This window comes from Azospirillum halopraeferens DSM 3675, assembly GCF_000429625.1.
GTDB lineage: Bacteria > Pseudomonadota > Alphaproteobacteria > Azospirillales > Azospirillaceae > Azospirillum > Azospirillum halopraeferens.
The window spans coordinates 1-113,275 of record NZ_AUCF01000012.1 but is presented as its reverse complement, the minus strand read 5'-3'; the positions used below and the strand labels follow the sequence as shown (position 1 = coordinate 113,275).

At 70.0% G+C, this 113,275-nt stretch carries 107 protein-coding genes and 1 rRNA gene; 64 read left to right on the top strand and 44 right to left on the bottom strand.

Features of this window, described 5'->3' with window-relative positions; translation table 11 throughout:
* Positions 1–68: 68 nt before the first annotated feature.
* The 4 genes from G472_RS37130 to G472_RS0113155 form a co-directional block, all read right to left on the bottom strand.
* Positions 69–2,642, bottom strand: a complete 2,574-nt coding sequence (locus G472_RS37130; RefSeq protein WP_051340770.1) for a glycosyltransferase — start codon at positions 2,640–2,642, stop codon at positions 69–71.
* 80 nt (positions 2,643–2,722) lie between these two features.
* On the bottom strand, positions 2,723–3,841 hold the full coding sequence (wecB, locus tag G472_RS32960; protein ID WP_051340769.1) for a non-hydrolyzing UDP-N-acetylglucosamine 2-epimerase: 1,119 nt from the start codon (positions 3,839–3,841) through the stop codon (positions 2,723–2,725).
* The gene (locus tag G472_RS0113160) at positions 3,838–4,902 is read right to left on the bottom strand and encodes a polysaccharide biosynthesis protein (protein ID WP_029008778.1); all 1,065 of its coding nucleotides are present in this window, start codon (positions 4,900–4,902) and stop codon (positions 3,838–3,840) included. The genes wecB and G472_RS0113160 overlap by 4 nt, the downstream gene beginning before the upstream one ends.
* On the bottom strand, positions 4,893–5,747 hold the full coding sequence (locus tag G472_RS0113155; RefSeq protein WP_051340768.1) for a dTDP-4-dehydrorhamnose reductase family protein: 855 nt from the start codon (positions 5,745–5,747) through the stop codon (positions 4,893–4,895). The genes G472_RS0113160 and G472_RS0113155 overlap by 10 nt, the downstream gene beginning before the upstream one ends.
* A gap of 228 nt (positions 5,748–5,975) precedes the next feature.
* On the opposite strand from G472_RS0113155, the gene G472_RS32955 reads away from it, so the two are divergent.
* The 6 genes from G472_RS32955 to G472_RS0113125 all read left to right on the top strand — a co-directional run bounded on the left by G472_RS32955 (position 5,976) and on the right by G472_RS0113125 (position 14,478).
* Positions 5,976–6,785: an ABC transporter ATP-binding protein gene (locus tag G472_RS32955; RefSeq protein WP_051340767.1), complete on the top strand. Its 810-nt coding sequence runs from the start codon at positions 5,976–5,978 to the stop codon at positions 6,783–6,785.
* Positions 6,786–7,004: 219 nt separating this feature from the next.
* Entirely contained in the window at positions 7,005–7,988 is a 984-nt protein-coding gene (locus G472_RS32950) for an NAD-dependent epimerase/dehydratase family protein (protein WP_051340766.1), read from the top strand.
* Positions 7,981–10,434, top strand: a complete 2,454-nt coding sequence (locus G472_RS37125; RefSeq protein ID WP_156927109.1) for a glycosyltransferase — start codon at positions 7,981–7,983, stop codon at positions 10,432–10,434. Before G472_RS32950 ends, G472_RS37125 begins: the two co-directional genes overlap by 8 nt.
* A gap of 35 nt (positions 10,435–10,469) precedes the next feature.
* On the top strand, positions 10,470–11,285 hold the full coding sequence (locus tag G472_RS0113135) for an ABC transporter permease (RefSeq protein WP_029008776.1): 816 nt from the start codon (positions 10,470–10,472) through the stop codon (positions 11,283–11,285).
* A gap of 351 nt (positions 11,286–11,636) precedes the next feature.
* Positions 11,637–13,412, top strand: a complete 1,776-nt coding sequence (locus tag G472_RS0113130) for a class I SAM-dependent methyltransferase (RefSeq protein WP_084536622.1) — start codon at positions 11,637–11,639, stop codon at positions 13,410–13,412.
* Between the two features lie 13 nt (positions 13,413–13,425).
* Positions 13,426–14,478 carry a rhamnan synthesis F family protein gene (locus G472_RS0113125; RefSeq protein ID WP_084536621.1) on the top strand — a complete coding sequence of 351 codons (1,053 nt, stop codon included), beginning with the start codon at positions 13,426–13,428 and terminating at the stop codon, positions 14,476–14,478.
* A gap of 68 nt (positions 14,479–14,546) precedes the next feature.
* Here the strand turns inward: G472_RS0113125 and G472_RS0113120 are convergent, their stop codons facing one another.
* The 4 genes from G472_RS0113120 to G472_RS37120 form a co-directional block, all read right to left on the bottom strand.
* Positions 14,547–15,743: a glycosyltransferase family 4 protein gene (locus G472_RS0113120; protein ID WP_169732810.1), complete on the bottom strand. Its 1,197-nt coding sequence runs from the start codon at positions 15,741–15,743 to the stop codon at positions 14,547–14,549.
* A 429-nt stretch (positions 15,744–16,172) separates the two neighbouring features.
* Entirely contained in the window at positions 16,173–19,313 is a 3,141-nt protein-coding gene (locus G472_RS0113115; RefSeq protein ID WP_029008772.1) for a glycosyltransferase, read from the bottom strand.
* A gap of 81 nt (positions 19,314–19,394) precedes the next feature.
* The gene (locus G472_RS0113110; protein WP_029008771.1) at positions 19,395–20,195 is read right to left on the bottom strand and encodes a glycosyltransferase family 2 protein; all 801 of its coding nucleotides are present in this window, start codon (positions 20,193–20,195) and stop codon (positions 19,395–19,397) included.
* Positions 20,196–20,197: 2 nt separating this feature from the next.
* The gene (locus G472_RS37120) at positions 20,198–23,086 is read right to left on the bottom strand and encodes a glycosyltransferase family 4 protein (protein ID WP_156927108.1); all 2,889 of its coding nucleotides are present in this window, start codon (positions 23,084–23,086) and stop codon (positions 20,198–20,200) included.
* Between the two features lie 670 nt (positions 23,087–23,756).
* On the opposite strand from G472_RS37120, the gene G472_RS0113090 reads away from it, so the two are divergent.
* Both G472_RS0113090 and G472_RS0113085 read left to right on the top strand, forming a co-directional pair.
* The gene (locus tag G472_RS0113090; RefSeq protein WP_156927107.1) at positions 23,757–24,536 is read left to right on the top strand and encodes a hypothetical protein; all 780 of its coding nucleotides are present in this window, start codon (positions 23,757–23,759) and stop codon (positions 24,534–24,536) included.
* A gap of 429 nt (positions 24,537–24,965) precedes the next feature.
* Entirely contained in the window at positions 24,966–25,355 is a 390-nt protein-coding gene (locus G472_RS0113085) for a DUF6858 family protein (protein ID WP_029008767.1), read from the top strand.
* Positions 25,356–25,370: 15 nt separating this feature from the next.
* Here the strand turns inward: G472_RS0113085 and G472_RS0113080 are convergent, their stop codons facing one another.
* The 6 genes from G472_RS0113080 to G472_RS0113055 are packed head-to-tail and all read right to left on the bottom strand — an operon-like array spanning position 25,371 to position 30,394.
* Complete coding sequence (locus tag G472_RS0113080; protein WP_029008766.1) at positions 25,371–26,030, bottom strand: flagellar hook assembly protein FlgD; 660 nt, start codon at positions 26,028–26,030, stop codon at positions 25,371–25,373.
* A gap of 16 nt (positions 26,031–26,046) precedes the next feature.
* Positions 26,047–27,366 carry a flagellar hook-length control protein FliK gene (locus G472_RS0113075; protein ID WP_029008765.1) on the bottom strand — a complete coding sequence of 440 codons (1,320 nt, stop codon included), beginning with the start codon at positions 27,364–27,366 and terminating at the stop codon, positions 26,047–26,049.
* A gap of 5 nt (positions 27,367–27,371) precedes the next feature.
* Positions 27,372–28,079: a MotE family protein gene (locus tag G472_RS0113070; RefSeq protein ID WP_029008764.1), complete on the bottom strand. Its 708-nt coding sequence runs from the start codon at positions 28,077–28,079 to the stop codon at positions 27,372–27,374.
* A 3-nt stretch (positions 28,080–28,082) separates the two neighbouring features.
* The gene (locus G472_RS0113065) at positions 28,083–28,718 is read right to left on the bottom strand and encodes a DUF6468 domain-containing protein (protein ID WP_029008763.1); all 636 of its coding nucleotides are present in this window, start codon (positions 28,716–28,718) and stop codon (positions 28,083–28,085) included.
* Positions 28,699–29,835: a flagellar motor switch protein FliM gene (gene fliM / locus G472_RS0113060; protein ID WP_029008762.1), complete on the bottom strand. Its 1,137-nt coding sequence runs from the start codon at positions 29,833–29,835 to the stop codon at positions 28,699–28,701. The genes G472_RS0113065 and fliM overlap by 20 nt, the downstream gene beginning before the upstream one ends.
* Positions 29,836–29,869: 34 nt before the next feature.
* The gene (locus G472_RS0113055; RefSeq protein WP_084536617.1) at positions 29,870–30,394 is read right to left on the bottom strand and encodes a flagellar basal body-associated FliL family protein; all 525 of its coding nucleotides are present in this window, start codon (positions 30,392–30,394) and stop codon (positions 29,870–29,872) included.
* A gap of 186 nt (positions 30,395–30,580) precedes the next feature.
* Between G472_RS0113055 and fliF the strand changes: the two genes are divergently transcribed.
* The 9 genes from fliF (at position 30,581) to G472_RS32920 (ending at position 38,984) form a co-directional block, all read left to right on the top strand.
* Positions 30,581–32,320 (top strand): flagellar basal-body MS-ring/collar protein FliF, encoded by a 1,740-nt coding sequence (fliF, locus tag G472_RS0113050; RefSeq protein ID WP_029008760.1) that lies wholly within the window; start codon positions 30,581–30,583, stop codon positions 32,318–32,320.
* Positions 32,320–32,997 carry a FliH/SctL family protein gene (locus G472_RS0113045; RefSeq protein WP_084536616.1) on the top strand — a complete coding sequence of 226 codons (678 nt, stop codon included), beginning with the start codon at positions 32,320–32,322 and terminating at the stop codon, positions 32,995–32,997. Before fliF ends, G472_RS0113045 begins: the two co-directional genes overlap by 1 nt.
* A 49-nt stretch (positions 32,998–33,046) precedes the next feature.
* A complete protein-coding gene (gene fliN, locus G472_RS0113040; protein WP_029008758.1) occupies positions 33,047–33,364 on the top strand; it encodes a flagellar motor switch protein FliN in 318 nt (105 codons plus the stop codon).
* Between the two features lie 14 nt (positions 33,365–33,378).
* A complete protein-coding gene (gene fliP / locus G472_RS32935; protein WP_035692282.1) occupies positions 33,379–34,161 on the top strand; it encodes a flagellar type III secretion system pore protein FliP in 783 nt (260 codons plus the stop codon).
* Positions 34,162–34,165: 4 nt separating this feature from the next.
* Positions 34,166–34,450, top strand: coding sequence for a hypothetical protein (locus G472_RS0113030; protein ID WP_245593478.1), 285 nt, complete (start codon positions 34,166–34,168; stop codon positions 34,448–34,450).
* Positions 34,451–34,459: 9 nt separating this feature from the next.
* Positions 34,460–35,488: a flagellar motor switch protein FliG gene (locus tag G472_RS0113025; RefSeq protein WP_029008756.1), complete on the top strand. Its 1,029-nt coding sequence runs from the start codon at positions 34,460–34,462 to the stop codon at positions 35,486–35,488.
* Positions 35,488–36,177 carry a hypothetical protein gene (locus G472_RS32930; RefSeq protein ID WP_051340762.1) on the top strand — a complete coding sequence of 230 codons (690 nt, stop codon included), beginning with the start codon at positions 35,488–35,490 and terminating at the stop codon, positions 36,175–36,177. Before G472_RS0113025 ends, G472_RS32930 begins: the two co-directional genes overlap by 1 nt.
* Positions 36,178–36,323: 146 nt before the next feature.
* Positions 36,324–37,067, top strand: a complete 744-nt coding sequence (locus G472_RS37115) for a response regulator (protein ID WP_051340761.1) — start codon at positions 36,324–36,326, stop codon at positions 37,065–37,067.
* A 3-nt stretch (positions 37,068–37,070) separates the two neighbouring features.
* Complete coding sequence (locus G472_RS32920; protein ID WP_051340760.1) at positions 37,071–38,984, top strand: ATP-binding protein; 1,914 nt, start codon at positions 37,071–37,073, stop codon at positions 38,982–38,984.
* A 4-nt stretch (positions 38,985–38,988) separates the two neighbouring features.
* Here G472_RS32920 and G472_RS32915 read toward each other — a convergent pair whose 3' ends face one another.
* Positions 38,989–39,450: a hypothetical protein gene (locus G472_RS32915; protein ID WP_211100186.1), complete on the bottom strand. Its 462-nt coding sequence runs from the start codon at positions 39,448–39,450 to the stop codon at positions 38,989–38,991.
* Positions 39,451–39,845: 395 nt separating this feature from the next.
* Here G472_RS32915 and G472_RS0113000 point away from each other — a divergent pair, with 395 nt between their 5' ends.
* From G472_RS0113000 to G472_RS0112970, 7 genes are all read left to right on the top strand, one after another.
* On the top strand, positions 39,846–40,664 hold the full coding sequence (locus tag G472_RS0113000) for a response regulator transcription factor (protein ID WP_029008755.1): 819 nt from the start codon (positions 39,846–39,848) through the stop codon (positions 40,662–40,664).
* A gap of 252 nt (positions 40,665–40,916) precedes the next feature.
* Positions 40,917–42,161: a flagellin N-terminal helical domain-containing protein gene (locus tag G472_RS0112995; protein ID WP_029008754.1), complete on the top strand. Its 1,245-nt coding sequence runs from the start codon at positions 40,917–40,919 to the stop codon at positions 42,159–42,161.
* A gap of 135 nt (positions 42,162–42,296) precedes the next feature.
* Complete coding sequence (flaF, locus tag G472_RS0112990) at positions 42,297–42,677, top strand: flagellar biosynthesis regulator FlaF (protein WP_029008753.1); 381 nt, start codon at positions 42,297–42,299, stop codon at positions 42,675–42,677.
* Entirely contained in the window at positions 42,667–43,110 is a 444-nt protein-coding gene (locus tag G472_RS0112985) for a flagellar biosynthesis repressor FlbT (RefSeq protein WP_029008752.1), read from the top strand. The genes flaF and G472_RS0112985 overlap by 11 nt, the downstream gene beginning before the upstream one ends.
* Positions 43,111–43,114: 4 nt before the next feature.
* On the top strand, positions 43,115–43,483 hold the full coding sequence (locus tag G472_RS0112980) for a hypothetical protein (protein WP_029008751.1): 369 nt from the start codon (positions 43,115–43,117) through the stop codon (positions 43,481–43,483).
* Positions 43,480–44,271, top strand: coding sequence for a DUF1217 domain-containing protein (locus tag G472_RS0112975; protein WP_029008750.1), 792 nt, complete (start codon positions 43,480–43,482; stop codon positions 44,269–44,271). Before G472_RS0112980 ends, G472_RS0112975 begins: the two co-directional genes overlap by 4 nt.
* A gap of 9 nt (positions 44,272–44,280) precedes the next feature.
* The gene (locus G472_RS0112970; RefSeq protein ID WP_051340757.1) at positions 44,281–45,369 is read left to right on the top strand and encodes a hypothetical protein; all 1,089 of its coding nucleotides are present in this window, start codon (positions 44,281–44,283) and stop codon (positions 45,367–45,369) included.
* A 222-nt stretch (positions 45,370–45,591) separates the two neighbouring features.
* Here G472_RS0112970 and G472_RS0112965 read toward each other — a convergent pair whose 3' ends face one another.
* Positions 45,592–46,179: a hypothetical protein gene (locus tag G472_RS0112965; RefSeq protein ID WP_029008748.1), complete on the bottom strand. Its 588-nt coding sequence runs from the start codon at positions 46,177–46,179 to the stop codon at positions 45,592–45,594.
* A complete protein-coding gene (gene fliI, locus G472_RS0112960) occupies positions 46,176–47,528 on the bottom strand; it encodes a flagellar protein export ATPase FliI (protein WP_029008747.1) in 1,353 nt (450 codons plus the stop codon). The genes G472_RS0112965 and fliI overlap by 4 nt, the downstream gene beginning before the upstream one ends.
* Positions 47,529–47,638: 110 nt before the next feature.
* On the opposite strand from fliI, the gene G472_RS0112955 reads away from it, so the two are divergent.
* The 8 genes from G472_RS0112955 (at position 47,639) to flhB (ending at position 54,087) form a co-directional block, all read left to right on the top strand.
* The gene (locus tag G472_RS0112955) at positions 47,639–48,034 is read left to right on the top strand and encodes a flagellar basal body rod protein FlgG (protein WP_029008746.1); all 396 of its coding nucleotides are present in this window, start codon (positions 47,639–47,641) and stop codon (positions 48,032–48,034) included.
* A 14-nt stretch (positions 48,035–48,048) separates the two neighbouring features.
* Positions 48,049–48,465 (top strand): flagellar basal body rod protein FlgC, encoded by a 417-nt coding sequence (flgC, locus tag G472_RS0112950; RefSeq protein WP_029008745.1) that lies wholly within the window; start codon positions 48,049–48,051, stop codon positions 48,463–48,465.
* A 17-nt stretch (positions 48,466–48,482) separates the two neighbouring features.
* Entirely contained in the window at positions 48,483–48,833 is a 351-nt protein-coding gene (fliE, locus tag G472_RS0112945) for a flagellar hook-basal body complex protein FliE (protein ID WP_029008744.1), read from the top strand.
* A gap of 152 nt (positions 48,834–48,985) precedes the next feature.
* On the top strand, positions 48,986–49,252 hold the full coding sequence (fliQ, locus tag G472_RS0112940; RefSeq protein ID WP_029008743.1) for a flagellar biosynthesis protein FliQ: 267 nt from the start codon (positions 48,986–48,988) through the stop codon (positions 49,250–49,252).
* Between the two features lie 4 nt (positions 49,253–49,256).
* Entirely contained in the window at positions 49,257–50,045 is a 789-nt protein-coding gene (locus G472_RS0112935; protein ID WP_029008742.1) for a lysozyme family protein, read from the top strand.
* Between the two features lie 82 nt (positions 50,046–50,127).
* A complete protein-coding gene (gene flhA, locus G472_RS0112930; RefSeq protein WP_029008741.1) occupies positions 50,128–52,221 on the top strand; it encodes a flagellar biosynthesis protein FlhA in 2,094 nt (697 codons plus the stop codon).
* 6 nt (positions 52,222–52,227) lie between these two features.
* Positions 52,228–52,986: a flagellar biosynthetic protein FliR gene (locus tag G472_RS0112925; protein WP_029008740.1), complete on the top strand. Its 759-nt coding sequence runs from the start codon at positions 52,228–52,230 to the stop codon at positions 52,984–52,986.
* Positions 52,987–52,995: 9 nt separating this feature from the next.
* A complete protein-coding gene (gene flhB, locus G472_RS0112920) occupies positions 52,996–54,087 on the top strand; it encodes a flagellar biosynthesis protein FlhB (protein WP_029008739.1) in 1,092 nt (363 codons plus the stop codon).
* A 139-nt stretch (positions 54,088–54,226) separates the two neighbouring features.
* On the opposite strand, the gene G472_RS0112915 is transcribed toward flhB, so the two are convergent.
* The 16 genes from G472_RS0112915 to G472_RS0112840 form a co-directional block, all read right to left on the bottom strand.
* Positions 54,227–56,002, bottom strand: a complete 1,776-nt coding sequence (locus tag G472_RS0112915) for an acyl-CoA dehydrogenase (RefSeq protein WP_029008738.1) — start codon at positions 56,000–56,002, stop codon at positions 54,227–54,229.
* A 44-nt stretch (positions 56,003–56,046) separates the two neighbouring features.
* Positions 56,047–56,394: a type II toxin-antitoxin system VapC family toxin gene (locus G472_RS32910; RefSeq protein WP_245593477.1), complete on the bottom strand. Its 348-nt coding sequence runs from the start codon at positions 56,392–56,394 to the stop codon at positions 56,047–56,049.
* 58 nt (positions 56,395–56,452) lie between these two features.
* Positions 56,453–56,710: a type II toxin-antitoxin system VapB family antitoxin gene (locus tag G472_RS0112905; RefSeq protein ID WP_029008737.1), complete on the bottom strand. Its 258-nt coding sequence runs from the start codon at positions 56,708–56,710 to the stop codon at positions 56,453–56,455.
* Between the two features lie 67 nt (positions 56,711–56,777).
* Positions 56,778–57,911, bottom strand: a complete 1,134-nt coding sequence (locus G472_RS0112900; protein ID WP_029008736.1) for a thiolase family protein — start codon at positions 57,909–57,911, stop codon at positions 56,778–56,780.
* A 27-nt stretch (positions 57,912–57,938) separates the two neighbouring features.
* On the bottom strand, positions 57,939–59,756 hold the full coding sequence (locus G472_RS0112895) for an AMP-dependent synthetase/ligase (protein WP_029008735.1): 1,818 nt from the start codon (positions 59,754–59,756) through the stop codon (positions 57,939–57,941).
* Positions 59,753–60,592 (bottom strand): ABC transporter ATP-binding protein, encoded by an 840-nt coding sequence (locus G472_RS0112890; protein ID WP_051340756.1) that lies wholly within the window; start codon positions 60,590–60,592, stop codon positions 59,753–59,755. The genes G472_RS0112895 and G472_RS0112890 overlap by 4 nt, the downstream gene beginning before the upstream one ends.
* 4 nt (positions 60,593–60,596) lie before the next feature.
* Entirely contained in the window at positions 60,597–61,775 is a 1,179-nt protein-coding gene (locus tag G472_RS0112885; protein WP_051340755.1) for an ABC transporter substrate-binding protein, read from the bottom strand.
* Positions 61,776–61,811: 36 nt separating this feature from the next.
* On the bottom strand, positions 61,812–62,855 hold the full coding sequence (locus G472_RS0112880; RefSeq protein ID WP_029008732.1) for a branched-chain amino acid ABC transporter permease: 1,044 nt from the start codon (positions 62,853–62,855) through the stop codon (positions 61,812–61,814).
* Positions 62,856–62,859: 4 nt separating this feature from the next.
* Complete coding sequence (locus G472_RS0112875) at positions 62,860–63,744, bottom strand: branched-chain amino acid ABC transporter permease (RefSeq protein ID WP_029008731.1); 885 nt, start codon at positions 63,742–63,744, stop codon at positions 62,860–62,862.
* 37 nt (positions 63,745–63,781) lie between these two features.
* Positions 63,782–64,609, bottom strand: a complete 828-nt coding sequence (locus G472_RS0112870; RefSeq protein WP_029008730.1) for an ABC transporter ATP-binding protein — start codon at positions 64,607–64,609, stop codon at positions 63,782–63,784.
* Positions 64,599–65,393: an enoyl-CoA hydratase/isomerase family protein gene (locus G472_RS0112865; RefSeq protein ID WP_029008729.1), complete on the bottom strand. Its 795-nt coding sequence runs from the start codon at positions 65,391–65,393 to the stop codon at positions 64,599–64,601. Before G472_RS0112865 ends, G472_RS0112870 begins: the two co-directional genes overlap by 11 nt.
* 48 nt (positions 65,394–65,441) lie before the next feature.
* A complete protein-coding gene (locus G472_RS32905) occupies positions 65,442–66,248 on the bottom strand; it encodes a FadR/GntR family transcriptional regulator (RefSeq protein WP_245593476.1) in 807 nt (268 codons plus the stop codon).
* A gap of 100 nt (positions 66,249–66,348) precedes the next feature.
* Positions 66,349–67,500: an MFS transporter gene (locus G472_RS32900; RefSeq protein WP_035692281.1), complete on the bottom strand. Its 1,152-nt coding sequence runs from the start codon at positions 67,498–67,500 to the stop codon at positions 66,349–66,351.
* Positions 67,501–67,504: 4 nt separating this feature from the next.
* A complete protein-coding gene (locus tag G472_RS32895) occupies positions 67,505–68,317 on the bottom strand; it encodes a DeoR/GlpR family DNA-binding transcription regulator (RefSeq protein ID WP_051340754.1) in 813 nt (270 codons plus the stop codon).
* Positions 68,318–68,437: 120 nt separating this feature from the next.
* Complete coding sequence (locus G472_RS0112845; RefSeq protein WP_245593475.1) at positions 68,438–69,187, bottom strand: SDR family oxidoreductase; 750 nt, start codon at positions 69,185–69,187, stop codon at positions 68,438–68,440.
* A 137-nt stretch (positions 69,188–69,324) separates the two neighbouring features.
* On the bottom strand, positions 69,325–69,720 hold the full coding sequence (locus G472_RS0112840) for a helix-turn-helix domain-containing protein (RefSeq protein ID WP_342667946.1): 396 nt from the start codon (positions 69,718–69,720) through the stop codon (positions 69,325–69,327).
* Positions 69,721–69,870: 150 nt separating this feature from the next.
* Here G472_RS0112840 and G472_RS32890 point away from each other — a divergent pair, with 150 nt between their 5' ends.
* Positions 69,871–70,254 carry a ribbon-helix-helix domain-containing protein gene (locus G472_RS32890; protein ID WP_051340753.1) on the top strand — a complete coding sequence of 128 codons (384 nt, stop codon included), beginning with the start codon at positions 69,871–69,873 and terminating at the stop codon, positions 70,252–70,254.
* Positions 70,255–70,342: 88 nt separating this feature from the next.
* The gene (locus G472_RS0112830) at positions 70,343–70,654 is read left to right on the top strand and encodes a hypothetical protein (RefSeq protein ID WP_029008726.1); all 312 of its coding nucleotides are present in this window, start codon (positions 70,343–70,345) and stop codon (positions 70,652–70,654) included.
* A gap of 15 nt (positions 70,655–70,669) precedes the next feature.
* Here G472_RS0112830 and G472_RS0112825 read toward each other — a convergent pair whose 3' ends face one another.
* From G472_RS0112825 to G472_RS32880, 6 genes are all read right to left on the bottom strand, one after another.
* Entirely contained in the window at positions 70,670–71,761 is a 1,092-nt protein-coding gene (locus G472_RS0112825) for an AbrB family transcriptional regulator (RefSeq protein WP_029008725.1), read from the bottom strand.
* Positions 71,739–73,196: an aldehyde dehydrogenase family protein gene (locus G472_RS0112820; RefSeq protein WP_029008724.1), complete on the bottom strand. Its 1,458-nt coding sequence runs from the start codon at positions 73,194–73,196 to the stop codon at positions 71,739–71,741. Before G472_RS0112820 ends, G472_RS0112825 begins: the two co-directional genes overlap by 23 nt.
* A complete protein-coding gene (locus G472_RS32885) occupies positions 73,193–74,746 on the bottom strand; it encodes a tripartite tricarboxylate transporter permease (protein WP_084536615.1) in 1,554 nt (517 codons plus the stop codon). The genes G472_RS0112820 and G472_RS32885 overlap by 4 nt, the downstream gene beginning before the upstream one ends.
* 12 nt (positions 74,747–74,758) lie before the next feature.
* The gene (locus G472_RS0112810; RefSeq protein WP_029008723.1) at positions 74,759–75,226 is read right to left on the bottom strand and encodes a tripartite tricarboxylate transporter TctB family protein; all 468 of its coding nucleotides are present in this window, start codon (positions 75,224–75,226) and stop codon (positions 74,759–74,761) included.
* 72 nt (positions 75,227–75,298) lie between these two features.
* Positions 75,299–76,267 carry a tripartite tricarboxylate transporter substrate binding protein gene (locus tag G472_RS0112805; RefSeq protein WP_029008722.1) on the bottom strand — a complete coding sequence of 323 codons (969 nt, stop codon included), beginning with the start codon at positions 76,265–76,267 and terminating at the stop codon, positions 75,299–75,301.
* A gap of 60 nt (positions 76,268–76,327) precedes the next feature.
* Positions 76,328–78,184, bottom strand: coding sequence for a thiamine pyrophosphate-binding protein (locus tag G472_RS32880; RefSeq protein WP_245593474.1), 1,857 nt, complete (start codon positions 78,182–78,184; stop codon positions 76,328–76,330).
* A gap of 202 nt (positions 78,185–78,386) precedes the next feature.
* Here G472_RS32880 and G472_RS0112795 point away from each other — a divergent pair, with 202 nt between their 5' ends.
* The 3 genes from G472_RS0112795 (at position 78,387) to G472_RS0112785 (ending at position 81,460) form a co-directional block, all read left to right on the top strand.
* The gene (locus G472_RS0112795; RefSeq protein WP_051340752.1) at positions 78,387–79,616 is read left to right on the top strand and encodes a LysR family transcriptional regulator; all 1,230 of its coding nucleotides are present in this window, start codon (positions 78,387–78,389) and stop codon (positions 79,614–79,616) included.
* 17 nt (positions 79,617–79,633) lie between these two features.
* Positions 79,634–80,617 carry an ABC transporter substrate-binding protein gene (locus G472_RS0112790; protein ID WP_029008720.1) on the top strand — a complete coding sequence of 328 codons (984 nt, stop codon included), beginning with the start codon at positions 79,634–79,636 and terminating at the stop codon, positions 80,615–80,617.
* 93 nt (positions 80,618–80,710) lie between these two features.
* On the top strand, positions 80,711–81,460 hold the full coding sequence (locus G472_RS0112785) for a DUF3750 domain-containing protein (RefSeq protein WP_035692280.1): 750 nt from the start codon (positions 80,711–80,713) through the stop codon (positions 81,458–81,460).
* 18 nt (positions 81,461–81,478) lie between these two features.
* Here the strand turns inward: G472_RS0112785 and G472_RS0112780 are convergent, their stop codons facing one another.
* Positions 81,479–82,237 carry a DeoR/GlpR family DNA-binding transcription regulator gene (locus G472_RS0112780; protein WP_029008718.1) on the bottom strand — a complete coding sequence of 253 codons (759 nt, stop codon included), beginning with the start codon at positions 82,235–82,237 and terminating at the stop codon, positions 81,479–81,481.
* Between the two features lie 145 nt (positions 82,238–82,382).
* Between G472_RS0112780 and phnD the strand changes: the two genes are divergently transcribed.
* The 7 genes from phnD (at position 82,383) to G472_RS0112745 (ending at position 88,621) form a co-directional block, all read left to right on the top strand.
* Positions 82,383–83,375: a phosphate/phosphite/phosphonate ABC transporter substrate-binding protein gene (gene phnD, locus G472_RS0112775; protein ID WP_211100185.1), complete on the top strand. Its 993-nt coding sequence runs from the start codon at positions 82,383–82,385 to the stop codon at positions 83,373–83,375.
* A gap of 2 nt (positions 83,376–83,377) precedes the next feature.
* Positions 83,378–84,205 (top strand): phosphonate ABC transporter ATP-binding protein, encoded by an 828-nt coding sequence (phnC, locus tag G472_RS0112770; protein WP_084536612.1) that lies wholly within the window; start codon positions 83,378–83,380, stop codon positions 84,203–84,205.
* The gene (phnE, locus tag G472_RS0112765; protein WP_029008715.1) at positions 84,202–84,993 is read left to right on the top strand and encodes a phosphonate ABC transporter, permease protein PhnE; all 792 of its coding nucleotides are present in this window, start codon (positions 84,202–84,204) and stop codon (positions 84,991–84,993) included. Before phnC ends, phnE (G472_RS0112765) begins: the two co-directional genes overlap by 4 nt.
* Positions 84,990–85,796: a phosphonate ABC transporter, permease protein PhnE gene (gene phnE / locus G472_RS0112760; RefSeq protein WP_029008714.1), complete on the top strand. Its 807-nt coding sequence runs from the start codon at positions 84,990–84,992 to the stop codon at positions 85,794–85,796. Before phnE (G472_RS0112765) ends, phnE (G472_RS0112760) begins: the two co-directional genes overlap by 4 nt.
* Positions 85,797–85,813: 17 nt before the next feature.
* On the top strand, positions 85,814–86,617 hold the full coding sequence (locus tag G472_RS0112755) for an inositol monophosphatase family protein (RefSeq protein ID WP_029008713.1): 804 nt from the start codon (positions 85,814–85,816) through the stop codon (positions 86,615–86,617).
* Positions 86,618–86,681: 64 nt separating this feature from the next.
* Positions 86,682–87,848, top strand: a complete 1,167-nt coding sequence (locus G472_RS0112750) for a glycosyltransferase family 9 protein (protein ID WP_051340751.1) — start codon at positions 86,682–86,684, stop codon at positions 87,846–87,848.
* Between the two features lie 137 nt (positions 87,849–87,985).
* Positions 87,986–88,621, top strand: a complete 636-nt coding sequence (locus G472_RS0112745; RefSeq protein ID WP_156927106.1) for an aspartyl/asparaginyl beta-hydroxylase domain-containing protein — start codon at positions 87,986–87,988, stop codon at positions 88,619–88,621.
* Positions 88,622–88,634: 13 nt separating this feature from the next.
* Here the strand turns inward: G472_RS0112745 and G472_RS38825 are convergent, their stop codons facing one another.
* Together G472_RS38825 and G472_RS32875 are read right to left on the bottom strand one after the other, a co-directional pair.
* Positions 88,635–88,793, bottom strand: a complete 159-nt coding sequence (locus G472_RS38825; protein ID WP_156927105.1) for a hypothetical protein — start codon at positions 88,791–88,793, stop codon at positions 88,635–88,637.
* Between the two features lie 139 nt (positions 88,794–88,932).
* Entirely contained in the window at positions 88,933–89,652 is a 720-nt protein-coding gene (locus tag G472_RS32875; RefSeq protein ID WP_035692273.1) for a GntR family transcriptional regulator, read from the bottom strand.
* A 291-nt stretch (positions 89,653–89,943) separates the two neighbouring features.
* On the opposite strand from G472_RS32875, the gene G472_RS0112730 reads away from it, so the two are divergent.
* The 7 genes from G472_RS0112730 to G472_RS32870 all read left to right on the top strand — a co-directional run bounded on the left by G472_RS0112730 (position 89,944) and on the right by G472_RS32870 (position 96,151).
* Positions 89,944–90,948 carry an ABC transporter ATP-binding protein gene (locus tag G472_RS0112730; RefSeq protein ID WP_029008710.1) on the top strand — a complete coding sequence of 335 codons (1,005 nt, stop codon included), beginning with the start codon at positions 89,944–89,946 and terminating at the stop codon, positions 90,946–90,948.
* A gap of 45 nt (positions 90,949–90,993) precedes the next feature.
* On the top strand, positions 90,994–92,304 hold the full coding sequence (locus G472_RS0112725; protein WP_029008709.1) for an ABC transporter substrate-binding protein: 1,311 nt from the start codon (positions 90,994–90,996) through the stop codon (positions 92,302–92,304).
* Positions 92,305–92,380: 76 nt separating this feature from the next.
* The gene (locus G472_RS0112720) at positions 92,381–93,304 is read left to right on the top strand and encodes an ABC transporter permease (RefSeq protein ID WP_035692271.1); all 924 of its coding nucleotides are present in this window, start codon (positions 92,381–92,383) and stop codon (positions 93,302–93,304) included.
* A 2-nt stretch (positions 93,305–93,306) separates the two neighbouring features.
* Positions 93,307–94,128, top strand: a complete 822-nt coding sequence (locus tag G472_RS0112715; protein ID WP_029008707.1) for an ABC transporter permease — start codon at positions 93,307–93,309, stop codon at positions 94,126–94,128.
* A gap of 11 nt (positions 94,129–94,139) precedes the next feature.
* Positions 94,140–94,877: an aspartate/glutamate racemase family protein gene (locus G472_RS0112710; protein WP_029008706.1), complete on the top strand. Its 738-nt coding sequence runs from the start codon at positions 94,140–94,142 to the stop codon at positions 94,875–94,877.
* Between the two features lie 80 nt (positions 94,878–94,957).
* The gene (locus G472_RS0112705; RefSeq protein WP_029008705.1) at positions 94,958–95,737 is read left to right on the top strand and encodes an SDR family oxidoreductase; all 780 of its coding nucleotides are present in this window, start codon (positions 94,958–94,960) and stop codon (positions 95,735–95,737) included.
* Positions 95,738–95,800: 63 nt separating this feature from the next.
* Positions 95,801–96,151: a carboxymuconolactone decarboxylase family protein gene (locus tag G472_RS32870; RefSeq protein ID WP_156927104.1), complete on the top strand. Its 351-nt coding sequence runs from the start codon at positions 95,801–95,803 to the stop codon at positions 96,149–96,151.
* Between the two features lie 165 nt (positions 96,152–96,316).
* Here G472_RS32870 and G472_RS0112695 read toward each other — a convergent pair whose 3' ends face one another.
* Complete coding sequence (locus G472_RS0112695; protein ID WP_156927103.1) at positions 96,317–96,760, bottom strand: hypothetical protein; 444 nt, start codon at positions 96,758–96,760, stop codon at positions 96,317–96,319.
* Positions 96,761–97,298: 538 nt separating this feature from the next.
* Here G472_RS0112695 and nhaA point away from each other — a divergent pair.
* From nhaA to G472_RS0112675, 4 genes are all read left to right on the top strand, one after another.
* Positions 97,299–98,528 (top strand): Na+/H+ antiporter NhaA, encoded by a 1,230-nt coding sequence (nhaA, locus tag G472_RS32865; RefSeq protein WP_051340750.1) that lies wholly within the window; start codon positions 97,299–97,301, stop codon positions 98,526–98,528.
* A gap of 124 nt (positions 98,529–98,652) precedes the next feature.
* Positions 98,653–99,975, top strand: a complete 1,323-nt coding sequence (locus G472_RS0112685; RefSeq protein ID WP_029008703.1) for a CheW domain-containing protein — start codon at positions 98,653–98,655, stop codon at positions 99,973–99,975.
* Between the two features lie 35 nt (positions 99,976–100,010).
* Positions 100,011–101,957 (top strand): HAMP domain-containing methyl-accepting chemotaxis protein, encoded by a 1,947-nt coding sequence (locus G472_RS0112680; protein WP_029008702.1) that lies wholly within the window; start codon positions 100,011–100,013, stop codon positions 101,955–101,957.
* A gap of 3 nt (positions 101,958–101,960) precedes the next feature.
* Entirely contained in the window at positions 101,961–103,511 is a 1,551-nt protein-coding gene (locus G472_RS0112675) for a mechanosensitive ion channel family protein (protein ID WP_029008701.1), read from the top strand.
* Positions 103,512–103,684: 173 nt separating this feature from the next.
* Here G472_RS0112675 and G472_RS37110 read toward each other — a convergent pair whose 3' ends face one another.
* Positions 103,685–104,971 carry a glycosyltransferase gene (locus tag G472_RS37110; RefSeq protein ID WP_051340749.1) on the bottom strand — a complete coding sequence of 429 codons (1,287 nt, stop codon included), beginning with the start codon at positions 104,969–104,971 and terminating at the stop codon, positions 103,685–103,687.
* A 139-nt stretch (positions 104,972–105,110) separates the two neighbouring features.
* Here G472_RS37110 and G472_RS0112665 point away from each other — a divergent pair, with 139 nt between their 5' ends.
* From G472_RS0112665 to G472_RS0112625, 9 genes are all read left to right on the top strand, one after another.
* Entirely contained in the window at positions 105,111–105,935 is an 825-nt protein-coding gene (locus G472_RS0112665; protein ID WP_029008700.1) for a TrmH family RNA methyltransferase, read from the top strand.
* A gap of 149 nt (positions 105,936–106,084) precedes the next feature.
* The gene (locus G472_RS0112660; RefSeq protein WP_029008699.1) at positions 106,085–107,389 is read left to right on the top strand and encodes an NAD(P)/FAD-dependent oxidoreductase; all 1,305 of its coding nucleotides are present in this window, start codon (positions 106,085–106,087) and stop codon (positions 107,387–107,389) included.
* 24 nt (positions 107,390–107,413) lie between these two features.
* Positions 107,414–107,923, top strand: coding sequence for an L-2-amino-thiazoline-4-carboxylic acid hydrolase (locus G472_RS0112655; RefSeq protein WP_035692267.1), 510 nt, complete (start codon positions 107,414–107,416; stop codon positions 107,921–107,923).
* 31 nt (positions 107,924–107,954) lie between these two features.
* The gene (locus tag G472_RS0112650; RefSeq protein ID WP_156927102.1) at positions 107,955–109,073 is read left to right on the top strand and encodes an ABC transporter substrate-binding protein; all 1,119 of its coding nucleotides are present in this window, start codon (positions 107,955–107,957) and stop codon (positions 109,071–109,073) included.
* A gap of 56 nt (positions 109,074–109,129) precedes the next feature.
* Complete coding sequence (locus tag G472_RS0112645; protein ID WP_029008696.1) at positions 109,130–110,044, top strand: branched-chain amino acid ABC transporter permease; 915 nt, start codon at positions 109,130–109,132, stop codon at positions 110,042–110,044.
* A complete protein-coding gene (locus G472_RS0112640; protein ID WP_245593473.1) occupies positions 110,031–111,047 on the top strand; it encodes a branched-chain amino acid ABC transporter permease in 1,017 nt (338 codons plus the stop codon). The genes G472_RS0112645 and G472_RS0112640 overlap by 14 nt, the downstream gene beginning before the upstream one ends.
* Positions 111,044–111,808 (top strand): ABC transporter ATP-binding protein, encoded by a 765-nt coding sequence (locus G472_RS0112635; protein WP_029008694.1) that lies wholly within the window; start codon positions 111,044–111,046, stop codon positions 111,806–111,808. Before G472_RS0112640 ends, G472_RS0112635 begins: the two co-directional genes overlap by 4 nt.
* Entirely contained in the window at positions 111,805–112,512 is a 708-nt protein-coding gene (locus G472_RS0112630) for an ABC transporter ATP-binding protein (RefSeq protein WP_029008693.1), read from the top strand. Before G472_RS0112635 ends, G472_RS0112630 begins: the two co-directional genes overlap by 4 nt.
* A 640-nt stretch (positions 112,513–113,152) precedes the next feature.
* Positions 113,153–113,275: ribosomal RNA gene (locus tag G472_RS0112625) — 16S ribosomal RNA — on the top strand; the annotation flags it as partial.

Here is a 113,275-nt window from a genome sequence, read left to right as displayed (position 1 = left end):
CTTGGAGAGCGTCGACTGTGCTGATCTTTGACATAATCTCTGCCTTGGCGTGGGCTGGATGAAGAACGTTAAGTAGATGCGGCGACTGATGGCATGGCTGCTGCCCCGGCGATGACGCCGGTTCCACCCCCGCTCCGGGCCGGTCGTCGACTGTCTCCGGTCACCGGGGCCAGATAGCCATCGGGATAGAATGCCGCGGCCGGGTCCGGCGGCGTCCCCGCCGACGGTGACGAGGGGCGGCCCTGCACCGACGCATGGATGGCCAGGAACAGCGAAATCCAGGCATCGGGAGCGCTGTCCCAGGGGATCAGCCAGGTCGCGGGACGGGCTGAACACCGTTCCGGGACCGAGCCGATCGCTCCGGCGGCGATCGGGTAGCTGAGATCCATGACCCGCCCCAGCGCGTGCAGTGCCACCTCCGGGGCCTGGACGGGGAACCATGCGACGTGCGGCGCAAGACCGATCATCGCCGCGCCGAAGTCATCGGGATCGACCGGCCCCCGCAGGTCGAGGACGTTGGCGCAGGCGTGCCGGTCCCTGACCGGCACCGCCATGTCGCCCAGGACGTGGATGCGGATGGGAAGCCCGCGGTCGCGGATCACCCGTGCCACTGCCAGGACCACGCTGCGTCCCTCCCGCTCGCCGGTCGGTCCGGCGACGACCACCCGCAATGATTCGTGGTTGCGCACCCGTGGCACGAAGACGTGCCGTGTCCGATTCGCCGGGCGCGGAACGGGTGGCGCGGGAATGACGGTGATGTGCGGGTGCATTGCCGCGACGGCATGGGCAAGCGCGCGCGAGCCGGATATGATGCGGCTCGCCTTCAGGAGAAGCCCGGGAACCAGCGGCCTGACCATGCCGCCGTCGGGCGCGATGGCCTTCTGCGGTCCGACGAACCGTCCATCGGCGCCGCACAGGTTGGGGTCCCGGGCGACCAGATGGTAGTCGGTCAAGGTGACGTCGTAGGGAACCCCCAGCGTATCGAGCAGCGTTTCGACCACATCCTCCACCCCCAGCGCGTGGTGCACGTCGGCACGAGCGATGCCGATGGCGCGCAGCAGACCGACCAGCGCGTCGAACTGGCCGGGAAGGTCGAAGCGCAGCCCGGATCCCGCGTTGCCGGGCACTGTGGACAGGAACAGGCGCCCGCCGCCCGGCAGGTGGAGAAACAGGCACTCCGCCCGGCCTGCGACGGCGGCGGCCAGGGACCGGGTGTGTTCCGCAGGATCGGCCAGGTCGAGCCGGCCGATTATCAGGATGACCGGATACGTGCTTGTAAGCAGGTAACGGACGGCCGCAGCGGCCTCGCTGTGAAGCGACCGATCGTACGGCACCATGGAGCCGCCCTTCAGGGCTTCGGCCAACAACGCGGCGGATGCTGCCGCGGCACCGGCCGGTGGTGCGTATTCCGCGATGGTAAGGCCGGACAACGCCAGGTCACCGGCGCGAAGCGCCGCGCAGGCTGCAGGCACGGCATCGCGCCGCAGCACCAGCCCGTCCAGGGGCGAGCCCCGTGTGCCATGGTCGGAGGGCCGGGCCGCGTCGGCCCGGGACCATACAAACTCCTCCAGGCCGGCGCACAGAAGGGTGTTCGCTGTGGCGTCGTCGCCGGAAAGGAATGCCAGGACCGGTTGGGCGACGGTTTCCGCCGCATGCGCCACCACCGCCGCCCAGTTCGGGGGCTGGAGCGGTGCGGCCGGTTCGTACGCGACATGGACGATGTTGTGCGGCCGCGGGCGGTTGCTCCGGAGTGATTCCGTGGTCGCGGCAAAGGAACCGTGGCGGGGTGCGACGACAATCGCAGCGCACGGCACCGCTTCGAGCAGCGGTGCCGTGCGTTGCGCGAGGAATGCCTGGAAGCCGGCCAGCAAACGCCAGTGCCTCTTGAGCCGCAAGAGAAAGCGCAAAGGCGAACCTTCGTACGCCTGCATCTCCGCGTCGGTCATCTCGTCAACGAAATGTGTGAACAGGCGGCTGGTCTGGTCGAGATGGCTGCGGTGACGCGATCCCTGCCCGGGATGGTTGCGGTAACTGACGTGTGTTCCGGGGCTGCGGACAAACGGCACTGCACGGGCCATCCGGAACCACAGCTCATAGTCCTGGGTCACCGGCAGGCCCGGCGCGAAAACTCCCACCCGCTCGAACACCTCGCGCGGGATGAGCATCGCGCAGCCGTTCAGAATCCCCGTAAAGACCCCGTCGAGCGGGCGCGCCAGGAGATCGGTATCCGCTGCCGACACTTCACTGAGGCGATTGCCCGACTCGTCGATGACCTCGTAGGCGCCGTACACCACGCACGTGCGCCCGAATTGTCGCCATGTCGCGACCTGCACCTCGATCTTCTCGGGCTTGTAAAGATCGTCATGGCTCAACCAGCAGAACAGTTCGCCTCTCATCTCGGCGATGCCGCGGTTCAGAGCCGAGGCGACGCCGCCGTTGTCCTGGCGGACATATCGGATCTGGTCCGAAAAGCCGCGTGCGACCTCGGCCGTCATGCCGTCGTCGATGGAGCCATCATCCACGACGATCACTTCGATATGGCGATAGGTCTGGCCGAAAACGCTGTCGATCGCCGTAGCCAGATACGCCGCACCGTTGTAGACCGGTATGACGACGGATACGAGCGGCTGCTGATTGGTCATGAACGCACCGGATTGACGCAAACGACAACGGGACGGTCCGGGCATCCGCTTGCACCGGTCCGCCGGACGCCGGCCCCGTGCTACCCTCTGAACCCGGCAGCACCCGGTCCGGCCACGGTCGCGTGATGCCCGAGGACGATCCGTACCACCGTATCGCTGACGTTCGCCTTGCGATACGGATCGGACGCCTGCCAGTCGGGAGGCAAATCGAGCACAATGTCGGCGGCGGCGAGAATGCCGTCACGGGTCACGCCGCTGATGAAGTTGCTGCCGCATTCCACCGTCTCCGGCCGCTCGGTGGTGTCGCGAATGGTGACGTTGGGCGTTCCCAGGATAGCGCACTCCTCCTGGACCGTCCCGCTGTCGCTCAGAACGCACAGGGCGTTTGCTTCCAGCGCGACGAAATCGACAAAGCCGAAGGGGGGAAGAAAGCGGACACCGCCGTTGTCGGGCGCCAGCCCGAACGCCTCCATCCGCGCCCGCGTACGCGGATGCGTGCTGACGATGGCCGGAACGCCCAGGCGCGCCTGAAGGGTGGTGACCGAGTCGATGAGGGCGCGCAGCCGGTCTTCAACGTCGACGTTCTCGGCGCGGTGCATGGTCACCAGAAGATAGCGCCGCGGGTCGAGCCCCAGGCGATGCAATGCCTCCGCCTCGTTGATACGGGGCCGCCAGCGCTGGATCACCTCGGTGATCGGGTTGCCGGTGACGTAGATCCGGTTGTCGGGGAAGCCCTCCCGCAGGAGATGACGGCGGCTGTGTTCCGTGTAGGGCAGCAGAATGTCGCTGGAATGGTCGATGATCCGACGGTTCGTCTCTTCCGGTACGCGGTCGTCGAAGCAGCGGTTGCCGGCCTCCATGTGGAAGACCGGGATGGCCATCCGCTTGGCGACGATGGCCCCCAGCGCGGAGTTGGTGTCGCCCAGGATCAGGAGCCGGTCGGGTCGCCGCTCGGCGAATACCCGTTCGCAACCGACCAGAATCTGCCCGATCTGTTCGGCCGGAGACGCACCCCGGACGCCGAGGAACTCGTCGGGGGCCCGAACGCCCAGTTCGGCAAAGAACACGTCGCTCAGCGACGCGTCGAAGTTCTGCCCCGTGTGCACCAGAACGTGGTCGCACAGGCGGTCCAGTTTCTCGATGATCAGGCTGAGGCGGATGATTTCCGGGCGGGTGCCCAGGAGGGTGAGAACCTTCATCGCAGGAGTTCCGCTTCGAGCTGGGGGGCTTTCTCGATCAGAAGGTCACGCCGCCTGAGCAGGTCACGGACCTGGGTCGGCGTCATCAGCTCGTCGGCGGAGCTGTATTCGCCGCATAGAGGGGCTGCCGGGAGACCGTCGGGACGCAGTTCGGGAAGTCCGGGCTGTATGACGATGTACCCGTTCCGGTGGTGGTAGGCGCGCATCCCCTCCTCCTCCGAGACGAGGATCTCATGGAGCTTTTCGCCGGGACGGATGCCGATGACCTCCATAGGAATGGCCCGGTCACCGATGAGCTGCTCGGCGATATCGACCACGCGGGCGGACGCCACCTTCGGCACGTAGGTCTCCCCCGGTCCGGCCTCGGCGAGGGCTGCAAAGATGACGTCCACGGCATCGTCAAGGCTGAGCAGGAACCGGGTCATCTCGGTGCTCGTGATGCTCACCGGTTGCCCGTTGCGGATCTGCTCGTGGAACAGCGGAATGACCGACCCCCGCGACGCGAGTACGTTTCCGTACCGGACGACGACGAACCGCGTTCCCGGACAACCGAGGTTCGCCGCGATGAACAGGCGCTCCTGCATCGACTTGGTCATGCCCATGACGTTGACGGGCTTCACCGCCTTGTCCGTCGAGACGGCGACCACGGTTTCAACCGGGCGGCCCAGGTCGCGTATGGCGCGGATGATGTTCTCCGCCCCCCCGATGTTCGTGGCAACGGCTTCGGACGGAAAGTACTCGCAACTCGGGACCTGCTTGAGCGCGGCGGCATTGAACACGACGTCGATGTCGCGCAGGGCACCGGCGACGCTGTGCAGGTCGCGCACGTCGCCGATCCGGAATTGCAGCAGGTCCCTGGCCGCGCGGACCACCGGCAACTCGTCCGAAGAGCGGGCCGTGAGGTACCGCAGCCGCATCTCATGCTGCTTGGCTTCGTCGCGCGAGAAGACGACGACCTTGCGCGGCTCACCGGCGCCGCCCCTGAGAATGCGGTCGATAAGGGTCTTGCCGAGCGAACCCGTACCGCCGGTGATGAGGACGGACTTGCCTGTCAGCCCCATAGGTCGCGCTCCTCCCTGCGGGCATCCGCCAGCATCTCGTGCCAACCCGGTGGCCGGTAGCCGAACGCTTCACGAAAGCGGGTCGAATCAAGCGATCGGTCGATGACGACCGATTCGTCGGGAATGATGGAAATGGGATGGTCGTAGCAGCGCGCGAACAACTGCAGAAGGTCGTACTTCCCGATCGGTTCGCCCGATACATGGTAGAGGCCGGCGGCATCGGGGTTCCGGACGATGATCCGCTCAATGATCCGGGCCAGTTCGACCGACGTCACTCCCGAAAAGATGGCGTTGCGGTAACCCCTGACCGGTTCGTTCTTTGCCAGAAACCATTCAAGGAGGCTGAGCTTCGTCTTGAGCTCGCGTCCGACGATGGAGGTGCGAAGGGTCAGGCAACGCGGTCCGGTCACCTCGCCCAGCAGTTTCGTCATACCGTAGGTGTCCACCGGATCCGGCGTATCCTCCTCGCTGTACCGGCCCCGCCGCCCGGAAAAGACGCAGTCGGTGCTGATCTGGATGAACCGGGCACCGGCAACACCGCACAGCGCGGCGATCTGGTGCGGGGCGATGCTGTTGACGGCGGCCGCGTCAACGACCGCTTGCCCCGAGGGCCGCTGTTTCACCAAACCGGCACAGTTCACGACAACGTCCGGGCGAACCGCCGCAACGACGCGCGCGATCGCACCCAGATCGCGGATATCGACAGCCGTGTGACATCTTTCGGGAGAAATGGCCGGGTGAGTTTCTGTGCCCCTGATTGTGCAGTGGACTTCAAGGCGTTGCAAAAGATGTAAAAACAGCCGGTGGCCGAGCATTCCGTCCCCACCCAGGACCAACACATTCATATTGCACGCGCCTCTTATGCAGTACCAAGGTAGCACTCCGGACGTGACGGCATAACATAGTTTGACAAGCGAGGATAGTTCAATTGCGATATATCGTTAGCTTGGCTGTCTGCTGTGCCGGCACGGGAACCGTGGTGCCGGAGTATACTGTGGCGCAGCGACGGATGGTCGTGTTAAGGATTGGCAACGGGGGCACCCTATCGCTCTCGCAGGAGGGTCAACTCGCCTATGGCATCCATCCGCCTGGATGGCGTTTGCGTGGAGTTCACCGTGCAGCAGCACGGTGCGCAGTCCCTGCGCCAGACCATGCTGCAGACCATTGGTGTCGTCGCACGACGACGGCGCAGTCAGCGCGTGGTCGTACAGGCACTGAACACCGTGTCGCTGAGTCTCGATGATGGCGACCGCCTTGCGCTGGTGGGTGGGAACGGTGCGGGAAAGACCACCCTGCTCCGGGTTCTCGCGCGGATTTACGAGCCCCAGCGTGGGCGGGTCCGCGTCAAGGGGAAGGCGACCGCCCTCTTTGACGTCGGCTTCGGGCTGGACTGGGATTCCACGGGGTACGACAACGTCCGCATCCGTGCCGCGTACCTCGGCATCCCGCGCGCGGAGGTCGATCGAAAAATCGAGGAGATCGTCGCCTTCGCCGAACTCGGCGACCACATCCACCTTCCGATGCGCACCTATTCCGACGGGATGAAGCTGCGCCTGGCGTTCGCGACGGCCACCGCCTTCGATCCGGAGATCCTGCTCATGGACGAATGGATCGGGGTCGGTGACGCCCGGTTCCTCGAACGGGCGCAGCAGCGCGCCCAAGCCTTCATCGACCGCACACGCATCTTCGTCATCGCCTCGCACCTGGAGACCGTGCAGCGGGGTCTGTGCAACAAGGCTCTATGGCTCGACCGGGGCAACGTCATGGCGTTCGGCGACATCGACGAGGTTCTCGATCGGTATGCCGTCTGGCGCGGGGTGCCTCCCAACGGGACCACGGACGTTCCGCACGACCTTGCGGACGCGCGGAATGCGGTGCCGTAGGGAGGCGGCTATCCGGGCGCCGGCGTGCTTCACCCGATCAGCCCCGAACCTGTCGGCCAATGTGGCGATCCCGGGGGAATCCTGTTTAGATGCGCGCACCTCCGGACCCGGTCAGGGGCCGGGGACGTGCGGCGAACGGGCCCGGCCCAACGGCTCCGTTCCGGCCGCGGCGGCCGGCCGAAATCGGACGTCTCCACCTTCGTGATCGGAAATGGCCCCATGCAGTTGCAGCGCCAAGAACCCCGGGAAACCGGCACCGCGGTCGGCCGACCGGCCGCCGTGCTGGTCACCGGGGCGACCGGTTTTCTGGGTTCGCATCTTGTCGACCACCTTGAAACCGAGGGGCAGAGGACCCGATGCCTCGTGCGCCGCCCCGATGCGCTTCTGTCGGGATCACCGCGGGTCGCGCGCTGGCCGGGCGATGTCACCGACGCGAACAGCGTCTGCCGAGCAGCGGACGGCGTGGACACCATCTTCCATCTGGCGGGCACCGCCGCGGTCAATGGCGATCCGCAAATGATGAGCGCCGCCATCCTGGCCAACGTCGTCGGAACCCTGAACGTCCTGGAGGCAGCCCGTCGCGGCGGCGTGGCCCGGGTGGTGCTGGTGTCGTCCAGCCACGTTTACGGGTGTCCCGCCGGGCCGTTGGTGGGGGAGGGCGCCCCCCTCGCACCGCAATCGCCGTACGCGTCGACCAAAGTTGCCGCCGAGGCCCTGGCGCGGACCTACGATGCGACGCACGGGGTGGCCGTCACCATCGTGCGGCCGGCCAATGTCTACGGACCTCGCCAGACCGCCGATGCCGTCGTTCCCACCATCGTGCGGCAGGCTCTGCAACATCCGATGGTCTCTGTCCGTTCGCTGCGGCCGCGCCGTGACTTCGTGTACGTCACGGACGTGGTTGATGCGTTGGTGCGCGCCGCACGGCTGCCCCGTGCGGCGGGCCGGACGTTCAATATCGGATCGGGATCGGACGTGTCCATCGGCGAACTCGTCGCACGGACTCTGCGCCTTTGTGGTCGTCCCGACGACGTGCCGGACCTTGAGGGCGATGCGACGGACCGCGTCACCCTCGATAGCGGCTTGGCACGGTCCGTGCTGGGCTGGACACCGCAGGTGGCGTTGGACGAGGGCCTGGCCCGGACCATAGCGTGGTGGCGCGAGCGGTTGACCGCAGAGGGAGGCGGTGGCCCGCATGATTGAGCAGCCTTTGGTCACGATCGTCATTCCGGTCTACAATGGCGCCGATTATCTCGAAGAGGCGATCGACAGTGCCCTCGCGCAGACCTATCCTGCCGTGGAGGTGCTGGTGGTCGACGACGGGTCGAACGACGACGGCGCCACGGAGGCGGTGGCCCGCAGGTACGGCACGCGCATACGTTACGTGCGCAAGCCCAACGGCGGTGTTGCCAGCGCTCTGAACCGGGGCATCGAGGCGATGAGCGGCCAGCTGTTCAGCTGGCTCAGCCATGACGACCTGTACCTGCCGGACAAGGTCGCCCGCCAGGTCGAAACCATGGAGATGTTCGACCGTCCGTGCATCGTTATCGGCGACTTCGAACAGTTTGATGAGAATGGCAATCATCTGGCGGTGTATTCGCCGGCCGGCTGGAACCTGATCGCGCGCCCCCTTGACGGCCCGTTTCACGCGTTGATCAACGGATGCACGCTGCTCATACCGCGCTACCTGTTCCGCGAGGTCGGGGGGTTCGCCACGGGGCTGCCGACAACCCAGGACTATGAGCTCTGGTATCGGATGGCTTGTGTCGTTCCCTTTGTCCACTGCCCGGGGGTCGGGGTGCGCCAGCGCATCCACCCGATGCAGGGCTCCCGGCAGCAAGCGCACCTGGATGAGGCGGCGCGCCTCTATGCCAGCCTGATCGACCGTACGTCGGCGGCGACGATGCGTGCCTACGACGGATCCGAATTGCGGTTCCTGTGGCGCCTGCGCACCAATCTGGCCGCGTACCCGGGTGCCCTGGCCTATGCCGATTTCCGGATCGACAGGCTCATGCGGAACGTCCGGGTCACCGGCGTGGTACCGGACGGGCCGGACGCGCCCGCACGGGCCGTCCGGTTCGAAGCCTGTCTGAAGACTCTGTCCCCACATGCCAGAGTGGGGGTGATGGCCCGCGCCGGGACCGCCACCGGGACGCACATCGATCGCCTGGGCGACTTCTGTCCGGCCGGGCCGTGGGACGGGCCGGACGCCGTGCTCTGCTTTGCCCAAGAGGACCAGCCGTGCCGGGCGACCCTGCGATCCATGATCGGACGGCTGATCGACAGCGACGCCGGCATCATTGTGCCGCCGACGCAAGAGCCGGACGACTGGCCGTTCGGCGGTCTGCACATGCTCTGGAGCGGCATCGCCACCCTCCGGGACGCGGTGCGCGAAGACGGTGCGATCGACCGGGACCGTTTGGTGAACCGGATGCCGGCAGCGGCGGCAGACGCCCGGCCGGTTCCCTCCGACGTCCGGAAGGTGGCGCATTGCGGGGAGGTTGACGCGGACACGGACGCCGTCGATACCGCCATCGCGAACTGGGCTGGAAGCGGCCCCGCCCTATTGCTGCTGGTCGATGGCGACAGCGTGCGCGGGACGCACCATCTCGACCACTTGCTGGGGAGGCTTGCCGGCCGGGTGCGATGTCTGGTCGCCCGCACATGGCGGGACGGCAAAGGACAGGAGTGGATCAGCCTGCAGGCACAGCACAACACCGACCATTCCGGGCTCCGCTTGCCCCTGCCCGGTGCCGGCGAAACACTTCGGCGCGTAGCCGACGGCACCGGCGTCACGCGTGTCGACGTCCTGTCCACCCGAGGAATGGACGCCATCGCCGGGACGGTGCTCCCGGCACTCGCCCGCCCGTTCGACGTCACACAGCTCGATGCCCCCGCCGCCGTGTCATCGCCCTTGCTGCGCAATGCCCGGCGTGTGATCACCTTCTCGCCCGACATCGCCGACCGGGTGGACGCCGTGGCGGGACCCGCGCGGGCCAGCCGCTTTGTCCATTGGGTCAAGCCGATGCGGCACGTCTTCCGGCCGCGCGTCTGGCCCGGTGAGGCGTTGCGCGTCCTTCTGCTGGGGGATGCCGGCCAGCGTCAGGACGCTCGGACGATCGCAGAGGTCGCCTCCACCGTTGCCGTGCGTTGCCTTCCGATTCGCTTCCACCTGTTCGGCCGGTTGAACACCGAAGGGTGCGAGGACGCGGTGGTGCGTCATGAATGGGGCAACGTCGATCGCCTTTTCACCGCCGTGTGCGCCGCCGCCCCTCACGTCGTCTGGCTGCCGTTGCGCGAAGCGGAGGCCTGGAACCACGAATTGGAGTTCACGATGGAACTGGGGCTTCCGCTGGTCGCTGCCGGTTTGCCTGCGGTCGTGGAGCGCTGTGCGGATCGGCCGTTCACTTCGCTCGTGCCGACCGGCAGCCCGGCCGAGGTCTGGCTGCGTCACCTTCTCCGCTTCCACGCCGATGACGGGGAAGGGGCGCCTGCCGCCCGTCCGCTCCCGGCCCTCCCGCGCGTACCCGATCCGCCGCTGGCACTTGACGAGTATCTCGCGCCAACCTTCATCGGCCGCCGTGACCCGGTGACCGACGCTCCCGGTTCATGCCCGGCGGCGTTGTCGACAACGACCGGCGCGGCGTGAGGCCGGCTCCCTCAACCTGCGATTATGGACCCTTGATGTTTGCCGATTTTGACTCTCACCGGGCCGGTGACGGACGGCTTGCCTGGGACGACCTTGTGCAGGGCATCGGCTGCTGGCGCTTGTGGGGCGCCATGGCATGGCAGGACGTTCGCAACCGGTACCGCCGCTCCCTCCTTGGCCCTCTCTGGCTGACGTTGAGCACCGCCATCCTGGCGTGCAGTCTGGCATTGGTCTACGGTCGCATTTTCGGCATCAGCCTGCCTGATTATCTCGGCTATCTCTGCATAAGCTTGGCAGTCTGGTCGCTGATGTCATCGGCCCTTATCGACGGTTGCAACGCATTCCTCACTTCGGAACACACAATCAAGCACATAAAAATTCCGTATTTTGCCTATGTACTCCGATCCATCTGGAGAAACCTAATCATTTTCTTCCATAACATTATAGTGTTTGTGGTTGTTATCGCGCTGTTCGACGAGTGGCCAGGATTCATTGGTCTGTTGTTCATACCGGGTATCGCGTTGCTACTGATGAACATAGCTTGGATAAGCGTCTTTCTCGGAGTTGCTTGTTCAAAATTTCGCGATATCCCTCCGATCATGGCGAATGCGATGCAGCTCTTCTTTCTTGTCACTCCCATCATGTGGAAGCCGGAGGCGTTGGGAGACCAGCGCGAACTCATCCTCTTCAATCCGGTGTACCACCTTCTTGAGATATGCCGGGCACCGCTGCTCGGAACGATGCCGACAACGCTGAATTGGATGGTGTCCATCGCTGCCGCGTCACTCGGAACAGCAGTAACATTTCTCTTATATGCCCGTTTTCGTAGAATGATCGCCTATTGGTTGTAGGCTTGCCTCATGCGGCTCACGACGGCCCCGCCGAAGGCCGCGAATACTCTGGTGCGCCATACAGCGTTGTGCTAAGGAACGGCACAGTAACAGCACGGTGGACGATGTGCCGACGCCATGGGCATTCGCAACAGGCCATCCGCCCAACCCGGGCCGCACAACGTAAAGATGAGGCGTTGCAGTGGAAATCCTGGTGCGGGCTATGCATGAGCGGCAGTCCAGCCTATCCGATCCGGCATGGTCGTGCGCAGCAGCGCTCATCGGTTCCACCCGCCTTGATTGAATGCCGGCGCCCGCTCCGGGCCGCCGGACCGTAGCTCAATTTTGCCTCGCAAGGCGTCGAACGCAGCAATGGACATCATTTGGCACAACAGCGTGACCGGGCGGGAGTCATGCCCGGTTTGTGCGGACGGGGCGGCTAAACGGCATGTCCTCGATGCCATGCCGACGGGTGCGCCCGGTGCGGCCTTGTCGCTGCGCCAGTGCCAGGCTTGCGGATGCGGCTATTTCGCTGACGTTCTCCCGCCCGCTTACGAGGCGGAGCCCGACGATACGACGGCCTTGGATTTCTACCTGGAGCAGGGGGCCGGCGTCGACGTCATGGCGGCTCCTCTGGCAGCGATCGACCCGTCGACGGTGAACCGCTACCTGGAAGTGGGCTGTGGGTTCGGATTCTCGCTCGACTTCGCCAGGGCGGCGTACGGCTGGCAGGTGAGCGGTATCGACCCCGGTCGGAACGCCCGGGCCGGGCGGGACCTCCTGGGGCTCGACATCCGCTCGGAATACCTGACCGGTGATCTGCCGGAAACCGAACGCCCCGATCTGATCCTGTGTTCGGAGGTCCTCGAACACACCGAGCGACCCGACGCCTTCATCGGCGTCCTGCGCAAGGCGCTGAGCAGCGATGGCGTCCTGCTCCTGACCACCCCGAACATGGAGGCGGCATGCACCGGGACGCCACCGGGCGTTCTCCTTCCGTTGCTCAGCCCGGGGCATCACCTCATCCTGTACAGCCCCCGCGGTCTCGAGATGCTGCTGCGGCGTGGCGGCTTCGAAAGCGTTGCGATTGAGACGCGCGGAGCAACCCTGGTCGCCTGCGCCGCCGGACCCGGCCGCACGCCGGATCTGCGCCGCGGGTTCGACCGCGGGCTCTATCGTTCGTACCTGGCGCGGCGGTGTGCGGATATTGACGGCGCCACGCCGCTCGGCATCGGGCTGAGAGCCCGCCATGTCAAGGAACTGGTCAACGTCGGCGCGTTCGAGCCGGCCGCCGCCGCCGCCGCCGACCTGCGGACAGCGTGGGTCCGGGGCTGGGCGTCCGATCCGGCAGCCCCCGCGGCAGTGATGGCGGAGGAGGCGCCGCCGGAGGACCTCGCCGCATACCACCGCCGGGCCCCGTTCTGTGCCGCGAGCGCGCTCTATCACCTGGGCATGCTCGCTTGGCAGCATGCCGGAGACCTCGTCGCGGCGCGATCCTGTTTCGAAGCGGCGGCCCGGACCGGCGAACGTTTGCGGTTGCTGCTGCGGCGGATCGGAAGCGACGATGGTGAGACGGACCACCTGGTGTGGCGTGCCCGCTCCAATCTGGTGCGCCTCGCGGCTTGGACCGCTCCCGACACCGCACCCGCGTTGGCCGAGGCATTCGCCGGAGCGTGCGGTCCGTTGCTCAAGGAGCCCGTTCCCGCCGCTCTCGTGCACGAAACCCTGAGCGAGGTGTTCGTCACGCTGGTCAACAAGGGCCGGTATGAACCGGCCGAGCGCCTGTGGGCGCGTGTTCCCGTCGTGCCGGAGGACAGAAGTGGTCCGACCGATGCGTCGGTGAGCTTCGTGCGCGGCATCCTTTGCCTGAATGCTCGCCATACGCCGTCCGATGCGGCCGGTCACTTCGCGTGCGCCCATCGGATCAGCCGTCGTCTGGTCGAGGGCGGTGGTGGAACCGACACCCCGCTGATCTGGGAGGCATTGTACCATCAGGCACTTGCCTGGGTGGTGGCCGGCGATGCGAAGCAGGCCTCGTCTGCCATGGCGGATCTGATGAGCCTGCCGGGCCGCAACGGCCTTCCGCCCCTGGGCCAATCCGAAGAGACTCGGGCGCGCGCCCTCGCCCGAACTCACAACCTTCTGTGAAGAATCGGCCACAATGCAACGATCGCTCGGAGCGTACGTAATCTGGCTTCTTGCGCGAGCGGTCCGTGGTTTGCGCGCTTGGCTGCTGATCACGGCGTCGTACGTGCTTTATTGGTGCAGCTTTCTGCGGTTCGGCAGCTTCGTCGTTGCGCGCCATCCGGGTGCTGCCGATCTGGCGAATGCCCGCAGGGTCGCTGTGTTCGTCCATTACGATCGCTACGGCGTCGTGGACGATTACGTCTACTATTACTTGCAGTGCATCGCCAATGCGGGCTTCTGCATCGTCCTCGTCAGCAATTCACCTGATCTCCGCGCCACGGATCTGGCAAAGCTTCGGGAGCTGTGCGGCCTGGTCATCCTCCGTAAGAACGTCGGCCTGGACTTCGGGGCGTACAAGGACGGAATCGCAGCGATCCCCGACGTGCGGGCCCTGGACACGCTGATGCTCGCCAACGACAGCGTTTACGGGCCCATCCATCATCTCGGCAGCATGGTCGAGAAGATGGACAGCCAGAAGGCCGATGTCTGGGGAGCGACCGACAGTTGGGAGATAAAGTTCCATCTCCAGAGCTATTTCATCCTCTTCCATTCCAGGGTCCTGGCCTCGGATCATTTCGCCATGTTCTGGAAGAAGGTGCGGTGCGTCCAGTCGAAAGCCTGGGTGATCCGCAACTATGAGGTGGGTCTGACGAGGCACTTTCAACAGGGCGGCTTCCGCTGCCGCGCGCTGTTCCAGTACCGGGAGGTCGCAACCCGCATCACCGATGCCGTCATTGCCAGAAAGCTGCTCGACGGCGAGACCCTGGACCAAACCAGAAAGATGTATCTGACGAGGATACTGACCTCGATTGTCTCAGGGACGCCAATGAATGGCAGCCATTATTTTTGGGACTATTTGATAACGAGCATGGCATTTCCGTTCATAAAAAGGGACCTGCTCCACAGGAACCCGGTGCGGATTCCTTTCCTGACGTACTGGGAACAATTGATCAAAGACGCCAGCACCTATGATACCGATCTCATCCTTCGGCATCTTGAGCGCTCGTTGAAGAACCGCAGCGTGTAGTACAGCGGCCGCAAGGGTCGGGGCGAGTCGGACACGTGATGGTGCGGCATGGTTCGGGACACATCCGGTCAAGCCGCCGTCCCGGTCCGCAGCGCAGCGGCTCGGTCGTACATGGACAGGATCTTCGGATTGACCACCGCGTCCGACAGGCGGTCCAGCAGAATCCGGTCGTTATGCGCTGTGGCGCGGTCAACGAACGCGTCATCGATCAGTGCCCGCCGTACGGACGCCGCCAGCGTGTCAACATCGTCGGGCGGCACCAACAACGCGGAGTGGCGACCGGCCCATTCCCCCAGGCAGCTCGTATCCGACTGGATCGGCAGGCTTCCCATCAGCATGGCCTCAATGGCCGATGTACAAATTCCGTCGCTCAGACTGACGCCGATGGAACAGCGCGCAGCGCCGTGGACGCGCATCAGGTCCTCGTAGGGTAGGAACGGCAGGCGGGTCACGGCGATTCCGGTATTCCGCTCGAACGCGCCGAGGGGCTCGGCGATTGCGCCGTTCATCCCGAAAACCGCCACCTGAAAATTCCGCAGGTCGTCGCCAATGCGGCGCAGCGCATCAATGGCGGTCACCGCCCGGCCGACTTCCGTCTGGTAGCCTTTGATCACCACCAGGCGCCGCCGGGATGTCGGGCCGGGGCTGCGCAAAGCGCGGAACCACGCCAGGTCGAAGCCGCCGCCGATGGGCTGGATGGCCAGCGTGGTCCCGCGAAATCCATTCTTGCGCGCGAGGGCGGCGTCCCGTCCACATTCCGCGACATAGCCGTCAGCCGCCAGAAGCGTGGCTTCAATGGCGGCGCGGTAGGCGGGGTCGTGGCCGAAGAAATGGATGTCGCACCCCCAGTTGCTAACGATCCAGAAGGGAAAGGGACGTCGGCAAATGCTCCTGGCGACGAGCGTCAGGAAACCGGACTGGTGGAGCGAAAAGCTGTGCAGCACGTCGACCCCGAGATCGTCGATCACCTCGGCAAGCCACGCCGCCGTCTCCTCGGCATTGCGATTGAATATCGCCTTGCGGGCGACGGCCAGCAGAGCGCCCCGGGCCGGGTCGATGTGCGCTCCGGTGCCCCATCCACCGGCGGCTCTCGCTCGGGCTGAGCCGGCAGGGAACCGGTGCACCGTCACACCGGGATGGAATGGTTCCGAAACCTCGCTATCGCACAACTCGACCAGATGGACGTCGTGGCCGTGGCGCGCCAGAAGATTGACGTGGCGATCGCAATGGTTGCTGCGATAGGCTGCTATGCAGAGTATTCGCATTACAACACCCGACCAATGGTCGGCAGATCGAGAGGTGTGCGCGCCATCCTGCAACCGGCTCCCATCGGCAACTCGGCGAACAACCCCCGGAGTTCCGGACTGCGCGCGAAGTGGCACCGACCCGGGCGACTCCCAAGGGTTCCCTTCGGCATTCATCGCGCGCGGTGGACCGAGCCGTCAAGGGCCGTCCGGCATGGAGCCCGCTCGAAATCACCCCTCCGCAAACGCGGTACCGTTCAGTTCAGTGGTGCGGTGAGGATCGGTCCGGCGGCTCTGCGTACCCGGACTGGCACGCTGTTTATGGGCACCGCCGCCGTTCGTTCCGCAAGCACCACGCCGGCAGGGCGGACGACCGGAATGGAGACCGGGGCTTAACCCGCGACACCGACCGTTACCATGCAACCCGACGATGAGCCGCCCTCCCGCGATTCACAGGAAACCGGGAATTTTTCTGTACGTATCCAGGAAAGCTTCCCAGCTGTGCCGCTTCACGAGCAACGATTGAGCAGCCTTGACCTTGCGCTGGACAAGGTCCGGATCAGCTTCGATCTCCTTGAGAGCGTCCAGATACTCGTCCACGGCGTCCGGACCGGAGACCAGCCAGCCCGTCTCGTTGTTGATCAGGTCCGAAATTCCGCCCACGTTCGGAGCGATGATGGGCAACCCCATCGCTGTCGCCTCCAGCAACGCGACCGGCAGCCCGTCGTACGCTGACGTGTAGACGAATACGTCGCATTCCTTGTAGGGAATGTCGCTCAGATCGCTGAAGTAGCCACGGATGGTAATGTTGGGCAACTCGTGCAGGAAGCTCACGTCCGTGGCCGGAGCATGCTCGATCTGCGAGCCATAAAGAAGATACTGCCGCTCCGGTGTCCGGCTGGCAATCCTGCCCAGCACGTCCATGCGCTTCTCCGGGGCGAAGCGGCTCATCCAAAGCGCCTGCCGGAGGCCGGGCGGTCGCTCCGGCGACTGCAGGCCCAACGTCGTGTCATAGGGCGTATACACCAGATGGATCTTTTCCCGATCCTTTTGAACCATGGAAATGAGTTTTTCCAACGTTACCGGGAAACGCGTGTTGTCGACGATCACGCCGGACACGTAGTCCTTGCAATGATCGAACATGAAAGGAAAGCCGAAAGGACCATCCACATCGTTGAATCCATACCCGAAAATCGATGCGTAGAAGGCTGTTTCCCGATACAGGTACCGCGCCCTCTGGACCATCGCGACCCACCCGGACAAGGAGTTCATGTTGAAGGTGGTTTTCGGCTTTTTCTCCATGATGATGCGGTCGATCAGCTCGACGCGCTCGTGTGCGGCCAGGCTGTCGTCGTAATCCAGAAGCGACACCATGCGGAGTCCTTCCGGCATCTCGAATCCCTTCCGGCTCGGATAGTCGGTTCCGATGACCGCCACGCGGTCGATGCCCAGTTGCTCCGTCATCATTCGGAGGACGAACATGGCCACGCGCTCCGCCCCACCGGGATGCGCAATCCACGAAAGCAGCACCAGGTGCGTGATCGTTTCGGGAAGATCCTGAGTGACTTGCTTATAGACCCGCGCAAGCCTGTCGGCCTGGCCGGGGCCGGGGTCGTTCATAAGGTTGACCAGGCGCCAGGAGCTCGGGAACAGCCCGATGTCGATGAAAGCCGTCTCCTGCAGATCCCGGTGAATATGGCCGGGTAGCAGGCCGTATTCGCCGAGCTTGCGCCGTCCACCGGCGAGATACTCGTTCAGGGGGTTGAGGGTGGTGCCGGCGATGTCCGGCCGATCGCGAAGAAACCTCTCCGTGATGAAAAACGGCCCCGGATCCAGACCGTTCGGCGCCCCCTCGACAACGTAGTGCACCAGCGCATCGCCCGAATAGGCTACCTTCGCAATGTTGTGCAGGTAGATTGCCTGATTAAAGAAAGGATTCGGCTCGCGCCAGGGGTCCTTCGAGCCGATGCGGATATAATGTTCCAGCGGAGTCAGGCCCGACTTGTCCAGGCCCGCTACGTTGCGTGAGTAATGGTCCTCGTCGAAGAGGTAAGGATAGATCTCCAGCACTTTGCGCAGCAGACGCTGCCGGGCGAACTCGATGGTGTCGGCCGCTTCCTCCATGAGAGCGCACAGCACGTTGTTCTGTGCCACGGCGAGGGGAGCCGGGGGCAGCGCGGCCGGACGGGGCTGCCCCTCCGGCAAATCGGGCAGGTCCGGCAGCTTCACGGCCCGCAACGCCGTACCCTCGGACTGCTTCAAAGCCAGCATGCGTCCGGCGACGTCGTACCCGGTGTTGTCCAGCGTCTCGATGTACTCGAGGGTCATCGTAGCCAAACGGCCGCCACGGCGCCGGTTGGTGCCGTCCACGAGCGCGTCGACCAGGGCGTTTCGCGACGGACCGGCGGGCATCGCGGCGACGGCGACTGCTGCCGCCGCAGTGGCCGCGTCGACGTCATTGGTTGCCGCCGCCAGCGCACCCACCTGTTGCAGCACCGCCGCCGTCGGCTCCCCCCGTCGCAAGGCTGCCATCAGGATTGACAACGCCTTATCCGCATTGTTGCGGCGCAACTCCAGGTCGGCGTGCAAGGAGGCACAGGCGATGGCGGCGTGATCGGGCGGAAGCGACGTCATGAGCGCCTCCGCCTCGGAAATCTCGTGCGCGTTGAGAAGGAAGCGGGCCAGTTCGGCGCGCAGATCGGGAAGCACCTCCCCGCCGGCTTCCGCATCGGCCAGCGTCCGCTCGATCTGCTTCACGGCCGGCGCGAACTGCACTTGCGCGATCAGAACCTCGCTGTCCACCAAGCGCCAGAATGGCGTGTTGTACAGACTGCTCTGGAACAAACGTTCACCGGTCGCGGAGGGAACCTGCGCCGCGTCGTCGAGAGAGTACGGATAGCCGAACTTCACGAAATCGGAATCGTGCAGCATCCGAATGTGTTGCCGGGCCTCGATCGTGTAATGCGTGCGAAGGCATCGCAGCGCATCCGTGTGCCCTCCTCGCCGGCCGTCGGCGCCGCTCCCCTGGCCGGTCACCCGGGTGGCGACGTAGTCGAATGCGTTCTGGTACTGCTCGACGGCGCCGATGAAATGATACGGAACGTAGTCGAACAGCATCCATTCAGTCTGGGGGCTGAACAGCGGCTGGCGTTCGTGCCGGGGCTGCGTCGCAAGCAACGTTACGAACCGGGGAAAGTCAAGTTGGCTGTCCGCCGGCAGGCCCGAGAGCCGGCGGAAGGCGCGGCCGACAGCCGTATCCTGAACGATGTGGGTAAGATAGGCCGCCAGCATCCGCGTATAGGGATTGCGCGTGATGCTGAAGCGGAATCCGGCCTGAAAGCCGCTGACGAAGGTCATCAACTCGGTGCCGCCGATCGTGACCCAGGGCGAGTTTCCGTCCACTCCCCGCACCGCAGCCTCGGAGGGCGGGGCCTGCCACCATTTGCCGTGCGCGTGTTCCAGCTCCCACAGCCGCCACAACGTCTCCGTCGCGGCGGCATGGGCAACGGGGACAAAGACGTAGTTGCCCCTGACGCTGACCCGGAAGGCCGACCTGAGATGCCGGTAGCTGAAGTAGGAGGGGACGCTCATGTCGGACCAAGTTCCTGACCGTTGCGAAGGGCGTAGCACGTGATGGGTACGGTTCCGCGGCGACGCGTTCTGCCGTTTGCGTTAGGAACCGGCGGGCGCAGCAGCGGCTGACGCCGGGGGCGCATCCTCCGTCACGACCGACGGCAGCGGGGCCGTGCCGGGCCGGTCCAGCGGCGCGGGTCGGAGGTCCGGCGGGGCCGGGCCGAAATTTATCCGTGACGGCGGCGCATCCGGCCGCAGGCCCACATAGGTTTCCGGAACCACCTTGTGCAGGATGCCCTGGGCAAGGGTTTCGTTGCCCCAGTACCATTCGCCGCGCAGATAGCCCCGGATCACATCGTGGGTGCGGAACGGATAGCGGCGGTACAGTGCGGTATCCGCAAAAGCGGCGTAGGGATACGGGGGGGTCCAGAAGAAGGTAGCCGGCTCCCGGGGCGCCAACTCATGGTCTGCGTACTCGCGCAGGACGAACGTGTCTCCCAGGATGAGGCAATGCTGGGGATGCCAGACCACGTCGGGACGACCATCTCCCTCCGCCGCCGCCACGGCCCGGTTCAGCCAGTCCGGGCCACAGATGTCGCCCGCGTCCAACCAGGCGATACGCTTGCCATGGGCGCGATGGACGGCCACATTCCGCGCCTCGATCCGGCTTCCGTCGACTTCCAGAATCCGTCCGCGCATGCCGCCGCGATCGCGGGCGAACGTTGCGGTGTCACCATCGGGATCGTGCAGCACCAGGATCAGTTCCGACGAATAGCCGCTCAGCCCTGCCCGCGCCATGGATTCCGCCGCCGTCGCCAGCGTGCGGTGCAGCAGCTTGCCTTCCTGGCTGGCGCAGATGATGACGGAAATATCGCAGACGGGGTCTTTGTCTTTTGCCATAATCAATCCTTGATGAACCCCGGAAGCGCTGCCAGCGATCGGTGGTAGCTTTGCCAGTCGTGGCGCTCACGGAGGATTTTCTGCGCCGCCAGCACCTTGCGTCGCGCCAGTCTCGGTTTCGCCTCGATCTCGCGAATCGCTTCGACGTATTCGTCGACCGCGTCGGGGCCGGAGACAAGCCAACCCGTATCGGCGTTGACCAGATCGGAGATGCCGCCCACGTCCGGAGCAACGATCGGCAGCCCCATCGCCGTCGCTTCCAGCAGCACGATCGGCAGCCCGTCGAAATCGGACGTGTAGATGAACACATCGCATTCGTCTGCGGGAATATCGGCGAGGCTTCTGAACCGGCCGCGGATGGTGACGTTGTCCAGCGCCTGCAACGGTTCCAGATTCACTTTGATGCCGTCGATGCGGGATCCATAGATGAGGTGGCGCCGATCCGGCATGCGTCGAGCGATTTCCGCCAGCACGTCCATGCGCTTTTCAGGCGCGAAGCGGCTCACCCACAAGCTTTGCCGGGGTTTGGCCCGCGCGCGCGGAGAAGAAACGGACACGTCCGAGAGCGGCGTGTAGACGACGTGTATCTTCTCCATATCCGCGTTCAGCAGAGGCTGCAGTTCGCGGACGCTTCTCACGATGGAGCTGTTGTCGGCAATCACTCCCTTCATGAACGGGAGGCATTCCGCCAGGAAATAGGAGTATCCGATCGGTTCCCCGCTCGGGGAGGCCGCGTTGCTGAAGATGATAGCATAGAAATTCGCCGACTTCGCCAAGCTGCAGATGTGTCGGCGCATCAACGTCCACGCCGCGGCGGAATTGAGGTTGAACACGCATTTCGGCTGAAAATCGATGATCAGCCTCCGCAGCAGTTCCACCCGAAGTTCGTGGGACGGATGGGACGAGACGTCCGTGAAAGAAACGAGACGAGCACCGGGAGCGACGGCCGGTTTCTCGACCGTGTGCAGATCGAGCCCCAGCATCACCACGTTTTCCGCCCCTTGCGTCTCTATCAGCAGGCGCAGCAGAAGCAGGCCGATCCGCTCCGCGCCGCCGGGGTGCCACAGCCACGGCGCGACGATCAGGTGGGTGAAGCCTCGCCCTATGGCCGTATGCAAACGGCTGTACACTTCGCCGAACAGCGCCATTTCGTCTGCTGCGCGGTCGGGACCGCCAAGCAGTCGGGTCCTGACGCCGTTCAGACCGGGGTCAAGGCGGCACAGCCAGTCCAGATCCACGCGAACATGATCGGGCAACACGGCGGGAACCTTGTCGGGATCGCCTTGTGCAAAACAATGATCCAGCGGATTGGCCGGGGTACCGGCCAGGTCCGGATGCTCCGCCACATAGCGGCTCGTCCCGAAGTGCTGCCCGGGACTGTTGCCCGATGCCGCGCCCAGTGCCGCGAAATGCACAAGCGAATCGACCAGCGTATCCGGTGGACACTCACGATAGGGCAGGTAATAGCTGTAGGAAAAGAACGGGTTGGGACTGTATCCCCCGGCTTTCGATCCCGACCGGATGAAGTGTTCCCGGGGATCCATCCCCTCCATGGGGGCTTCCCCGACCTGCCGAACATAGTGGTCGGCCTGGAACAGATGCGGATAGCGCGCCAGGGTGTGCCGCAACAGTTGTTGCCGCTTGTGCTCGCGCAACTGCTCCAACGTCGCGACCATCTCCACGAGGGCGCCATGCGCCTTCACCGGCCTCACCGACGCCTGTGGCGAAGCGACGGGTGCGCTGTCCTGCGCCGGCATGACCGGCACCGGTACGGCGATGGAATCATGAAGGCGGGCCGCCAGCCGGCCATCGCCTCCGGGGCCCGCCAGGGCGTCGAGGAACTCCATCGCCGCCCGTGTCGGACGCGCGGGCGCCAGACGCGCCACCACGGCTTCGGCCAGCACGGCCAGCCTCTGCGCATCGGTGCCGGCCACGTCGACGAGGAGGTGCCCGGCCACCGCAGCCAGCGCGACATCTCCGCTGCCGGCGATGGCGTCTCCGAGCAGGGCCGCGTCCGCCGCATCCGGAAGACAACGCCGGAAGGCGCCGATCAGGACGTGCGCGGCTTCGGCGTGGCGGTCCTGGCGCTGCAGAAGCCGTGCGCGGGCTCGCCGCCACCCCGGGGCCAATGTGGTCACGGCCGGCCCGGGGCGCAGCAGCGCATCCGCTTCGACAAGCCTCCCGGCATCGATCAGCATCTCTGCCAGCGCGGCGCGGATTTCGGGCAGGCATCGGACACCGGTCTCGCCCAGGGCAAGAACGGCACGCAGAGCCGTGTCGGCCGCGCTCATCTCTCCCCCGGCTCGCGCGACATCCGCCTTCAGCGTCTGCCGGACCGCCCCGCCGCAGCCGGTGCCGGGCATCGGCTCCGCCCGTTCGGGCGACCGGCGCCACTGTCCCGGATCCCGGTCGTAGCCGAACAGCTCGAAATCCGGTTCATACATCGCGACGATGCGCGTCGCCGTCGCGCCGCTGATCGGCGGGCAGCTCCCGGCCAAACCGGTGCGCGCCGGCCCACTCAGGCGCTTGCGGTCGCCATCCAGACACAGCACCTGATCGACGGCGATGTCTCCGATGCACAACGCCGACGCCTGGACCGGAATCAGCCAGTCCAGCTCGTACGCCGGCAGATCGGCCAGAATCCGGACGAACGCATCGAAGCTCGCATCGCCGCCGTAGGCCGGCCACCGCAAGGCGCGGGCCAGGGCGCGGCAGGCGGGATCGCCCTCTTGCAGGCTGCGGAACAGATGGACGAGGCGGGCGAACGGATTGCGGACGAGGGCGACGAGACGGTCCTGCTCCAGACGCTCCAGCAGGCGTGCGGGGATGCAATCATCGTTCGGTGACCATGCCGCGCCGGGCAGAACATCCACTCCGGTCGCCGGGGCCACGACGAATGTTATCCTTTCATCCCGGCAGGACCGAAACACCGTCAAGATATGATTACGTCCCAGGGACGATGTCAGGTGCATGCCGTAGCCACAGGAGGAGCGCTTGAAACGAGCATTCGCCCAAGGGGCGTTATGCTCTGCGGCGTCCGGCAAGTCAATGCGTTCCACCACTGTTGCTGGGCGTCGGACTCAGGTCCGCAACCGAACGTGAAGGGGAGGGCTTGACGGCCGGATGGCGGGACGTTGTCCGGATCCGGGTTTGGAGCCCCTGACCTGCGGACGTTCAGACTGAACCTGACAGCCGGCTAAGATGGCTGGTTCTTCGAAGCCGATTGACATTCAACGATTCGGAGGTGACGGAATTGGTGCGGCGGCAGGGTGCCCGATTGGTGTTCCTTTCCTGCGTATGCCCGGAAACCCGGAGCTACGCGCTGACGCAGGCATGGATGGCCGGATTGCCGGCGGTCGCGTTCGGCATCGGCACCATCACCGAGCGGCTTGAAGCCGCCGGGGGTCATGTGCTTCCGTTCGGGCATTCCGCCCCGGATGCCGGTCGGGCAACCGTTTTCGCTTACCCTTCCCCTTATCCTCCTCTGGCATAGGTTCGGCCAACATGCTTCCCACGTCCTGTTCCCGGGCTCCGGCACCCTCGCAGGCCACGGCCCAGCTCATGACCTTCCATCCCGGCCTTTACTGCGTGTCCATCGCGAATGGCGCCGGGTCGGACGGATCGCCGGGTAACTCCTTCCCGCTGCCATGCGTACAGCTTGCTGCCCTTCCCGGTCACGGCGGTACGGTGGAGATCCTGGCCAGGGGGGATACCCACTGGCTGTTCAAGCCTGGCGATGCCCTGGTCATCAAGGTGACGGACGCGCCGCGCGATGTGGTGCTCACCTCCTACCGGGCAGCGGGCGAACCGGGGCGGAACCTGAACGTGCAGATCTCGCGCCTGGACACCATGGCGACAGGCCAGCCTCTGCCGCTCGTCCGCCCCGAGACGCCGGCTCCGACCGGCATCCGAGTCCGTCTGATGGCCCATGTGCAAAATCACGGCGATGTGACCGCTCCCGAAGGGGGCTGCGCCGGTCTACCGGACCGGAAGGTCTCGATCGAGGGGTTCGCTATCCTCCCTCTCGACGGCGCGCCGGCCGATTGCATCGAATACAAAGGGCTTAGCGCCAACGGGATGGAAACGACGTGGATTCTCGGGGGCAACCTCTGCGGCAGCCGCGGAATCGGGGTGCCGCTGGTCGGACTGGCCATCCGCCTGCGAGGCCCGCTCGCCGAGCACTATGACTGCGTCTATGAGGTGCTGTGCGCCAGCGGTGTCCGCAGCCCCGTCATCGCCAACGGTCAGCCCTTCTGTTCCGATGTGGTCGGCGATCCGATCCAGGCGTTCACCGTCCGCATCGTCGAGCGCGGCGCCCGGCCCGGAAGCCCGATGTTCTGATCGCCCGCACGAACGGTGTCGCGGAAGCACGAGCCCGGAAAGGGTCGTTTCGTGTTTCTGCGGCGCCGGCAACCTCGCGTTTGATGACTTTCAGCCGGTTGACGTGACCCTACACGGGGATGCCGCTCCACGGCCGGGGCGCGCGGCACACACGGCATCCCGCGACGGGAGGCGCACGCCCGCGCAACGCAGTAACGAACCCGCGGTCGTCCTTGCCGAGCGAATCGGGAGCCGCGGTCAGTAGCCGTGCCGCCCGTCGGGGCGTCGCGCCCGCGGGTGCACGCGGCCGACACCGATACGCTGGACGCGGTGTTCGGCGAGGGGACGTCGCACCGAGGTCGGTGGCTGCGAATCGTCAATGCACCGCCCGGCGATCCCTTCGATCATGCGGACCACACCCCGCATGGAAAGGACGCAGGAGAACGATCCATGGAGTGCACCCGACTCATGGACCGCTACACGGTCTTCGTCGCCCGGGTCGCCAAGTCGGAGACGGAGTGCCGGACGGTCGACGACGTCATCGCCGCTCTGACGCAGCGGATCGAGGACGATCCGGGCGTGGCGCTGCTCGCCGTTTTCGACCATTACGCCCACACCCGGCGGCGCGACGGCGTCATCGCATCGGAGATCCGGGCCGCGAAGAACCTGGTGTTCTGCTTCGGCCCCGGCCTGCCCGATCCGAGCATGCTGGCGTTGCGCCCCCGGTCGATCGGCATCGCCGATGTCGGCGACCAATTCGTCATCAGCTTCCAGGAGGCGCCGCTGGCCCCGGCCAACGACGCCATGCGCTCCTGGGTCACCGGTCTGCGGGTTGCCTGATTCCCGGCACCTGCATCAGGACGCCGACAGGATGGCGTCGGCGGTCACCGTCGCCCCGCCCTTGAGAACGAACCGGGTTTCACCGTCGACGGTGCGCACCTCGGCCACCGTGCCGGTGATGACGCCGGCGGTCTCCAGCGCCCCGCCGTTCTGGTCGCGGGCGGTGATGCGGACGGTGTACAGCCCGTCCGGCGCCGTGGAGCCGTCGCTGCGCCGGCCGTCCCAGGTGAAGGTCCGCCGCCCGCTTCCCCCCGCCGGTGCGGCGGCGGAGTGGACCGTGCGGCCGTTCTCGTCCAGCACCTCGATGCGGATGGTGGCCGGGGCACCGGCCACCGTGTAGGCCATGGTCCCCGATCCGCCCGAGAGGGTCAGGGTATCCGATGCCGCTTCGACCGTGCGGCCGAGGAAGGCCATGTCCATGCGCATGCCGCTGCTCTTCAGGGTGTCCAGCACCTGGTTGAGCGTGTCGTTGGTGCGCATCGCCTGCTCCACTGTGGAAAGCTGGGCAAGCTGGGTCATGAACTGCGTGGCGTCCATGGGGGCCAGCGGGTCCTGGTTGCGCAACTGGGCGGTGAGCAGCTTCAGGAAGGAATCATAATCGACGGTCGTCCGGCTGCGGTCGGCGGAAGCCGCGGCGCCGGTGGTGGTCGTGGTGGTGGCGGCCGTTGTGGTCATGGCGGCGTGGCTCCTGTCAGACGATGAGATCGACCAGCCCGTCGATCGGGCGCAGCGCACGGTCGGGCGCCGGGTCCGCGGTGCCGGGGAGGGCGGCGGGGGGGTAAAGGCCGGTCTGCCGGCCGCTCCCCTGGTCGAACGCGGCGGAACCGCGCGACCCGCCGTCCCCCTCCAGCGAGAACTGCAGGCCGGCGGTGTCGAGGGTCAGCCCGGCGTCCCCCAGCGCCTTTTCCAGCACCTGCACGTCGCGGCGCAGCAGGGCCAGGGTGTCGGCGTGCTCGGCCCGCACGACCAGGGTGACCTGGCCGTCGATCACCTCGGCGACCACCCGGACGCGGCCGAGTTCGGCGGGCGACAGCTCGATCCGGAAGGACCCGCCGCCGGCCGCGGCGATCCGCACCAGCGGTTCGCTCAACTGGGCCATGGGCTGGCCCGGCATCCCCGCACCCGGCGCCCGGGCACCCGCGCCGGCGGTTGCCGCCGCGTGCTGGCTTGCCGTCGCCGGGGCCGACGCCGGCGCCAGCCCGTCCGCGGCGCCCGTGTCGGGACCGGCGGCGGTTGCCGGTGCGGCGGTGAAGGGCAGGGGCGGGCGGTCGCCGGAGCCGGCGAACGCACCGTCTCCGCCCGACGGGGGCGGCGCAGCCGGCCGGCCGGCGGCGGATCCGCCGTTGCGGGGATCCGTCGTATCGGCGGTCATCGTTCCTGCGGTCCGCCCTGCCGTCCGGCCCGTCGTGCGCTCCGTTCGGCGCGGCTCCGCCACCGCTTCGCCCGCCCCCGCCCCGGCCACGGCCGCGGGAGCGACGGCGGCCGGGACCGTGGTGGCCGCCGTGCCCGGTGCATCCGGTGCGACGGTCGCGTTGGTCGCGGCGGCGGTTCCGTTCGCCGGACCGGCGGCGGTGTCCGGTTCGGCCGGCGCCGCCACCGGTGCGGGACCGGGAGGCGGCACCGGCCGGCCGGCGTCCGGCGGTGGCGCCGCCGTTCCCCCGGCCCCCGCCGCGGGCGCCGGCGCCGGGGAGGCGTCCGGCACGGCGTCCGCAGCGGGCGCCGGGGGCGGCACCGGGGGCGCCGCCGGCGGTGATGCGGTCGGTGCGGCGGAAAGCCAGGCGGCCGGCGGGTCGGCGGTGATCGCGGCGACCACGGCCGCGGCCGTATCGGGACGGGGTCCGGGAGCGGCATCCGCTGCGTCCGGTTCGGCACCGTCGCCGTCGGCGCCAATGCCCCCGAGAAGGCCGTCGAAGGTGTCCGCGTCCGCGCCGTCGCCACTGCGGGTGGCCGCGGCCCGGGTCTCGGCCGCCGGGCGGGACGGCGGTGTTACGACATCGGTCATGCGGGTCATGGCGGTCAGTTCGTCAGGGTGGTGCGGGGGGCGGGGGCCGCCGGGGTGCGGTCGCCGGGCAGGGCGCGGCGTTGCAGGATGGCCCGGGTGACCTCGCGGGCCTTGCCGTCGCTCATGGCCGCCAGGATCGGGGCGGCGCGGCGCTCGGCCAGGCGGTCGAGGACGTCGACGACCTCCGCCGTGTCGAGGCTGTCGAGGATGCGCGCGGCGTCGCGCGGCTTCATCGCCTCGTAGATCGCCACGGTGCGGCGCAGATCCTCCTCCTGAAGGGCGGAGCGCCGCTCCATCAGCGCCTCGACTTCCCCGCGGACGGCGTTCAGGCGCCGGATCTGCGCGGTGACGCGGGCTTCGGTGGCGGTCAGGACGGCCTCCGTCTCACGCAGGCGGCCGGTGCGCGCCGCCGTGTCGGCAAGCTGCTCGCGGATGGCGTCGCGCAACGCCGGATCGGTGCAGGAAGGCGCGGCCAGGGCCACCGGCGGGGCCGCGGGGGCCGGTGCGGACGTCACTTGCGGAGCGGGCTCGGGAGCGGCCGCCGGAACCGGGGGCGTTGCGGCGGGGGGTGCCGTCAGGTCGTCGGCCCAGGGGCGGTCGTGGCCACCGAACTCGCGGTCGAACTGCTGGGCGATCGCCGGCAGCCCGTCGACCACGGTGCCGAGTTTGAGCGGCAGCACCATCAGGACCGCAATCAGGGTGATCGGCAGGATGCGCGGCATGGCTCAGACCTCCGACCCGACGGTGCGCAGGCGGGCGTAGAAAGCGTTGGCCGGGCGCATGGGCTCGGCCGGGGCGGCGCCGGCCTCTCCCGGCGGTTCGGCGGCGTCGCGCGCGAAGACCGGCATGGGGGCGCGGGTGACGGCCGGCGTGTCAGCGGGGGCCGGGCCGGGCTCCGTCTCAACCTCCGGCGCCGCCGGAGCGTCCGCTGCCGGCGCCTGCACCGTTGCCGGTGCCACTGCCGGCGCCGCGGCGGGCGGCGGCGCGTCGGGGCGGCGGCCGGTCCGCACCATGGCGCCCTCGTCCAGGCGGCGCAGCAGGGCGCGGGCATGGCGGATCGACTCCTCCATGCGCGCGGTGGTCCGCTCGCACGAGCCGAGGATCAGCGCCATGTCCTCCTTGATGGCCCCGGCGCGGTCCAGATCCCCGGACAGGCGCCCCGCCACCTCGGTGGCGGAACCGACCAGCCGCTTCATGGAGGCATCGGTGTCGTCGATCGACCGCGAGAAGGTGGCGATCAGCGCGTTGATCTCCGACTGGCCGTTGCGCAGCAGCTTCAGGCGCTGGTTGACGATCACCAGGTAGACGGTCGCCGTCACCAACATCACCGCCAGCACGGCATCAATGAGAAAGGAGGCCATCGATCAGCTCCTGCTTGGCATCCAGATCGGTTTCGACCTTCACGGCGATGTTGCCGTTGCGCTGGCCCATGTTGCCGGCGAACAGGGGAATGGTCTTGCTCAGCACCAGCACCGGCGCGTCGGGGTTGATGCGCAGCTTGAGGGACTGGCCCTTCTGCCAGTTCAGCACCTCGCCCAGCGGCACCTGCGTCTCGCTGAGCACCGCCACCAGCTCCAGCTTGGAGCGCATCAGCTCGCCCTTCAGGTGGCTTTCCCACACGGAATCGTGGCCGAACCGCTCGCCCATGAACATCTGCACCAGCTTGCCGCGCACCGGTTCCAGGGTGGCGTAGGGGATGACGATGTCGATGTGGCCGGTGCGCCGCTCCACCTCCACGGCGATGCGCACGCGGATCACCGCGTTGGTGGCGCGGGTGATGGTGGCGAACTGCGGGTTCACCTCCAGCCGGTCGAAGACGAAGTCCACCTGCGCCAGCGGATCGAAGGACTGCCCCAGGTCCTGGAGCACCACCTTCATCAGCCGCTCGGTCATCTTGCGCTCGATGGAGGTGTAGGCGCGTCCGTCGACCCGTCCCGGCCGGGCCCGCCGGCCGCCCAGCAGCACGTCCATCATGCAGTAGATCAGGGCGCTGTCGATGGACAGCAGCATCTGGTTGTCCCACTGCTCGGCCCGCGCCACCCCGATCAGGGCGGGGAGTTCGATGGCGTCGAGGAAGTCGTTGTAGCGCAGCCATTCGATGCGCAGCAGCGACGTCTCCACGTTGGTCGAGGCGAACTGGCGCAGCGAGGTGTTCAGCAGCCGCACCATGCGGTCGAACACCACGTCCAGCATCGGCAGCCGGTCCTTGTTGACCGTCGTCGAGCTGACCAGCAGCTTGATGGCGCTGGGCGGGTCCTCCGAGGCGGACGGCATCGCGAAGTCCAGCAGACGGTCGATCTCCTCCTGATTCAGGATGCGGGAATCCGGGACCGGGCCGTCGCCGCCGCCACCGCCATCCGCGGCGCCGGCGGCGTCCAGGATCGCCCGGCTCCAGTCGGCGTCGGCGGTGTCGTGCTCGGGGCCATCGGGCCGGGGCTGTTCGGGCCCGCCGGGCGTGCCGTCGGAAGGAGTGGTCATCCGTGCCTCTGGTGTTGGTTCGCGATCGCTGTGGCTATTGGGTCAGCAGGCTGCGCAGCAGGACGTCGGTGACGACCTCCCCGCCGCCGGAGGGGGCCAGGAGCAGATTGAAGCGCCGCTTCAGTTCACTGCGCAGCCGATACAGGCCGGCCGAACCGTCGAGGTCGTCCCGGTCGAGGTTGCGCAGGAATTCCTGCACCGTATCGACCAGCTTCGGCATCGCCGCCTCGATCGTGCCCGCCCGCCCCGGCGCGGCCACCAGGGAGATGCCGATCTTCAGGTATTGCGACGGCGTTTCCCGGCGCAGGTTGACGATGGTCTCCGGGATCTCCACCACCCGTTCGGGCCCCGGCAGAGCGGGGGTGCCCGTGAACAGCCGGTCCAGCGCCTCCGGTCCCGCCGCCGTCCGGTAGCCCGCCAGGCCGGCGGCGACCACCACGGCCAGTGCGGCGAGGCCGGCGACCAGCCGTGCCACCGGCAGGATCACCACGAGCACGCTGCGCGACCGCTCCACGCCGCGCAGCGTATCCCCGTCGATCCCCTCCAACCGTGTATTCATTCCGCCGCGTCCATCTGCGATGAGGTGAAAATTTATAAAAACATTGCTCAGATAAATTTTTATCCAATTTGGATACTGCGCGTTGCCGTTTTTTACTCCGCTTAAAAGAGCCGCCGATAGTCTGGGGCCGTCTTCGGGGGGCAGAGTAGGGCTCCCGATTTTCGGAAACTTTAAAGGTGCGGGAGCGTGGACAGTCTGATCGACACATTGCGATCGCTGGGGCGCGGGCGCCTCCTGGTGCTCGCCGGGACCGGGGTGGGGATCGTCGCCGCGATCGCCGGCATGGCCCTCTTGCTGTCGCAGCCGCACATGACCACGCTCTACACGGGCCTGGCCCCGGCCGAGGCCGGGCGCATCGTCAAGGCCGTGACCGATATGGGCATCCCCGTGTCGGCGCCCTTCGACGGCACCTCCATCCAGGTGCCCCAGGCGGACGCATCGAGGGTGCGCATGCTGCTGGCCGAGCAGGGGCTGCCGTCCGCAGGCGGCGTCGGCTACGAACTGTTCGACAGCGACAAGCCCCTGGGCATCACCAGCTTCATGCAGCGCATGAACCGATTGCGGGCGCTGGAAGGGGAACTGGCCCGGACCATCGAGACGCTGGCCGGGATCGAGGCGGCGCGGGTGCACGTGGTGCTTCCCGACCGCGAGGAGTTCTCGCGCGGGGCGCCCACGCCGACCGCGTCGGTGGTGGTGCGCATGCGCGGCCGCGCCGTGCTGGAGCGCCGCCAGGCGCTGGCGATCCGCAACCTGGTGTCATCAGCCGTGCCCAACCTGAAGCCCGGCGGGGTGACGGTGCTCGACGCGTCGGGTGAACTCCTGCTGGGCGACGACGACGGGACGGGTGTCGCCTCCGCGCGCGCCGACGGCATGCGCGCCGCCGCCGAGACGCGGGTGGCCCGGGCCATCGAGCAGATGCTGGTGGCGCGCCTGGGGGCCGGCAATGTGCGGGTCCAGGTCGCCGCGGAGGTGGAAACCAAACGCGAGGTGGTGCGCAGCCACACCTTTGATCCTGCCAGCCAGGTGGTGCGCTCCACCCAGCTCGTCGAGGAGCAGGGGCGCAGCGTCGACACCAGCGGCGAGCCGCCGGTGACCGCCGAACAGAACCTGCCCCAGAACGAGGTCCGGGCCCAGCCGCAGGGCGCCCAATCCACCAACGACACCCGCCGCCAGGAAGAGACCGTCAACTACGAGATCTCCAACGTCGCGCGGGAGACGGTGATCGAGCCCGGCGACGTGCGCCGCCTCAGCGTCGCCGTCCTGGTCAATGGCGTGTGGACGACGGCGGCCGACGGGACGCGCACCTATCAGCCCCGCTCCGCCGGGGAACTGGAGCGCCTGACCGAACTGGTGCGCTCCGCCATGGGCTTCGACGCGGCGCGCGGCGACCGGGTGACCGTCGAGAACCTGGAGTTCGTCGATCTCGCCCCCGACCTGACGCCGCGCGACCCCATGGAGGAGATCGCCGAGACGCTGACCCGCAACGTCATGACGCTGATCCAGTGGGTCATCCTGCTGATCCTGTCGGCGCTGGTCATCCTGGTCGGGCTGCGTCCGCTGATCCGCCGCGTCTTCCCGGCGCCCGAACCGGCCGCGGCGGAGACGGTCGAGGCGCTGGCGGGGCCGGTGGCCGGAGCGGTGCCGCAGCTCACCGGCCCGGCCGGCGCCACCGCGGGTGCCGCGGCGGGTGCGGCCGGCGAGGGGGGCGCCGCCGGCGGGTTCGACGGTGCGGAAGAGGTGGCGGCGGCAGGGTCCGGCCTGCCCGCGCCGGGGATCGAGGAGACCATGGACCAGCTCATCGAGCTGCGGGCGGTGGAGGGCCGGGTGCGCGCCTCGTCGATCCGCCGCCTGGGCGAGCTGGTCGACCAGTACCCGGACGAGGCGATCGATATCCTGCGCTCCTGGCTCTATGAGGAGGCGGCCTGATGGCCTACCCGCGCTACAGCTTCGACCGCGCCTTCGGCGCGCCGGGCGCGGACCCCGCCGCCGCGCCGGAGCCGGAACCGGTCGACCCGCTGGACGAACCGCGCCACTCCGAGCGCGTGCTCCTGGCGGCCGTCGACGAGGCCCGTCGCGTCGCGCTGGCCGAGGGGCTGGAGCGCGGCCGGCGCGACGGCGAGGCGGTGGCCCGCACCGGTGCCGAGGCGGCGCTGGCCGACGGGGTGGCGGCGCTGCTGGAGCGTGCGGCGGCGCTGGAGGCGGATCACCGGGTCCTGCTGGACCGTCTGGAATCCCGCGGGGCGGCGCTGCTGGTGGCTCTCGCCGGCCGGCTGGCGCCACGCCTGCTCGACACCGCGGCCCGCGACGCGGTGGAGCGCACCGCCCGCGAGGCCCTGAACGCCGCCGGCGGGGCGCCGGAACTGCACCTGCGCGTCCACCCGGCCCTGCGCGACGTCCTGGATGAGACCATCCGGGAGGCGGTCGCCGAAACCGGGTACCGCGGCGGTATCACGGTGGTGTCCGACGACGCCCTGGCCCGCGGCGCCCTCGATGCCGTCTGGGACGCCGGCGGGCTGCGCCGCGACCCGGCGGCCATGGAGCGCGCGCTGGACGCCCTCGTGGAACGCACGCTGGGCGCGCTGGCGGCCGGCGACGCTGACTGATCGACCATTCCGACACCCTTTGCGCCTTCGACGGAAGCGAGAACGCATCATGCCTTCATTGAACCTCGACACCCTGATCGACGAGACCCGGTCCGCCGAAAAGGACCGGGACGGGCCGATCAACGCCATCTACAACGTGCCGGTGGACGTCCAGGTGGTTCTGGGCCGGACCAGCATGCTGGTGGCGCAACTGCTGAAGCTCGGGCGCGGCGCCGTGCTGGAACTGGAACGCAAAGTCGACGAGCCTGTGGAGGTGCTGGTCAACCACCGGCTGGTCGCCCGCGGCGAGGTGGTCATCGTCGAGGACCAGCGCCTGGGCGTGACGCTGACCGAGATCGTGCGCAACGCGGAACTGGATCTCGATTGAGCGGGGCGGCGACCATGAACGCGCGACGCGCGGGGCTGGCGGCGTTCGGCGTCGCCATGGCCGTGGCGGCTCCCGCCGCGGCGGTCACCTTCGACCAGGGGATGGAGTCCTTCCTGTCCCTGGCCGAGGGCGGCAGCCTGTCGGGGCGGATCGTCCAGGGCATCGTCCTGCTGACCGTGCTCAGCGTAGCACCGGGGCTGCTCATCATGGTCACCTGCTTCACGCGCATCATCGTGGTGCTGTCGCTGCTGCGCTCTGCGCTGGGTCTGCAGCAGTCGCCGCCCAACATGGTGCTGATCAGCCTGGCCATGTTCCTGACCTTCTACATCATGGGGCCGGTGATGGACCGCGCCTGGCAGGAGGGGTTGCGGCCCATGCTGAACGAACAGGTGACCGGCGAGCAGGGGCTGGAGCGGATGATCGAGCCGTTCCGCGACTTCATGTTCGCCCACGTGCGCGGGCGCGACCTCGCCGCCTTCGCGTCCTTTTCCGGCGATCCGCCGCCGGCCGGGCCGGAGCCGGGATCGCCGCCGACCGCGCAGTCCGTCGACCTGCGCCTGCTGATGCCGGCCTTCCTGCTGTCGGAGCTGCGGCGCGCCTTCGAGATCGGCTTCCTGCTGTTCCTGCCGTTCCTGGTCATCGACATGGTGGTGGCGGCGATCCTCATGGCCATGGGCATGATGATGCTGCCGCCGGTGATGATCGCGCTGCCCTTCAAGATCATCTTCTTCGTCCTGACCGATGGCTGGTTCCTGATCGCGGGCAGCCTGATCCGGTCCTACGGGACGGGGGGCTGAGGCCGTGGCCGCCACCGTGCCGCCGGGGCAAGGGGAGGACGGCTGCCCGCCGGCCGCCTCCCTGGCCGACAGCCTGACGGCGATGGCGCGCCGCCACGGCTCGACGCCCGGCGACGAGGACTCCCTTCTCGACGTGCTGGCGGCCATCGAATCGCGGCCGCTGATTCCGCACGCCCTGCTTCTGGTCGCCGGCTCCGTCATGGCCGGCGTTTTCCGCTTCGACCGGGACGACGGCGCGCCGCCGGCCGATCCCGCCGCCGATCCCCCCTCCGCCGATTGTTCCTTCTGAGGTGCCGCCATGGGAGCCCCCGTCAAGATCCGTGAGAACTACAAGAGCCTGAACGGAGCCGAGAAGAGCGCGATCATCTTCCTGGCGCTCGGCGAGGAGCGCGGGTCGCGGCTGATGGAACGCCTGGACGAGGATGAGATCCGCATCGTCAGCCGGGCCATGGCTACCCTGGGCAACGTCACCTCCAACCTCGTGGAGTCCCTGCTGCGCGTCTTCACCGAGCGCTTCGCCCGGACCGGGTCGGTGGTCGGCTCCTACGACAGCACCGAGCGCATGCTGAACCGCTTCCTGCCCGCCGACCGGGTGTCGGAGATCATGGGCGAGATCCGCGGGCCGGCGGGCCGCACCATGTGGGAGAAGATGTCCAACGTGAACGAGGCGGTGCTCGCCAACTACCTGGCCGGGGAGTATCCGCAGACCGCTGCGGTCATCCTGTCGAAGATGCGCCCCGACCACGCCGCCAAGGCCATCGTCCTGCTGCCGCAGGCGGTGCGGGCCGAGATCATCGAGCGCATGATCCAGATCGAATCGGTGCAGCGCGAGGTGCTGTTGGACATCGAGACCATCCTGCACACCGAATTCATGGCCAACTACGCGCGCACCCACGGCAACGATTCGCTGGAGCGCATGGCCGACATCTTCAACCGGATCGACCGCGACACCATGGGCGAGATCTTCGCCGACCTGGAGCCGGCGCTGCCCGAACCGACCCAGCGGATCAAGCAGCTCATGTTCACGTTCGAGGACCTGATGCGGCTGGACCGGGTGTCCTTGCAGACGGTCATCCGGCGGTGCGACACCGGCCAGCTCGCCATCGCGCTGAAGGGGGCGCAGCCGGCCCAGCGCGACCATTTCCTGTCGGTGCTGTCGGAACGCGCCCGGCTGATCCTGATGGACGAGATCGACAACATGGGGCCGCTGCGCGTGCGCGACGTGAACGAGGCCCAGGCGGACATCGTGGGCATGGCCAAGTCGCTGGCCGACGACGGCGTCATCGTGATCCCGCAGTCCGGCGACGGCGACGCGGTGGTGTACTGATGACGCTGCCGGCGCTCCCGTACCCGCCGACGCCGGCCGACGGCGGCGCTCCGTTCAGCGATGATGGCCGCGATGACGGTGCCGTGGACCGGCTGCTGGACCTGCTGGCGACCCTCGACCCGGCGGAGGGGGCGCTGGCCCGCGGCTGCCTGCCGCGCTGCGACTCCACCTTCGGGGCGGGGCTGGCCCTGTTCCTGTCCGTCACCGCCGCGGGCTGCCGCGGCTGGCTGACCGACGATGCCGCGGACCGGCTGGAGGAGCTGGACGGCGGTCTTCTGCTGGACGACTGCGACACCGCGCTGGCGCCGCGCCTGCGGACGCTGGACGGGCGGGCATGGCGGGTGCTGCGGGTGCCGCTCCTCGACCCCGCCACGGCGGCGGTGATGCCCGTCGGACTGTTGTGCGCCACCAGCACGGGCACCGACGGGGCGGACGCCTTCGTGGTGGTGCTCCAGGCGCGGCCGCGCGCCACCGGGGCCGTCCAGTTGACGGCGACCCGGGCGGGCCGGCGCCTGGACGTCACCCTGCGCACCGCCGGCGGCCTGCCCGCGGCATTGCTCGCGGAACTGCATGAGACCGCCCGCGCGGTGCTCGACGCCTGCCGCCTGACCGGCAGCCTGACGGTCGGGCCGCTGGCCGGGGAATGGCTGCGCTTCGACGAGGATCTCAGCTCCGACCTCGCCCTGTAGGGCCCCCGCGCCGGGCGGCGGTAACGGGTTTGAACGCAGGATTAAAGGCCGCGACTCCTTTGCAAACGAAGCATTGCGCCGGCCGGCCCTTTCGCCGTACCTGCTGACGACGGGTGTACAGCGAGAGGCAGCCGGAGGAAGGCTCGATGCCGCCATGGACCGCGAGCGGGTGCGGCCGCGTTCTGCTTGCCGATGATGACGCCTTCATGCGCTCCATCGTCGCCTCGATCATCCGCAGCGCGCTGGGCTGCGACGTGGACGTTGCCGGCTCCGGGCGCGACGCCCTGGAACGCCTCGGCCTGTTCCGGCCGCCCATCGGACTTGCCCTGCTCGACTTCGTGATGCCCGACGGCAACGGACTGGAGGTGGCCCGCGCCATTCGCACGGGTCACGGCCCGGTGCCCCGCGACCTGCCCATCGTCATGCTGACCGGCCGCACCGACGGCGCGCTGGTGCGCGCGGCCATGGAATTGGACGTCAACGGCTATGTGGTGAAGCCGGTGACCCGGGAGGCGCTGCTGGCGCGGCTGGAGCGTGCCGCGTCCATTCCCTTCGACATCAAGCCGGTGGACGTCTACCGCGCGGTGGAGATCCCCGACCCGGCAGCGGCCGAGCCGGTGCGCCGTCACCCGCCGGCGCCGGCGCCGGTGCTCCCGTCACCGCCGGCACCCACCGAAGCACACCCGCGCAGCACCCGTGTGGAGGTGCCGGTCGCCCGCCTGGAGCCGGGCATGATCCTGGCCACCGCGGTGCGCGCCCACGATGGCGGCTCGACCATCCTGCCGGCGCACATCCGCCTCGACCACGCGCTGATCGCCCGCCTCGGCGACCTTGCGGACATGCACATGATCCCGCCCGTCGCGTTCGTCATCGCCAGCCGGGAGGGCTGACCGGTGGACCCGTTCGCCGGTCCGGCGGCGTTCGTCCCGGCCGGGGCGGGGTTCGCCGACACGCTCGACGAGGCGCCGATCGGCGCCCTGATCCTGGACGAATCCTGGAACATCCTCTACCGCAACGGCCGCATCGCCGAGATTCTCGGGGCGGAAGGGGAGGCCCTGCGGGACGCGGTGGCGGCCCTGATGGAGGGGCCGGTTCTGGCCCGAGCCTCCGACGGCGGCACGGTGATCGTGGACGCACACCGGCCGGACGGCGGGACGCGCACCCTGCAGATGTCGTTCGGCACCGTCGCCCACGGTGCCGGCGACGCCATGATCGTCTGGATCTACGACGTCACCGACCTGCACCGGGCGCGCGAGGAGGCGGAGCGCGCCGCCCGCAACCGGTCCGGCTTCCTGGCGACCATGAGCCACGAGATCCGGACACCCATGAACGGCGTCGCCACCATCGCCGATCTTCTGGCGGGCACACCCCTCGACGCCGATCAGCGGGACATGGTGCGGACCATCCGTGCCTCGGCCGGGTCGCTGCTGGCAATCCTCGACGACGTGCTCGACTATTCGAAGATCGAGGCCGGGGGCATGGAAACCGAGGATCGGCCCTACTCCCCCGCGGCCGTTGTCGAAGGCATGGCGGCCATCCTGCGGCCGCGGGCGGCCGGCAAGGGACTTGATCTCACCGTCGCGGTGGACAGCGCGGTGCCGCCGGGGGTGCGCGGCGACGGCGCGCGGGTGCGCCAGGTGCTGATCAACCTGGTCGGCAACGCCATCAAGTTTACCGAGCGCGGCGGCGTGTCCATCCGGGTGAGCGTGCCGGCACCCGGCCGGCTGCGCTTCGAGGTGGAGGACACCGGCATCGGCATCCCCGGCGACCGGCAGGCGGCGCTGTTCCGACCCTTCGTCCAGGTGGATGCCGGCATCGCCCGCCGATTCGGCGGCAGCGGCCTCGGCCTGTCGATCTGCCGCGGACTGGTGGAGCTGATGGACGGGACCATCGGCCTGTCGAGCGCACCCGACGCGGGCTCGCTGTTCTGGTTCGAAATCGCCGCCCCGGTCTGTGCCGTGCCGCCGCCGGACCCCGGCGACGACGACGGGCCCGGCGTCGGTGCCTGGACCGCACCTTCGCGCGCAGAGGCGGAGGCCCGGCGCGCCGTCGTGCTGTGCGTGGAGGACAACCCGACCAACCGGTTCGTGCTGGAACGGGTGCTGGCGCGACTCGGGATCGTCCACGACATGGCCGAAGACGGGACGCAGGCGCTGGCCATGCTGCGGCCCGACCGGCACGGGCTGGTGCTGAGCGACCTCCACATGCCCGGCCTCGACGGCTACGGGCTGGCCCGGGCCATCCGTGCCCGCGCCGGCGACACCGGTCCGCCGCCCGTCGTGGCCCTGTCGGCCGATTTCCTGGCGCAGACGGCCGAGGCCTGCCGGGCCGCCGGCATGGTCGAACACCTGGGCAAGCCGATCCGGATCGACGCGCTGGACGCGGCGATCGGCCGGCATCTTCCGGTTGCCCATCGCCTGCGCCGGCCGGCGGAGCCCGCCGAATCGCCGATCGGCACCGCGGCCGGGACCCCGGCGGTCATCGACCTCGCCTGTCTGACGGAACTGGTCGGCGATGATCCGGCGGTCGTGCGCGACGCGCTGGAAAGTTTCGTGGCCTCCGCCGGCGATCAGGTGGCAGCGGTCGAGCGCGGCGCGGCCGGTCCGGCGCATGGTGCGCTCGCGGCCGCCCATTCCCTGAAATCGGCGGCACTCTGCGTCGGCGCGGGGGCGCTGTCGGAGCTTGCCGGGGCGCTGGAATCCGCCCTGCGCACCGGTGACGCGGATGCCGCCGCGACGCTGGTGCCGCGTTTGCGCGCGGCCTACGACGCCTGCGTGCGGGCGGTGCGCGCCCCGGAACGGCCGTAGCGGTTCAGGGATTCAGCAGAATTGGCGGGTTCGTGCGCCCGGAGGCTGCCGGACCCGGCGGGGGCGCCGGAGGCGGGACCGGAACCGGAAGGGCGTGCAGGGCGGCGGCGGCGTCGCGGCGCAGTGCGGCCAGCGCCGGCTCCGGATAGCGTTCCGGGACCGCTGCGTAGGACGTGCGGGCCACCTCCGGGCAGCCCATCACCAGGAACAGGTCGCCCTGCCGCAGCAGGGCGGCCGCTTCGTCACCGCGGTCGTGCCCGGCGATCGTCGCACCGGCGGCGTACCAGTCGCGGAAGGCGCTCCACAGCCCGTCGACAGCCGGCCCGTCGCACCGGCCCTCGGCCACGGCCCGCTCCAGTGCCCGGCGGTAGGCGCTGTCGGGGGCGGGCGGAGCCCCGGCGCAGGCCCCGACGAGGGCCACCAGGACCGCGGACAGACCGACCCCAAATCCCGTGCAGGCATTCATATACATGTCGGCTCCCATCTCCCGTGCCGCCTCATGCTTAACAAGGTACGGTTAAACCGGCATTTACGGTTCAACCTCCCGGTTTAAAAATCCCATCAGGTCATTAACCATTACGGTACAGCCGTTCACGCTGGCAATGTCGCCGTGTTCTTGCTCGAAATGCGAGATTGATCAGTAAAAAGGACAGACTATAAAATTTTACGCGGTCTTTCGTCGTGTTCGGATTCTTTAGATCGGGTAAATACCCCGTAACGCCTAAGCCGTTCCAGGTACCTCAAACTATTGACATCCCTTCAATGGATGAGTTCTTTTGGGGCTGTGATAAGGGCGTGACACGGTTTAAATTTCGTAAAACGCAACCTGTCGCCCTTGGTTGTTGCGCGATGGAGAATCCTATGCGGACGTTGCTGATCGAACCCGGAGACCTGATCGCCAAAGCCATCGGTCGACAGCTCGATTTGTGTAAAGTTAATCACGACCGAATGGACGAGGGCGGGTTCCGGGATTTGGTTAACGGCAGTGACCCCGACGCGCTGAACTACAACGCCATCATCGTCGGCGAGGTCGGTGACACAGTGGGGTGTGTGTCGCTGCTGCGCGCGCGCCGGGTGACGGCGGCGATCGTGTGCCTGATCGACCGGCGCTGTGCCAACACCACGGCCAACATCCTGCGCGCCGGGGCTGACGACGTGCTGGTCAAGCCGGTGGTGGGCACCGAGATCCGGGCCCGCCTGGAGGCCATTTCCCGGCGCGCCTACGGTCTGACCAGCAACGCCGTCCAGGTCGGCCGGCTGACCGTGTTCCTGGACGGGCGGGATCCCGAGGTGGACGGCGCCCGTCTGCGCCTGAGCCAGCGCGAGCATGCGATCCTCACCGTGCTGGCGCTCAATCACTGCCGGGTCGTATCCAAGGAGCACATCTACGAGCAGGTCTATGGCTTGTCCGGCTCTGATCCGCTCGACAAGGTCATCGACGTCTACATCTGCAAGCTTCGCAAGAAGATCGACCAGGCGACCGGCGGCGGCCGCTATATCGAGACCGTCTACGGGCGTGGCTACAAGTTCGAGGCGCCGCCCGAGCACGCGACCCCCGACCCGGGCTCGCGGCTGATGGGAAGCCGCTTTGCGACGGCGGCGCCGGGGCCGGTGCGGCTGGCGATGATCCCGCCGGTGCCGGCGGTGCGTGAGGTCCCGCTGCGGGCGGTCGGCCGCTGACGAGGCCGGCATCGCCCGGTCAGCAGTGTCCGCAGGATTTTCCCGATACTTCTTCTCAAAAGAACATCGATTTTAAATTACCCGATCAATAACAATGCGGTTTCTTCCGGACGCGTCGTTTTTTTACGTCAGCTTAAACCGGTTCGGCCACCATGACTGTGCCGGTCGCGCTCCCGCAAACGAACGGGAAGGCCTGCGCGAACCGGCCCCGGCGTCAGAAAGGCGCTATGAATCTCACGAATGGAGATACCCATGGCCTCGATTCTGACCAATGCCTCGGCGATGACCGCGCTGCAGACCCTGCGCCGCGTGACGGGTGACCTGGCGACGACCCAGGACCGCATCTCCACCGGCCTGAAGGTCAACAACGCCAAGGACAACGCCGCGTACTGGTCGATCGCCACCACCATGAAGGCGGACGTGGCCGGCTTCAAGGCGGTGAAGGAATCCCTGGAGCTGGGCACCGGCACCACCAACACCGCCTCGGTGGCCTCGCAGAACATCGTCGAGAACCTTCAGACGCTGAAGGCCCGCGTCATCGCCGGTCAGACCAACGGCGTTGACAAGTCGCTGATCCAGAACGACGTCGACCAGCTCGTCACCCTCATCAAGGGCGCTGCCGCCGACGCGTCGTTCAACGGCGACAACCTGCTGCGCATCAGCTACTCCAACGACGGTACCGCCAAGGATATCGATGTCTCCATCCTGGCGTCGCTGAGCCGCAGCGGCGACACGGTCGACCCCAGCTACATCGAGTTCAAGCGCCAGGACATGCAGGTCCGCTCGATCGTCGGCAAGGCGACCATCGAGCAGCAGATCGACTCCACCAACGACCTGAAGGCGTCGGTCGGGATCACGCTGGGCGCGCCGGGGGTGAACTTCATCGACGGCCAGAACCTGGGCCTGACCTCGCTCGAACTGACGGTGACCAAGGAAGACGGCAGCAAGGTCAACGTTGCCGTCGACCTCAGCGCCCAGACCTACGACACCGATCTGGCGACCACGCAGGGCAACATCGAGACCGCGGTGAACGCCGCTCTGACCGCGGCCGGCGCCGACTTCCAGGTCGCCTTCACCGGGGACAACCTGGAGTTCACCGACCAGGACGTGAACGCCGACGGCAACTTCACCGCTCAGGTCTCCGGCCTGTGGGTCAATTCCAAGGAGAGCGATGCCTTCGGCGGCCTCGCCGACCTGACCCAGCTCGACGTGGTGAACAACGCCGAGAAGTCGCTGGTGGTCATCAACCAGCTTCTCGACGTTGCCATCGCCAAGTCGTCGGTGATCGGCTCCATCGAGAACCGCGTGGCCAACCAGAACGACTTCGTGTCGAAGCTGACCGACGCCATGAACAAGGGCATCGGGGCGCTGGTCGACGCCGACATGAACGAGGAATCGAGCCGCCTGCAGGCCCTCCAGGTCCAGCAGCAGCTCGCCATCCAGGCGCTGTCGATCGCCAACCAGGGGCCGCAGAACATCCTCTCGCTGTTCCGCTAAGCCCGTCGGGCCGGCGCCGCCCGGCGGCGCCGGTTCCCTCCTCCTTGCAACTCCGGGCGTGGTCGGCGCGACGGTCGGCGCTGCTGCTGCGGGACCGCCGCGCCCGTTCCCGTGACCACCGCCACAGGTGCGACCATGAGCATCGCCGCCTATCAGCAGACCATTGCCGACTGCGACGACCCCCGCCGGATCGAATACCGCCTCTTTCTGCGCATCACGCTCCTGCTGGAAAAGCACCGCGACGCGGACTGGCGGTCCGCCGGGCTGAAGGAGGCCCTGTGGCGGAACCTGGAGCTGTGGAACGTGCTGCGGGCGGACCTTCTGGAGGATGCGAACGCCCTGCCGGAAGCCCTGCGGGCGGGACTGGTCTCGCTGTCGTTCACCGTTGCCCGCCACACCCGCAGCGTGCTGCGCGGCGAGGCGCCGGCCGGCCTGCTGATCGACATCAACCGCGCGGTGATGCAGGGGCTGCAAGGCGTCCCCCAGCCCGTCGAGGAACCGGCCCATGGCACTTAAGCTCCGCCTCAAGCCAAGCGAGCGGGTGGTGATCAACGGCTGCGTCGTGCAGAACGAGAACCGCCGCTACACCCTGACCGTGTCGAACTTCGCCCAGATCATCCGCGGCAGCGACATCCTCCAGGAAGAGGACGCCCGCACCCCCGTACGCCGCGCCTATTTCCTGATCCAGAGCATGCTGCTGGACCCGCGCTTCGCGTCGACCGGCATGGGACTGGTCACCGACACCATGGCCGGCCTCTACACGGCCTTCCTGCGCCCCGACATCCGCGACGGGATCGCCCGCTCCATGGGCCACGTCGGCGAGCGCGACTATTACAAGGCGCTGGTCGCCCTGCGTCCGGTGATGGAGTACGAGGACACGCTGCTGGGGACGCCGCCGCGCCCGCCGGACCGCGCGGAGGGCGTCGCCGAGCGTCCGGCGGGAGGGTGATGCCATGCCCACCCCCGTGAACAGCGTGTCCGGGCCCGGCGTCGACCGCGCGCCTACCGGTGCCGAAGCCGTCGCCGAAGCGCGGCTGCGCCAGGCGGAGCGGCTGCGCGCCGCGCAGGCGGAGACGACCAACCCCGTCGAGGTGGTCGAGCCCGCGGAGAAGACGGACCCCGCGGAGATCGCGCCCCGCAAGGCGATCCAGCCCTACCGGGTCAGCCTGGACGGGGCCACCGGCCGCCTCCACACCGAGGTGCTGGACACCGAGACCGGCGCCGTCATCATGCGCATCCCCGCCGGCTACGCCGAGCCGGAGGACGCCGCAGCGGCGGACGCCCCGTCGGATGCCGCGTCGTCGGGGGAGATCGAGGCATGAGCACCGTCCTCGACCTGCGGCGGATGACCGCCAACCACGACCGCTACGACCAGATGATCCGCCGGCGGCCGGCCGAACAGCGGGCCATCGCCGATTTCCGGGAGCGCATCGGCACGATCACGTCGGTGGACGCCTTCCTGAAGGACGACAAGCTCTACCGCTTCGTCATGGAAGCCTTCGATCTCGGCAGCCAGATCTACGCCAAGGGCCTGATCCGCAGGGTCCTGACGGAAGGTGTGACCGACAAGGCGTCCACCGCCAACCGCATGAACGACGTCAAGTTCAAGGAACTGGCGACGGTGCTGGGCTTCGCCGAATCCGGTGGCGCCAACCTGAAGGAACCGAAGATCGTCCAGGCGATCGTCGACCGGTACGTCAGCGTGCGGCTGGAGGTGGAATCCGAGGACACCAACCCGGCCGTGCGCCTCGGTCTCTACTTCAAGCGCCGGGCACCCGCCATCACCAACTGGTACCAGGTGATGGCCGATCCGGCGCTGCGGGAGGTGGTGCTCACCATTCTCGACCTGCCGAAACAGACCGCCCTTCTTGACGTCGACCGGCAGAAGGAGATCTTCTCCCGGCGCCTCGACATCGCCGACTTCCGCAACCCCGACAAGGTACGCGCGCTGCTCGACCGGTTCGGCGCCATGCACGACGCCCGCAACGGTGCCGCGTCCGATACCGCCGCGGTGGCGCCGATGATCGGGCTGCGTCGCGGCAGCCGGCCGTCGATCGTTGCGATCGACCCGTCCGTCACCCTGACGCTGCTGAAATTCCCGCGCTTCTGAGGCGGTGGCGTGCACCCCGATGCGGCAGCGTCCCCGCCGGCATCCGGTCGGGGCGGTCCGCCGGCCTCCGGCGCCGGCCGCCGGAGGCTGCACCGGGATGACGACGGGCGCGACGCGCTGCACATCCTGCCCCTGTCCATCCTTCCCCTCGGCCACCCCGGGCTGCGGCGGGCGCGGCTGATCAAGAACGTGCGCCTGGAAACGGTCGCCGAGGTCTTCAACGACGCCCAGACCGGCAGCGGCCAGATCACCATCGACCAGATCCCCCTGTGCTTCGGGCTGGACGCCGACGCCGTCGCCCGCGATCTGCACATGATCCGGCAGATCGCGGCGGCCGCCAGCTTCGACATCTACAGCCTGCGCCTGGAGTTGCGGCGCCTGAAGATTGACGTGGACGAAGCGCGCAGCCTGCGCCTGTCGGACGCCAAGCGGGCGCGGCTGACGGGCTACATGCGGGTCTTCACGCGGCCCCTGATCGAGTACGTCTACGGCACCGGCGACGCCGAGGTGACCGGCATGGACGGGCTGCTGCGCATGTTCAGCAACCCCGACGTGGCGGAGGCGCGCCGCCGTCTGCAACTGATCGCCGACCGGCTGGACATCCCCGTGAGCGCCATCCCCCGTTTTCTGGAGGACTACGCCGACGTCTTCATGTCGCTGGCCTATTTCCGGCAGTGCCTCGACGAGATCGTTCCCGACGTCGAGGCGTTCCTGACCTGGACCCGCGAATTGCAGGACAGCAGCGAAGTGCGCCGCGACTCCCGGCGCCGGCGCATGCTCGACGACATCGTGCGCGACCTGACGGAGATCACCACCTCCATCACCGGCCGCTTCGAGAGCTTCGACCTCCGCTCCCGAGCCTTCTGGACCAACATCAACGCCGAGAGCTTCCACACCATCCGCACCCTGATCCTCAACCACCACCTGACCATCGGCGGCGTGCTGTGCGGTCTGGCGGTCAAGATGGACCTGTGGAAGGCGCGCTTCGCGCGCGGCGGCGGCCCGGTCCGCCGGATGGAGTTCATCCGCTCCGAGATCCTGCCCGGCCTGTCGCAGATCCGTGCCATCGAGCGATCGTCCCGCGCCGCCCTGTGGTGACGGGGAGTGGAGGGGCGATCACGGCTTCTCATCATCGCCGGGTACCGGCGCCACATCCGGAACCCTGCCCGGGAAGGAGCGCAGCCCCTCACCGGCGGCACCGGCGGCACGCGTCTTCAGTGTAGCGCGCCGCCGTCTCGACGGCGCCCTTGGCGGGCGCGGGCAGCTTCAGGGGATAGGTCGCCTTGGGCGCGGGCGTTCCACAAGCCGGAGGGACGGCCCCTACAGCCGGACCGCGTCAGCGCCGCGGGCGTCCGTCGCCTGAAGGGCGTAGAGCCGGGCCAGCAGGTGCGGCGGCAATGCGTCGGGCAGCGGTGCGGCGGCGGTCGGAGCCGCGGGGGCTTCGCGCCGTTTCAGCGCCTCGGCCACGCTGTCGCCCGATGCCGCGGCGGGGGCGGGGGGCGGCTCCCGGCCGGGGGCAGCCAGCCAGGGCAGGGGCGCCGCCGCCGGGCCGGCCGGTTCGTCGGTTGCGGCGTCGCCCAGCGCCTTGAGGTGGCCGAGCACGCTGTCGCCGGTGATCGCCTCGAACAGCACCATGGCGGCGGCGCCGGCCAGCCCCGTCGGGCCGCCGAAGAGGAAGCCGCCGGCCAGCCGCGCCGGGATGGAAATCGTGTCCCCCGTGGCCTCGCGATAGACGGCGGAGACGACGGGAAGCTGCTGCAACGGGTTGATGGTGTCGATCAGGTCCTCGAAACCGAGGGCCGGGCCGGTGCCCGCAGCCGAGCCTCCGGCGGCGGTGTCGGACGAACGGCCTCCGGTGGTCCCGGCGGGGGACAGGGCGCGGGCGGCGAGGGTGGTGTTGACGCTCATGGCCGGTCTCCCGGAACGGACAGCAGGGTGTGGAGCTGGGCGAAGGTGGCGGCGGCGGGCAGGCGGTCGTCCTTGCCCTGGCGCAGGAACGCTTCCAGGCGCGGGTGGACGGCCATGGCGGCGTCCACCTCGGGGTCGCTGCCCCGCCGGTAGGCGCCGAGGCGGATCATCTCGCGCATGTTGTCGTAGGTGGCCATGGACGCCCGCGCGCGGCCGGCGATGTCGTTCTCGGCGGGGCTGTGGCAGCCGGGCAGGGCGCGCGACACGCTGCGCAGCACGTCCACCGCGGGATAGCGCCCCTGGCCGGCGATGCGCCGGTCCAGCACCAGGTGACCGTCGAGGATGCCGCGCACCGCGTCGGCGATGGGCTCGTCGTGGTCGTCGCCGTCGACCAGCACGGTGAAGATGGCGGTGATGTCGCCCGGCGGGCGGGGGCCGTCCGTGTCGGGTCCGGGCCCGGCCCGTTCCAGCAGCCGCGGCAGTTCGGCAAAGACGCTGGGAGGATAGCTCTTGCCGGTCGGCGGCTCGCCGGCGGCCAGGCCGATTTCCCGCTGGGCCATGGCGAAACGGGTGACGCTGTCCATGAGGCACAGCACGTGCAGCCCGCGGTCGCGCAACTCCTCCGCCACGGTCATGCACAGCAGCGCCGCCTGTCGGCGCATCAGCGGCGGCTCGTCGGAGGTGGCGACCACGACGACGGACCGGGCCAGCCCCTCCGGCCCCAGATCGTCCTGGATGAACTCCCGCACCTCGCGGCCGCGCTCGCCGATCAGCCCGATGACGATGACGTCGGCCTCGGCGTTGCGCGCGAACATGGACAGCAGCGTCGACTTGCCGACCCCCGACGCCGCGAACACCCCCAGTCGCTGGCCGCGGCACAGGGGCACGAAGGCGTCGACGACGCGGATGCCGGTGTCGATGCGCGGGCCCATGCGCCGGCGCGCGCAGGCCGGCGGCGGCGGCCGGCGCAGGGGGCGGGCGTGCTCGCCGTTGCGCAGCGGCCCCTTGCCGTCCACCGGGTGGCCCAGCGCGTCGACCACGCGGCCCAGCCAGCCGGGGCCGGGGCGCAGGGTGTTGGCGGTGTCGTCGGTGACCACGGTGCAGCCCTCGGCCACACCGTCCAGGGAATCGAAGGCCATCAGCAGCGTCCGGCCATGGCGGAAGCCCACCGCCTCGCACAGGACGCGGCGGCCGTGCACGGTCTCGGCGTGGCACTTGTCGCCGACCGACAGCACCCGTTGCAGGCCGTCCACCTCCAGCGTCATGCCCGTGGCGGCGCGGATGCGGCCGCGCCACGTCACCGTCGGCAGGCGTTCGATGGCCGCGGTCAACGCTTCCAGGGCCTGCATGCGCGGTTTCTCCCTCACCGTTTCCTGGCGCATCCTAGGCGGCCCGATTTAAATCCGGTTTTAAACGGCGCGGTTCATGGTCGCCTCTATCGTCGCATGCAGAGGTCGTCATGGATTTTAGCCAAATCGCCGTTTTCCGATTGGCGGGACTTCGTCTCGACTATCTGGCGGAGCGGCAAAAACTGATCGCCGAGAATGTGGTGAACGCCAACACTCCACAATACAAGGCGCGCGATCTCAAATCTTTCGAGACGATTTTGGGCGGCATGCAGCCGGTCGTGCCCGTGCGGACGGCGCCCATGCATCTGGCCGCCGCCGGGACGACGGGGCCGTTCCGTGAAGACCGCTCCTTCGAGCCCCGGGAGACCACCCCGTCGGGCAACGCCGTGTCGCTGGAGCAGGAAATGGCCAAGGGCAGCGAGACCCGCGACGCCTTCGCGCTGACCACCGGCCTGTTCCACCGCAATCTGCAAATGCTGCGCATGGCGTGGCGGGCCGGCGGCTGAGGAGGGAAGACCCCATGAACGATGCCCTGAACAGCACCCTGAAGATCGCCGGCATGGGCTTGCAGGCCCAGGCGACGCGGCTGCGCGTGGTGGCGGAGAACATCGCCAACGCCGATTCCACGGCGGCCACCCGCGACGGCGATCCCTACCGGCGCAAGACCGTGACCTTCGACAGCGTCCTCGACCGGTCGCTGGGCGTCGAGGTGGTGCGGGTGAAGCAGATCGGCCGCGATCGCAGCGACTTCAGGCTGGTCTACGACCCCTCGCACCCCGCGGCCAACGATGAGGGCTACGTCAAGCGTCCCAACGTCCAGACGCTGATCGAGATGATGGACATGCGCGAGGCCGGTCGCGCCTTCGAGGCGGGCATGAACGTCATCGAGCAGTCGCGCGCCATGATGAGCCGCGTCGTCGACCTGTTGCGCAGCTAGGAGCGGGAGCCCCCACCATGATCGAAATGCCCATCGCCCGCGTCGCCGCCGCGTACGCCGCCAACCGGGGCGGCGCGCTCGCCATGCCGACGCCGGCGGTTTCGGCCGTCGGGAGCGCCGCGCCGGCCGCCGGACCCGAGGCGGCGGCGGCCTCCGACTTTGGCACCTTCCTCGACCGGCAGATCGCCGACGCCGTGGAGACGCTGAAGGAGAGCGAGCGGGTGTCCATGTCCGCGGTGGCCGGCAAGGCCAGCGCCCAGGAGGTGGTGCGCGCCGTCCTGGCGGCGGAGATGACCGTCCAGTCGGTGGTCGCCATCCGCGACAAGATGGTCCAGGCGTACCAGGAAATCATGCGCATGGGCGTGTGATACGGCCGGAAAATGATCCCTTTCATTCTTTTCCGGCCGTCAAGCCCGGCAGATCAATGCCGTGGCATTGATCGAGAGGGGCATACCGTCGGCATCAGTCCGATGCCGACGGTATGATACGCCCGGGACCGCCGCTTGCGAAGAGGAAGGCCATGAACGAGGCCGACGTGCTGGAAGTGGTGCGCAGCGGCATCTGGACCGCCCTGTACATCGCCGCACCGCCGCTGATCGTCGCGGTGACCGTGGGCGTGGCGATCTCGCTGATCCAGGCGCTGACCCAGGTGCAGGAGATGACGCTGACCTTCGTGCCCAAGATCGTCGCCATCCTGGTCGCCACGGTGCTGGCGCTGCCCTTCATGTACGGCGCGCTGGCCACCTATTCGGAGCGGCTGAGCGACCTGATCGTCTCGGTTCAATAGGGCCATGGGGCGGCTGCGCATCCTGCCGGCGGCGCTCCTCGCCCTGTGGGCGCCGGCCGCCGCCGCCGCGTCGGCGTCGCAGATCGGCATCTGGACGCCGGCGCTCTACGCCCTGCCGCCGGCACCGCCGGGCAGGCCCCCCTCCGCCGCGCTGCCCCCCGCCGACCGCCGCGGCCCGCTGCCGCCGGAAGCGCAATGCATCGCCGCCATCCTGGACGCCGAGCGGGCGGCGGGCATCACCGACCATCTGCTGCTGGCCATGGGCTTCACCGAGGCCGGCCGGCGCACCGAGCGCGGGCTGTTCACCGTCTGGCCGTGGACGGTCAACAGCGAGGGGCGGTCCCGCTACTTCACCGGCCGGGCCGACGCCATCGCCTTCGTGCGCGACGAGCAGCGGCGCGGCGTGCGCTCCATCGACGTCGGCTGCCTCCAGATCAATCTGAAATGGCACCCGGACGCCTTTCCCGACCTGGACACCGCCTTCGACCCCGTGGCCAACGCCCGCTACGCCGCGTCCTTCCTGGGCGCCCTGCAGCGCGACCACGGCTCGCTGGACACCGCCATCGCCCGCTACCACTCCGCCCGGTCCGAGCTGGGCACCGCCTACCGGGAGCGCGTCACGGGCAACCGGCGCTGGGTGGCGGGGGCGCTCGGCTACCTGGAGACGCTGGCGGCCGGGCCGCGCACCGCCGCGCCGGTGTGGACGAAGGCGGAGCTGGGGCAACTCGCCTTCCTGTCCGGGCTGGTCGCCGACGGGCCCGCGCGCCCGCTGCTGCCCGACGCCCGCCCCTGATGCGACCGCTTAAATCCGGGTTTTACCGCGCCCGTCTAGGGTGCCGGGACGCAAGCCCCCCTCCTGGAGCCGACGCGACGCCATGACGCTCACCGAACACGTCCGCAGCCGCTTCGGCATCCTGGGCGACATCGGCACCGCCAACCGCGACGTGATGTTCGCGATCGGCATCCTGCTGGTCCTGGCGGTGCTGTTCCTGCCGGTGCCGTCCTGGCTGCTCGACGTCGGGCTGACCGTGTCGATCGCCGTCAGCGTGCTGATCCTGATGGTGTCCCTGTGGATCGCCAAGCCGCTGGACTTCTCGTCCTTTCCGACGGTGCTGCTGGTGGTCACCATGCTGCGCCTGGCCCTCAACATCGCCTCCACCCGGCTGATCCTCAGCGAGGGCCACGGCGGCACCGGCGCCGCCGGCCATGTGATCCAGGGCTTCAGCCAGTTCATCATGGGCGGCAACTTCGTCATCGGCGTGGTGATCTTCTGCATCCTCGTGGTCATCAACTTCGTGGTGATCACCAAGGGCGCCACGCGCATCGCCGAGGTGGGGGCGCGCTTCACCCTGGACGCCATCCCCGGCAAGCAGATGGCCATCGACGCCGACCTGTCGGCGGGCATGATCGACGACGTGGAGGCGCGCCGCCGCCGCAAGGAGCTGGAGGACGAGAGCACCTTCTACGGCGCCATGGACGGCGCGTCGAAGTTCGTGCGCGGCGATGCCGTGGCGGGGCTGATCATCACCGCCATCAACGTGCTGGGCGGCATGGCCATCGGCATCGTCCAGCAGGGCATGAGCTTCGAGAGCGCCGCCGCCGCCTACACCACCCTGACGGTCGGCGACGGGCTGGCGACGCAGATCCCCGCCCTGGTGGTGTCGCTGGCCGCCGGCCTGCTGGTCACCAAGGGCGGCAACGCCGGCTCCGCCGACAAGGTGGTGATCGACCAGCTCGGCGCCCATCCCAAGGCGCTGATGGTGGCGGGCGGCCTGCTCGCCGCGCTGGCGCTGACGCCGGGCCTGCCGCTGCCGCCCTTCCTGGCGGTGGCCGCCGCCTTCGGCGTGCTGGGCTGGTACATGCCGCGCCGCCGCGCCCGCCTCACCGCCCTGGCGAAGCTGGAGGAGAGCCGCCGCCCCGCCGCCGCCGCCCCGGAGGAGCCGGTGGAGGAGATGCTGAAGGTCGACGAGGTGAAGGTGGAGGTAGGCAGCCACCTGGTGCCGCTGATCCTCAACAAGAACGGCCCGCTGACCGGCAAGGTGAAGACGCTGCGCAAGCGTTTCGCGGTGGAGTTCGGCTTCGTCCTGCCGTCGGTGCGCATCAAGGACTCCAGCTTCCTGGCGCCCAAGAGCTATGTGGTGTCGGTGATGGGGGTGGAGGTCGCCCGCGGCGAGGTGCGGCCCAAGCACCTGCTGGCCATCGACCCCACCGGCGGCGAGGTGGCCGACATCCAGGGCGAGGCGACGCGCGAGCCCACCTTCGGCCTGCACGCCCGCTGGATCGACCCGTCGCGCCACGAGGAGGCGGTGGCCAGGGGCTACACCGTGGTCGATCCGGAAAGCGTCATCACCACCCACCTGACCGAGGTCATCAAGGACCACCTGCCGACGCTGCTGACCTTCGGGGCGCTGCAAAAGCTGGTCGACGGGCTGGGGCGGGAGTACCAGAAGCTGATCAGCGACATGGTGCCCAGCCAGATCTCCATGGTCGTGCTCCAGCGCGTGCTCCAGGCGCTGCTGGCCGAGCGGGTGTCCATCCGCAACCTGCCCGCCATCGTCGAGGCCGTCGCCGAGGCGGTGGGCTGGACGCGCCACATCACCCTGATCACCGAGCATGTGCGCACCCGTCTGGGCCAGCAGATCTGCCAGGGCCTGACCGGGCCGGACGGTTTCGTGCCGGTGATCGCGCTGTCGCCGCGCTGGGAACAGGCGCTGCTCGACAGCATCGTGGTGGAGGGGGACGACCGCCGCTTCGCCATGCCGCCCAGCCAGGTGCAGGAGTTCCTGACCGCCCTGCGCCTGACCATCCAGAAGCACGCGACACCGCAGGTGTGGCCGGCCCTGCTGGTGGGGGCGGAGGTGCGGCCCTTCGTGCGCTCGCTGCTGGAGCGGGTCAGCCCGATGACGCCGGTGCTGAGCCACGGGGAACTGCACCGCAAGGCGTCCGTCAAGACCATCGACCAGGTCTGACCGGCCATGGACCCGCTGGCGCAGATGCTCACGCAGGAGGTCTTCCGGGCCTTCCTGGTCTTCGTGCGGGTCGCCGCCGCCATCGGCGTCCTGCCGGGGTTCGGCGAGAGCGCGGTGCCCGTCCGGGTGCGCCTGGCGGTGGCGCTGATCGTCACCCTGATCCTGCTGCCCGCGGTCCCCGGCCTGCCCGAGCGGATCCCCGACGACCCGGTGGAATTGCCGGCGCTGTTCGCCGGCGAGATGCTGATCGGCCTGTTCCTCGGTCTCGGGGCGAAGCTGTTCCTGTCGGCCCTTCAGGTGGCGGGGGGCCTGGCCGCGCAGGCGGTCGGCCTCGGCAACCCCTTCGCGGTGGACGCCGGCGGGTTCGAGGGCGGTTCGGTGCTGTCGGGCGTGCTGCTGATCGGCGGGCTGGCGCTGCTGTTCGCCACGGACGTCCATTACCTGATGATCGGCGCGCTCGCCCGCTCCTACGGCACCTGGCCCGCCGGGGTGTTCCCGGAGACGGCGGAGCTGGCCCGCCGCTTCGCCGAGCTGGTCGCCGTCACCTTCCGCCTGGGGGTCGCCCTGGCGACGCCGTTCCTGCTGTTCGGGCTGGTGGTCAATGTGGCGCTGGGGCTGGTGAACCGGGTGATGCCGGCCATGCCCGTCTATTTCGTCGGCACGCCCGTGCTGCTGCTGGTCGGCCTGACCCTGTTCATGGTGACGGCGGGGGCCATGCTGACCGGCTTCACCGACGCGCTCTCCCAATGGCTGGACGGACGGTGAGGCGGCGCGGTGGCGGAGCAGAACGACGAGCAGAAAACCGAGGAACCGACCGAGAAACGCCTGCGCGAGGCGACGGACAAGGGCGACGTGCCGCGGGCCCGCGACGTCGGCCTGCTGGCCGGCGTCGCCGCGGCCTGGCTGATCGTTCTGGTGGCGGCGCCGGGGGCCATGGCGGATCTCGCGGCCCTGCTGCTGCCGCTGATCGAGAACCCGAACGACATCCGCCTGGAAGGCTCGGCGGTGGACGTGGTGCACCGGCTGCGCTGGGTGATCGTCGGGGTCGGCGCGGCCATGCTGCCGGTGCTGGGGCTGCTGGCGGCGGGGGTGGTCGCCTCGGCGATGGGGCAGGGGCCGTTCCTGTTCGCCACCGAGCGCATCCGGCCCAAGCCGTCGCATCTGTCGCCGCGCTCCGGCCTGAAGCGGATCGTGTCGCGCCAGGCGCTGGTGGAGTTCATCAAGAGCCTGGTCAAGCTGGGGATCATCAGTGCCGCCGCGTGGTACGCCGTGGCGCCCTACATCGCTCGGACGGAGGGGACCGTGGGTATGGACGTCGCCGGCTTGCCGGAACTGCTGCGCGATGTGACGCTGCGCCTGCTGCTGGCGGTGCTGCTGGCGACCGTGCTGATGGCGGCGGTCGACGTGCTGTGGAACCGTCTGGAGTGGCGCCGGCGCCTGCGCATGAGCTTTCGCGAGATCAAGGACGAGTTCAAGCAGATCGAGGGCGATCCCCACGTCCGCGCCCGCCTGAAGGAGATCCGCCGCTCCCGCTCCAAGCAGCGCATGATGGCCAGCGTGCCGCGCGCCACCGTGGTCATCACCAACCCCACCCACTTCGCCGTGGCGCTGGAGTACGAGCGCGGCCGCATGCCCGCACCGGTGTGCCTGGCCAAGGGCGCCGACCTGATCGCCCTGCGCATCCGCGCCGTTGCCACGGAGCACGGCGTGCCCATCGTGGAGAACCCGCCGCTCGCCCGCGCCCTGCACGCCAGCGCGGAGGTGGACGCCACCATCCCGCTCCAGCACTACCAGGCCGTCGCGGAGGTCATCACCTACGTGCTGCGCCTGAAGCGGGGGCTGCCGGCCGTCCGGCCGGGCGGTTGAAGGCCGGGCGGTCGACGGCGGGTCATACCAACGGCACCTGAAGGGTGCCGTTGGTATGACCCTTTCGATCAATGCCAAGGCATTGATCTGCCGGGTTTCACGGCCGGAAAATGATGGAAGTGATCATTTTCCGGCCGTATCAGGCGCCGGGCGGGCCGCCGTCAGGGTCGGTGACGGTGGCGTGACCGGCGCGGATGCGCGCCTCCAACGCCAGGGTGTCGGGCAGCAGCTTCGCGCTGAAGAAGCGGGCGAGCGCCAGGCGGCCGGCCAGGAAGGCGGCGTCGCCTCCGCCCGCCCGGCGCCGCCGCACCGCAGCGAGCGCCATCAGCCCCCACATCCAGCCATAGGCGACCAGCGCCAGCAGCCGCAGCGTGTCCGTCGCCACCGCCGCTGCGGTGAGCGGCGAGGGGGCTTCGCCCAACCCGGCGACGGCGCCGCGCAGGCGGTCCGTCGCCGCGGCCAGCGGGGCGGCCAGGCCGGCGGTGTCGGGGTCGGCGGCCAGGGCTGCGGCGGTGCCGTCGATGGCGTCCAGCAGGCGGCGCAGCGGGCGCCCGCCGTCCATGGCCAGCTTGCGGCCCACCAGGTCCAGCGCCTGGACGCCGTTGGTGCCCTCGTAGATCTGCGTCGCGCGGACGTCGCGCACGATGCGTTCCACGTCGTTGTCGCGGATGTAGCCGTGCCCGCCCATGACCTGCTGGGCCAGCACCGCGGCCTCGAAGCCGAAGTCGGTGCCGGCCGCCTTGAGGACGGGGGTGAGCAGGGCGGCCCACCCCTCCGCCTCCCGCTGCACAGCCGGGTCGCCGCTGTGGTGTGCGCGGTCCATGGCCAGCGCCGTCCACAGGGCGAGCGCGCGGCCGGCCTCGGTCAGGGCGCGGGCGGTCAGCAGCATGCGGCGCACGTCGGGATGGGCGGTGATGGGGTCGGCGGGCCGGTCGGGGGCGTGCGGGCCGTCGGGGGCGCGGCCCTGCAGCCGGTCGCGGGCGTAGGCTTCCGCCATCCCGGTGGCGGCCTCGCCGGCGCCGATGCCCTGGACGGCGACGAACAGGCGTTCGTGGTTCATCATGGTGAACATGGCGGGCAGGCCGCGGTGCGCCTCCCCCACCAGCCAGCCGGTGGCGCCGTCGTAGGCCACCACGCAGGTGGGCGAGGCGTGCAGGCCCATCTTCGCCTCCACCGACAGGACCCGCCAGGCGTTGCGCGCCCCGTCCGGCAGCGCCCGCGGCACCAGGAACAGGCTGATGCCGCGGGTGCCCGGCGGCGCGTCGGGCAGGCGGGCCAGCACCAGATGCACCACGTTGTCGGTCAGGTCGTGGTCGGCGGCGGAGATGAACATCTTCTGCCCGGTGATCCGGTGGGTCCCGTCCCCCGCCGGTTCCGCCCGCGTGCGCAGCAGGCCCAGGTCGGTGCCCGCCTGCGGCTCGGTCAGCGCCATGGCGCCGGTCCATTCCCCGCGCACCATGGGCGGCAGCCAGCGCGCCTTCAGCGCGTCGCCGCCGTGGGCGGCGATGGCGCGCACCGCGCCTCGGGTCAGGCCCGGCACGATGGAGAAGGCGAGCCCGGCGCCGCACACCATCTCGGTGACCGCGGTGTCCAGAACCTCCGGCAACCCCTGGCCGCCGTACGCGGGATCGCCGGCCAGCCCGCCCCACTCCCCCTCCACCCAGGCGCGGTAGGCGGAGCGCAGCCCCTCCGGCAGGCGCACGCCGTCAGCCGTGCAGCGGGCACCCTCCCGGTCCGCCGGTGCGTCGGCGGGAGCGATCACCTCCTCGGTGAACCGGGCCGCCTGGCTCAGCACGTCATCGATCAGCTCCGCCGAGACCTCCGCCCATCCCGCCCCGGCGAGGACGCCCGGCGCGTCCAGCACGTCGTGCAGCAGGAAACGGAGGCTGGCCAGGGGAGCGCGGTAGGTGGGCATGGGCCGGTCCATTCCGATTGGCTGGAGGTCGCCGCGGCCGACGGCTATTCGTCGCCGGCCGATGTGATGTCCGTCATTGCGAAATCGTTGCCGACATAAAGGAGCGGAGCGTTGAGCGTACGCGCCAGGGCATAGGCGAAGCAGTCGCCGAAGTTCAGCGCGGCCGGGTGCCCCGTTCCCTTGCCGAATTTCGTATGCGCGGAGCGGGCGGCGCCCGCTTGTTCGACAGTGACCGGCTCGATGCGAAGGCGAGAGGTGGACACGAAGAGATCGAGCCGGCGCTCGGCCTCGTCGGCGGGAATTCGTTTCTTTGCCTTGAGGACGATTGCCGCCTCGACGATGTTCGCCGCCGACATCCGGGGAGCATGGGCCCGAGCGAGTATCCGTGCCATGCGCGCCGGTCCGGCTCCTTGAGGAAGATCGCCAACACGGCCGATGTGTCGACAACGATCACCGTGCGGGCGCTCCGTCTTCGTCGTAGCCGAGGATTGCGTCAGGGCTTCGGGTATCCCGATCCGGAAGGGCCGCGTAGCGGTCCCCGAGTTCGAGCAGCGCTGCGGCGATGCGGTCGGGATCCCGCCGGGTTCGTTCGCGTTCCAGACGTTCCCGCAGGGCCGACGTGACGGCGTCGGGCAGGCTCTCGCCCGTCAGGCGGGCCGGTTCGGCCGCCAGCCGGCCGGCTTCATCGCTGTGGATGGTCAGGGCCACGATAGGAAACTCCCGCTCGGCATCCGGGGGCCATGCTAGCACACGCCCGCGTTGGTTATCCCGCTCGTTAAGCGCTCTCCAGCACCATGGCGATGCCCATGCCGCCGCCGATGCACTGGGTGGCGATGGCGTGGCGGCCGCCGGTGCGGTGGAGGAGGCGGGCGGCGGTGCCGACCAGGCGGCCGCCGGTGGCGCCCAGCGGGTGGCCCAGCGCGATGGCGCCGCCGTCCATGTTCAGCCGCTCCGCCGGGATGGCGAGTTCGCGCGCGCAGGCGATGGCCTGGGCGGCGAACGCCTCGTTCATCTCCACCACGTCGATGGCATCCATGGTCAGCCGCGCGCGCGCCAGCGCCTTGCGGCAGGACTCGATGGGGCCCAGCCCCATCACGCCGGGCTCGCAACCCGACACGGCGAAGCTCCCGATGCGCGCCAGCGGCGTCAGGCCGTGGCGGGCGAGGAAGCCCTCGGTGCAGACCAGCAGCGCCGTCGCCCCGTCGGTCATCGGCGAGGACGTGCCGGCCGTCACCGTGCCGTCCTCGCGGAACGCGGGCCTGAGGGATGCCAGCTTGTCCATGGACGTCTCGCGCACGCAGCCGTCGGTGTCCACCGTCGTGCCGTCGTGCACCACCGGCACGATCTCCTCCGCCAGCCGGCCGGCGCGCTGTGCTGCCAGGGCCTTGCGCTGGCTCTCGCAGCCGAACGCGTCCTGCTCCGCGCGGGAAATGCCGAAGCGCTCGGCCACCCGCTCCGCGGTCAGCCCGACCTCGATGTAGTCGGACACCTCCTGCGGCGTCCAGGCGGGCGGCGGCAGGACGTTGAAGCCCATCATGGGCACGCGCGACATGCATTCGGTGCCGCCGCAGATGAAGGCGTCGCCCGACCCGGTGGCGATCATGCCCGCCGCCATCTGCACCGCCTGGATGGACGAGCCGCACCAGCGGTTGACCGTCGCCCCCGCCACCGTGCGGGGAAGCCCGGCCAGCATGCCGACGATGCGGCCGATGTTCAGGCCCTGCTCCCCTTCCGGGAAGGCGCAGCCCCACACCACGTCCTCGATGGCGTCGCCCGGCACGCCGGTGCGGTCGATCAGGGCGCGGATGACGGCGGCGCCCAGCGCATCGGGCCGCATGCCGGCCAGTGGCCCCTTGCGGGCGAAGGTGAAGGGGGAGCGGACATAGGCGGCGATGTAGGCGTGTTCCATGGGTGCTCGGATCTCCCTGGCGGGGCGCTACGGCACGGTTGCGGCGTAGAGCGCCCGGATCTCGGCGGCGTATTTGGCGTGGATGGTGGCGCGGCGGACCTTCATGGTCGCCGTCACCTCGTCGTCGTCATGGTCCAGTTCCTTGGTCAGCAGGTGGAAGCGGCGCACCCCGGCGACCCGGGCCAGGGTGGCGTTGGCCGCCGCCACCTCCCGGTCGATCAGGTCGCGCACCCGCTCGTGCTCGGCGAGGCTGCGGAAATGGGTGTAGGGGATGCCCTGCTCCTCCGCCCACTTGCCGACGGTTTCCGGGTCGATCTGGATCAGCGCCGCGACAAAGGGGCGGCCCTCGCCGATGACGATGCACTCCTTGACGTAGGGGCTGGCCTTCAGCGCGTTCTCGATCTCCGACGGGCTGAGGTTCTTGCCGCCGGCGGTGATCATGATGTCCTTCAGCCGGTCGACGATGACGATCTGGCCGTTCTCCATCCGCACCACGTCGCCGGTGTGCAGCCAGCCGTCGCGGATCGCCCGGGCCGTGGCCTCCGGGTTCTTGTAATAGCCCTCGAACACGGTGTCGCCGCGCACCAGCAGTTCGCCGTGCTCGCCCACCCGGCACTCCGCCCCCACCACGGGCACGCCGACGCTGCCCGGCGTGCGGGCGTTGAGGTGCTGGCCGGTGACCATGCCGGCCGTCTCGGTCAGGCCGTAGACCTCGATCAGCGGCACGCCGATGGTGCGGAAGAAGCGCACGATGAGCGGCGAGATGGGGGCGGCCCCGGTCAGGCACACGGTGGTCCGCCGCAGGCCGGTGTAGTTCAGCAGCGCCCGGAACACCAGCAGGTACCAGAAGGCGAAGACCGCCCGCGCCGGCAGCGGCCGTTCCGCCGGGGCCGTCTCCGCCCACGGCTCGCACGCCGCCAGCGCCCGCTCGAACAGGCGGCGGCGGTAGCCGCCGGCCTCGGCCATCTTGATGTGGATGGCGGAGTGCAGCTTCTCCCAGATCCGCGGCACGCCCAGGAACAGGGTGGGCGCCACCTCCCGCAGGTCCTCCTGCACGGTGCGGATGGATTCCCCGAAGTTGACCACCGAGCCGAGGTAGAGCGGCGTGAAGGTGGTCAGCATCTGCTCCGCCACATGGCAGAGCGGCAGGTAGGACAGGTGGGTGGCGTGCTCGTCCAGGCCCAGCCGCTCGATGATCGCGGGGGCCTCGGCGCGCATGTTGCGGTAGCTGAGCATCGCCCCCTTGGGCTTGCCGGTGGAGCCCGAGGTGTAGACGATCAGGCCGATGTCTTCCGGCCGCTGGGCGTCCAGCAGGGCGTCGGCCAGCAGGGGATGGCGCGCCTCGTGCTCCGCCCCCAGGCGCTCCACGGCGTCGAAGGAGAGGATGCGGTCGTCGGCGTAGTGGCGCAGCCCCTTCATGTCGATGACGATGATGTGGCGCAGCGCCGGCAGGGCGTCGGCGGCCTCCAGCACCTTGTCGGTCTGCTCCTGGTCCTCGCAGACCACGAATTCGGCGTCGGCGTGGCCCAGCACGTAGGCCACCTCGTTGGCCGGGCTGGTGGCGTAGACGCCCACCGCGACGGCGCGCACGACGCCGCAGCCGAGCTGGGCGAACACCCACTCCTGCCGGTTCTCCGACAGGATGCCCACGTGCCCCCGCTCCGACAGCCCCAGCGCCTTGAGCCCCAGGCCGAAACGCCGGGCGCGCTCGTAATAGCGGCCCCAGGAGACGGGGGTCCAGATGCCGAAATCCTTCTGGCGCAGGGCCGTGCGGTCGGGGTGGCGGCGCGCCCGCTCGCGCAGCATCTGCGGCAGGGTCAGGGACGGGATCCCGGGTGCGGTCATGACAGCCACCGTTTGCGGCGCTTGTAGTGCTTGACGTCGCGGTAGCTGCGGTGCTCGCCACCGGCCCCGCCCAGGCCCAGGTAGAACTCCCGCACGTCGCGGTCGCGGGCCAGCCGCTCCACCGGACCGTCGATGACGATGCGGCCGGTCTCCATGATGTAGCCGTAGGAGGCCACGGCGAAGGCCAGCGCCGCGTTCTGCTCCACCAGCAGCATGGACGTGCCCTGCTCGGCGTTGATGCGGGCGATGATGGCGAAGATCTCCTCCACCAGCCGCGGCGACAGGCCGAGCGAGGGCTCGTCCAGCAGGATCAGCGACGGTTCCGCCACCAGCGCCCGGCCGATGGCCAGCATCTGCTGCTCGCCCCCCGACAGGTAGCCGGCGCGCACCGACCGCCGTTCGTGCAGGTTCGGGAAATACTCGTAGACCAGGTCGAAGCGCCCGGCCGCCGACCCGGCCCGGCCGGTGCGGGCGTAGGTGGCGGCGACCAGGTTCTCCTCCACGCTCAGGTCCTCGAAGATGCGCCGGCCCTCCATGACGTGGAACAGGCCGGCGCGCACCAGCTCGTGGGGGGGCAGCCCGGCGACCGGGCGCCCGTCGAAGCGGATCGTCCCGGCGCTGATGGCGCCGTTCTCCAGCCCCAGCAGGTTGGACACCGCCTTCAGCGTCGTCGACTTGCCGGCCCCGTTGGAGCCGAGCAGGGCGACGATGCATCCCCGCGGCACCGTCAGCGACAGGCCGCGCAGCACCTGGACGGTCTTCTTGAAGACCACCTCGATGTTGGTGACTTCCAGCACCGGCGGCGGTGCCGCCGCGGTCTGCGCCGGGATGGGCATGGGGTTACTCCAGGGTGATCCAGTCGGAGGCCGGGACCATCAGCTTCTTCTGCACGTCCGCCCGGTAGATGCGCCCGACCGGGATCGAGTTGCCGGGGATGGAGATCGGCACGCCGATGATGCCGCCGGTGTCGAAGTCGCGGATGGTGTTGAGCGCGGCCTTGAGGTTCTTGCCCGTCAGTTCCTGCCCGCCGTCCAGGGTGCGCTTGACCGCCTCGGTCATCAGCATGGCCGTGAGGAAGCCCTGCATGTAGGCGGTGGACTGGTAGTCCGGGCGCATCTGCCGGATCTTCGCCAGCATGGGCGCCTGTCCCTCGTCGTCGTAGTAGTAGCGGTAGGGCATGACGCCCATGAAGCCGTCGGCCATCTCGCCCATCTGCTGGACCATGGAGTTGTCCATGCTCCAGAACGTGCCCATCCAGCGGCTGGCGATGCCCATCTGCCGGGCCTGGGTGATGAACTCGGGGATGGGGGCCAGCACGTAGCCGTGGAAGATGGTGTAGTCCGGCGCGGCGCGGCGCAGCTTCAGCACCTCGGTGGAGACGTCGACGCTGCCCGGCGGGGTGACGATGGTCTCCACCACCTTCAGCCCCAGCTCGCCGGCCCGCCTGGCGGAGGTGGCGATGGGGTCGCGCCCGAACTCGGTGTCGGAATGGACGAAGGCGACCTTGGCGTTCGGCTTCTCGTTGGCGATGTAGCGCAGCAGGATGCCGAACATCTCGGTGTAGTCGGGGCCGGCCATGAACTGCAGGGGGAACTTGGCCGGGTCGTTCAGTTCGGTGGCGAAGGAGGCGCCGGCCATGATGGCGCTGCCCAGGCGCTCCAGCTCCGGGTTGATGGTCTTGGAAAAGGCGGTGGAATCGCCGTAGTAGAGGTTGGGCTTCTCCTGCGCCGCGATCTTGTTGAAGGCGGCGACCGAGGCGTCGACCTTGTAGGCGGTGTCCTCGTAGACGTAGCGCAGCTTGCGGCCGTGGACGCCGCCGGCGTCGTTGACGATCTTCACGTAGTCGGAGATGCCCGCGTGGATGCCGATGCCGGCGAAGGCGAAGACGCCGGTCATCGGGATCGACCCGCCCAGCACGATGTCGCCGGCCGCCTGTGCCCGCGCCGGCGCGGCACCGCCCGCCGCCAGACCGGCGGCCAGCGCCAGCGCCCCCAGTGAGCGTCGCGTGAGTGTCAGCATCAATGGTTCCTCCCTCGTTTTGTTGTCGGTTGCGCGTCAGGTGCGGAAGGGCCAGAGGTGGAAGGCGCGCCGGGTGCGCCGCCACATCTCGGCCAGCCCCTGCGGTTCGAAGATCAGGAAGCCCACGATCAGCGCGCCGAAGACGACGGTGCGCACCGGCGACAGCAGCACCACCGCGTCCGGCCAGACCGGCGCGACGGCGCCGACCAGCAGTTTCAGCACTTCCGGCACCAGGGTCATGAAGACGGCGCCGAGGATGCCGCCGAGGATGGTGCCCATGCCGCCGACGATGATCGCCGCCAGGAAGAAGATGGACAGGATCAGCGGGAAGCTCTCCGGCGTCACCACGCGGAAGAAATAGGCCCACAGGCCCCCCGCCACCCCGGCGTAGAAGGAGGCCAGCGCGAAGCTCGTCAGCTTCCAGCGCAGCAGCGGGATGCCCAGCACCTCGGCGGAGATGTCGCGGTCGCGGATGGCGATGAAGGCGCGCCCGACCCGCGTGCGGAACAGGTTGGCGGCACCCAGCAGCATCAGCACCGCCACCGGCATGATGACCCAGTACAGCTTGAACGGCGTGTCCAGCGCGATGCCCGCCAGGGTGGCCGGCGGCACGGTGATGCCGCGCACGCCGTTGGTCACGCTGTCCCAGTTGGCGAAGACGAAGTGCAGGATGAAGGACGCGGCGATGGTGGCGATGGCGAGGTAGAGCCCCTTCACCCGCAGGCTGGGCAGGCCGAACACCGTTCCCGCCGCTGCCGCCGCCAGCCCGGCCAGCGGCAGGTTGACGAAGAACGGCGTGCCCAGCCGGTTCTCCAGCAGCGCCACCGTGTAGGCACCCACCCCCATGAAGGCGGCCTGCCCCAGGCTGACCAGCCCGGTGTAGCCGGTGAGGATGTTCAGCCCCGTGGCGGCGATGACGTTGATGGCGGCCAGGCAGGCCAGGAAGGCCCAGTACTGGTCGGCGGCGAAGGGGAACAGCACCAGGGCGGCCAGCAGGGCGGCGAACCAGCGGCGCTGCACCGCGCTGTCGAACAGGGCCTCGTCGGCGGCGTAGCTTTCCTTGGCGGAGGCGATGCGCATGGGGCTAGAGCCTCTCGATCTCGCGGGTGCCGAACAGCCCGTAGGGGCGCACCATCAGCACCGCGACCAGCAGGGAAAAGGTGGCGAGCAACTTGTACTCGCCGCCGAGATAGAAGCCGGCCAGCGCCTCGATCAGCCCGATCAGCAGCCCGCCGACCAGGGCGCCGGGCACGCTGTCCAGCCCGCCGACGATGACCACCACCAGCACCGACAGGCCGAACACCCCCATGGTGGAGGAGATGCCGCCGATCGCCCCGACCAGGATGCCGGCCCCGGCGGCGACCACGCAGGCGATCACCCAGGCCAGCGAGAAGACGCCGGGCACGTTGATCCCCACGGAATAGGCGGCGGCCCGGTCGCCGGCGGTGGCGCGCAGGGCGACGCCGCCGCGCCAGGTGCGGAACAGCACCATGAAGACGGTGATGACGGCGGCCGCCACCAGGAAGCCGTAGGCGATCTTGGGCGCCAGGAACGCCTCGCCGATGAACACGGGGGTGGCGGGCATGAACTCCGGCAGGCGGCGGGGATCGGCGGTCCACAGGATCTCCACCAGCCCCACGAGGATGCTGCCCAGCCCCACCGTCACCATGAAGACCGCGATGGGGCTCTCGCCCAGCATCGGCCGGATGACCAGCCGTTCCGTGACCGCCCCGAACACCCCGGCCACCGCCAGGGCGCCGAGGGCCGCCGCCCACCAGGGCAGGGCCAGGGTGGCCGTGAACCCGAAGAAGGCGTAGGCGCCCAGCATCAGGATCTCGCCGATGGCCAGATTCACCACGCGGGTGGCCTTGTAGATGATCACGAAGGCCAGCGCCGTCAGGGCGTAGAGCCCGCCGGTGCCGAGGCCGGCCAGGCTGACCTCGGCCAGGAGGAGCCAGTCGAACGTCATCGCCCGCCCCCCTCGCGCATCGCCGCCGCCGGTTCCATCACGCCACCTTCCGGGCATCGGCGGCGAAGCGGCGGCGCAGGTCGTCGACGTTGCCGGAGCCGAGATAGGCGGCGATCACCTCGGGGTTCGCCTGCACGTCGCGCGGCAGCCCCTGCGCGATCACCTGGCCGAAGTTCAGCACCACCACATGGTCGGAGATGTCCATGACCATGCCCATGTCGTGCTCCACCATCAGCACGGTGACGCCCCATTCCTCGCGCACGTCGAGGATGAAGCGCGCCATGTCCTCGGTCTCCTCCCGGTTCATGCCGGCCACCGGCTCGTCCAGCATCAGCACCCGCGGCCGCATGGCGAGCGCGCGGGCCAGCTCCACCCGCTTCTGCAGGCCGTAGGACAGGGACCCCACGGGAGCCTTGCGGATGTGGTCGATCTCCAGGAAGTCGATGATCCGCTCCTCCACCTCGCGGCGCAGCTCCATCTCCTCGCGCCGGGCGCGGCCGAAATAGAACAGGGCGTCGAGCAGGCCGGTGCGCATGTGGGCGTGGCGGCCCAGTTTGATGTTGTCGAGCACCGTCATGCCGCGGAACAGCGCGATGTTCTGGAAGGTGCGGGCGAGGCCCAGCCGGGCGCGCTCGGGCGGGTGCAGGCGGTCGATGGCCCGCCCCTCGACGCGCACCGAACCGCCGCGCGGCCGGTAGAAGCCGGAGATGGCGTTGAACAGCGAGGTCTTGCCCGCCCCGTTCGGCCCGATGACCGAGGTGATCGAGCCCGGCGCCACCGGGAAGCTGACGCCGTTCAGCGCCAGCACGCCGCCGAAGGCCAGCGTCAGCCCGTCCACCTCCAGGATGGGGGAGTCAGCGGCCATGGAAGTCCGCTCCCCGCCGGGCGAAGAAGGCGTCCACCCCCTCGCGGAAGTCCGCGGTGGCGGCCGAGGCGCGGAACGCCTCCTCCTCCGCCGCCAGTTGGTCGGGCAGGGTGGCGGTCCAGGACCGCCGCAGCAGGTCCTTGATGCGGCCGAACGCGGCGGTGGGGCCGGCGGCCAGCCGCTCCGCCAGCGCCGCCGCCTCGCCGGCCAGGGCCGCCGCCGGGACCACCCGGTTGACCAGGCCCAGCGCCAGCGCCTCGCCCGCGTCGATGGTGTCGGCCAGCAGCGCCAGTTCCATGGCCTTGCGCAGCCCGACCAGGCGGGGGAGGTGATAGGTGCCCGACCCGTCGGGGGTGGCGCCGATGCGGGCGTAGGCCAGGGTGAAGCGGGCGTCGTCGGCGGCGATGCAGAGGTCGGCGGCCATGGCGAGGCTCATCCCCGCCCCGGCGACCGGCCCGTGCACCGCCGCCAGCACCGGTGCGCGCATGGCCGCCATCACCTCGATCGCCGCGTGCAGCGGGCCGATGATGGCCCCGGCCGTCTCCGGCCCGCGCGCCGGGTCGGCGCGGAAGCGGGCGAGGTCGCCGCCGGCCATGAAGCCGCGCCCCTCGCCGGTGATCACCACGGCGCGCACCGTCCCATCCGCGGCCACCGTGCGGCACGCCTCCAGGAAGGCGGCGGCCGTCGCCTCGTCAATGGCGTTGAGGACCTGCGGGCGGTTCAGATGCAGCCGGGCAACCGCCCCCGCCCGGTCCAGGCGGACCGGTTCGCTCTCGTTCGACACGCTGTCCTCCCCTCGTCGGCGTTCATCGCCGGATCGTTGTGCGGTTCGTCAGCGTCCGGCCGGCGGCGGCGTGCGGGCGCTGACGTGGTCGTGGAAGAGCCGCTCCACCGGCTGCTCCAGGTCCTTGCCCAGCCGCTCGAAGCCGCGGCGGAAATCGTGGACGTGGCGGCGCATCCAGGCGCCGGCCTCGGCAACGTCGCCGGCGCGGATCGCCTCGAAGACGCGGGTGTGGGCCTCGATCATGCGGGCGGGGGCGACGGGCACCTCCTCCGCCAGCATGTGCGAGGTCGGCTGGAACAGCAGCCCCAGGGGCTCGCGCGACAGCTCGATCACCCGGTTGCCCGAGGCGCGTCCGATCAGCGCGTGGAACTCCGTGTCCAGTTCCGCCAGGAGTGCGGGGTCGCCCACCGCCCGGCGCGACCGCTCCAGGTTCCCGGCGATGGCGTCGAGAACCTCGGGGCGGGCGTGGGTGCAGGCCAGTTCCGCCGACATGGGCTCGATGGCCATGGTAGCCTCCCACAGCTCGCGGAAGGTCACCTGGTGCAGCACCAGCGCCCGGCTGATGCGGCTGGCCAGCTTGGTGTAGCGGGGCAGGCTGGCGAACAGGCGGCGGCTGCCGTCCCGCTGGATCAGCCCCGACTGCTCCAGCATGCGGATGCCTTCGCGCACGGTGGAGCGGTTGACGCCGAACTGGCGCACCAGATCGGCCTCGGTGCCGATGGGGGCGCCGGGCGCCAGCCGGCCCGACATGATCTCCCGCTCGATCGCCTCCGCCACCCGCTGGTAGGCGGGGCGGTGGTCGATGCGTCCGAACAGCCCGTCTGCGGGCTCCGTCCCGTCCGACAGCGCGGCCACGGCCGGTATCCTCCTCCCCGCCCACCCCGGCCGCTCTGTCCGGCGGCCTTCGGGTGGATTGTATGCTTGTCGGACAAAGTAACCGAGCGTCCACACACTGTCAATTAGGCGGATTGTCTGTCTTGCGTACGGATGATGCGAGCATGGCCACCGCCGCCGCAGCTCCGGCCAGGACGAGGATGCCGGTGCGCAGGCCCGCCCCGGATGCGATCAACCCGATCACCGGCGGCCCCAGGAGGAAGCCGCCGTACCCGGCGGTGGCCGCCATGGCCACACCGGCCGCGGCGGGTCCGCCCTGGCGGGCGGCGGCGCTGAAGACCGCGGGGACGACGTTGGCCAGCCCCAGCCCGACCAGCCCGAAGCCGATGGAGGCGGGCACCGGCCCCGGCATCGCCGCCGCCAGGGCCAGCCCCGCCGCGGCCAGGGTGCCGCCGGCCAGCACCACCCGCGGCGCGCCCAGCGCGTGCAGCAGCCGGTCGCCGGTCAGCCGGCCGGCCAGCATGCACAGGGAGAAGGCGGCGTAGCCCGCCGCCGCCGCCCGGCCGGCACCGCCGACGGTCGCCAGATAGACAGCGCTCCAGTCCGCCATCGCGCCTTCCACCAGCATGCAGGCCAGCGCCGCGGCGCACAGGCCCAGCATGGCGCGCCGGGGCAACGCCAGGGGCGTGCCGTGCCCCGGCGCCGGGGCGCCGCCGCGCAGGTGCGGTGCGCCGGCCGCCACGACGGCGGCGGCGATCAGGGCGGGACCCCACAGGCCGGCGGCGTCTCCCAGCCCGGCGAAGGCGGCGCCCAGCACGGCGCCGGCGAAGCCGCCCAGGCTGAAGGCGGCGTGGAAGGACGACATGATGGGACGGCCGCGCCGCACCTCCAGGCCGCTGGCGTGGGCGTTCATCGCCACGTCGACGGTGCCGTTGGCGGCACCGGTGGCGAAGGCCAGCAGGCACAGGGCGGCCAGGCCGCCGGCCAGCGGCAGGGTGGCCAGGGCGGCGGCGAACGCCAGCCCCGCCGCGGCGGTGGTCCGGCCGGTGTCGAGGCGCGCCGCCGCCAGCCCGACCAGCGGCATGGCGGTGACCGCTCCGGCGGCGAAGGCCAGCAGCACCAGGCTCAGGCGCCCCTCGGACAGGGCCAGCGCGTCGCTCAGGCGCGGGATCGCCGCGGCCCAGGCGCCGATGCCCAGGCCGTTGGCGAAGAAGACCCCGGTGGTGGCGGCCCGTTCCAGGGCGAAGGGGGAGGGCAGGGCGATGGCGCGCAAGGCCTCAACCCTCCTCTGCGCCGCCGCCGCCGCCGGGGGCGCGGTGGATGCGCACGCCGAGCGCCCGGAACGGCTCCAGCGCCGCGTCGGGCGCGTCGTCCTCCACCACCAGGTCGGCCAGGGCGCCGGCCGGGGCCACCAGGTGCGGTGCGGCGCTGGCCAGCTTGTCGGTGGTCACGGCGGCGGCCACCGCCCCGGCGGCGGCGACCAGGCGGCGTTTCATCACCGCGTCCTCGTACCCGAAGGTGGCGATGCCGTTGCCGGCGTCGACGGCGCACACGCCCAGCAGCAGCAGGTCCGGCCGCATCTCCGCGACGGCCTGCAACGCTCCTGCGCCGAGGGCGGCACCGGTCTGCGGATCCACGCGGCCGCCGACGACGATCAGGTCAATGCCGGGCCGCCCCACCAGGGTGGCGGCGATCACCGGATCGTGGGTGGCCGCGGTGATGCCCGCCCCCTCGGGAAGGGCGCGGGCCGCCGCCAGGGTGGTGGAGCCCGCGTCGATGAAGACGAAACGCCCCGGCGGCACCAGGGCCGCCAGCCGGGCGCCCAGCGCCTGCTTGCGCCGCACCGCCTCCCCCCGCCGCTCCCCGGCGCTGCCCGAGGCGGGCGAGACGGCGAGCGCGCCGCCGTACACCCGCTGGCACAGCCCCGCCGCCGCGAGGTCGCGCAGGTCGCGCCGGATCGTATCCTCCGATGTGCCGAACACCTGCGCCAGGTCACCGGCCAGAACCCGGCCGTCGCGTGCCAGGCGCTCCAGAATCGCCCGCTGGCGCTGCTGCGGCAGCGCACCCGCGGTGTCCGTCCTGGGGATCATGGTAAGAACTCTCAATCGTGCATAAACTTGTGCAATCATGCATAAACGTGCAGAAGCGGTCAAGAGTCGTTCCACGGGGGCGCCGGCCGGTGCCCCCCTTTGCCTCTGCGCCGGAGATGTTCAAAGCCCGCCGGATACCCTCAGCACCGCGCCGGTCACGTAGGCGGCCTTGTCCGACAGCAGCCACAGGACCGCCTCGGCGATCTCGTCCGGTTCACCGACGCGTCCCATGGGCACCCGCCCGGCGACGCGGGCCGGTCGGTCGGGGTCGCCCCCGGCGGCGTGGATGCCGGTGTGCACGGTGCCCGGAGCGACGGCGTTGACCCGCACCCCCGCCGCCGCCGTTTCCCGTGCGAGACCGACGGTGAACCCCTCGACGGCGGCTTTCGTTGCGGCGTAATGCACGTACTCGTGGGGTGACCCGAGCGTCGCCGCGATCGAGGAGATGTTGACCATCCGTCCCGCCGTGGCCCGGCGCTCCCAGCGCCGCACCGCTTCCCCGGCGCACAGCATGGTGCCGAGGACGTTGACGTCGAGCACCCGGCGCAGGGTTGCAAAGTCGAGATCCCGGAACGGGCCGATTCGCCCGGTGATGCCGGCGTTGTTGACCAGGGCCGTCACCGGCCCGAACGCCCTTTCGGCCACATCGAACAAGGTTCGGGCGGCGGCGGGATCGGCGACGTCCGCCTGCACGGCGACGGCGCACCGGCCGCTCTCCTCCAACTCCCGTTCCAGGGTGCGGGCCGCCGCGGCGTCGCGGCCGTAGCTGAAGCACACGGCGTAGCCGGTGTGCGCCGCCAACCTCACCACGGCAGCGCCGATCCCGCGGCTGCCTCCGGTCACGACAAGGACGTCGGGTGTATCCATCATGCTGCGGTCTCCGCCCGGGTTGGGATGCCCCGGCCGGCGGCGACGCCGGCCGGGAGCACCGCCATGGTGATCGCAGCAGCGCGCCGCGGCAAACGAGTAGCCGTCAGCGTCGGATGAGCCCGGGGACTCCGGCGCGCTTACTCGCCTTTCGTCCGCCGCAGACGGCGCAGGGTGCGGGTCCGGATACCGGCTGGCAGGCAGTCCAGCAGGCGGATCGCGTTTTCGTGTTCGCGGTAGGAGCCGCCGAACAGGTCCGACGCGATCGCCTCCAGACGCTCCAGCAGGGAATCGCGGTGGGGGCTCTCGGGCACGGCTTCCCAGAAGGCGTTGGCTTCGCGCTGGTCACCCTGCTCGCGCTGGCGTTCCAGCCGTTTCAGAGTTTCGGCGAGAACCTCGGCCTGGGCCGGCGCCATACCGTTCTCGGCGCGGGATACGGTCGCCTGATCCATGTCCACCATGGCGCCGAGGCGACCCTGGGTCAGGCCGAGGCGCCGGCGTCGGAGGGCTATACTCTGCGGTTGTGACCGGCTCATTTGCATACCGGGGTATTCGATGGTAGCCGAAGCTAGCAGCATGGACGGGGAATCACAATCATTCCGCTCTCCGATGCGGCCCGTGTGAAGCAGTTCACAGACTGGAAACCAATTGTATGCGAAGATGGGAATCTCCACCGCGAGGGTGCCATGTACGAGCCGCTGATCGGAAAGAACCTGAACGTCAATGGCCGGCGCACGTCGATGCGCCTGGAAGCGTCCCTGTGGCAGACCCTCGAGGAGGTCGGCCGGCGGGAGAACATAAGCGTCAACCATCTGGTGTCGCGCATCGAACGGCGCCTGAAGGAGACCGTGGGCGGGTCCTTCAACCTGACCTCCGCGGTGCGCCTCTACCTCGTGGAGTATTTCCGCGCGGCGGCGACCGAGGACGGCCACCGCGCCGCCGGCCACGGTGTCGGCGACCCGTTCGCCGGTGTCTCCGGCTCCGGTTCCGGCTCCGATGACGGTGACGCGGAGGAAGGGCGCCGACGCCGGAGTCCGCTCGGGCGCGGCGCGGCGTCGACGGCCCTCTAGAGTCGGGAGGTTGGCCGGGGAACCGGACCGGCGGTCGGTGGTTTTCCGAAGGGGGTGACCCCCACGGTTCGACCGACTGGAGTGTCCCATGCCCGGCGACGTCCGTTCCTCCACCCCGCACCGGTCCGCGGCTGCCCGTGGTGCTGCCGCAGGGGCAACCGGCCGGCGGTGCATCCGCCACGCCCTGGCCAATCTCTGCGCCGGCATCGTCGCGACAGTGGCGACGATTCTGGCGTTCATCGCCGCCGCCGAATCGGCGCGTCCCGACGATCTGCGCGCCGGTGCCCTGGCGCTTGGTCTGGGACTTGCACTGTGCGCGATCGGCGCTTTCCGGGCCAGTCGCTCCGACGCCGATGCCGCCCGCGCCCTGACGGGGCGGGCGTTGAAGGACCTGCCGTGAGCGAGCGGCGGCATGTCACCCGCCGGGCGGGGCCGGGCCGGCGGCGACCAGCCCGTAAAGGCGGGGCAGCACGGCGATGGTGAAGACGATCCGGTAGAGGTGGTGCACCGTCACGAAGGGGACGGACAGGTGCAGGGACAGGGCGATCAGGCTCATTTCCGCGAGTCCGCCGGGGGCAAAGGCGAGCACGGTCGTCGGCAGGGGCAGGCCGGCCAGCGCCGCCAGCGCACCGGCGAAGGCGAGCCCCAGCGCCGCCACGGCCGCCAGCGCGACGGCGGCCATTCCCAGGGCACGGCCGAGTTCCCGGTGGTCGATGCCGACGAAGGCGACCCCCAGCGAGGTGCCGACCATGAGCTGGGCCAGGGCCACCACCGGGGCAGGCAGCCGCCCTTCCACCAGCCCGGCCAGATAGACCGCGGCGCTGCCGGCGATCGCCCCGGAAATGTCCGGCGCGGGGATGCGCAGCCGCCGGCCGATCAGCGTGCCCGCGGCCCCGGCGGCCAGCAGCACCAGCGCGTCCGACAGGCTGAGCCCGCTTCCCGGGCCGTTGAGCGCCGCGCCGGCGGCGCTGCCCACCGGGTGACCGCTCAGCCAGGCGAACACCGGGGGCACCAGCAGCACGATCAGCGAGATGCGCAGGAAATGCTGGATCTGGATCAGCCGCTGGTTGCCCCCGGCCTCGGTGCCCAGCACGGTCGCCTCGATGAAGCCGCCGGGAAAGGCGGCGAAGAAGGCGGTCGGCCGGTCGTAGCCGCCGACCCGGCGGAACAGGGCGAAGACCGCCAGGTGGGCCACGACCAGGAAGACCGAGATGGCCGCGAGGCTGATCCACCAGTGCGGCATCTGCCGCACCACGTCGGCGGTGAAGGAGGCGCCGATCATCACCCCGATGACGGGCAGGAAGATCTCCCGCCCGGCCCGCGGCCAACACGGCGGATGGCCGAAGATCGGCAGGCGCAGCAGCGCCACCAGACACAGCGTGACCTGAGAGCCGATCAGCCACGGCATGGGCAGCCCGACCGCCGCCGCCGCGGCACCGCCGGCGGTGGCCACCGCCAGCGTGCCCGCCGCGGTGGCCAGCCGCTCAGGCCGTTTCCAGCGCCACATGAATGTTCTTTTCCTGCGTGAAGCTCAGCAGTTCCCCCAGGCACTCCTCCCGGCCGATGCCCGACCGCTTAACCCCGCCGAAGGGCGCGCCGAGATAGTGGGCGCTCGCCGTGTTGATCCACACGTACCCGGCCTGCGCGGCGCGCGCCAGCCGGTGGGCGCGGTCGAGATCGCGCGTCCAGATGGAGCAGGTGAGGCCGTAGTCCACGGCGTTCACCGCACGCAGCATCTCCGCCTCGTCGGTCCAGCGCAGCATGGCCAGCACCGGCCCGAAGATCTCCTCGCGCGCGATGGTCATGTCCGGCGTGACGCCGGTGAACACCGTGGGCAGCACGAAGAAGCCGCCGGCCAGCTCCGGGTCCTGCGGCGGGCCGCCGCCGCACAGCAGCGCCGCCCCTTCGGCCCGCGCCGTGGCGATGTGGGCGAGCACCCGCTCCCGTTGTTGCCGGCTGATCAGGGACCCCATGGTGGTCCGGGGGTCGGCGGGGTCGCCGGGGACGAAGGCGGCGCACAGGGCGCGCACCCGCTCCGCCACCGCGTCGTGGATGTCCGCGTGGACGAAGGCGCGGCTGGTGGACCCGCAGGACTGGCCGCACCAGGCGAAGTTCATGCCGGCCACGATGCCGCGGGCGACCTTCTCCACATCGGCATCGGGGCAGGCGATCAGGGCGTTCTTGCCGCCCAGCTCCAGCATCACCGGCTTGATGGTCCTCGCGGCCTGGCCCATCACCGCCGCCCCGGTCGGCACGCTGCCGATCAGCCCGACCATGGCCACCTTCCGGTGGCCGGCCAGCACCGCACCCGCCTCCGGCCCGCCGTTCACCACGTTGAGCACGCCGGGCGGCAGCCGATCGCCGACCAGTTCCAGGAACCGCAGGACGGACAGCGGCGCCTGCTCTGCCGGCTTGAGCACCACCGTGTTCCCGGCCGCCAGCGGGGCGGCCATCTTGGCGGCGGCGAACATCAGGGGATGGTTGAAGGCGATGATGCGGCCGACCACCCCCAGCGGCTCGCGCACCGTGAAGTTCAGGGCCGCCGGTCCCATGGGGATGCTGTCCCCCTTCATCTCCGTCACCAGCCCGGCGAAGAAGTCGAGCGCCGCCGTGGCGATGTCCACGTCCTTCAGCATCGCCGAGACGGGGTTGCCGCTGCCGACGGCGTCGACCAGCGCCAGCTCGTCACGATGGGCGCGCATGGTGTCGGCGATGGCGCGCAGGTGGCGGGCGCGCGCCAGCGGCGGGGTATCGCGCCAGGCGGGGAAGGCGGCGTCCGCCGCCTCGATGGCGGCCGCCATGTCGGCGGGGCCGCCGCGGGCCACCGGGCCGAGGCCGGCGCCGGTGGCCGGGGCGATGCAGTCGGCGTAGCCGCCGTCCACCGGGGCGTGCCAGGCGCCGCCATAGTAGAGGTCGCGCCGGACGGGCAGGATGTCGTTCATCGGGTCAGGGCTCCTTCGGCGGCGCCGGTGTCGGGACCGGCCTGCGGGCCGCCGGGGCTGCGCCGCGCGGTGCGGGCGATGCGCCACAGGGCGAACATGGTCAGGGCGGCGAACAGCAGGACGATGGGATGCTCCAGCAGGGCGGCCGGCCGGTCCCGGAACAGGATCACGGACTGGCGGACCGACTGTTCGAAGCTCTCACCCAGCGCGAAGCCGATGATGAAGGTGGCGTAGGAGAACTGGAACTTGCGCATAAAGTAGCCGAGCACCGCAAACACCATCATCACCGCAACCGCGAACATGGTGTTGCCGTTGGCATAGGCGCCGGCCAGGCAGAGGACGACGACGACGGGGTGGATGATCCATTTCGGCACGTGGACGATCAGCGCGAACAGGCGCAGGCCGACGTTGCCGATCAGGAAGTTCATGATGTTGCCGAGGAACATCGCGGCGAAGATGCCGTAGATGAGCTGAGGATGCTCGGTGAAGACCAGCGGGCCGGGGTCGACGCCGTGGATGAGGAAGGCGCCGATCAGGATGGCCGCCGACAGGCTGCCGGGGATGCCCAGCGACAGCAGCGGGATCAGGTTGGCGCCGGTGACGGCGCTGTTGGCCGCTTCGGTGGCGGCAATGCCCTCCAGCTTGCCGGTGCCGAACGCTTCGGGCGTCTTCGAGGCGCGCCGCGCCGCGCCGTAGCCGAGGAAGCCCGCCACGATGGCGCCGATGCCCGGTACGGCCCCCACCCCGGTGCCGATGAGCGCGGAACGGGCGATGGTGCGCAGGCACCCCTTGAACTCCGCCCAGCTCACCCGCCGGTCTTCCGACGGCAGGGTGCGGGAGAAGGCGTTCAGCGCGTGGGTGCCCTTCTCCCGGCCGAGCGCGTGTGCCTCGATCTGGATCAGGATTTCCGACAGGGCCAGCAGGCCGATGGTCATCGGAATGATCGGGATGCCGTCGATCAGGTCGCTCGACCCGAAGGTCAGGCGGGGCTGGGCGGTTTCGATGTCGAGACCGACGGTGGCGAGAAAGGCGCCGACGACGGCGGCCACCAGCCCGCGGATCTGCGACGACCCGGACAGGCCGGCGATGATCGTCAGCGAGAAGGCGAAGACCGCCGCCAGTTCCGGCGGGCCCATGTGCAGGGCGATCAGGGCCAGCGGGGCGGCGACGGTGAACAGCACCAGGTCGCTGAACAGATCGCCGCAGACCGACGAGTAGAGCGCCATCTTCAGGGCCTTCAGCCCCTTGCCCTTGCGCGCCAGCGGGTAGCCGTCCAGCGCGGTGGTCGCGGATTCCGGCGATCCCGGCGTGTTCAGCAGGATGGCGGAGATGGAGCCGCCGAAGGTACCGCCCTTGTTGATGCCGATCAGGAAGGCGATGGCGGCCAGCGGCGTCATGTAGAAGGTCAGGGGCACGGCCACCGCGATGGCCATGGGCCCGTTCAGGCCGGGAACCGCCCCGACCATGATGCCCATCAGGACGCCGAAGGCGATGTAGAAGAGGTTGACGAGCGTGAACGCGTCGCTGACCCCGGCGAGGATCTGTTCCATGTCGAGCCGCCCCTACGCCGGCAGGTAAACCATGAAGAGGTGCTTGAACACCCAGTAGACGACCGGCGGGGCGATCAGTGCCAGAGCCGCCAGACGCAGCGGGTGGGGCCGCCAGCCCGCCATCAGCGTGCCGACGACGGCGACGGCGATGACGCCGGCCGCCACGAACCCGATGTGCGCCATCACCAGATAGAGCCCGGCGAAGACCGCCGCGGCGCCGGTGATGAAGGCCCAGTCGGCACCCCGCATGGGTGGCCGGTCGGTTTCCGCCTCCGGCCGGCCGCGCCGTCGGGCGAGCAGGCGGTGCGCCACCAGGAGCGCCGTCAGCGCGATGAACAGCCAGGCCAGCACGCGCGGGAAGAAGTCCGGCGGAAGTCCGTAGTCGGAACGGCCGCTGACCTCGGCCGGGATCACCCAGATCAGGGTGACCAGCCCGAGCAGCAGCAGGACGGCGCCGGATGCGATGTCGGCGTTGCGCATGGAATGCCCCGATCCCCCTTGTCGGTCGGAGACGGCGCCCCCTCCCCGATGCGGGAGAGGGCGCGTCGCCCCTTACTTCGCGTCCGCCGCCAGCATCTTCGCGACGAAGGGCTTCACCTGCTCGCGCTGCATGTGCAGGTACTTCACCGTCTCCTCCGGGTTCCGGTAATCGGCCGAGAGATACATCTTCTCCTGAAGCTCCCGGCGCAGCTCCTCCGTCAGGGCGGCTTCGACGGCCCTGGCCAGCGTGTCGCGCACACCGGCCGGCAGGCCCTTGGGAGCGGAGAGCATGAAGGTGTCCACGAAGGCGTAGTTGACCCCCAGCTCCATCAGGGTCGGGATCTCGGGAAAATCGGGGTTGCGCTTGTAGCCCAGCGACAGGATCGGCTTCATGGCGCCGGATTTCACCTGGGGGTGCCAGCCCGACGCGCCCCAGGTCATGTCGGTGTGACCGCCGAGAACCTGCTGGATGCCCGAGGAGCCGCCCTTGACCGGAACCACGTCGATCCTGATGCCCTCGGCCTCCTCCATGGCGATGGCCATCAGGCGCGACACCGACACCTGCGACGACAGCGACAGGGCCTTTCCCCGCGTTTTGGCATCTTTGATCAGGTCGGCGTAGTTGTTCCACGGGGCGTCCGCCCTCACCACCAGGGCATCCTGGGGATAGGATACGGTGGCGATGTGGTCGAAGTCGTCGATGGTGTATTTGATGTCGGAGTTGAGCAGCGGGTCCAGCGCGTAGGCGGCGCTGGCGCCCATGCCGATGGTGTAGCCGTCGGGCTTGGCGTGCAGCAGCGACGTGGCCATGACCGTGCCGCCGCCGCCCGGCTTCTGAACGGCGACGATGGGCACGCCCAGTTCCTTCTCCAGGTTCTTCTGGATCAGGCGGGCGGTGGTGTCGACCGCGCCGCCGGGATTGAAGCCGATGTACATGGTGATCGGCTTGTCCGGATACTGTGCGAGCGCGGTGCCGGCCAGCGTCGGCAGGGATGCGAACGCGGCGGCGGCGAGCGCCGTCGTCAGGGTCCTGGCGATCATGGGATTTCCTCCTCTGGTCGTAGACATCCGGCCTTCTGGCGGGCCGGAAGCGGGTTCGGGTCAGGGGGCCGGCTGGCCGAAGGCGTGGGCGTAGCCGGGTTCGATGCGGGCGTCGATCAGCACGCGGCCGCCCGCGGCGACGCGTTCAGCGGCCACGTCCAGGGCGGCGGCCAGATCGGCGGCACGGCGCACCGGTCCGATGGCCTCGAAACCCTGGGCGCGGGCCATGGCTGCGATGTCCACCTCCGGGTCGGCCAGGCGCTGGCCGATCCAGCGGTTCTCCACCGGACGCTCGCGGGCCAGGGCAACCGTTTCCTGATGCAGCTCGTCGTTGAAGTACGAGGTGTTGTTGGCGACCACGATCAGCAGGGGCAGGTGCAGGTGGCTGGCGGTCCACAGGGCGTTGATGCCCATCAGCAGGTCGCCGTCACCCAGCACCGCCGCGGCGATGCGGCCGCTGCCGCGCAGGGCCAGCGCCGCCCCCACGGCGTGCCCCGGCCCGACCCCCACGGCGGCCCCGCCATCCTTGCCGAGATAGGCCAGCGGGTGGGTGAAGTGGCTGGCCGCCCGTGGCCAGCCCAGGGGCAGGCGCACGAAGGTCACCGGCCGCTCCATCCCGAAGCGGCGCACGGCCATGGCGAAGTCGCCGAGCGCGATGCGGTCCGCCGGGTCGCCCTGCGGCTGTGCGGGCAGATGCGCGGTCCAGTGGGGGGCGGCGAAATCCCAGGCTGTGTCGGGGTGATGGCCGTGCAGGGCATCCAGCAGTTGCGCCGTGAAGCGGTCGGGATGGGCGAGGACGGGCACGTCCACCGCCGGCAGCGCCTGGTGGTCCATGCTCCAGCCGTTGGCGAGCAGGGAGTCCAGCGAGCAGTGGACCACCGGCACGCCGATGGGCGCGCAGGTCTGCGCCTGTCCGGTGCAGGAGCGCAGGTAGCCGGCCAGGTCGAGCCAGTCGAAGCTGACGATCAGGTCGGCCGCCGCGATCAATTCCCGTTCCGCGTCGGAACGCCGCTCACCGCAGGGCGGCAGCCGGTGCTGCCGGTGGTCGGTGGGGAAGACGGCGGGGTTGTGCATGCTGGTGAGCACGGCGGCACCCGTTGCCTCGGCGAGCGCAATGCGGCGGTTCCAGTCATCCGGGTCGCGGCTGCCGCGTCCGAACAGCAGCACCGGCCGGCGGGCGCCGCGCAGGGCCGATGCCACCGCCGCCACGACCGCGGCCGGTGCCTCGGGCGGCGGGGCGGCGGCGAACCGGGCGACCGGCGGCACGCGGATGGGTCCGTCCAGCGGCGCTTCCTGAACGCTGACGTCGAGACAGACGTAGGTGGGGCCGTGGGGGGCCGTGGTGGTGATCTGGTGGGCGCGCAGCACCGCCTCCACCGCCGCCTCCACCGAGGCCGGCTGATCGTCCCACTTCAGGCAATGGCGCACCATGGCGGCCTGGTCGCGGCAGGTGTGGACCCAGTCGATCCAGGGTCGCCGCTTGTGGGCGTCGAGCGGGCCGTTGGCCCCCAGCACCACCATGGGAACGCGGTCGCACCAGGCGTTGTAGATGGGCATCACCGCGTGCATCAGCCCGACATTGGCGTGCAGCGCCACCGCCATGGGCCGGCCGGTGACCCGGGCATAGCCGTCGGCGATGGCGACCGCGTGCTCCTCGTGAAGGCACAGCACCATCTGCGGCGCCCGGTTGCCGAGGTGGTTGACCAGGGAATCGTGCAGGCCGCGGAAGCTGGAGCCCGGCACCAGGGCGATGTAAGGCAGCTCCAGCGCCCGCAGGGTTTCGGCTATGGGGTCGCTGCCCCAGGCCGCCGGACCGCCGCCTGCCGGCTGCGGGCGCTCGAGGTCCTCCATGGCGCCGGAGGGAGCACCGGAGGGTGCGCCGGCGGGCGGGGCGATGGAGCGGCGGATGTCGTTCATGGATGGACCGCTGTTCGTGATTCGTCGTGACCCCGGCAGTGTGTGCTCCGAACCGTTCAGCGGAAATTGCAATTTGTCGCACGAACAATGCGAAACGGTTATAGATGGATGATCATGCCTCCGGAGTGGTGCTATAGGTATTTGAAGACACAGCGTTTTTGAACGTTCAAAAATGCAACTCCGGAAGGCGGGGGCGGGTTTCGTGGCGAAGTTGCGCAAGCTGCGGGTGGCGCTGGCGGTGGCCGAGCGGGGGCAAATCGCCGCCGCGGCCCGGCGTCTGGGGGTGTCGCAATCCGCCGCCACGCGGGCGGTGCAGGCCCTGGAGGAAGAGCTGGGCGCGGAGCTGTTCCACCGCTCGCCCCGGCGGCTGGCCTGCACGGAGGCCGGCCACGCCCTGACCCGCCGCGTGGCCCGCGCCCTGGCCCATCTGCGCGCCGCCGAGGAGGTGGTGCTGGCCACCGCCGGCCCGGGGCGGCTGGCGTCGGGGCCATTGAGCCAGCAGGCCGCCGACCATGAGCTTCAGGCGTTGATCGCGGTGGGGGCGGGCGACACCATCAGCGCCGCGGCGCGCGCCAACGGCCTGTCGCAGCCGGCGCTGAACCGCAGCCTGCGCACGCTGGAGATCCGTCTGGGCCTGCCGCTGTTCCTGCGCACCCGCGACGGACTGCGCCCGACGCCGGAGGGCGAGGAGCTGCTGCGCCGCACCAAGCTGGCGCTGACCGAGATCCGCCAGGGGGTGGAGGAGCTGGCGCTGCTGCGCGGCGCCGCCGCCGGCCGGGCGCGCATCGGTGCCCTGCCGATGTCGCGCACCCGTCTGGTGCCGCTGGCGGTGGAGCGGTTGCTGGAGCGTTTCCCCGCGGCGGAGGTGGCGATCGTCGACGGCACCTACGGCTCGCTGTTGGGCAGCCTGCGCAACGGCGACCTGGACGTGATCGTCGGCACCATCCGCACGCCGCCACCCACCGAGGACATCGTGTCGGAGGAACTGTTCCGCGACGACATCGTCATCGTCGCCCGCGCCGGCCATCCTGTCGCCGCTCCCGGCCGGCCGGCGCCGGTGCTGGCGGACTGCCTGGATTGCGGCTGGGTGCTGCCGTTCAAGGGCGTGCCGCTGCGCACCCAGTTCGAGGCGGCGCTGGCCGGCGCCGGCCTGCCGGCGCCGCAACGGCTGATCGAAACGGATTCCCTGGCCGTGGTGCGCGCCCTGCTGATGCGCAGCGACCGGCTGGCCATCGTATCGCGCCACCAGGTGGACCCGGAGGTGGCGCTGGGCGTGCTGACCATCCTGCCCATTCCCTTTCCCGACGTGCTGCGCCCGGTCGGCCTGACCCTGCGGCGCGACTACGCCCCGACACCGGTAACGCTCACCCTGCTCGACGCCCTGCGCGCCGTCGCCGCCGAGATCGGCGGGCCGGTGCCGGTCGCCGCCTGAATCCCAAGGGAGGAACCATGTCCAAGCTGACCCTGTCCGTCGCCGTCGGCGACTATGACCGCACGCGGCCGCTGGTCGACGGCCGCGTTCTGATCGACGGCGTCGACGCCGTCTGTCAGGTCCTGTCGCCGGAGGAGATCTTCTTCCGCGCCTTCCGCCACGCCGAGTTCGACGTGTGCGAGCTGTCGCTGTCCAGCTTCACCGTCAAGACGGCGCAGGGGAACAGCCCCTACGTCGGCGTGCCCGCCTTCCTGTCGCGGGCCTTCCGCCACACCGCGATCTACGTGCGCCGCGACCGCATCCGCTCCCCGGCCGACCTGAAGGGCCGGCGCATCGGCCTGCCCGAATACCAGCTCACCGCCTGCGTGTGGGCGCGCGCCATTCTGGCCGACCACGGGGTGGCGCCGTCCGACGTCACCTGGGTGCGCGGCGGGCTGGAGGACCCCGGCCGGCCGGAGAAGATCGCCCTGACCCTGCCGTCCGACGTGCGCCTGGAGGCAGCGCCCGGGGACGCCACCCTGTCGCGGATGCTGGCCGACGGGGAGATCGACGCGATCGTGACGCCGCGCCGCCCCTCCTGCCACGGGGTGCATCCGCACGTGGGCTGGCTGTTCGACGACCCGCGCGCGCAGGCCATGGCGGACTACCGGCGCACCGGTGTCTTTCCCATCATGCACCTGGTGGGCGTGCGCCGCACGCTGGCCGAGGCGCACCCCTGGCTGCCGGTGGCGGTGTACAAGGCGCTGAACCGGTCCAAGGCGCTGGCCCTCGACCTGCTGGCCGACACCTCGGCCACCAAGGTGACGCTGCCCTTCGTGGAGGAGCAACTGGCCGCCGCGCGCGACCTGCTGGGCGCCGACTTCTGGTCCTACGGTCTGGAGGAGAACCGCCGCACCCTCGACGCCTTCCTGGCCCACCACCACGCCCAGGGACTCTCCGCCCGCCGCGTCCGCCCGGAGGAGCTGTTCCATCCGGCGACCCACGAGCTGATGCGGGTGTAAGGCACCCGCGCCCGCCATCGGGAGCCGGTGCCACATTTCCGCCGGCTTCACCGCTACCATGGGGTGATCGACACATCCCGGTGAGGGGGGCGCGTGAGGGTGCTGCTGGCGGTGGTGCTGACGCTGGTCTTCCTGCTGGCGGGGCCGGCGTTCGTGGTGGCGTCCGGTACGGTGGCGCTGGGGGTGCAGTGGTCGACGGCCGACCGCAGCCCGGCCGGGCTGGCCCCCGACCCGGCGGTGACGCCGGACGCGGTGGTGCAGGTCTACGCCGCCCGCGCCCTGTCCTGGCGCGGCGCCTTCGGGGTGCATCCCTGGATCGCGGTCAAGCCCGAGGGGGCGGCGGACTACACCGTCTACGAGGTGATCGGCTGGCGCGCCTACCGCGGCCTGCCCGCGGTCGCCGTCAGCAACCGCCCTCCCGATGGCCGCTGGTTCGGCGCCGAGCCTGCCGTGCTGGCGGAGCTGCGCGGGGAGGCGGCCGCCCGGGCCATTCCCCGCATCGAGGCGGCGGCCGGCAGCTATCCCTACGCCGGGGAATACCGGGTGTGGCCCGGGCCCAACAGCAACACCTTCATTGCCTGGGTGGCGCGCGCCGTGCCGGAGCTGCGTCTGGACCTGCCGCCCACCGCCCTGGGGAAGGACTATCTGGGAAGCCGCCTGGTCGCCCGCGCGCCCAGCGGCACGGGCTGGCAGGTCAGCCTGTTCGGCGTCGCCGGCGTCCTCGTCGCCGTGGAGGAGGGGCTGGAGATCAACCTTCTGGGCCTGACGGTGGGCGTCGATCCGCTGGATATGGCGGTGAAGCTGCCGGGCATCGGCCGTCTGGGCGGGCGCCCGGCGGACTGACGCGGACCGCCGCTGCCGTCAGGCCACCACCACCCTGACACCGGCGGCGTGGATGGCGGCGGCCAGCGGACCCTCCGGCGGGGCGTCGCACACCAGGGTGTCCACGTCGGTGACGGGGCCGAGGCAGACCAGCGCCGGCCGGCCGAACTTGCCGGCGTCGCAGGCGACGATGGCGGTGCGGGCGCGGCGCAGGGCGGCGCGGGTCACCAGCACCTCGCGGTGGTCGTACTCCATCAACGTTCCGTCGGTGTCGATGCCGCTGATGCCGATCACCGCCGCATCGAACCGGAACTGGGCGAGGAAGGCGGCGGCGGGGTCGCCCATGACGCCGCCGTCGGCGTTGCGGATGAAGCCGCCGGCCACCGCCAGTTCGAAATCCGTGCGCTCGGCCAGATGCTGCGCCACGTGCAGGTTGTTGGTCACCACCCGCAGCCCCTTGCGCACCGTCAGCGCCTCGGCCACCGCCTCGCATGTCGTGCCGGTGTCGATGAACAGCGACGCCCCGTCGGGGATCAACGCGCAGACCGCGGCGCCGATGCGCCGCTTCGCCTCGACGTTCCGGATCTTGCGCGTCTTGTAGGCCACCCCTTCCGACAGGGCGGGAAGGCCGGCGCCGCCATGGTACTTGCGCAGCGTTCCCGCCGCCGACAGGGCGCGGATGTCGCGGCGGATGGTCTGGGCCGTGACACCCAGGCGCAGCGACAGATCCTCCACCGTCGCGAACCCCTTGCGCCGGACGACCTCGACCACCTGCTCGTACCGTTCGGCCTTCCGCACCGTCCGCCTCCGGCCAACATCGCGCCTTTATGATCATATGCGAAAAAGAATGTTCGGAAAACAACATTTCCCGGTTCCCTTCCGCATGCCGCCGGGCTAGGATGTTTGCTAACAAAGCAAACAGACATGCATGGGGAGGAGACTCATGATCCGCGTTCGCGCGATCCTGCTTGCCGCCGCGTTCGGCGGCGGGGCGATGCTCTCGGTCAACGTCGCCGCCGCGGCGACGGACTGCCCGAACCGGGGCGACCTCGACACCCTCTATTGCGACGGCGACGGCGACCTCGTCGCCGACGCGCCCACCGATCCCAAGGATTGGAAGGACCCGGACACCATCGTCTTCACCTACACCCCGGTCGAGGACCCCGCGGTCTACGCCAACATCTTCAAGCCCTTCCAGGCGCACCTGTCGCAGTGCACGGGCAAGAAGGTCGTCTATTTCCAGGTCCAGTCCAACGCGGCGGAGATCGAGGCGATGCGGTCCGGCCGCCTGCACGTGGCCGGCTTCTCCACCGGCCCGACCGGCTTCGCCGTCAACCTCGCCGGCGCGGTGCCCTTCGCCGTGAAGGGCGACGCCGAAGGCTTCCAGGGCTATCAGCTCTGGATGATCGTGCGGGCCGACAGCCCCTATCAGACGCTGGCCGACCTGAAGGGCAAGCGCGTGGCGCACACCTCGCCCTCGTCCAATTCGGGCAACCTCGCGCCGCACGCCCTGTTCCCCGACCAGGGACTGGTGCCCGGCAAGGATTACGAGGTGCTCTACTCCGGCAAGCACGACCAGTCCGCCATGGGTGTCTACGCCGGCGACTACGACGCCGCCCCGGTGGCCTCCGACGTGCTGACCCGCATGATCCACCGCGGCCAGATCGACGGCGACAAGATCCGGGTGATCTACAAGAGCGAGACCTTCCCCACCTCCTCCTTCGCCCACGCCCACAACCTGAAGCCGGAACTGGCGAGCAAGCTGGTGCAGTGCTTCACCGACTACCGCTTCCCGGAGGAGATGACGGCCGCCTTCGAGGGCGCCGACCGCTTCGTGCCCGTCACCTACAAGGATGCCTGGGAGGTGGTGCGCAAGGTGGCCGACGGCAGCGGCACGCCCTTCAACGCCGCCACCTACGCGAAGCAGGCCAAGTGACCATGCCCGACGGAACCCTGGCCGGCCGCCCCGCCCCCGCGGGCGTGGCCGCCGCGGGGGCGGGGCGGGACGCCCATCCCCTCGTGGTGCGCAACCTGGTCAAGCGCTACGGCGCCGGCCGGCCGGAGGTGCTGAAGGGAATCTCCCTGTCCTTCGAACCGCGCGGCGTGGTCGCCATCATCGGCCCGTCGGGCACCGGCAAGAGCACCTTCATCCGCTGCATCAACCGCCTCGTCGAGCCCACCTCGGGCGAGATCCGCTTCATGGGGCGGGACATCGTCAGCCTGGGCCGGCAGGAGCTGCGGCTGGTGCGCCGGCGCATCGGCATGGTGTTCCAGGAATACAACCTGGTGGAACGCCTGTCGGTGATGGAGAACGTGCTGTGCGGCCGGCTCGGCTACGTTCCGGCGTGGCGCGCCTGGCTGCGCCGCTACCCGCAGGCGGACGTGGAGCAGGCGTTCGACCTGCTGGACATGGTGGGGCTCGGCGACTTCGTGCACCAGCGCGCCGACAGCCTGTCGGGCGGCCAGCGCCAGCGGGTCGGCATCGCCCGGGCGGTGATGCAGGATCCCGACCTGCTGCTGGCCGACGAGCCGACCTCGTCCCTCGACCCCAAGACGTCGGTGGAGATCATGGAGCTGCTGGCCCGCGTGGCGGAGCAGCGGCACGTTCCGGTGCTGGTCAACATCCACGACGTGACGCTGGCCCGGCGCTTCGCCGGCCGCATCGTCGGCATGTCGGAAGGGCGCGTCGTCTACGACGGCCCGCCCGACGGGCTGGAGGACGAACACCTGCGCGCCATCTACGGCGGCGAGGACTGGCTGTCATGACCGCCGCGTCCGCCGGCGGGGACCGCCGCGCCTTCCGCGCCAACTGGCCGGCGCGCGCCGGGCTGCTGGCCCTGGTCCTGTACGTGCTCTACGCCGGGCAGATCCTCGACCTGAGCTGGGACCGCTTCGTCTTCGGGCTGGATCAGGGCGGGCGGTTCCTGTCGCGCCTGGTGCCGCCGGACTTCACGCGCTGGTCGCTGCTGCTCGACGGGCTGCTGGAGAGCCTGCAGATCGCCATCATCGCCACCGTGCTGGGGGTGGCGGTGTCGCTGCCGGTCGGACTGTGCGCCGCGCGCAACCTGATGCCCTGGTGGGTCAGCACGCCGGTGCGGGCGTTCATCGCGGTCTGCCGCTCCTTCCATCCCATCATCGTCGCCATCGTCTTCGTCAAGGCCATCGGCTTCGGCGCGCTGGCCGGCATCCTCGCCCTGGTGGTGGCCTCCATCGGCTTCGTCGCCAAGCTGTTCGCCGAGGCGATCGAGGAGATCTCCATGAAGCAGGTCGAGGCGGTGCGGGCCACCGGCGCCTCCTTCGCCAACGTGGTGACCATGGGCGTGCTGCCGCAGGTTCTGGCCCGCTTCATCGGCTTCGCCACCTACCAGCTCGACAGCAACCTGCGCAACTCCACCATGGTCGGCATCGTCGGCGGCGGCGGCATCGGCGGCACCCTGTTCGCCGCGTTCCAGCGCTTCGACTACGACTTCCTGTGTGCCATCCTGATCGCCATCATCGCCCTGATCATGCTGGGCGAACTGCTGGCGACGCGGCTGCGGGCGATCTTCCAATGACCGGCGCCGTGCTCCATGACCGCATCTGGCGGCGCTTCACCCCGGCGGAGCGGCTGGCCCGCTTCGCCGCCTACCTCGCCATCGTCGCCGCCTTCGTGGCGTCGCTGCGCACCGTGGAGGTGATTCCGGAGTTCCTCTACGACGCGCCGGAGCAGATGGCCGACCTGCTGAACCGCATGTGGCCGGCCGACCTGGCCTATTACCCCGCCGGCGTCCACGCGGCGCTGGTGGAGACGCTGCACATCGCGACGCTGGGGACCCTGTTCAGCATCGTGCTGGCGGTGCCGGTGGCCCTGCTGTCGGCGCGCAACATCACCCGCTCGGCCGCGCTGAACTGGCTGGGCAAGCTGGTGCTGGTGTCGTCGCGTTCCGTCAACTCGCTGGTGTGGGCGCTGCTGTTCGTGGCGGTGTTCGGGCCGGGCGCCCTGGCGGGAACGCTGGCCATCGCCTTCCGCTCCGTCGGGTTCGTCGGCAAGCTGCTGGCGGAGGCGCTGGAGGAGGCGGCCCCCGGCCCCGTCGAGGCCCTGCGCGCCGCCGGCGCCCCGCCGGCCAGCGTGCTGCTGAAGGGATTCTGGCCGCAGGTGCAGCCGGCCTTCTGGTCGGTGGCCCTGTTCCGGTGGGACATCAACGTGCGCGAATCCGCCGTGCTCGGCCTGGTCGGCGCCGGCGGCATCGGGCTGGTGCTGAACTCCGCCATGGACCTCTTCCAATGGGACCGGGTGGCGACGGCGCTGATCGCCATCTTCGCGGTGGTCATCGCCGCCGAGGTGCTGGTCACCCAGATCCGCAAGCGCATCCTGTGACCGAAGGCTCCCGGTCCATGCCCGTCGACGACCGCACCGACGATCTGACGTGCCGGCTGGCCGCCGGCGCCGCCGTGGCGCGCGAAGCCGGCCGGCTCGCCCGCCGGTATTTCGACCGCCGCGGCGACCTGCGGGTGGAGACGAAGGGGCCGCAGGACTTGGTCAGCCTGGCCGACCGGGCGGTGGAGGACCTGATTCGCACGCGCCTCGCCGCCCTGTTCCCCGGCGACGCCATGGTGGGGGAGGAGGGCGGCGGGACGGCCGGCCGGCGCGTCTGGGTGGTGGACCCCATCGACGGCACCCAGAACTTCCTGCGCGGCATGCCCTGGTACTGCGTGGTGCTGGCGCTGGTGGAGGACGGGCGCACCGACCTCGGCATCATCTACGATCCCAACACGGACGAGCTGTTTACCGCCCGGCGCGGCGGCGGTGCTTTCCTGAACGGGGAGCCGATCCGCGTCAGCGGCTGCAGCGATCCCGCGGCCGCCGTGGTGGGGGTCGGCCACTCCCCCCGTCATCCGCCGGACCGCTTCCTCATCCCCTTCACCCATCTGCTGGAGGCCGGTGCGCAGACCCGCAACCTGCTGTGCGGCGCCCTGCAACTGGCGCACGTCGCCTGCGGCCGCCTCGACGCCACCTGGGACCCCCATCTGCTGCCCTGGGACGTGCTGGCCGGCATCCTGCTGGTGGAGGAGGCGGGCGGGGCGGCGGCTCCGTACCCGCTGCGCCCCGACTGGTCCGGCGGCGCGCCGCTTCTGGCCGGCACCCCGGCGCTGGTGGAGACCATCGGCCGCGCCATGGGGATGACAGCGGCGGGATAAGCCGCTTCCCTTTGTGCGGCCTTTGCGCTTGATAGGGCATCCGCCCCGACTCCGAGGCTGCTGCATGGCGACGACCACCCCCGCGGACGACGGCTTCCGCCCGGCGCAGGCGGAGCGTATCCTGGTGATCAAGCTGGACGAGATCGGCGATCTGGTCCTGGCCACGCCGTTCCTGCGGGGACTGCGCGCCTCGGCGCCGCGGGCGCGCATCAGCCTGGTGGTGCGCCCGGCGGTGCTGCCCCTCACCGCCGGCTGCCCGTGGGTGGACAGCGTGGTCACCCCGGCCGGCGACCTCTCCGGCGGGCGCCTGGACCTGCGCGGGCGCACGCCGGAGGATCTGCGCGCCTTCGCCGCCGACTTCCGCGCGGGCTTCGGCCTTGCGGTCACCGCCCGCTACGACGTGGACCTGCACGGGGCGGCCACCCTGGCCGCCGCCACGCGCGCACCGGTCCGCCTGGCCTTTTCCGAGACGGTCACGCCCTGGAAGGGCGCCGGCAACCGCGGCTTCGACGCTGCCTACACCCACCGCCTGCCCGGCGCCGCGCCGCGTCACGAGGTGGAACACGGGCTGGCCCTGCTGGCGGCGCTCGGTGGCGCCGATCCGGAGGCGGCGCGGGGCTCCCCCGTCGCGCTGTGGCCGGACGCCGTGGACCGCGCCGGCGCCGCGGCCCTGCTGGACGACGCCTTCGGCGGATCGGTGCCGGAACGGCTGCTGGTGCTGGCCCCCACCACCGCCGCACCGCGGCGCAACCTGCCCGCCACACGGTTCGCCGCCATCGCCGCCGCGGCGGCGGCGCGGTGGCCCGGCGGCGGCGCCGTCCTCATCGGCGACGGCGAGGGACGGGAGCGGGCCGCGACGGTGGCGGCGGCGCTGAGCGGCCGACCGGTGGCCGACCTGACGGGGCGCACCGATCTTCGCACCGCGGCGGGGATCATCGGCCGGGGCGCCGTCCTGCTCGGCATGGATTCCGGCCCCGCCCACCTGGCGGCGGCGCTGGGGGTGCCGGCGGCGGTGATCTCCTGCCACCCCCGCGGCGGGGCCCCCGACTACCCGTCCGCGCCGGAACGCTTTCGCCCGTGGGGGAATCGTGTGCTGGTGGTGCGGCCGGACCGGCCGGCACCGCCCTGCACCGACGGCTGCCGCTCCGCCGAGCCCCACTGCATCGCCGCCATCGACGACCGGGCGGCTGCGGACGCCGTATCGGCCTTTGCGGACGGGGTGGTGACGTAACCGGAATGTCTCACCGGTGAAACAGCATCCCCGTCCGTGCGCCGTGTTGTGCCGGTGTGCAACACCACTTTCCTTCGGTGCCACGGCCGGGCACTATGCGCGGGGCGCGAGAAGGCGATCTATGAAAGGGGCGGGCGGTGGAACCGTTTCGGCGCATCACCTGTGGCAGCGGCCTGATGCTGCACGGGCCGGCGGCCCTCCGCCTCGACGCCGTGGCGTTGCAGGCCCAGTTCGCGGCGCTGGACGCGGTGTTGCCGCCGGACGGGCGGACCTGCTTCGGCGCTGCGCCCGGCACGGGCTGGACGGCGATTCCCCTGTGGACCGGACAGCGGCAGCCGGCGCTGGATCATCTGCCGCTGGTGCAGGCCCTTCTGGACCGGCCGGACCTGGAGGTGCGGCGCGCCTTCATCCTGCGCCAGCCGCCCCGCGGCATGCTGGCCTGGCACTTCGACCCCTGCGCGCTGTACCTCGAAGAGACCCGCCTGCTGATCGCGATCCACGCGCCCCCGGAGGCCGTGACCCTGATCGGCGACGAGTCCGCCGCCTATCCGGAAGGACAGGCCTGGACCGGCGACTTCACCTTCCCCCACCAGGTGGAGAATCCGTCCGATCGTGACCGCATCGTGGTGGCCGTCGACGTGACCTGCACGCCGGCGGTCCGCGCCCTGTTCGCGCCGGAACTGTCCGCCGAACCCGAACGTCGCCACGCCCTGGCAGTGCGGGCGCAAGCGCTCTGGCTGGAATCGCGGAACCGGGTGCCGGTGCCGGCCTGAACGGCGGGTCGTTTCAGGCGTACTTCCACAACTCGGCCAGCTCGATCATCTTGCGTTCGATGGCAAGCAGCGTCTGTCGGGTCTCCACGCCACGGCAGGAATGGCTGAGTTGCCGTACGCGTGCGATCGCCCGATGCGCGGCATCACGGCGCACGCGCTGCTCCTCGGTCATGGATCTCCCTCGCTCACACGGTTAATGCATCGCATGCAAACGAAGCTTAGCGCTATCAGGGGGGATAATAAAGCCAAAAGCCGGGGAAGCCACCCCGGAAACATATTATAGTATGATGACATTCTGCGGCCCGGCGAGGTCAGGCTGCGTCGAACACCGCTCGCAGGTCGATGGCGTCGGCGGCGCGGTCTTCCAGGGTCAGCCGGTCCTCGATGGCGTGCAGGTGGTCGTCCATCAGGCGCTCCGCTGCGGCCCCGTCGCCGGCGGCCAGGGCGTCGACGATGTGACGGTGTTCGTCGGCCGAGCAGCCGGGGGTGGGCCGGCTCTCGTAGGCGGCGATCACCAGCGACGACCGGCGCACCAGCCCGTCCAGGAAGGTCCCCAGCGTGGCGTTGCCCGCCAGATCGGCCAGCAGCAGGTGGAACTCCCCTGACAGGCGGATCATCGCCTTGCGGTCACCGGCCGCCTCGGCCGCCGCCTCCTTGTCCAGGTGCGCGCGCAGGCGGGCGGCGGCGGCGGGCGGCAAGCCGGCGCCGTTGCGGCACAGGCGTGGCACCAGGCCGCGCTCCACCACCCGGCGCGCCTCGAACACCTCCCGCGCCTCGGTCACCGACGGGGTGGCTACGAAGGCGCCGCGGTTGGGCCGCAGGGTGACGATGCCGCGCTGGGACAGAGTCGCCAGGGCGCCGCGCACGCGCGCACGGCTGACGCCGAAGATGGCGGCCAGGCGCTCCTCCGTCAGCTTGGTGCCCGGCGGCAGGCGGCGGTCGGCGATGGCGTCGGCGATGCGCCGGGTGATGACCTCCTGCACATCGGGACGCGCCGGCGTGGCGGCCGGCCGTTCGCGTGACGCCTTCATGACTGCTGCCCGTTGACGATGAATCGACGGGACGGAGTGTAGACAATCCGCGCGAGCAAGACCACCGCGTTGCGCGCGGTGCAGCCTCTCGCCGCGGGGCCGCGTGATCGCCTGCATCACGTGCATCGCGATCAACTTCGTGGCAGAATGCCTTCAAATGCACCATCGAGTGCCGGCGTGACCGCGCGGGGCACAGGAATTCCGCCCCGTGCGCTTCGGCACGCTTCGTGCAGATCACCGTCAGCAAAACGGTCTGAGATTGTCGACAATCTGCATAAGAGAGGGGCCGCCATGCAGGGTGGAGCCGCCGTCGAACTGATCGCGTTGAGCAAGGTCTACGGCCGCACCGTTGCGGTCGACCGCATCGACCTGAAGATCCCCGCGGGATCCTATTGCTGCCTGCTGGGGCCCAGCGGCTGCGGCAAGACCTCCACCCTGCGCATGATCGCAGGGCACGAGGACGTCAGCTCCGGCGATCTGCTGATCGGTGACGCGGTGGTCAACGAGGTGCCGCCGGCCCGCCGCGGCACCGCCATGATGTTCCAGAGCTACGCCCTGTTCCCCCATCTGGACTGCGTCGACAACGTGGCCTTCAGCCTGAAGATGAAGGGCATGCCCGCGGCGGAGCGGCGGGAGCGCGCGCGGGCGATGCTGGAGCGCGTGCACATGGACGCCTACGCCGCGCGCCTGCCGGCCCAGCTTTCCGGCGGGCAGCAGCAGCGCGTGGCACTGGCCCGCGCACTGATCACCGAACCGTCGGTGCTGCTGCTGGACGAGCCGCTGTCGGCGCTCGACCCCTTCCTGCGCGACCGCATGCGCGAAGAGCTGAAGCGGCTGCAGACCGACCTGGGGATCACCTTCATCCACGTCACCCACAGCCAGAGCGAGGCGATGGCGCTGGCCGACCTGGTGGTCGTGATGAACGAGGGCCGGATCGAGCAGGCCGCCGCCCCCCGCGACCTCTACAACACGCCGCGCACCGCCTTCGTCGCCCGTTTCCTGGGCGGCCACAACGTGCTGGACCTGGGCGCCGACGGGACGGTGGCCGTGCGCGCCGACCGCATCGCGCTGGGGGCGGCCGACACGCCGCCGCCGGACGCCGACATGCACCGCACCGGCACGGTGCGATCGTTCGAGTACCACGGCGCCTCGGTGCAGATCAGCATCGACCTGGCGGATGCCGCCGACATCACCGTCGTCCTGGATGAATCCCGCTATTTCGCCACGCCTTTCGCGGTGGGCGACCGGGTGTGCGCCGGCTGGCGCCACGCCGACGTCCATCCGCTCCGCGCCTGAACCGTTCCCGTCCGCACCGTATCCCCGGAGGAGAGGAGAGACCCCATGAAGAAAGCCGACACCGGAACCACCGCCGTCACGCCGTCCGGGCTGTCGCGCCGCAGCGTGCTGAAGGGCACCGCCGCCGCCGCCGGCGCCGCCATCGGTTCGGGGGCCATCACCGGTTTCCCGACCATCTGGGCGCAGAACATCAAGAACGTGACGCTGCGCCAGTTCGGCACCGGCGTCTCCAACCTCAACGCCGTCGCCGAGAAGGTGAAGGAGGATCTGGGCTTCACCTTGCAGATGACGGCGCTCGATTCCGACGCCGTCGCCCAGCGCGCCGTTACCCAGCCCAAGTCCTACGACATCGCCGACATCGAATACTGGATCTGCAAGAAGGTCTTCCCGGCCGGCGTGATGCAGCCGATGGACGTGTCCCGCATCCGGAATTTCGACAAGATCGTGCCGATTTTCGTGACCGGCAAGCTGACGCCGGAGTCGGCGATCGCCCAGGGCACCGCGCCGCACACGGTGGGCTTCGTGGAGGGCAAGGACTCCACCACCTTCGCCAAGGCGCCGACCAACTGGATGACGCTGATCCCCACCATCTACAACGCCGACACGCTGGGCATCCGCCCCGACCTGGTCGGCCGCCCGATCACCACCTGGGCCGACCTGCTCGACCCCGCGTTCAAGGGCAAGGCGTCGATCCTCAACATCCCCTCCATCGGCATCATGGACGCCGCCATGGTCTGCGAGGCCATGGGCAAGGTCACCTACGGCGACAAGGGCAACATGACGAAGGAGGAGATCGACAAGACCCTCGCCGTCATGACCGAGGCCAAGAAGGCCGGCCAGTTCCGGGCGTTCTGGAAGACCTTCGACGAGAGCGTCAACCTGATGGCGTCGGGCGAGGTGGTGATCCAGTCCATGTGGTCGCCGGCGGTGGCGGCGGTGCGCGGCAAGGGCATTCCCTGCGTGTACCAGCCCCTGAAGGAAGGCTACCGCGCCTGGGGCGGCGGGCTGGGCATCGCCGGGCACCTGTCCGGTCTCGAGCTGGACGCGGCGTACGAGTACATCAACTGGTATCTGTCCGGCTGGGTCGGCGCCTATCTGAACCGCCAGGGCTATTACAGCGCCGTCCTCGACACCGCGAAGGAGCACATGAGCGCCGACGAGTGGGGGTTCTGGATGGAAGGCAAGCCGGCGGCGTCCGACATCCTCAGCCCCGACGGCAAGGTGATGGAGAAGGCCGGTGCGGTGCGCGACGGCGGCTCCTTCGTCGAGCGCATGGGCGCCGTCGCCTGCTGGAACGCGGTGATGGACGAGGACCGCTACATGGTCCGCAAGTGGAACGAGTTCATCGCCGCGTGACGGACTGACCGTCCCCTCTCCCGCCCGGCGCCGCCCGGCGGGAGAGGCACGCCGTCACACCATGCGGAGTCCGCCCATGTCCGTCACCGCCACATCCACCGTTCGACCCGCGGCACGGCCGGCCGCGGCAGACCGCGCCGCGGCGGTGCGGCGGCTCGGGCGGGTCGTTCCCTACCTGCAGGCGGCGCCGCTGACGCTGGTCCTGCTGGTCTTCCTGCTGGTTCCCATCCTGACCATCGTCGTCGTCAGCTTCTGGGACTACGACAGCATCCGCATCTATCCCGACTTCGTCCTGACCAACTATCAGGAGCTGCTCGGCTCCCCCGTCACCTGGAAGATCTATCTGAACACCCTGAAGTTCACGGCGCTGGCGTGGCTGTTCACGCTGCTGATCGGCTTCACGGTCGCCTATTTCCTGGCGTTCCACGTGCAGTCGCTGACGTGGCAGATGGCGCTGTTCCTCCTGTGCACCATCCCGTTCTGGACCTCCAACATCATCCGCATGATCGCCTGGATCCCCTTTCTCGGCCGCAACGGGCTGCTCAACCAGGCGCTGGTGGGGGCGGGGGTGGTGGAACAGCCGCTGGAGTTCCTGCTGTTCTCCGACTTCGCGGTGGTGCTGGCCTACGTTCACCTCTACACGCTGTTCATGGTGGTGCCGATCTTCAACGCGATGATGCGCATCGACCGCGCCCTGATCGAGGCGGCGCGCGACGCCGGGGCGAACGGCCGGCAGATCCTGTGGAACGTCATCCTGCCCCTGTGCAAGCCGGGCATCGCCATCGGGTCGATCTTCGTGATCACCCTGGTGATGGGCGACTTCATCACCGTGCGGCTGATGAGCGGGGGGCAGAGCGCTTCGGTCGGGCTGGTCATCGCCAACGAGATCTCGCTGCTGCAATACCCCGCCGCCGCCGCCAACGCGGTGGTGCTGCTGCTTGTCGTCACCCTGATGGTCGCGGCGCTGCTGCGCATCGTCGACATCCGCAAGGAGCTGTAGCCATGACGTCCGCTCCGCGCCGCGGCGCCGCCTTCTATCTGCTGGCCGGCTTCTTCACCCTGTTCATCCTGTTCCTCTACGGCCCGACGCTGACCATCGCCATCCTCTCCTTCCAGGGGCCGCAGGGGGGGCTGACCTTCCCGATGAACGGCGTGTCGCTGCACTGGTTCTTCAACCTGTTCGAGAGGCAGGCGGTGGGCGACTTCGGCGGCTCCTTCAGCCGTTCGCTGGTGCTGGGGCTGGTGGTGATGGTGGTGACGGTGGTGGTCTCGGTGACCGCCGGCTTCGCCTTCCGGCGCGGCTTCCGCGGCGGCTCCGTCCTGTTCTACCTGACGGTGTCCAGCCTGGTGATCCCGTCGATCCTCATCAGCCTGGGCATCGGCCTGATGTTCAACATCGCCGGGATCGAGCCCGCCTGGTACAGCTCGGCGCTCGGCGCCCACCTGACGTGGACGCTGCCCTTCGGCCTGCTGATCGTGTTCGCCATCTTCAACCGCTTCGACCGCAGCTTCGAGGAAGCGGCGCGTGACCTGGGCGCCGGGCCGTGGCAGACGGTGCGCCACGTGGTGCTGCCGATCATCCTGCCCAGCCTGGTGGGCGTGGCGCTGTTCGGCTTCACGCTCAGCTACGACGAGTTCGCCCGCAGCCTGATGACCGCCGGGTCCTACAACACGCTACCGCTGGAGATCTACGGCATGACCACCAACGTCACGACGCCCGTGCTCTACGCCCTGGGCACGCTGACCACCGCCTTCTCCTTCGTGGTGATCGGCGCGGCCCTGGCGGCGGTGGCGGTGCTGCGCCGCCGCCGGGCCGGCCGGTGAGCGCGCCGCCCATGCTCATCCACGTCGTCAACCCCAACACCACCGCGTCGATGACCGCCAAGGCCGCGGCCGCCGCGCGCGCCGCGGCGGCCGCGGGAACGGAGATCCTGGCGGCCAACCCCGCCATGGGGCCGGCCTCCATCGAGGGCTTCTACGACGAGGCGTTCGCCGTCCCCGGACTGCTGGCGGAGATCGCGCGGGCCGACGCGCGGGGGGTGGCTGGCCACGTCATCGCCTGCTTCGACGACACCGGTCTGGACGCCGCCCGCTGCGCCGCCGCCGCGCCGGTCGTCGGCATCGGCGAAGCGGCGTTCCATCTGGCATCCCTGGTCGCCAACCGGTTCTCGGTGGTGACGACGCTGGCCCGCTCGATCCCCGCCATCGAGCACAACCTGATGAAGTACGGCCTGGACCGCCGCTGCGTCCGGGTGCGCGCCGCCGAGGTGCCGGTGCTGGCGCTGGAGGAGCCCGGCTCCGCCGCGCGCGTGCGCATCGACGCGGAGATCGCCCGCGCCCGCGCCGAGGACGGGGCGGAGGCGATCGTGCTGGGCTGCGCCGGCATGGCCGACCTGGCCGGCGCGCTGGCGGCGGAGCACGGGCTGCCCGTGATCGAGGGTGTCGGGGCGGCGGTGAAGCTGATCGAGGCGCTGGGCGCACTGGGCCTGCGCACCTCCACCCTCGGCGGCTACGCCCGCCCGCGTCCCAAGCGCTACGACGGCTTGCTCTCCGGCTTCGCCCCGGCGGGGTGACGGGCGGACGCGGGGGTTCTATCGTCGGGTCGTAGTGTTTAGGATCGTCGCCCTCTGCCATCCCAACGAGGCTTCCGGCCATGCGTCCCGCACCCGATCTGTCGCTGTTTTCGCTGGAGGGCACGGTGGCCCTGGTCACCGGGTCCGGGCGGGGCCTGGGGCTGGAGATCGCACGGGCGATGAACCGGGCCGGCGCGCACGTGCTGCTGAACGGCCGCGACGGCGACCGGCTGCGGGCGGTGGCGGCGGAGCTGGACGGCGGCCCGGCCCCGGTGACGGCGCTGCCCTTCGACGTCGCCGACCGGGCGGCGGTGCGCGACGCCTTTGCCCGCATCGGACGGGAGTTCGGCGGCCTTGACGTGCTGGTGCAGAACGTCGGGCAGCGCAACCGCAAGCCGCTGCTGGAGTTCGCCGATGACGAGATCCTGACGCTGCTGGACGTCGATCTGGCGTCGAGCCTGGTGCTGGCGCGCGAGGCGGCGCGGCTGATGCTGCCGCGCGGGCGGGGGCGGCTGATCGCCGTCACCTCAGTCGCCGGGCAGATCGCCAAGGCCGGCGATTGCGTGTACACCGCGGCCAAGGCCGGCCTGTCCGGCATGGTGCGGGCTCTGGCGGCGGAGTATGGCCCGCACGGCCTGACCAGCAACGCCGTCGCCCCCGGCTTCTTCGCCACCGAAACCAACGCCGCCATCGCCGCCGACCCGGTGGCCGGCGCCTATTTCTCCGGCCGCACGCCCATGGGGCGCTGGGGCCGGCCGGAGGAGATCGCCGGGGCCGCGGTGTTCCTGGCGTCGTCGGCCGCCTCCTACGTCAACGGCCATGTGCTGGTGGTCGACGGTGGCGCCACGATCCTCATGTAACGGGCGATCATCGGGCCGCTTTCCTGTTTGACCGTCGAGAGACGGTCCAACGAGGAGCCTGCCATGTCCATGCGCGACGATCTTCCCTCCGGCGCCGGCCGGCTGGCGGAGTCCTTTCCCGCGGTGTGGGACGCCTACGCCGGTCTGGGCGGCGCCTGCGCCGAAGCCGGGCCGCTGGACCCGCGCACCCGCCGCCTGGTCAAGCTGGCGCTGGCCATCGGCGTATCATCGGAAGGGGCGGTCCATTCCCACGTGCGCCGCGCCCTGGACGAGGGAGTGGGCGCCGACGAATTGCGGCACGTCGCCCTGCTGGCCATTCCCACCGCCGGCCTGCCCACGGCCGTGAAGGCGCTGACCTGGATGGAGGACATCCTCGGCGGCGGGCGCCGTCCGCCCGGTTCGGCCGGGGAGTGACGGGCCCGCGGCCGCCTTGCGCGCGCGTTCCCCTCCACCGTCAGGGCGGTGCCGACTCCGGCATGAGAATGATGCCGTCGGCCCGCCCCGACAGATCAATGCAGGGCATTGATCTGTCGTGTTTCACGGCCGAAAACCAATGGAACGGATCTTTTCCCGGCCGTATCACACGAGGGACGCCGTCCACGCCGTGCCGCCCTGCGCGGCGGACGGCGCGCCGCCCGTCGCCTCGGCCCGCCCGACGATCTCGCCTTTGAGATTGATGAAGTGCTTTGCCGTACGGGCGAGCTGGTTCGGGGTCAGGCCGTTCGCCTCCAGCTCCTCCCACATCATCTTCATCTCGTGGGGTGGCCGTCCGAGGTAGGAATCCATGATGCGATCGATCAGCTTCAACTGGTCGGCCGGAACATAAGGCATATAGCCGCGGTCGTTGACGGGCAAGGCCAACTGGAACGCCGGCGGATCGGTGGTCCGGCTTTGCACGACCTTCTCCCGCTCGCGCCTGTAGGTGGCCAGGTCCTTCTCCATGCGGGCGATCTCGTTGGCATCGTGGCGGTCGGCCGATGCGGACGGCGGGGTTCCGGCCGCCGTTGCGCCGATGTCGGACATCACACCGGCGAATCCTGCGGAATCCTCGGGCCGGTTCGCGGCCGGCCCCTCGTCCCGTTTCGGGGCGATCACGGTGCCCATGGGTGTTTGGTTGCCGGGAATGTGCACGGTCTGCCTCCTGCGCCGGTGCGCGGTTGCCGATATCGGACCACGACAGCAAGCGGCGTGCCGGTGTCACGCCGCTCCGGTCTCCGTTGCACATTGCCGCTCTCCGCCCCGAATCCCCGGGCGTCATCACGTGACCCGACCCGGCAGTTTTTGCCCGCAGGCACAAATCGCCGGGGTCCGGTGCTTCCTGTGGCCCGACATTCCGCCGCCGGGAAAGGAATCCGGCAGGGGATCCGCTGAACAACGGCGGTTGGCGCCGTGTGGAGGTGAGTGTCTGCTGCTCGTTGCCTGAGCATCCGCGGAAAACCGATCAACCCATGGCGCAAGGTTGCTGCATTTCCGGACACAAGGCCTTATCTCTGCATCCTGATTTCAACCGACGGACCGCGCCGGGGGATTGCGCGCGGCCCGCCGCTGGTGGAGGGAGGCGATGGCCCTGTCGAGGATCCGGGAATTTTTGCAGATGGAGGCATCGGGCGGCATCATCCTGGTGCTGGCCGCGGTGGTGGCGCTGATCTGGGCGAACTCGCCGGGAGGCGGGCTCTACGTCGCCCTGCTCGACACGCCCGTGGCGGTGCAGGTCGGCGGGCTGCAGATCGCCAAACCCCTGCTGTTGTGGATCAACGACGGGTTGATGGCGGTGTTCTTCCTGCTGGTCGGCCTGGAGATCAAGCGGGAGGTGCTGGAGGGCGAGCTGTCCAGCCTCGGCACCGCGGCCCTGCCCGGCGTGGCGGCGGTGGGCGGCATGGCACTGCCGGCGCTGGTCTACCTGATGTTCACCTGGGGCGACCCGATCGCCACCAACGGCTGGGCCATCCCGGCGGCGACCGACATCGCCTTCGCACTGGGCGTGCTGGCCCTGCTGGGCACCCGCGCCCCGGCGTCGCTCAAGGTGTTCCTGCTGGCCCTGGCGATCATGGACGACCTCGGCGCCATCGTCATCATCGCGCTCTTTTACACCGCCGACCTGTCGGTCACCGCGCTGGGGCTGGCCGGCGTCGGCATCGTCGCGCTGATTGTCATGAATCTCATGGGGGTGACGCGCGTCGCCGCGTACATCCTGGTCGGCGTGTTCCTGTGGGTGTGCGTGCTGAAATCGGGCGTGCACGCCACGCTGGCCGGCGTTGCCACGGCGCTGGCGGTTCCGCTGCGCACGACGGGGCGCCAGGCCGGCCACGAGGCGCCGCTGCACCACCTGGAGCACATGCTGCACCCCTGGGTCGCCTTCGGCATCCTGCCGGTGTTCGCGTTCGCCAACGCCGGCGTGTCGCTGGCCGGGCTGACCTTCGGCTCGCTGTTCGAGCCGGTGCCGCTGGGCATCGCGCTGGGTCTGTTCGTGGGCAAGCAGATCGGCGTCGTCGCCTTCACCTGGGTGGCCATCCGGGCCGGGCTCGGCACCCTGCCGGCGGGCGCCAACTGGGTGCAGTTCTATGGCATGGCCCTGCTGACCGGCGTCGGCTTCACCATGAGTCTGTTCATCGGCGGTCTTGCCTTCACCGGAGACGGGTACAGCGCCGCTGTGCGCATCGGCGTGCTGAGCGGGTCGCTGCTGTCGGCGGTGATCGGCTACCTGGTGCTCTACTTCGCGGCGCAGCCCGCCTCGACCGGGGTCACGCCGACGCGGGTGGCCCGACAGGGCGCCGGCGAGGGGGAGGTGTAGCGGGCCTCTGCACTCCGGCATCCGTGGGTATGGGGCGACCGCACGGCGGTTGCGCGCGCCAAAGGGGTACGCGCATAATCCGCCGGCGTGTCCCGGATGGCACGGGTGGCGGGGGAGGGCGTGCGTGGGCGAGGGGCGGCATCTGGTCATCGCCATCGGCGGGGAGCGCTTCGCCGTCGACGCCCTGCGGGTCACCGCCGTCGCCGACGCGGAGCCCCCGACGCCGTTGCCCGTCGGCGGAGCATCCCCCGCCGGTGTGCGGGTCGAAGGGGTGGGGCGGTTTGCCGGACGGCCGCTGCTTCAGGTGGCGCCGGACGGTGTCGGCCGGCCGGGCGGGCGGTTGCTGGTGTGCGCCGGCCCCGGCGGGCTGGCCGGCATCCGCGTCGACCGGGTGGAGGGGCTGACGGACGGTGATCCGTCGCTTCCCTCCCTCGACCCCGGGCAATGGCTGCCGGGGCTCGGTGCCGGAGCGGCCCCCGGGCCGGCGCCGCCGCCCGCCGGGGATGCCGCAGACGACGGCATTCTCTTCCTGTTTCTGTCCGTCGGCGGCACCACGGTCGCCCTGCCGGCCGGCCGCATCGCCCGCCTGGCCGAGGTGGAACGGACCTTCGACCGGCCGGGGCAGGGCGCCCCGGTCGTGGTGGTGGAGGGGCGCTTGCGCGCCGCCCGCTTCCCCGGGGGCGCGCCGGGGCGGCAGCGGTGGGCGGTGTTGCCCGCCGGGCCCCCCGATGAGCCTGTCCTCCTGATCGACCGCCCGCTCGGGCTTTACCGCGTCCCGCCCGGCGCTCTGTGCCGCACCGCGGGGCCGGACGGCGACCGGCTGTGGTGCCGCGCCCCGGATGGTTCCCTTGTCGAGATCCCGGAGGCCGACGGGATGACCACGGCTGCCGAACCCGCAGCCCCCGACGTCGCCCCGGGGCCGTCCCGCCGCCGGGACGGCCCTGCATCCCGTCCGATGCTGTGCCTGGATTGCGGCCCCCACCGCATCCTTGTGCCGCCCGACCTGGTCCGCGCCATCGCCGATCCGGACGCCCGGGCATCCGTCCTGCCCCGGCGCCGGCGGGGGGAGGCCGGCATTCCGCTGCTGGACCCGGGGAGGCTGACGGGGGAGGGTGCCGGCCGTGGCGCGCGGGTGGTGGTGCTCGGCCCGGCCGGCGGGCCGGGGGCGGGCGTCATCGCCGACGCGGCGGCACTGGTGACCCTTCCCGATGAGGCTTTCCACCCCATCCCCTATGCCCCGGTCTGGCCGGCGGCCCTGTTCGATGCCGTCGCCGCGCTGCCGGGGGGGCCGTGGGCGTTCCGCCTGCGCCCGCACCCGGTCTTTGCAGCACTGCCTGCCGGGCTGCGCCGGCGCATCGCAGGAGCGCTGGCCGGGTGGCTGCCCGGTGCCCCTGCCCCCGAGTCCGACCCCGCCGTTGCCGCCACCCCCGCCCGCGAGTTCGCCTGACCCGCCCCGCCCACCGGTCCCAGCGAGAGTGCCCCATGTTCCGATCCATTCGTGCCAAGCTGCGCCTGACCCTGGCCGCCCTGACGCTGCTCTTCGTCGTCGGGGGGGTCATGACGGTCTATCGCCAGCACATGCTGAACGAACTGCTGCACGAGCTGGACGAACAGGTGATGCCCGCCATCGCCGCCACGAGCGCCGTCAACACCGCAACCAGCGACTACCGCCTGGCCGAGCTGCTGAGCGTCAGCAGCATGAACGCCGCCGAGGTGGAACAGGCGCACCGGGACATGGAACGGCTGCGGACCGAGATCGGTGCGCTGCGCGATCGCTATGAGCCGCTGATCGTCACCGCCGAGGAGCGCGCCCTCTACACCGACTTCCGCCGGCAGTTCAACGAGTACATGCGTCTGAGCGAACGCGCGGCCGTCCACGCCCGTGAGGGCGAGCGGGTGGCGGCCATGGAGGTGCTGCGCGAGGCCGTGCCCCTGTTCAACGGGTTCAGCCATGCGCTCGACCAGCTCGTCGCCCGGAACCAGGAGCGGGGGATCGAACTGGCGGGGGATGCCGACGCGTTGTTGAACGCCAGCCGGATGATCGTGGGCATCGGCGTTTCCGTCGTGGTGCTGTTGTGCCTGCTGGCCATGCGGGCCCTCGACCGGCAGGTGTCGCAGCCACTGGCGGAGCTGTCGGGGGTTGCGCGCTCGCTGGCCGAGGGGCGGCTGGAGGCGCCGTCGGCGTCCCTGTGCGCCCGCCCCGACGAGATCGGCGACGTCGGGCGCGCGGTGGCGGCCGCTGCGGACTCGGTGCGCCGCCTGACCCGCGACCTGTCCGACCTGACCGAATCCGCGGGATCGGGCACCCTGTCAGCGCGCATCGACACGGACGGTCACAAGGGGGACTTCGCCGTCCTGGTGGCCGGGGCCAACGCGCTGGTCACCGCCCTGTCGCGGCCGCTCCACGAGGTGGCGGAGGTGATGCAGCGCGTGGCCTCGGGCGATCTGAAGGGACGCATGGCCGGCGCCTATGAAGGCGAGTTGCGGGCGCTGAAAGCCAACCTCAACCGCAGCCTGGACTCCCTGGTCGGGCTGCTGGGCGAGTTGTCGGCGGTGTCGGCGGAGCTGGCGCGCGGCAACCTCGCCGTCTCCGTTTCCGGCACCTATCAGGGGGAGTTCGCCCTGCTGCGCGGCAACGTCAACCAGGCGGTCGAGCAGCTCCGCGAGATCCTGCTGTCCATGCAGGTCAGCACCCAGCAGGTGGCGGCGGCGGCCACGCAGACTGCCGCGGCCGCCCGCCAGGTGTTCAACGGCGCGAGCACCCAGACCGCCACCCTGGCCGAGGTGGTCACCGCCATCGCCCAGGCGGCGGCGGCGGCCGAGGCGGCATCGGACAACGCCGAACGCGGCAGCGCCGTCGCCCGCGCCGCCGCGGACCTGGCGCAGGCCGGCCAGGACGAGCTGGTGCGGCTGGTGGGCATGGTGGAGCGGGTGGCCGCCGCCCAGGACCGGATCGAGCAGGCGATCACCCGCATCGCCCGCATCGCCGACAAGACCCACGTGCTGGCACTGAACGCCGGCATCGAGGCGGCCCGCGCCGCCGGGGAGGGGGCCGGCTTTGCCATCGTCGCCCGCGAGATCGGCCGGCTGGCCGAGGATGCCGCCCAGGCGACGCAGGCCATCGAATCGATCATCGGCGACGCCGCCCTGGTGATCCGCGACGGTGTCGGCGTCGCTGCCGGCACCCGCGCCACCATGGACCGGCTGGCCTCGGCGGCGGGCGAAAGCGGATCGGCGGTGCAGGCCATCGCCCGGGTGATGGTGCAGCAGTCCACCGCGGTGCAGCAACTGGCCGACCAGGCCGACAGCCTGAAGGCCGGCAGCCGTGACAACGTCGCCGCGGCCGAGCAGATCACCGCGACCATGGAGGAGCTGGCGCGCATGGTGCACGCGACCAAGTCGCAGATCGACCGCTTCAGGCTGGCCTGACGCATGGCCCCGCCCCCCGATTCCGGTCCCCCGCCGGCCCCGGACGGCCGGCCGCCCGCCGGCCGCCTGCGCGTCTGGGCCGGCAAGCTGCTGGTGCCGCTGCTGGTCAGTGCGGTGCTGACGTCGATCGTCTATCTCGGCGGCGACGCCTATCAGGTCATCGGGTTGCAGGCGCTGGAAACCACCGGGCAGACGGTGGGTGTGGCGCTGAGCATCGCGGTGATCGTCTCGCTGGCGGTGCTGGTGCAGCGGGTGCTGCAATACCTGGTGCTGGAGGGGCTGGTCGCCCCGGCGCTCGGCACGCCGGTGCCCAAGCTGCTGGTCCAGCTATCCGGCCTGGTGGTCACCATCGTCGCGGTGGCGGCCATCGCCGGCTTCGTCTTCAACCAGGACCTCACGGCCCTGTGGGCGGCATCGGGCATCGCAGGCGTCGTCTTCGGCATGGCGCTGCGCGAGCTGATCCTCGACATCTTCAGCGGCCTCGCCCTCAACCTGGACCGGCCCATCCGCATCGGTGACCGCATCCAGGTCAGCCGCACCGGCGAGCCGACGATCACCGGCCGCGTGCTGGAGACGAGCTGGCGCAGCACCCGCATGCATCTGGAGAACGACACCGTCGCCATCGTTCCCAACAGCCGCATGGCCAGCGGCACCATCATCAACCTGTCGCTGCCCGACCCGGTGATGGAATACGCCCTGACCGTCACCGTGGACGCCGACGTGGACCCCGACCGGGTGATGCGGGTGCTGGAGGCGGCGGCGCTGGAGGCGGCGGCCGGCTACGCGCTGCCCAAGGCGCCGCCCCCCTACGTGCGCCTGCGGGCGATCGGGCCGGACGGGGTCGAGTACGGCCTGTTCATCAACCCGACGGCGGAGGTCCGCTACCGCGCCCGCAGCGAGACCTACCGCGCCGTCCTGAAGCACATGGCGCGGGCCGGCATCCGCCCCTCCTGGCCCAAGCGGCTGGAGGCGCCGGCCGAGCGCCCGCCGGTGCCGCTGGACGGGCCGACGCCGGCGCAGATGGCCCTGCTGCTGGGCGCGGTCCCCCTGTTCGTCGACCTCACGGAGGAGGAGCGGCTGATGCTCGCCGGCCACGGCCGGCTGCGCCGGCTGCCGGCGGAGACGACCCTGGTCCAGGCGGGGGAGGCGGCATCCTCCATGCTGCTGCTGGTCGAGGGGCTGCTGGTCGCCACCACGGTGCGCGGTATCGGCGGCATGGGCGGCAGCAGCGGGCGGGCGGCGGCGGGTATGGTGCCGCTGGCGCCCGGCACCCTGGTCGGCGCCGACGCGCTGCTGACGGGGGGCAGCCACGGCCGCACGGTGCGCACGCGCACGTCCGCCCTGCTGTGCGAGTTCGGCCACGACGCGCTGGGCGCCCTGGTGGCCCACCGGCCCGGCATCGCCGAGCGGCTGAGCCGCCGCATCGCCGAGCAGATGGTCGCCGACCGCCAGTCCGGCGGCGGACGCGCGGCGGGAACGGCGGCGGTGCATGACCTGGCCGAGGACGTGCTGGGCAACCTGCGCCGCCTGTTCGGCGACCGCGCCCTGCATTGAGCCGTGTCCGGGTTCGGCGCGATGTGGAAGGGTTTCCGCATAACGGAAAGATCAGTGGGATCGTTTGTCCGTCATACCACCGACGGGTAGGGTTTCGTTCACGTCCGGTGCGTCCTCATCGGAGCGTTTTTCCCTGCACTTGAAGGCCCGCCCCCTCCGGGGCGGGCCTTTCTTTATGGCGTGACGACCCGCTCCAGCGGCACGGCATGGGGGGCCGCCGGCCCGTTGCGGTGCGCCTGCCAGGCGCCGGCCAGCAGCGCGGCGCCGGTGGCGCGGGACGGATCGGGGTCGGCGCGGGCGGCGGCCAGGCGGGTCAGCACCGTGTTCCAGAACCGGTGGCCCGGTGCCGCCGCCAGGAAGGACGGATCGGGGAGCGGCGGGCCGCCGGGGGTGGCGGGGATCACCCCGGCGACGGCGGTGTGGCCGGCCAGCACGGGGGCGAGGGGGCCGCGGCATTCCGGACCGGAGCCGGCGAAGACGCCGCCGCAGTGGCGCAGCACGATGTGGCGCGCTGCGGCGACCCGGCACTCCGGCCGGCCGTAGCCGTCGAGGATCGGCAGGAACCACGGTTCGCGGGCGGCCACGAAGGCACGCAGATCCTCCGGCCTCCACAGGCGATGCTCCCACCCCGGGTTGTGGTGGCGCCAGCTCTCCCGGCCGGGGGCCATCTGGTGGATCAGCCGGGGGATGGTGTCGGTGTCGGCCACCGGCAGCCGCGCGGCGAGATCGCGGGCGTAGGCGGCCAGCCCCGCGCGCAGGGTGTCGCGGTCCGCTTCCTCGTGCGAGGGACGGTCGACGCGCAGGCGGCCGCTGACGACGCGGCTGCGGTCGAGAAAGCGGTCGAAATGATTGCCGGGGGTGACACGGTATTGCAGGTAGGCGCCCGAAATCCGCAGGACCGGCCCGAACCAGGTGTGCAGGGCGCTGCGCCAGGCGATGTCCTCGCCCCCCAGCCGGGTGCGGAAGCGGGGCGATTCGGGAAAGCCGCCGATTGCCGCCGCCACCGTGCGGCGGACCACCACGTTGCCGGGCGCCGACTCCTCGGCCGCCCGCACCTGCAACGGATGGACGGGGCGGGCACAGCCGACCGGCTCGATGGCGCAGCTCACCGCCGCCAGGGCCGGGTTGGCCTCCAGCAGGCCGGTGGCAGCGGCCAGCCAGCCCGGGGCGTGGCGGTCGTCGGCGTCGAGGAAGGCGACATAGGCGCCGCGCGCCGCGGCCAGGCCCGCGTTGCGCGCCGCCGCGGCGCCGCCGTTGCCGGGCCGGCGCAGCAGGCGCACCGCCGGATCGGTCGCCGCCAGCCGCTCCGCCACCGCGGCGGAGCCGTCGGTCGAGGCGTCATCGACGACCAGAACCTCGACCGCGACCGCCCCGACCCGCTGGGCGAGCGCCGACGCCACGGCATCGGCCAGGGTCGGCGCCGCGTTGAAGCAGGGGATGATGACGGTGGTCAGAGGCATGACGGTGGCCGGCGTGATGGCGCCCCGTCCTACACCCCCCGGCGGTGCGGCGGCAAGGCGGGCGGGCGTTGCGTTCGCCGGCGGGTGGGTCCACGATCGCCCGGACCTGCCCGATGCCCGGCCGAAGAGCGGAGCCGCCGTGCCCACCATCGTTCCCGTCGACGATCCCGACGACCCCCGCATCGCCGCCTACCGGTGCGTGCGCGAACGCGACCTGGTGGGGCGCGACGGGCTGTTCATGGCGGAGGGCGCGGTGGTGCTGCACCATCTGCTCACCTCCCCCCGGCACCGGCCGGTGTCGCTGCTGCTGGCGGAGAACCGCGTGGCGCCCCTGGCGGACGCGCTGGAGGGGCTGCCCGACTCGGTTCCGGTCTATTGCGCGGCGCAACCCGTGCTCGACGCGGTGGTGGGATTCCCGCTGCACCGGGGCATTCTGGCGCTGGGCCGTCCGCCGCCGGCGCCCGACGCCGACGCCCTGCTGGCCGCTGCCGGCCCGCGGGCCCTGGTGGCGGTGCTGCTGGGGATCGGCAACCACGACAACATGGGCGGCATCTTCCGCAACGCAGCCGCCTTCGGCCTCGACGCGGTGCTGTTGGACGCGGGCTGCTGCGACCCGCTCTACCGCAAGGCCATCCGCGTCTCGGTGGGGGCGACGCTGCGGGTTCCCTACGCCCGGCTGGGGCGGGAGGCGGACCCCGTCGCGGTGCTGGAGCGCCACGGCTTCACCGCGGTGGCGCTCAGCCCGACCGGCGGCACGGACCTGGCCGGGCTGCGCCGGGCGCCGCGCATGGCCGCCCTGTTCGGGGCCGAGGGGCCGGGCCTGCCGGCGGCGGTGCTGGGCCGGCTGGCCGGCGTGCGCATTCCCATGGCGGCCGGCTTTGACTCCCTCAACGTCGCCACCACCAGCGGGATCGTGCTGCACCACCTTGCCTGGGTGGCGGAGACCGTCGATTTAGCGGATTGATCGTGTTGAACGTTGAGGGTTGTGCATCGCAAAATTGGGGTTTGCCAAGAGCAGCCGAACTGCCGCATAGTCGTGTGTGCAAGTGGTCACACCATTTACAGGCCCGGCGGAGGCCGGCGGAACACCGACGGGGGCGGGGCGTGGACAATATGGGGTATCGCGCGGAGGGCCGACTGGCGCGGCCGGATTCGTTGTGGGAGGCCACGGCGCCGCCGTCCCCGGACCTGCCGACGCTTGCCGATGCGGTCGAAGCCGACGCGGTGGTGATCGGCGGCGGTTTCACGGGACTGTCGACGGCGCTGCATCTGGCAGAGTCGGGCCGGACCGTGGTGGTGGTCGAGGCGTCGGTGCTCGGCCGGGGCGCTTCCGGGCGCAACAACGGCCAGGTGATTCCGACCCTGTCCCGCCCCGACCCCGACGACCTGGTGGCCCGCTTCGGTCCGGATGCCGGGGAACGGTTCGTGGCGCTGATCCGCGACAGCGCCGCCTATCTCTTTGATCTGGTGCGGCGCCACGGCATCGCGTGCGACGCGGAACAGACCGGGTGGGTGCAACCGGCCCACAGCCCCGGCCGGATGCGCATCGCGGAGCGCCGGGTCGCTCAATGGGGCCGCCGCGGCGCTCCGGTGGAGTTGCTGGATCGGGCGGCCATGGCGGCGCTGCTCGGCTCCGATGCCTGGTATGGCGGGTGGATCAACCGCACGGGCGGGCACATCAACCCGCTCGCCCTGGTGCGCGGCCTGGCCGCGGCGGCGGTGGCAGCGGGGGCCCGGGTGTATGTGGAAAGCCCGGCCCTGTCGGTGGAGCGGCGGAACGATGCCTGGCACGTGCGTACGCCCGGCGGGACGGTGCGCGCGGGCGCCCTCGTTCTGGCGACCAACGCGTACACCACCGGCATCTTTCCCGAGGTGCGCCGCGAGGTCGTGCCGGTGCTGTCGTGGCAGATGGCCACCGCGCCGCTGGACGAGACCGTGCGCCGGACCGTCCTTCCGGGTCGCCACGCCATGTCGGACACCCACGGCGACCTGCGCTTCATGCGCCCCACCGCCGACGGCCGGCTGGTCACCGGCGGTGCGCTGCTGGTGCCGCTGAACGGCCACCAGCGGCTGAAGGGCATCGTCGGAGAGCGGCTGGGTGGGCTTTTCCCGGTTCTGCGCGGCGTGCGTTTCGATCATGTTTGGAACGGCTACATCGGTATGACCACCGACTACACGCCGCGCGTCCACCGCCCGGGGCCGGACGCCTATGCCTGGGCCGGCTGCAACGGCCGCGGAGTGGCCCTGTCCGTGTCCATGGGGCGTGAGCTGGCCGCCGCCGCGGCCGGAAAGGACGTGCGAGACCTTGCCCTGCCGTTCACCGAGCCGCGACCGCTGCCCTTCCATGGGCTGCTGCGCCGCATCGGTCCCCTGAAACTGCTGGTCTACCGGTGGCGCGACCGCCGGGAGATCGCCTGACCGTCCTGCGACCGGAGAACGACCATGTCCGATACACCCGCCAACCCGGAGCCCGACCACGCCACGCTGTTGCGCAACGCGTACGCCATGCGCGCGGCCGCGTACGCCCATATGTTCGATGTGCTGCGCGAACGTTTCGGCGAGGCGATCGCCCTGGAGGTCGGCGCCGAGTCGACCCGCCGTCTGGGCGAGAGCATGGGGGTGAAGTTCCGGGGGTTCGGCCCCGCCGACCTGACCGGTCTGTGTGCGGCCTTTCTGGACGGCATTCCCAACCGCGATGCGATGTTCGCGCCGGAGATCCTGCGCTGCGACGGGGAGCGGCTGGAAATCCAGTTCCATCGCTGTCCCCTGAAAGAAGCCTGGGAGGCGCAGGGGCGCAGCCCGGAGGACGTGGCGCTGCTGTGCCGCATGGCCGGGGCGATCGACGGTGGTCTGTTCGAAACGGCCGGCTTCACCTTCAAGGGCACGACCTGGACGCCCGGCCGGGAGGGTTGCTGCCGCCTGGTGGTCGAACCCGGCCCCGCCCAAAGCTGACATCCCTGAACGACGATACGGAGACACGACGATGAGGATGCGCACGTTCGCCCTCGCCACCATCGCGGCCTTCGCCGCGGCCAATCTCGCCGTGCCGGCGCTCGCCCGCGATACGGTCACCTTCGGCTACCAACTGCCGCTGACCGGTGACACCGCCCAGTACGGCCAGGACTTCCGCAAGGCCGCGGAGATCGCACTGGAGGAGTTCAACAAGGGCGACAAACCCTTCACCGTCTCGATCGTGTTCGAGGACAGCCGCTCCGACGCCAAGGAGGGGGTGAACATCGCCCGCAAGTTCGTCGACGACCGCCGCATCGTCGGCGTGCTCGGTGACTTCACGTCCACCGTGTCCATGGCCGCCGCCCAGGTCTACAAGAACGAGGGCATGCCGCAGCTCTCCCAGACGGCGTCGCATCCCGACTACACCAAGATCTCCGAGTGGCAGTTCCGCAACATCGCGACGCAGGCGCAGGAAAGCCCCTTCAATGCGGCTTGGATGGCCGGCAGCGGCATCAAGACGGTGGCGGTGATCGCCGAGCAGACCGACTGGGGCCAATCGGTGGTCAACACCTTCGCCGCCGCCGCCAGGGAAAAGGGGCTGAACATCATCTTTCAGGAAAACTTCAATCGCGGCCTTAAGGATTTCCGGTCTGTGATCAGCAAGATCCAGCGGGCGAATCCGGACGCGATCTATACGGGGTTTTTCTATGAGGATGGCGCCCAGTTCCTGAAGCAGGTGCACCAGATGGGCATACGCACCCCGGTCTACTCCACCTCGGCGGCTTACAGCCCGAAGCTGCTGGAACTGGCGGGTGAAGCGGCCAACGGTCTGCGCCTCACCTCCAACTTCCTCCCCAACAGCCCCGACCCGGACGTCCGGCACTTCGTCGAGGAGTGGAAGGCCCGCTCCAACGGCGCCGAGCCGGGCCAGTTCCCGGCCCAGGCCTACGATGCCGTCCGCATCATGATCGCCGCCGCCGAGCGGGCCCACCCGGACGTCACCCGCCGGTCGTTGCGCGACGAACTGGCCAAAACCACCGATTTCCCCGGCGTGACCGGCAAGACGACCTTCGACGCGGACCGTGAGCCGCAGAAGGTGCTGGCGAAGGTCGAGGTGACCGGCGGCCAGTTCGTCCCGGCCGGCGAGTAATGTGTGGTCCCGCCCTCTCCCGCCCGCGGTGGGGGAGGGCGAGCGGCGAGGAATCCATGATCGACCCCTATTACCTGCAGCAATTGGCCATCGGCCTGTCACTGGGCATGACCTATGCGCTGATGGCGATCGGCTTCACGCTGATCTTCGGAGTGCTGAACGTGGTGAACTTCGCCCATGGCGAGGTCTACACCATTGGAGCGTTCGCCGGGCTGGTGGCCATCACCGCGTTCGCGCCGCCGTTCCTGGCGGTGCTGTTCCTGGCGTTGGCGGCGGGTGCCGCGGCCGGCTTCTCGCTGGAACGCATTGCCTTCCGGCCGTTCCGGCGCTTCACCGACGAAGCGTCGCTGAAGTCGCGGGCGATGCGTGAATCCACGCTGCTGTCATCGCTGGCGGTGTCCATCGTGGTGCGCGAGGCGCTGGAGATCGTTTTCGGATCGGAGATGCAACCGCTGCCGTTCGAGTACATGATCAACGCGCCGGTCCAGGCCGGGCCGGTGACGTTGGCCACCGGTGACCTCATCATCTTCGGCGTGGCGGCGGCCATGCTGGCGGGGCTGCAGTACATGCTGAAGCGCACCCGCATAGGGCTGTCGATCCGCGCGGTGTCCAACAACCCGCTGGGCGCCCGGTACGTGGGGATCAACACCGACCGCACCATCGTCATGACCTTCGTGGTCGGCTCGACCATGGGGGCGGCGGCGGGCATCCTGGTGGGGCTCTACTACGGCGCCATCTTTCCGGCCATGGGCTTCATCCCCGGGGTCAAGGCGTTCGTCGCCATGGTCATGGGCGGCCTGTCGTCGATCCCCGGAGCGGTCATTTCCGCGCTCATCCTGGGCGTCTCCGAGAGCATGGCGACCACCTTCCTGGCGTCGGGCTGGGCCGACATGGTGGCCTATGGCTTCCTCATCCTGACGCTTGTCTTCTTCCCCAGCGGACTGTTCGGAGCCGGACGTGAGCGGGTTTGACGCAAGGATGCGCCCCCTGGCGGTGCGTGCCGGGCTGGCGCTGCTGCTGTTCGCCGTGCTGCCGGCGGTCCTGGCGGGGTTCGATCGCAGCTATTACTATCAGGTCGCCAATCTGGCCCTGATCTTCGTGCTGCTGGCGGCGTCGCTGCAGCTCGTGACCGGCGTGGCGGGGCTGCTGCACCTGGGGCATGCCGCCTTCTACGGGGTCGGCGCCTACGCCGCAGCGCTGCTGTCGACGGAACTGGGGCTGGGGTTCACCGTCACGCTGCCCCTGGCGGGGCTGATTGCCGCGGTGATCGCTCTGCTGGTGGCGTTGCCCACCATGCGGTTGGTGAGCATCTATTTCGCCGTGGCGACGCTGGCGATCGGCCAGATGCTGTACCTGGTCATGCTCAACTGGGTTGGCTTGACCAAGGGGCCCAACGGCATCGTCCTGACCCGCGGGCTGGAGCTGTTCGGGTTCGACCTGTCCGGGCGGCTCGCCACCTACTACACGGTGGCGGGGGTGGTGGCGCTGTCGCTGGTGGCGCTGGGGCGGCTCAGCCACTCCTACTATGGCAACGCCCTGCGATCCATCCGGGAGGATGATCAGTGCGCCGACGCCATGGGGGTGCGCACGGCGCGGCTGAAGATGGAGGTGTTCACCCTTTCCGCCTTCTTCGCGGGGGTGGCCGGGGCCCTGTGGGCGCACATGACCGGCTACATCTCGCCGGGCGACTTCGACTTCGGCGAGTCGATCCTGATCCTCGCCATGATCGTGGTGGGGGGGCTGGGCAGCCTGCCGGGGGCGGCGATCGGGGCGCTGGTGCTGATCCTGCTGCCGGAGGTGCTGCGCGACCTCGGCGATTTCCGCAACATCATGGTGGGGCTGGTGATGTTCGGCTGCATCCTGTTCCTGCCCAAGGGGCTGATGGGTGAGGTGTCGGCGCTGCGCCTGGCCCGCCAGCAGTTCGGGGCGGCGTGGCGGCGGACCGGCAACGGTGTGGGGATCGGCTGGCGATGAACGGTACGCACCTTCTCGAGATCGCGGGCGCATCCCGGCGCTTCGGCGGCGTGCTCGCCGTCGACCGGGTGGACGCCCATGTGGATGAGGGCGAACTGGTGGGGCTGATCGGTCCCAACGGCGCCGGCAAGACAACCCTGTTCAACCTGATCTCCGGCTTCACGCCGCCGTCGGCGGGGACGATCCGCTTTCGCGGCCGGACGATCAACGGCCTGCGCCCGAACCAGGTGGCCCGGCTGGGCATGGGACGCACCTTCCAGAACCTGCGCATCTTCCCCAACATGTCGGTGTTCGACAACGTGTCGGTGGGGGCGGTGGGGACGCTGCCACAGGGGCCCTTCGGCGCGCTGTTCGGCGGCCGGGACCGGGCGCGGCGGATCAGCGAGCGCACCTGGGCGGCGCTGGAGACGGCCGGGCTGACGGGTGTGGCCGACGAACTGGCGGCGAATCTTTCCTACGGGCGCCGCAAGTACCTGGAGATTGCGCGGGCTCTTGCCATGGAACCGGCCTTCCTGATCCTGGACGAGCCGGCGGCCGGTCTCAACGACACCGAGACCGCCGATCTGGCCGCCTTCATCCGCCGCCTGCACGCGGGCGGCCTCACCATCATGCTGGTGGAGCACGACATGACCCTGGTCATGGGAATCTGCCAGCGCGTGGTGGTGCTGGCCTCGGGGCGCAAGATCGCCGACGCGCCGCCCGACGCGGTGCGTCGCGATCCCGGGGTGCTGGAAGCCTATCTGGGGGGTGACGAGGAATGAGCCTGCTGAGCATCCGTGACCTGTGCGTCGCCATGGGGCCTCAGGAGATCCTGCGCGGCGTCAGCCTGGACGTGCCGGACGGTTCGATCGTTGCCGTGCTCGGTTCCAACGGGGTGGGCAAGACGACGCTGATGCGCACCATCTCCGGCATCTACCGCGGCCGGCAGGGATCCATCAGCTTCGCCGGCCAGCCAATCCTCAACCTTCCGGCCCACCGCATCGTGGCGCTCGGCCTGTGCCAGGCTCCGGAGGGGCGGCAGATCTTCTCCAACATGTCGGTGCGGGAGAACCTGGTGCTGGGCGCCGGCGATGCCGGGCCGGGGGAGCTGGATCGAATCTACACCCTCTTCCCCGTGCTGGCGGAGCGGCTGCGGCAGAACGCCGGGTCCCTCTCCGGCGGAGAGCAGCAGATGCTGTGCATCGCCCGCGCGCTGATGCGGCGGCCGAGGCTGCTGCTGCTGGATGAGCCGTCCCTGGGACTGGCACCCAAGCTGGTGGCGCTGATCTTCGACCTGGTCCGGCGCATTCGCGCGGAAGGCGTGTCGATCCTGATCGTCGAGCAGAACGCGCGGGCCGCCCTGCGCATCGCGGACCACGCCGCGGTAATGGAGGACGGCCGGATCGTGCTCGCAGGGAAGGCGGCAGAACTGCGGGACGACCCGCGGATCGCCGAAGCCTACCTCGGCGGGCACGTGCACGGGTAGGTCAGGGGGCGGGGTCAACTCCCCGGGGGCAAGACCATCGGGCCGGCGGGCGCCGCCGGCCTTTTCCGTCACGGGCCCGTCAAAAACCCCTGGACAGGGCCCCCGGGCATCCCATATAAGCCTGCCTCCCCCGCCGGTACCATCGAGCATCGGCAACCGGGGACAGTTTTCTTGAACATGCCGAGCCGGAGCGCTGCCGTCGACCCTGGTTGATCGTAAGCAAGGGCCCTGGTGTGTCCAAGTATTTTCCGAGCACCAATTCGGCCTTTATTGGTTGTCGTGGCGCACCATCCGGAGCTTGATTGAGCGGCCCGGACGGGTAACCGGAAAAAAAGCGAACGGGTGCGAATTTGGTCTTGACCGGGCCGGCGCTCCCGACTAAACATCCGGTCATCGGGCGGCGGTGAGCCGCCGGGCGAACCCTCCGGGGAGCGCCGGGATCTTTGAAAACTGAATACCGTGTTGTGAGAAGGGATGCGCAGGCGGATGGGCACTGTGGTCCGGTTCACGGGAGTGGATTGGATTGTCGGGTCGTTCGCAAGTCGCATCTTGAAGGTAAGTTCAGAATCGAGCTTAGGTTTGAGGTGTGTCGCTTGAGGGCGGCCCCGAACGAGCGGTTGGGTTACGGCCCGGCCGACTTGAACCTGAGAGTTTGATCCTGGCTCAGAACGAACGCTGGCGGCATGCCTAACACATGCAAGTCGAACGAAGGCTTCGGCCTTAGTGGCGCACGGGTGAGTAACACGTGGGAACCTGCCTTTCG

Coding starts and splice junctions, on each gene's coding strand:
- G472_RS37130 (WP_051340770.1), bottom strand. CDS start 2,642: ATGACCAATCAGCAGCCGCTCGTATCCGTCGTCATACCGGTCTACAAC.
- wecB (WP_051340769.1), bottom strand. CDS start 3,841: ATGAAGGTTCTCACCCTCCTGGGCACCCGCCCGGAAATCATCCGCCTC.
- G472_RS0113160 (WP_029008778.1), bottom strand. CDS start 4,902: ATGGGGCTGACAGGCAAGTCCGTCCTCATCACCGGCGGTACGGGTTCG.
- G472_RS0113155 (WP_051340768.1), bottom strand. CDS start 5,747: ATGAATGTGTTGGTCCTGGGTGGGGACGGAATGCTCGGCCACCGGCTG.
- G472_RS32955 (WP_051340767.1), top strand. CDS start 5,976: ATGGCATCCATCCGCCTGGATGGCGTTTGCGTGGAGTTCACCGTGCAG.
- G472_RS32950 (WP_051340766.1), top strand. CDS start 7,005: ATGCAGTTGCAGCGCCAAGAACCCCGGGAAACCGGCACCGCGGTCGGC.
- G472_RS37125 (WP_156927109.1), top strand. CDS start 7,981: ATGATTGAGCAGCCTTTGGTCACGATCGTCATTCCGGTCTACAATGGC.
- G472_RS0113135 (WP_029008776.1), top strand. CDS start 10,470: ATGTTTGCCGATTTTGACTCTCACCGGGCCGGTGACGGACGGCTTGCC.
- G472_RS0113130 (WP_084536622.1), top strand. CDS start 11,637: ATGGACATCATTTGGCACAACAGCGTGACCGGGCGGGAGTCATGCCCG.
- G472_RS0113125 (WP_084536621.1), top strand. CDS start 13,426: ATGCAACGATCGCTCGGAGCGTACGTAATCTGGCTTCTTGCGCGAGCG.
- G472_RS0113120 (WP_169732810.1), bottom strand. CDS start 15,743: ATGCGAATACTCTGCATAGCAGCCTATCGCAGCAACCATTGCGATCGC.
- G472_RS0113115 (WP_029008772.1), bottom strand. CDS start 19,313: ATGAGCGTCCCCTCCTACTTCAGCTACCGGCATCTCAGGTCGGCCTTC.
- G472_RS0113110 (WP_029008771.1), bottom strand. CDS start 20,195: ATGGCAAAAGACAAAGACCCCGTCTGCGATATTTCCGTCATCATCTGC.
- G472_RS0113090 (WP_156927107.1), top strand. CDS start 23,757: ATGACCTTCCATCCCGGCCTTTACTGCGTGTCCATCGCGAATGGCGCC.
- G472_RS0113085 (WP_029008767.1), top strand. CDS start 24,966: ATGGAGTGCACCCGACTCATGGACCGCTACACGGTCTTCGTCGCCCGG.
- G472_RS0113080 (WP_029008766.1), bottom strand. CDS start 26,030: ATGACCACAACGGCCGCCACCACCACGACCACCACCGGCGCCGCGGCT.
- G472_RS0113075 (WP_029008765.1), bottom strand. CDS start 27,366: ATGACCCGCATGACCGATGTCGTAACACCGCCGTCCCGCCCGGCGGCC.
- G472_RS0113070 (WP_029008764.1), bottom strand. CDS start 28,079: ATGCCGCGCATCCTGCCGATCACCCTGATTGCGGTCCTGATGGTGCTG.
- G472_RS0113065 (WP_029008763.1), bottom strand. CDS start 28,718: ATGGCCTCCTTTCTCATTGATGCCGTGCTGGCGGTGATGTTGGTGACG.
- fliM (WP_029008762.1), bottom strand. CDS start 29,835: ATGACCACTCCTTCCGACGGCACGCCCGGCGGGCCCGAACAGCCCCGG.
- G472_RS0113055 (WP_084536617.1), bottom strand. CDS start 30,394: ATGAATACACGGTTGGAGGGGATCGACGGGGATACGCTGCGCGGCGTG.
- G472_RS0113045 (WP_084536616.1), top strand. CDS start 32,320: ATGGCCTACCCGCGCTACAGCTTCGACCGCGCCTTCGGCGCGCCGGGC.
- fliN (WP_029008758.1), top strand. CDS start 33,047: ATGCCTTCATTGAACCTCGACACCCTGATCGACGAGACCCGGTCCGCC.
- fliP (WP_035692282.1), top strand. CDS start 33,379: ATGAACGCGCGACGCGCGGGGCTGGCGGCGTTCGGCGTCGCCATGGCC.
- G472_RS0113025 (WP_029008756.1), top strand. CDS start 34,460: ATGGGAGCCCCCGTCAAGATCCGTGAGAACTACAAGAGCCTGAACGGA.
- G472_RS32930 (WP_051340762.1), top strand. CDS start 35,488: ATGACGCTGCCGGCGCTCCCGTACCCGCCGACGCCGGCCGACGGCGGC.
- G472_RS37115 (WP_051340761.1), top strand. CDS start 36,324: ATGCCGCCATGGACCGCGAGCGGGTGCGGCCGCGTTCTGCTTGCCGAT.
- G472_RS32915 (WP_211100186.1), bottom strand. CDS start 39,450: ATGAATGCCTGCACGGGATTTGGGGTCGGTCTGTCCGCGGTCCTGGTG.
- G472_RS0113000 (WP_029008755.1), top strand. CDS start 39,846: ATGCGGACGTTGCTGATCGAACCCGGAGACCTGATCGCCAAAGCCATC.
- G472_RS0112995 (WP_029008754.1), top strand. CDS start 40,917: ATGGCCTCGATTCTGACCAATGCCTCGGCGATGACCGCGCTGCAGACC.
- flaF (WP_029008753.1), top strand. CDS start 42,297: ATGAGCATCGCCGCCTATCAGCAGACCATTGCCGACTGCGACGACCCC.
- G472_RS0112985 (WP_029008752.1), top strand. CDS start 42,667: ATGGCACTTAAGCTCCGCCTCAAGCCAAGCGAGCGGGTGGTGATCAAC.
- G472_RS0112980 (WP_029008751.1), top strand. CDS start 43,115: ATGCCCACCCCCGTGAACAGCGTGTCCGGGCCCGGCGTCGACCGCGCG.
- G472_RS0112975 (WP_029008750.1), top strand. CDS start 43,480: ATGAGCACCGTCCTCGACCTGCGGCGGATGACCGCCAACCACGACCGC.
- G472_RS0112965 (WP_029008748.1), bottom strand. CDS start 46,179: ATGAGCGTCAACACCACCCTCGCCGCCCGCGCCCTGTCCCCCGCCGGG.
- fliI (WP_029008747.1), bottom strand. CDS start 47,528: ATGCAGGCCCTGGAAGCGTTGACCGCGGCCATCGAACGCCTGCCGACG.
- G472_RS0112955 (WP_029008746.1), top strand. CDS start 47,639: ATGGATTTTAGCCAAATCGCCGTTTTCCGATTGGCGGGACTTCGTCTC.
- flgC (WP_029008745.1), top strand. CDS start 48,049: ATGAACGATGCCCTGAACAGCACCCTGAAGATCGCCGGCATGGGCTTG.
- fliE (WP_029008744.1), top strand. CDS start 48,483: ATGATCGAAATGCCCATCGCCCGCGTCGCCGCCGCGTACGCCGCCAAC.
- fliQ (WP_029008743.1), top strand. CDS start 48,986: ATGAACGAGGCCGACGTGCTGGAAGTGGTGCGCAGCGGCATCTGGACC.
- G472_RS0112935 (WP_029008742.1), top strand. CDS start 49,257: ATGGGGCGGCTGCGCATCCTGCCGGCGGCGCTCCTCGCCCTGTGGGCG.
- flhA (WP_029008741.1), top strand. CDS start 50,128: ATGACGCTCACCGAACACGTCCGCAGCCGCTTCGGCATCCTGGGCGAC.
- G472_RS0112925 (WP_029008740.1), top strand. CDS start 52,228: ATGGACCCGCTGGCGCAGATGCTCACGCAGGAGGTCTTCCGGGCCTTC.
- G472_RS0112915 (WP_029008738.1), bottom strand. CDS start 56,002: ATGCCCACCTACCGCGCTCCCCTGGCCAGCCTCCGTTTCCTGCTGCAC.
- G472_RS32910 (WP_245593477.1), bottom strand. CDS start 56,394: ATGGCACGGATACTCGCTCGGGCCCATGCTCCCCGGATGTCGGCGGCG.
- G472_RS0112900 (WP_029008736.1), bottom strand. CDS start 57,911: ATGGAACACGCCTACATCGCCGCCTATGTCCGCTCCCCCTTCACCTTC.
- G472_RS0112895 (WP_029008735.1), bottom strand. CDS start 59,756: ATGACCGCACCCGGGATCCCGTCCCTGACCCTGCCGCAGATGCTGCGC.
- G472_RS0112890 (WP_051340756.1), bottom strand. CDS start 60,592: ATGCCCATCCCGGCGCAGACCGCGGCGGCACCGCCGCCGGTGCTGGAA.
- G472_RS0112885 (WP_051340755.1), bottom strand. CDS start 61,775: ATGCTGACACTCACGCGACGCTCACTGGGGGCGCTGGCGCTGGCCGCC.
- G472_RS0112880 (WP_029008732.1), bottom strand. CDS start 62,855: ATGCGCATCGCCTCCGCCAAGGAAAGCTACGCCGCCGACGAGGCCCTG.
- G472_RS0112875 (WP_029008731.1), bottom strand. CDS start 63,744: ATGACGTTCGACTGGCTCCTCCTGGCCGAGGTCAGCCTGGCCGGCCTC.
- G472_RS0112870 (WP_029008730.1), bottom strand. CDS start 64,609: ATGGCCGCTGACTCCCCCATCCTGGAGGTGGACGGGCTGACGCTGGCC.
- G472_RS32895 (WP_051340754.1), bottom strand. CDS start 68,317: ATGATCCCCAGGACGGACACCGCGGGTGCGCTGCCGCAGCAGCGCCAG.
- G472_RS0112845 (WP_245593475.1), bottom strand. CDS start 69,187: ATGATGGATACACCCGACGTCCTTGTCGTGACCGGAGGCAGCCGCGGG.
- G472_RS0112840 (WP_342667946.1), bottom strand. CDS start 69,720: ATGAGCCGGTCACAACCGCAGAGTATAGCCCTCCGACGCCGGCGCCTC.
- G472_RS32890 (WP_051340753.1), top strand. CDS start 69,871: ATGTACGAGCCGCTGATCGGAAAGAACCTGAACGTCAATGGCCGGCGC.
- G472_RS0112830 (WP_029008726.1), top strand. CDS start 70,343: ATGCCCGGCGACGTCCGTTCCTCCACCCCGCACCGGTCCGCGGCTGCC.
- G472_RS0112825 (WP_029008725.1), bottom strand. CDS start 71,761: ATGTGGCGCTGGAAACGGCCTGAGCGGCTGGCCACCGCGGCGGGCACG.
- G472_RS0112820 (WP_029008724.1), bottom strand. CDS start 73,196: ATGAACGACATCCTGCCCGTCCGGCGCGACCTCTACTATGGCGGCGCC.
- G472_RS32885 (WP_084536615.1), bottom strand. CDS start 74,746: ATGGAACAGATCCTCGCCGGGGTCAGCGACGCGTTCACGCTCGTCAAC.
- G472_RS0112810 (WP_029008723.1), bottom strand. CDS start 75,226: ATGCGCAACGCCGACATCGCATCCGGCGCCGTCCTGCTGCTGCTCGGG.
- G472_RS0112805 (WP_029008722.1), bottom strand. CDS start 76,267: ATGATCGCCAGGACCCTGACGACGGCGCTCGCCGCCGCCGCGTTCGCA.
- G472_RS32880 (WP_245593474.1), bottom strand. CDS start 78,184: ATGAACGACATCCGCCGCTCCATCGCCCCGCCCGCCGGCGCACCCTCC.
- G472_RS0112790 (WP_029008720.1), top strand. CDS start 79,634: ATGTCCAAGCTGACCCTGTCCGTCGCCGTCGGCGACTATGACCGCACG.
- phnD (WP_211100185.1), top strand. CDS start 82,383: ATGATCCGCGTTCGCGCGATCCTGCTTGCCGCCGCGTTCGGCGGCGGG.
- phnC (WP_084536612.1), top strand. CDS start 83,378: ATGCCCGACGGAACCCTGGCCGGCCGCCCCGCCCCCGCGGGCGTGGCC.
- phnE (WP_029008715.1), top strand. CDS start 84,202: ATGACCGCCGCGTCCGCCGGCGGGGACCGCCGCGCCTTCCGCGCCAAC.
- phnE (WP_029008714.1), top strand. CDS start 84,990: ATGACCGGCGCCGTGCTCCATGACCGCATCTGGCGGCGCTTCACCCCG.
- G472_RS0112755 (WP_029008713.1), top strand. CDS start 85,814: ATGCCCGTCGACGACCGCACCGACGATCTGACGTGCCGGCTGGCCGCC.
- G472_RS0112750 (WP_051340751.1), top strand. CDS start 86,682: ATGGCGACGACCACCCCCGCGGACGACGGCTTCCGCCCGGCGCAGGCG.
- G472_RS38825 (WP_156927105.1), bottom strand. CDS start 88,793: ATGACCGAGGAGCAGCGCGTGCGCCGTGATGCCGCGCATCGGGCGATC.
- G472_RS32875 (WP_035692273.1), bottom strand. CDS start 89,652: ATGAAGGCGTCACGCGAACGGCCGGCCGCCACGCCGGCGCGTCCCGAT.
- G472_RS0112730 (WP_029008710.1), top strand. CDS start 89,944: ATGCAGGGTGGAGCCGCCGTCGAACTGATCGCGTTGAGCAAGGTCTAC.
- G472_RS0112725 (WP_029008709.1), top strand. CDS start 90,994: ATGAAGAAAGCCGACACCGGAACCACCGCCGTCACGCCGTCCGGGCTG.
- G472_RS0112720 (WP_035692271.1), top strand. CDS start 92,381: ATGTCCGTCACCGCCACATCCACCGTTCGACCCGCGGCACGGCCGGCC.
- G472_RS0112715 (WP_029008707.1), top strand. CDS start 93,307: ATGACGTCCGCTCCGCGCCGCGGCGCCGCCTTCTATCTGCTGGCCGGC.
- G472_RS0112710 (WP_029008706.1), top strand. CDS start 94,140: ATGCTCATCCACGTCGTCAACCCCAACACCACCGCGTCGATGACCGCC.
- G472_RS0112705 (WP_029008705.1), top strand. CDS start 94,958: ATGCGTCCCGCACCCGATCTGTCGCTGTTTTCGCTGGAGGGCACGGTG.
- G472_RS32870 (WP_156927104.1), top strand. CDS start 95,801: ATGTCCATGCGCGACGATCTTCCCTCCGGCGCCGGCCGGCTGGCGGAG.
- G472_RS0112695 (WP_156927103.1), bottom strand. CDS start 96,760: ATGTCCGACATCGGCGCAACGGCGGCCGGAACCCCGCCGTCCGCATCG.
- nhaA (WP_051340750.1), top strand. CDS start 97,299: ATGGCCCTGTCGAGGATCCGGGAATTTTTGCAGATGGAGGCATCGGGC.
- G472_RS0112680 (WP_029008702.1), top strand. CDS start 100,011: ATGTTCCGATCCATTCGTGCCAAGCTGCGCCTGACCCTGGCCGCCCTG.
- G472_RS0112675 (WP_029008701.1), top strand. CDS start 101,961: ATGGCCCCGCCCCCCGATTCCGGTCCCCCGCCGGCCCCGGACGGCCGG.
- G472_RS37110 (WP_051340749.1), bottom strand. CDS start 104,971: ATGCCTCTGACCACCGTCATCATCCCCTGCTTCAACGCGGCGCCGACC.
- G472_RS0112660 (WP_029008699.1), top strand. CDS start 106,085: ATGGGGTATCGCGCGGAGGGCCGACTGGCGCGGCCGGATTCGTTGTGG.
- G472_RS0112655 (WP_035692267.1), top strand. CDS start 107,414: ATGTCCGATACACCCGCCAACCCGGAGCCCGACCACGCCACGCTGTTG.
- G472_RS0112650 (WP_156927102.1), top strand. CDS start 107,955: ATGAGGATGCGCACGTTCGCCCTCGCCACCATCGCGGCCTTCGCCGCG.
- G472_RS0112645 (WP_029008696.1), top strand. CDS start 109,130: ATGATCGACCCCTATTACCTGCAGCAATTGGCCATCGGCCTGTCACTG.
- G472_RS0112635 (WP_029008694.1), top strand. CDS start 111,044: ATGAACGGTACGCACCTTCTCGAGATCGCGGGCGCATCCCGGCGCTTC.
- G472_RS0112630 (WP_029008693.1), top strand. CDS start 111,805: ATGAGCCTGCTGAGCATCCGTGACCTGTGCGTCGCCATGGGGCCTCAG.